The organism is Bacteroides sp. CACC 737 (assembly GCF_013874375.1).
GTDB classification, from domain to species: Bacteria; Bacteroidota; Bacteroidia; order Bacteroidales; family Bacteroidaceae; genus Bacteroides; species Bacteroides uniformis.
Window position 1 is genome coordinate 1,727,536 of the sequence record NZ_CP059408.1, and the last position, 115,343, is coordinate 1,842,878.

91 protein-coding genes, 1 rRNA gene and 1 pseudogene (1 of these 93 running past the window's edge) are annotated in these 115,343 nt (G+C 45.9%); 31 read left to right on the forward strand and 62 right to left on the reverse strand.

Going from position 1 to position 115,343, the window contains the following annotated elements; genetic code table 11:
• The 12 genes from H1A11_RS07490 to tsaD form a co-directional block, all read right to left on the reverse strand.
• On the reverse strand, window positions 1–971 hold the 5' portion of the coding sequence (locus tag H1A11_RS07490) for a hypothetical protein (protein WP_181757965.1). Its footprint begins 109 nt before the window's first position; only the first 971 of its 1,080 coding nucleotides appear in the window; its start codon is at window positions 969–971; the stop codon falls past the left edge of the window.
• A 7-nt stretch (window positions 972–978) separates the two neighbouring features.
• Complete coding sequence (locus H1A11_RS07495; protein WP_005827747.1) at window positions 979–1,848, reverse strand: DUF58 domain-containing protein; 870 nt, start codon at window positions 1,846–1,848, stop codon at window positions 979–981.
• Window positions 1,849–2,015: 167 nt separating this feature from the next.
• On the reverse strand, window positions 2,016–3,011 hold the full coding sequence (locus tag H1A11_RS07500; RefSeq protein WP_057256497.1) for a MoxR family ATPase: 996 nt from the start codon (window positions 3,009–3,011) through the stop codon (window positions 2,016–2,018).
• Window positions 3,012–3,205: 194 nt separating this feature from the next.
• A complete protein-coding gene (locus H1A11_RS07505) occupies window positions 3,206–4,387 on the reverse strand; it encodes an HU family DNA-binding protein (RefSeq protein WP_117600867.1) in 1,182 nt (393 codons plus the stop codon).
• Between the two features lie 27 nt (window positions 4,388–4,414).
• Window positions 4,415–4,687 (reverse strand): HU family DNA-binding protein, encoded by a 273-nt coding sequence (locus H1A11_RS07510; RefSeq protein WP_117600868.1) that lies wholly within the window; start codon window positions 4,685–4,687, stop codon window positions 4,415–4,417.
• A 78-nt stretch (window positions 4,688–4,765) separates the two neighbouring features.
• Entirely contained in the window at window positions 4,766–6,064 is a 1,299-nt protein-coding gene (rimO, locus tag H1A11_RS07515; RefSeq protein WP_117600869.1) for a 30S ribosomal protein S12 methylthiotransferase RimO, read from the reverse strand.
• Window positions 6,061–7,020: a signal recognition particle-docking protein FtsY gene (gene ftsY / locus H1A11_RS07520; protein ID WP_005827738.1), complete on the reverse strand. Its 960-nt coding sequence runs from the start codon at window positions 7,018–7,020 to the stop codon at window positions 6,061–6,063. Before ftsY ends, rimO begins: the two co-directional genes overlap by 4 nt.
• 250 nt (window positions 7,021–7,270) lie before the next feature.
• A complete protein-coding gene (locus tag H1A11_RS07525; RefSeq protein WP_005827735.1) occupies window positions 7,271–7,429 on the reverse strand; it encodes a DUF4295 domain-containing protein in 159 nt (52 codons plus the stop codon).
• Between the two features lie 14 nt (window positions 7,430–7,443).
• Window positions 7,444–7,632 (reverse strand): 50S ribosomal protein L33, encoded by a 189-nt coding sequence (rpmG, locus tag H1A11_RS07530; RefSeq protein ID WP_002560155.1) that lies wholly within the window; start codon window positions 7,630–7,632, stop codon window positions 7,444–7,446.
• A 20-nt stretch (window positions 7,633–7,652) separates the two neighbouring features.
• Window positions 7,653–7,913 (reverse strand): 50S ribosomal protein L28, encoded by a 261-nt coding sequence (gene rpmB, locus H1A11_RS07535; RefSeq protein ID WP_004291052.1) that lies wholly within the window; start codon window positions 7,911–7,913, stop codon window positions 7,653–7,655.
• A gap of 121 nt (window positions 7,914–8,034) precedes the next feature.
• On the reverse strand, window positions 8,035–8,502 hold the full coding sequence (locus H1A11_RS07540; RefSeq protein WP_117600870.1) for a CinA family protein: 468 nt from the start codon (window positions 8,500–8,502) through the stop codon (window positions 8,035–8,037).
• Window positions 8,503–8,515: 13 nt separating this feature from the next.
• Window positions 8,516–9,538 (reverse strand): tRNA (adenosine(37)-N6)-threonylcarbamoyltransferase complex transferase subunit TsaD, encoded by a 1,023-nt coding sequence (tsaD, locus tag H1A11_RS07545; protein ID WP_117964555.1) that lies wholly within the window; start codon window positions 9,536–9,538, stop codon window positions 8,516–8,518.
• A 204-nt stretch (window positions 9,539–9,742) separates the two neighbouring features.
• Between tsaD and H1A11_RS07550 the strand changes: the two genes are divergently transcribed.
• On the forward strand, window positions 9,743–14,215 hold the full coding sequence (locus tag H1A11_RS07550) for a translocation/assembly module TamB domain-containing protein (protein ID WP_181757966.1): 4,473 nt from the start codon (window positions 9,743–9,745) through the stop codon (window positions 14,213–14,215).
• A 156-nt stretch (window positions 14,216–14,371) separates the two neighbouring features.
• Here the strand turns inward: H1A11_RS07550 and dnaB are convergent, their stop codons facing one another.
• The gene (gene dnaB / locus H1A11_RS07555) at window positions 14,372–15,943 is read right to left on the reverse strand and encodes a replicative DNA helicase (protein WP_008664493.1); all 1,572 of its coding nucleotides are present in this window, start codon (window positions 15,941–15,943) and stop codon (window positions 14,372–14,374) included.
• A 296-nt stretch (window positions 15,944–16,239) separates the two neighbouring features.
• Here dnaB and ispE point away from each other — a divergent pair, with 296 nt between their 5' ends.
• Together ispE and H1A11_RS07565 are read left to right on the forward strand one after the other, a co-directional pair.
• Complete coding sequence (ispE, locus tag H1A11_RS07560; protein WP_117600873.1) at window positions 16,240–17,073, forward strand: 4-(cytidine 5'-diphospho)-2-C-methyl-D-erythritol kinase; 834 nt, start codon at window positions 16,240–16,242, stop codon at window positions 17,071–17,073.
• A gap of 83 nt (window positions 17,074–17,156) precedes the next feature.
• Complete coding sequence (locus tag H1A11_RS07565; protein ID WP_117600874.1) at window positions 17,157–17,651, forward strand: PepSY-like domain-containing protein; 495 nt, start codon at window positions 17,157–17,159, stop codon at window positions 17,649–17,651.
• A gap of 69 nt (window positions 17,652–17,720) precedes the next feature.
• On the opposite strand, the gene purT is transcribed toward H1A11_RS07565, so the two are convergent.
• Entirely contained in the window at window positions 17,721–18,887 is a 1,167-nt protein-coding gene (gene purT / locus H1A11_RS07570; protein WP_117964552.1) for a formate-dependent phosphoribosylglycinamide formyltransferase, read from the reverse strand.
• Between the two features lie 139 nt (window positions 18,888–19,026).
• Entirely contained in the window at window positions 19,027–20,544 is a 1,518-nt protein-coding gene (locus H1A11_RS07575) for a DUF4301 family protein (protein WP_117964551.1), read from the reverse strand.
• A gap of 105 nt (window positions 20,545–20,649) precedes the next feature.
• Here H1A11_RS07575 and H1A11_RS07580 point away from each other — a divergent pair, with 105 nt between their 5' ends.
• Window positions 20,650–22,869 (forward strand): bifunctional (p)ppGpp synthetase/guanosine-3',5'-bis(diphosphate) 3'-pyrophosphohydrolase, encoded by a 2,220-nt coding sequence (locus H1A11_RS07580; RefSeq protein WP_181757967.1) that lies wholly within the window; start codon window positions 20,650–20,652, stop codon window positions 22,867–22,869.
• A gap of 16 nt (window positions 22,870–22,885) precedes the next feature.
• Entirely contained in the window at window positions 22,886–23,257 is a 372-nt protein-coding gene (locus H1A11_RS07585) for a diacylglycerol kinase family protein (protein WP_117600877.1), read from the forward strand.
• Here H1A11_RS07585 and H1A11_RS07590 read toward each other — a convergent pair.
• From H1A11_RS07590 to H1A11_RS07600, 3 genes are all read right to left on the reverse strand, one after another.
• Window positions 23,233–24,210: an MFS transporter gene (locus H1A11_RS07590; RefSeq protein WP_117964549.1), complete on the reverse strand. Its 978-nt coding sequence runs from the start codon at window positions 24,208–24,210 to the stop codon at window positions 23,233–23,235. The genes H1A11_RS07585 and H1A11_RS07590 overlap by 25 nt on opposite strands.
• Window positions 24,191–25,012 carry a 3-methyl-2-oxobutanoate hydroxymethyltransferase gene (panB, locus tag H1A11_RS07595; protein WP_025832138.1) on the reverse strand — a complete coding sequence of 274 codons (822 nt, stop codon included), beginning with the start codon at window positions 25,010–25,012 and terminating at the stop codon, window positions 24,191–24,193. The genes H1A11_RS07590 and panB overlap by 20 nt, the downstream gene beginning before the upstream one ends.
• Before the next feature lie 69 nt (window positions 25,013–25,081).
• Window positions 25,082–25,729 (reverse strand): HAD family phosphatase, encoded by a 648-nt coding sequence (locus H1A11_RS07600; RefSeq protein ID WP_138346353.1) that lies wholly within the window; start codon window positions 25,727–25,729, stop codon window positions 25,082–25,084.
• A gap of 118 nt (window positions 25,730–25,847) precedes the next feature.
• Here H1A11_RS07600 and H1A11_RS07605 point away from each other — a divergent pair, with 118 nt between their 5' ends.
• The gene (locus H1A11_RS07605) at window positions 25,848–27,203 is read left to right on the forward strand and encodes an MATE family efflux transporter (RefSeq protein ID WP_181757968.1); all 1,356 of its coding nucleotides are present in this window, start codon (window positions 25,848–25,850) and stop codon (window positions 27,201–27,203) included.
• 86 nt (window positions 27,204–27,289) lie between these two features.
• Here the strand turns inward: H1A11_RS07605 and H1A11_RS07610 are convergent, their stop codons facing one another.
• Genes H1A11_RS07610 through H1A11_RS07625 form a run of 4 tightly spaced genes read right to left on the reverse strand, consistent with a single transcriptional unit; the run spans window position 27,290 to window position 34,964 of the window.
• Window positions 27,290–29,593 carry an ABC transporter permease gene (locus H1A11_RS07610; RefSeq protein ID WP_181758084.1) on the reverse strand — a complete coding sequence of 768 codons (2,304 nt, stop codon included), beginning with the start codon at window positions 29,591–29,593 and terminating at the stop codon, window positions 27,290–27,292.
• A 22-nt stretch (window positions 29,594–29,615) separates the two neighbouring features.
• A complete protein-coding gene (locus tag H1A11_RS07615; protein WP_181757969.1) occupies window positions 29,616–31,919 on the reverse strand; it encodes an ABC transporter permease in 2,304 nt (767 codons plus the stop codon).
• A gap of 21 nt (window positions 31,920–31,940) precedes the next feature.
• Window positions 31,941–32,624 carry an ABC transporter ATP-binding protein gene (locus H1A11_RS07620; RefSeq protein ID WP_174646841.1) on the reverse strand — a complete coding sequence of 228 codons (684 nt, stop codon included), beginning with the start codon at window positions 32,622–32,624 and terminating at the stop codon, window positions 31,941–31,943.
• Between the two features lie 24 nt (window positions 32,625–32,648).
• The gene (locus H1A11_RS07625; protein ID WP_181757970.1) at window positions 32,649–34,964 is read right to left on the reverse strand and encodes an FtsX-like permease family protein; all 2,316 of its coding nucleotides are present in this window, start codon (window positions 34,962–34,964) and stop codon (window positions 32,649–32,651) included.
• Window positions 34,965–35,248: 284 nt separating this feature from the next.
• Between H1A11_RS07625 and H1A11_RS07630 the strand changes: the two genes are divergently transcribed.
• From H1A11_RS07630 to H1A11_RS07670, 9 genes are all read left to right on the forward strand, one after another.
• Window positions 35,249–36,055, forward strand: coding sequence for a metallophosphoesterase (locus H1A11_RS07630; RefSeq protein ID WP_174646842.1), 807 nt, complete (start codon window positions 35,249–35,251; stop codon window positions 36,053–36,055).
• On the forward strand, window positions 36,030–36,767 hold the full coding sequence (locus H1A11_RS07635; RefSeq protein ID WP_044468800.1) for a hypothetical protein: 738 nt from the start codon (window positions 36,030–36,032) through the stop codon (window positions 36,765–36,767). The genes H1A11_RS07630 and H1A11_RS07635 overlap by 26 nt, the downstream gene beginning before the upstream one ends.
• A 310-nt stretch (window positions 36,768–37,077) precedes the next feature.
• The gene (locus tag H1A11_RS07640; protein ID WP_138346435.1) at window positions 37,078–38,448 is read left to right on the forward strand and encodes a sigma-54 dependent transcriptional regulator; all 1,371 of its coding nucleotides are present in this window, start codon (window positions 37,078–37,080) and stop codon (window positions 38,446–38,448) included.
• Window positions 38,438–39,745: a PAS domain-containing sensor histidine kinase gene (locus tag H1A11_RS07645; protein ID WP_181757971.1), complete on the forward strand. Its 1,308-nt coding sequence runs from the start codon at window positions 38,438–38,440 to the stop codon at window positions 39,743–39,745. The genes H1A11_RS07640 and H1A11_RS07645 overlap by 11 nt, the downstream gene beginning before the upstream one ends.
• Before the next feature lie 94 nt (window positions 39,746–39,839).
• Window positions 39,840–41,291: a potassium/proton antiporter gene (locus H1A11_RS07650; protein WP_181757972.1), complete on the forward strand. Its 1,452-nt coding sequence runs from the start codon at window positions 39,840–39,842 to the stop codon at window positions 41,289–41,291.
• Window positions 41,292–41,406: 115 nt separating this feature from the next.
• A complete protein-coding gene (locus H1A11_RS07655) occupies window positions 41,407–43,074 on the forward strand; it encodes a long-chain fatty acid--CoA ligase (RefSeq protein ID WP_181757973.1) in 1,668 nt (555 codons plus the stop codon).
• A 420-nt stretch (window positions 43,075–43,494) separates the two neighbouring features.
• A complete protein-coding gene (locus H1A11_RS07660; RefSeq protein ID WP_181757974.1) occupies window positions 43,495–44,796 on the forward strand; it encodes a GNAT family N-acetyltransferase in 1,302 nt (433 codons plus the stop codon).
• Between the two features lie 34 nt (window positions 44,797–44,830).
• Window positions 44,831–45,298: a hypothetical protein gene (locus H1A11_RS07665; RefSeq protein ID WP_117600891.1), complete on the forward strand. Its 468-nt coding sequence runs from the start codon at window positions 44,831–44,833 to the stop codon at window positions 45,296–45,298.
• A gap of 246 nt (window positions 45,299–45,544) precedes the next feature.
• Window positions 45,545–45,988: an Hsp20/alpha crystallin family protein gene (locus tag H1A11_RS07670; RefSeq protein ID WP_171030452.1), complete on the forward strand. Its 444-nt coding sequence runs from the start codon at window positions 45,545–45,547 to the stop codon at window positions 45,986–45,988.
• Window positions 45,989–46,068: 80 nt separating this feature from the next.
• On the opposite strand, the gene H1A11_RS07675 is transcribed toward H1A11_RS07670, so the two are convergent.
• From H1A11_RS07675 to H1A11_RS07700, 6 genes are all read right to left on the reverse strand, one after another.
• Window positions 46,069–47,205, reverse strand: a complete 1,137-nt coding sequence (locus H1A11_RS07675) for an acyltransferase (protein WP_117600892.1) — start codon at window positions 47,203–47,205, stop codon at window positions 46,069–46,071.
• A gap of 301 nt (window positions 47,206–47,506) precedes the next feature.
• Window positions 47,507–48,622: an ABC transporter permease gene (locus tag H1A11_RS07680; protein ID WP_181757975.1), complete on the reverse strand. Its 1,116-nt coding sequence runs from the start codon at window positions 48,620–48,622 to the stop codon at window positions 47,507–47,509.
• A gap of 112 nt (window positions 48,623–48,734) precedes the next feature.
• Window positions 48,735–49,838 (reverse strand): ABC transporter permease, encoded by a 1,104-nt coding sequence (locus H1A11_RS07685; protein WP_016273869.1) that lies wholly within the window; start codon window positions 49,836–49,838, stop codon window positions 48,735–48,737.
• A 47-nt stretch (window positions 49,839–49,885) separates the two neighbouring features.
• Window positions 49,886–51,343: an ATP-binding cassette domain-containing protein gene (locus H1A11_RS07690; protein ID WP_129643801.1), complete on the reverse strand. Its 1,458-nt coding sequence runs from the start codon at window positions 51,341–51,343 to the stop codon at window positions 49,886–49,888.
• The gene (locus H1A11_RS07695) at window positions 51,321–52,211 is read right to left on the reverse strand and encodes an HlyD family secretion protein (protein ID WP_117600895.1); all 891 of its coding nucleotides are present in this window, start codon (window positions 52,209–52,211) and stop codon (window positions 51,321–51,323) included. The genes H1A11_RS07690 and H1A11_RS07695 overlap by 23 nt, the downstream gene beginning before the upstream one ends.
• A gap of 34 nt (window positions 52,212–52,245) precedes the next feature.
• On the reverse strand, window positions 52,246–53,508 hold the full coding sequence (locus H1A11_RS07700) for a TolC family protein (protein ID WP_131225267.1): 1,263 nt from the start codon (window positions 53,506–53,508) through the stop codon (window positions 52,246–52,248).
• A gap of 191 nt (window positions 53,509–53,699) precedes the next feature.
• Between H1A11_RS07700 and H1A11_RS07705 the strand changes: the two genes are divergently transcribed.
• Window positions 53,700–54,593, forward strand: coding sequence for an AraC family transcriptional regulator (locus H1A11_RS07705; RefSeq protein ID WP_131225268.1), 894 nt, complete (start codon window positions 53,700–53,702; stop codon window positions 54,591–54,593).
• Between the two features lie 2 nt (window positions 54,594–54,595).
• Here the strand turns inward: H1A11_RS07705 and H1A11_RS07710 are convergent, their stop codons facing one another.
• Window positions 54,596–55,141: a methylated-DNA--[protein]-cysteine S-methyltransferase gene (locus H1A11_RS07710; protein ID WP_117600898.1), complete on the reverse strand. Its 546-nt coding sequence runs from the start codon at window positions 55,139–55,141 to the stop codon at window positions 54,596–54,598.
• Between the two features lie 167 nt (window positions 55,142–55,308).
• On the opposite strand from H1A11_RS07710, the gene H1A11_RS07715 reads away from it, so the two are divergent.
• Complete coding sequence (locus tag H1A11_RS07715) at window positions 55,309–56,379, forward strand: efflux RND transporter periplasmic adaptor subunit (RefSeq protein ID WP_117600899.1); 1,071 nt, start codon at window positions 55,309–55,311, stop codon at window positions 56,377–56,379.
• 20 nt (window positions 56,380–56,399) lie between these two features.
• Entirely contained in the window at window positions 56,400–59,528 is a 3,129-nt protein-coding gene (locus H1A11_RS07720) for an efflux RND transporter permease subunit (protein WP_181757976.1), read from the forward strand.
• An 80-nt stretch (window positions 59,529–59,608) separates the two neighbouring features.
• Here the strand turns inward: H1A11_RS07720 and carB are convergent, their stop codons facing one another.
• The 4 genes from carB to glmS all read right to left on the reverse strand — a co-directional run bounded on the left by carB (window position 59,609) and on the right by glmS (window position 68,022).
• Window positions 59,609–62,845: a carbamoyl-phosphate synthase (glutamine-hydrolyzing) large subunit gene (gene carB / locus H1A11_RS07725; RefSeq protein ID WP_117600901.1), complete on the reverse strand. Its 3,237-nt coding sequence runs from the start codon at window positions 62,843–62,845 to the stop codon at window positions 59,609–59,611.
• Window positions 62,846–63,062: 217 nt separating this feature from the next.
• On the reverse strand, window positions 63,063–64,139 hold the full coding sequence (gene carA / locus H1A11_RS07730) for a glutamine-hydrolyzing carbamoyl-phosphate synthase small subunit (RefSeq protein ID WP_181757977.1): 1,077 nt from the start codon (window positions 64,137–64,139) through the stop codon (window positions 63,063–63,065).
• Between the two features lie 8 nt (window positions 64,140–64,147).
• Window positions 64,148–66,031, reverse strand: a complete 1,884-nt coding sequence (locus H1A11_RS07735; RefSeq protein WP_119961530.1) for an amidophosphoribosyltransferase — start codon at window positions 66,029–66,031, stop codon at window positions 64,148–64,150.
• Window positions 66,032–66,177: 146 nt separating this feature from the next.
• On the reverse strand, window positions 66,178–68,022 hold the full coding sequence (glmS, locus tag H1A11_RS07740) for a glutamine--fructose-6-phosphate transaminase (isomerizing) (RefSeq protein ID WP_181757978.1): 1,845 nt from the start codon (window positions 68,020–68,022) through the stop codon (window positions 66,178–66,180).
• 365 nt (window positions 68,023–68,387) lie between these two features.
• On the opposite strand from glmS, the gene gltB reads away from it, so the two are divergent.
• Genes gltB through asnB form a run of 3 tightly spaced genes read left to right on the forward strand, consistent with a single transcriptional unit; the run spans window position 68,388 to window position 76,101 of the window.
• Entirely contained in the window at window positions 68,388–72,941 is a 4,554-nt protein-coding gene (gene gltB / locus H1A11_RS07745; protein ID WP_370528738.1) for a glutamate synthase large subunit, read from the forward strand.
• 32 nt (window positions 72,942–72,973) lie between these two features.
• Entirely contained in the window at window positions 72,974–74,332 is a 1,359-nt protein-coding gene (locus H1A11_RS07750) for a glutamate synthase subunit beta (protein WP_181757980.1), read from the forward strand.
• 41 nt (window positions 74,333–74,373) lie between these two features.
• The gene (gene asnB, locus H1A11_RS07755; RefSeq protein ID WP_181757981.1) at window positions 74,374–76,101 is read left to right on the forward strand and encodes an asparagine synthase B; all 1,728 of its coding nucleotides are present in this window, start codon (window positions 74,374–74,376) and stop codon (window positions 76,099–76,101) included.
• A gap of 68 nt (window positions 76,102–76,169) precedes the next feature.
• Here asnB and H1A11_RS07760 read toward each other — a convergent pair whose 3' ends face one another.
• From H1A11_RS07760 to H1A11_RS07895, 28 genes are all read right to left on the reverse strand, one after another.
• Window positions 76,170–76,262 (reverse strand): smalltalk protein, encoded by a 93-nt coding sequence (locus H1A11_RS07760; protein WP_005837261.1) that lies wholly within the window; start codon window positions 76,260–76,262, stop codon window positions 76,170–76,172.
• A gap of 40 nt (window positions 76,263–76,302) precedes the next feature.
• The gene (locus tag H1A11_RS07765; RefSeq protein WP_005827604.1) at window positions 76,303–76,806 is read right to left on the reverse strand and encodes an HU family DNA-binding protein; all 504 of its coding nucleotides are present in this window, start codon (window positions 76,804–76,806) and stop codon (window positions 76,303–76,305) included.
• 165 nt (window positions 76,807–76,971) lie between these two features.
• On the reverse strand, window positions 76,972–78,276 hold the full coding sequence (locus tag H1A11_RS07770) for an FRG domain-containing protein (RefSeq protein WP_181757982.1): 1,305 nt from the start codon (window positions 78,274–78,276) through the stop codon (window positions 76,972–76,974).
• Between the two features lie 259 nt (window positions 78,277–78,535).
• Window positions 78,536–79,822: a DegT/DnrJ/EryC1/StrS aminotransferase family protein gene (locus H1A11_RS07775; RefSeq protein ID WP_044468936.1), complete on the reverse strand. Its 1,287-nt coding sequence runs from the start codon at window positions 79,820–79,822 to the stop codon at window positions 78,536–78,538.
• A 28-nt stretch (window positions 79,823–79,850) separates the two neighbouring features.
• Window positions 79,851–80,504, reverse strand: a complete 654-nt coding sequence (locus tag H1A11_RS07780) for a sugar transferase (RefSeq protein ID WP_181757983.1) — start codon at window positions 80,502–80,504, stop codon at window positions 79,851–79,853.
• Window positions 80,482–80,655 (reverse strand): hypothetical protein, encoded by a 174-nt coding sequence (locus tag H1A11_RS07785; protein ID WP_155270087.1) that lies wholly within the window; start codon window positions 80,653–80,655, stop codon window positions 80,482–80,484. Before H1A11_RS07785 ends, H1A11_RS07780 begins: the two co-directional genes overlap by 23 nt.
• 458 nt (window positions 80,656–81,113) lie before the next feature.
• Complete coding sequence (locus tag H1A11_RS07790) at window positions 81,114–81,938, reverse strand: glycosyltransferase (RefSeq protein ID WP_181757984.1); 825 nt, start codon at window positions 81,936–81,938, stop codon at window positions 81,114–81,116.
• On the reverse strand, window positions 81,938–83,080 hold the full coding sequence (locus H1A11_RS07795) for a glycosyltransferase family 1 protein (protein WP_117749583.1): 1,143 nt from the start codon (window positions 83,078–83,080) through the stop codon (window positions 81,938–81,940). The genes H1A11_RS07790 and H1A11_RS07795 overlap by 1 nt, the downstream gene beginning before the upstream one ends.
• A 12-nt stretch (window positions 83,081–83,092) precedes the next feature.
• Window positions 83,093–84,070, reverse strand: coding sequence for an acyltransferase (locus H1A11_RS07800; RefSeq protein WP_181757985.1), 978 nt, complete (start codon window positions 84,068–84,070; stop codon window positions 83,093–83,095).
• The gene (locus tag H1A11_RS07805) at window positions 84,048–85,217 is read right to left on the reverse strand and encodes a glycosyltransferase family 4 protein (RefSeq protein ID WP_117878604.1); all 1,170 of its coding nucleotides are present in this window, start codon (window positions 85,215–85,217) and stop codon (window positions 84,048–84,050) included. The genes H1A11_RS07800 and H1A11_RS07805 overlap by 23 nt, the downstream gene beginning before the upstream one ends.
• Window positions 85,218–85,243: 26 nt before the next feature.
• Entirely contained in the window at window positions 85,244–86,338 is a 1,095-nt protein-coding gene (locus tag H1A11_RS07810) for a glycosyltransferase family 4 protein (RefSeq protein ID WP_117749580.1), read from the reverse strand.
• Window positions 86,316–87,452, reverse strand: coding sequence for an O-antigen ligase (locus H1A11_RS07815; protein ID WP_181757986.1), 1,137 nt, complete (start codon window positions 87,450–87,452; stop codon window positions 86,316–86,318). The genes H1A11_RS07810 and H1A11_RS07815 overlap by 23 nt, the downstream gene beginning before the upstream one ends.
• A gap of 95 nt (window positions 87,453–87,547) precedes the next feature.
• Window positions 87,548–88,327: a DUF2334 domain-containing protein gene (locus tag H1A11_RS07820; protein ID WP_117878608.1), complete on the reverse strand. Its 780-nt coding sequence runs from the start codon at window positions 88,325–88,327 to the stop codon at window positions 87,548–87,550.
• Window positions 88,324–89,508 (reverse strand): hypothetical protein, encoded by a 1,185-nt coding sequence (locus tag H1A11_RS07825; RefSeq protein ID WP_117878610.1) that lies wholly within the window; start codon window positions 89,506–89,508, stop codon window positions 88,324–88,326. Before H1A11_RS07825 ends, H1A11_RS07820 begins: the two co-directional genes overlap by 4 nt.
• Window positions 89,509–89,512: 4 nt before the next feature.
• Window positions 89,513–90,586 (reverse strand): hypothetical protein, encoded by a 1,074-nt coding sequence (locus H1A11_RS07830; protein ID WP_181757987.1) that lies wholly within the window; start codon window positions 90,584–90,586, stop codon window positions 89,513–89,515.
• 24 nt (window positions 90,587–90,610) lie between these two features.
• The gene (locus H1A11_RS07835) at window positions 90,611–91,693 is read right to left on the reverse strand and encodes a polysaccharide pyruvyl transferase family protein (RefSeq protein WP_117878613.1); all 1,083 of its coding nucleotides are present in this window, start codon (window positions 91,691–91,693) and stop codon (window positions 90,611–90,613) included.
• 11 nt (window positions 91,694–91,704) lie between these two features.
• Window positions 91,705–92,676: a nitroreductase family protein gene (locus H1A11_RS07840; RefSeq protein ID WP_181757988.1), complete on the reverse strand. Its 972-nt coding sequence runs from the start codon at window positions 92,674–92,676 to the stop codon at window positions 91,705–91,707.
• A 4-nt stretch (window positions 92,677–92,680) separates the two neighbouring features.
• Entirely contained in the window at window positions 92,681–93,604 is a 924-nt protein-coding gene (locus H1A11_RS07845) for a glycosyltransferase family 2 protein (protein WP_181757989.1), read from the reverse strand.
• 2 nt (window positions 93,605–93,606) lie between these two features.
• On the reverse strand, window positions 93,607–94,773 hold the full coding sequence (locus H1A11_RS07850; RefSeq protein ID WP_181757990.1) for a polysaccharide pyruvyl transferase family protein: 1,167 nt from the start codon (window positions 94,771–94,773) through the stop codon (window positions 93,607–93,609).
• A gap of 79 nt (window positions 94,774–94,852) precedes the next feature.
• Window positions 94,853–95,797, reverse strand: coding sequence for a hypothetical protein (locus tag H1A11_RS07855; RefSeq protein WP_181757991.1), 945 nt, complete (start codon window positions 95,795–95,797; stop codon window positions 94,853–94,855).
• A gap of 6 nt (window positions 95,798–95,803) precedes the next feature.
• Entirely contained in the window at window positions 95,804–96,643 is an 840-nt protein-coding gene (locus H1A11_RS07860) for an SDR family NAD(P)-dependent oxidoreductase (RefSeq protein ID WP_117749573.1), read from the reverse strand.
• 1 nt (window position 96,644) lies between these two features.
• Window positions 96,645–98,174: a lipopolysaccharide biosynthesis protein gene (locus H1A11_RS07865; protein ID WP_117878621.1), complete on the reverse strand. Its 1,530-nt coding sequence runs from the start codon at window positions 98,172–98,174 to the stop codon at window positions 96,645–96,647.
• The gene (locus H1A11_RS07870; protein ID WP_117878623.1) at window positions 98,174–99,988 is read right to left on the reverse strand and encodes a Coenzyme F420 hydrogenase/dehydrogenase, beta subunit C-terminal domain; all 1,815 of its coding nucleotides are present in this window, start codon (window positions 99,986–99,988) and stop codon (window positions 98,174–98,176) included. The genes H1A11_RS07865 and H1A11_RS07870 overlap by 1 nt, the downstream gene beginning before the upstream one ends.
• A 222-nt stretch (window positions 99,989–100,210) precedes the next feature.
• Window positions 100,211–100,319 (reverse strand): 5S ribosomal RNA (gene rrf, locus H1A11_RS07875).
• 387 nt (window positions 100,320–100,706) lie between these two features.
• Window positions 100,707–101,774, reverse strand: coding sequence for an NAD-dependent epimerase/dehydratase family protein (locus H1A11_RS07880; RefSeq protein WP_181757992.1), 1,068 nt, complete (start codon window positions 101,772–101,774; stop codon window positions 100,707–100,709).
• A gap of 3 nt (window positions 101,775–101,777) precedes the next feature.
• The gene (locus tag H1A11_RS07885; RefSeq protein WP_087333099.1) at window positions 101,778–103,121 is read right to left on the reverse strand and encodes a nucleotide sugar dehydrogenase; all 1,344 of its coding nucleotides are present in this window, start codon (window positions 103,119–103,121) and stop codon (window positions 101,778–101,780) included.
• A gap of 28 nt (window positions 103,122–103,149) precedes the next feature.
• Complete coding sequence (locus H1A11_RS07890; RefSeq protein WP_181757993.1) at window positions 103,150–103,638, reverse strand: UpxZ family transcription anti-terminator antagonist; 489 nt, start codon at window positions 103,636–103,638, stop codon at window positions 103,150–103,152.
• 67 nt (window positions 103,639–103,705) lie between these two features.
• Window positions 103,706–104,236: a UpxY family transcription antiterminator gene (locus tag H1A11_RS07895; protein ID WP_087333097.1), complete on the reverse strand. Its 531-nt coding sequence runs from the start codon at window positions 104,234–104,236 to the stop codon at window positions 103,706–103,708.
• Window positions 104,237–104,857: 621 nt separating this feature from the next.
• Here H1A11_RS07895 and H1A11_RS07900 point away from each other — a divergent pair.
• The 10 genes and pseudogenes from H1A11_RS07900 (at window position 104,858) to H1A11_RS07945 (ending at window position 114,631) form a co-directional block, all read left to right on the forward strand.
• On the forward strand, window positions 104,858–105,217 hold the full coding sequence (locus H1A11_RS07900) for a hypothetical protein (RefSeq protein WP_044468833.1): 360 nt from the start codon (window positions 104,858–104,860) through the stop codon (window positions 105,215–105,217).
• Window positions 105,218–105,397: 180 nt separating this feature from the next.
• Window positions 105,398–105,763, forward strand: a complete 366-nt coding sequence (locus H1A11_RS07905; RefSeq protein ID WP_044468832.1) for an SH3 beta-barrel fold-containing protein — start codon at window positions 105,398–105,400, stop codon at window positions 105,761–105,763.
• A gap of 24 nt (window positions 105,764–105,787) precedes the next feature.
• Window positions 105,788–106,489 carry a Lin1244/Lin1753 domain-containing protein gene (locus H1A11_RS07910; protein ID WP_181757994.1) on the forward strand — a complete coding sequence of 234 codons (702 nt, stop codon included), beginning with the start codon at window positions 105,788–105,790 and terminating at the stop codon, window positions 106,487–106,489.
• Window positions 106,490–106,548: 59 nt separating this feature from the next.
• On the forward strand, window positions 106,549–107,313 hold the full coding sequence (locus H1A11_RS07915) for a glycerophosphodiester phosphodiesterase family protein (protein ID WP_119961517.1): 765 nt from the start codon (window positions 106,549–106,551) through the stop codon (window positions 107,311–107,313).
• Between the two features lie 339 nt (window positions 107,314–107,652).
• Window positions 107,653–108,504 (forward strand): diaminopimelate epimerase, encoded by an 852-nt coding sequence (dapF, locus tag H1A11_RS07920; RefSeq protein ID WP_181757995.1) that lies wholly within the window; start codon window positions 107,653–107,655, stop codon window positions 108,502–108,504.
• Window positions 108,505–108,556: 52 nt separating this feature from the next.
• Complete coding sequence (locus H1A11_RS07925; RefSeq protein WP_119961515.1) at window positions 108,557–109,789, forward strand: LL-diaminopimelate aminotransferase; 1,233 nt, start codon at window positions 108,557–108,559, stop codon at window positions 109,787–109,789.
• An 85-nt stretch (window positions 109,790–109,874) separates the two neighbouring features.
• Window positions 109,875–110,600, forward strand: coding sequence for a hypothetical protein (locus tag H1A11_RS07930; protein ID WP_009038319.1), 726 nt, complete (start codon window positions 109,875–109,877; stop codon window positions 110,598–110,600).
• A gap of 41 nt (window positions 110,601–110,641) precedes the next feature.
• Window positions 110,642–110,914 (forward strand): annotated as a pseudogene (locus tag H1A11_RS07935) (ammonium transporter); the annotation flags it as partial.
• A gap of 47 nt (window positions 110,915–110,961) precedes the next feature.
• Window positions 110,962–113,151 carry a glutamine synthetase III gene (locus tag H1A11_RS07940; RefSeq protein WP_005837309.1) on the forward strand — a complete coding sequence of 730 codons (2,190 nt, stop codon included), beginning with the start codon at window positions 110,962–110,964 and terminating at the stop codon, window positions 113,149–113,151.
• A gap of 181 nt (window positions 113,152–113,332) precedes the next feature.
• The gene (locus H1A11_RS07945) at window positions 113,333–114,631 is read left to right on the forward strand and encodes a S28 family serine protease (protein WP_138298456.1); all 1,299 of its coding nucleotides are present in this window, start codon (window positions 113,333–113,335) and stop codon (window positions 114,629–114,631) included.
• A 109-nt stretch (window positions 114,632–114,740) separates the two neighbouring features.
• Here H1A11_RS07945 and H1A11_RS07950 read toward each other — a convergent pair whose 3' ends face one another.
• Window positions 114,741–115,325, reverse strand: coding sequence for an HdeD family acid-resistance protein (locus H1A11_RS07950; protein WP_181757996.1), 585 nt, complete (start codon window positions 115,323–115,325; stop codon window positions 114,741–114,743).
• Between the last annotated feature and the right edge of the window lie 18 nt (window positions 115,326–115,343).

Sequence of the window (115,343 nt, forward strand, 5' to 3'; positions counted from 1 at the left end):
CGTTTCTCGATAATGGTAATCTCCGTAGGCTGCGGTTTAGCATTCTCCTCTTCTTTCTCCTTGGTTTCATTAATAAAGTCAATGGCATTAATCAGGTTAGCGTCATTTTCGTTCACCAATGGATTATGCTTGGCAAATTTCACCAAATCAGCAGTCTGGAACAATTTACGCAAATCTGATAGAGCTTCCTTATCTTTCATTTCCAGCAACTTATCTATGATTTCCGTAGAAGTCATTTCCAAAGCATTGAAACCAAAACGGTCTTTTATATATGTACGAAGAGCATCAGTCAATTCCGTATAATATTCCTTCGGCTCCCCTTTCTGCCATACCTTCTCATTCTTGATACGTTCTATCTCCTGCATAGCCAACTGATGGGGAGGCAACTTAGGTTCTACCTTCACCTTACGGATAATAGGCTTATTGTCGAAGAAACGCATTATCAGATAGACAAGCAATATCCCTATCGGGATAATCAGCGCACCACAAGCCATAAGACCATACCAGTCTTCCCAAGCAAAAGGCGCTTGCATCACTGTTTTGGGACCGAAAAACTGTTCCGGATTCTCCGGATCTAACGGGACATTCACCGAATATACTTTCAATGCCAACGCTTTGGAGCGATACTTCTCATTATCCACCGTCACTTCCATAGGCGGCAGATAATAAAGAGCCGAATCAAAAGAGGTAACTGTATACTCTTGAGTTATCAATGCACGCCGGCCATCATTCAGCAATTGCGTATCCGGTTTGGCCACATCAATAATTTCAACCCCATTCACCAGCGTATCGGTATATACCGGGAATATGGCACGCTTATCGGCATCTAGAGATACTTGAAGCTTTATCTTTGCCTGCTCTCCAATAAGAATCTGCAAAGAGTCAATCGTAGCATCTACCGTTACCGACTGGGCTACTACCCTTCCCGACCATGCTATTAATAACGCTATCAGAAATAAATATCTTTTCATTTTCCGATTAATTTCGTTTCGCAAACAAATTCATCAATGCCTTGACATAATCCTGGTCGGTACGTACCGACACATTGTCGACATTACTCTTGGTAAACGTTTCATTCAGTTCCGCCTGCTTGTTCACCCACCAGTCATGATGGGCACGACGCACGGCACGCGAGGAGGTGTCAATCCACTGCTCATGTCCCGTCTCGGCATCCCTAATCTTCATCAGTCCCACGGGAGGCAATTCTTCCACACGACGGTCGTACACCTGAACGGCAACCAGGTCATGCTTACGATTGGCAATGGTCATGGCGTTCTTGAAACTTTCCTGGTCGATGAAGTCGGACAAGACAAATGCCGTGCAACGGCGTTTCATTACGTTTGTCAGATACTCCAAGCCCAGACGAATGTTCGTCCTCCGGCTTTCCGCATGAAAATCTATCAGTTCGCGGATGATGTAAAGTATATGCTTACGTCCCTTCTTGGGCGGAATAAACTTCTCAATCCGGTCCGAAAAGAAGATGACACCAATCTTGTCATTATTCTGAATGGCAGAGAATGCCAGTGTGGCGGCAATTTCCGTCACCATATCCTTCTTCATCTGCTTTACCGTACCGAATTCCAAACTACCGGAAACATCTACCAACAACATCACTGTCAATTCGCGCTCCTCCTCAAACACCTTGACGTAAGGCTTGTTGAAGCGGGCGGTCACATTCCAGTCAATGTCGCGTATGTCGTCGCCAAACTGATACTCGCGCACTTCGGAGAATGCCATACCTCTACCCTTGAAGGCAGAGTGATACTGCCCGGCAAAGATATTGTTGGACAGTCCGCGCGTCTTTATCTCAATCTGACGGACTTTCTTCAAAAGTTCTGTTGTTTCCATTGATTTATTTTAATAATCTCATTTAAGCACACAAGCGCAATTTAGTTTATAACAGAAACTTCCCTATGAAAAGGGGTGAAGTTTTCGGTACTCAACCCTAAGGTTTACGACGCTAACCTCAGGTATTGGATTGTAAACCTCAAGTTTACGAAAACCTCTATTATGCGTTAGGGCACTTCAACCTTGTTCAGTATCTTGCTGACGATTTCATCAGATGTCATATTGCTGGCTTCCGCCTCGTAAGTCAAGCCGATACGGTGGCGAAGTACGTCGTGTGCCACAGCGCGCACATCCTCCGGAATGACATAACCGCGACGCTTGATGAACGCGTAGCTACGGGCAGCCAGGGCCAAGTTGATGGAGGCACGGGGCGAACCGCCGAAACCAATCATGTCTTTCAGCTCTTTCAAATCGTATTTTTCCGGATAACGAGTAGCAAATACAATATCGACAATATATTTTTCGATTTTCTCATCCAGATATACCTGGCGAACCACCTTGCGGGCTTCGATAATCTCGTCAGCCTTCAAGATTGGCTTCACGTTGAACTTCTCTCCATTGATATTCTGGCGAATAATCAGTTTCTCCTCTTCCTGCTTCGGATAGTCAATTACAACTTTCAGCATGAAACGGTCCACTTGCGCTTCGGGCAGCGGATAAGTACCTTCCTGCTCAATAGGATTCTGCGTGGCAAGCACCAAAAATGGTTTGGGCAACCCGAAAGTTTCATTGCCGATAGTAACTTGACGTTCCTGCATGGCTTCCAGCAAAGCACTCTGTACTTTGGCGGGAGCACGGTTGATTTCATCAGCCAAAACAAAATTTGCGAAGACCGGACCTTTTTTTACTTGGAACGTTTCATCCTTCTGGCTGTAAACCATTGTACCTATTACGTCGGCAGGCAACAAGTCTGGCGTAAACTGAATGCGGCTGTATTGCGCATCAATCAACGAAGCAAGCGTCTTGATAGCTAAAGTCTTTGCCAAACCGGGCACACCTTCCAACAACACGTGTCCATCGGACAACAAACCAATTAACAACGACTCTACCAGATGCTTTTGTCCTACAATGACCTGGTCCATACCTGTGGTAAGATTGGTAACGAAAGCACTTTGTCTTTCAATCCGCTCATTCAGTTCGCGGATGTCAATTGTTTCAGCCATAAATCATTCTATTTTTTTAATGTTTAATTTCCTCATTTATCCGGTTTTGAACCGGTAATTATTTTTTTCGCTCCCAAAAGTACGGGAATAAATTAACCATACCAACTAATTTTTATTAAAAAACTATGCGAAACCTTTAGATTAAACTACTTTCATAGAGTTTAGTATTTAACAAAAAAAGAAGCAGTAATTTTTTACTGCTTCTTGGCCAATTTTGGTATCTTGATAGTAGTACCATAAGGCACATTATCCGGATTCTTGATTACACCGGGATTATGCTTCACGATATAAGGCCAAAGAGCTTTTGTTCCATAAAAACGAAGCGCTACCCTAGTCAGCGTTTCCCCTTCCTTGATGGTATAAGTGGTTTCTGTTCCCACAATCGTATACCCCACAGAATCCGGTTCAAACGGTACAACTGTCTTTTTTTGCTCTTTTTTAGGAGTGGGAGACTGTACTTGTACATTTTCCTTTGGAGTTTTTTTAAGCGTAGGAGTTGTTGCAGCAACAGTTTCTGCCACAGTATCTATCCGAGCAGGAGCTACAACATCTTTTGAAACAATACTGTCTGTCAAGGCAATATTGTCTTGACCGGCAGGAACCTCCACCTTTTCAGTAACAGATTCCCTCACATCCGAGTCTGCAACTTCTTCTACAAGAGGCTTTGCAGTAAGTGCGTCAAGCAAGTCCGGATAATACATGAAAGCTACGGCACCACCACACAGCAACACTACAAAAACAACGATGCCTATAAAATATTTCATAGTCGAAGAATCTGCCATATCTTTTATCACTGGCTCAGACGGTTCCGGCTCAACAGCAACTATATTTTCAGGCATTGCTTCAGGTTCCGTTTTTTCCGGTTTCTCCTCTTCAACTGCCGGTTCGGGCTCAATTAACGGCTCTTCTATTACAGTTTCCACCAAAGGTTCTTCTATCGTAGCTTCTTCCACTAAGGTAACCTTCTCCTCCACCTCTTGTTCCAGAGTTTTGATTTCAGTATCTTCATCATCTTCACTGTCATTTTCCTGCAGGGTATCCTCAAGTACCGTAGCGTCATTCAAAACTACAGTTTCAAAATGCGAAAATGGTCTATTGATAATATCTTTCAAGGCCGGTTCCGGTGTAAACGACACTTTTGTATGCCCTTGTATCTCAAACCTTTCCCCCGTATTCACATTAACGCTTTCACGACTCCCGACATCTATCAGTTTGAAAGTCCCCAAACCTCGTATCTTCACATACTTATCCTTCTCCAATGACTCCTCAATCAGCTGAAAGAATTCTTTCACAAAACTATCCGCATTCTTCTTGCTCATGCCATGCCTTTCAGCCAGCGTGTCAATCAAGTCTTGTATGTTCAGTTTCTCATTCATAATACGGGAGATTTTTTTAAAAGCCGGTTACTTAAACTTATCCTTTAATAATGTACTCGGCTTATAAGTCAACACCAATTTAGGAGGTACCAGCATACGCTGCTTTGTAGTCGGATTCACAGATATACGTTCTGCCTTCTTTTTCACTTCGAATGTACCGAACCCTTGTATAGAGATAATATTCCCCTCCTCCAACTGCCGTGCCATATCCGACAGCAATGAAGCAACCAGCTCAGAAGTATCTTTCAATGTGTATCCTAACCTCCGCGATAATTCAGAAGTAAACTCTTTGTTATTCAAAATGTAAGCCTTTAAATTGAACTACGGTGCTATATTAGCAAATCTTCTTCACATAAGCAAGAAGATAAGGAAAAATCTTTAAATTATTCGCCCAAAAAGGTCGAAATCATCGGAATTTACTATCTCTACGTGGTAAAAGTTACCTATATGCAACGCTTTGTCTCCACGCTCAATCAAAACCTCCGGATCCACTTCGGGAGAATCAAATTCTGTACGTCCAATATAATATTCGCCTTCCAGCCGGTCAATGATTACTTTCATCTGCCTGCCTACTTTCTCCGCACTCAACTCCCCTGAAATGCCTTGCTGAATAGACATTAACTCATCCAGGCGGGCTTGTTTCACTTCCTGGGGAATAGAATCCTCATATTCAGCAGCGGCATACGTTCCTTCTTCTTCCGAATACGCAAAAGCCCCCATTCTATCGAAACGCACTTTACAGACAAACTCTTTCAGCTCCTCAAAATCGGCTTCAGTTTCTCCCGGATGCCCCACCATCAGTGTAGTACGGAGATGGATACCGGGAACCTCTTCACGGAATTGCTCTATCAACTTATATGTCTCACCCTTCGTCACATGACGGCGCATCTTTTGCAGCATATTGTCGCTGATATGCTGCAAGGCAATATCCATATATTTGCATACATTGTCACGCTCACGCATCACACGGAATAAATCAGTCGGAAAATGTGCCGGATAAGCATAATGCAAGCGTATCCACTCCACTCCGGGAATATCCGAAATCCGCTCAACAAGCTCGGGCAACATTTGCTTCTTATATAAATCTACTCCGTAATAGGTCAACTCCTGGGCTATAACCTGGAATTCCTTTACACCCCGTGCAACCAGATACTTCACCTCGTCAAGTATCTCCTCCATCGGGCGCGACACATGCCGCCCCGTAATGATAGGGATAGCGCAATAAGAACATTTACGGTCACATCCTTCGGATATCTTCAAATAGGCATAATGCTTTGGAGTGGTCAATGTACGCTCTATGTGCAACTCGTCATGATAGGCCTTTCCCAAATCCTGCAATAACTCTCTCCAATTGAATTTACCATAGAATTTATCCACCTGGGGAATTTCAACGGCCAATTCCTTCAGATAACGTTCCGAAAGGCAGCCCATTACATAAAGCTTCTCCAAGCTTCCTTCCTCCTTGGCCTGCGCAAATTCCAGAATCATATTAATGGATTCCTCCTTGGCGTCACCAATGAAACCGCAAGTATTGATCACGGCAATCTGCCCTTTCGGCCTTTCCGCATCATGTGTCACATGGAATCCCACTTCCTCCAACTGGCGCATCAAATGTTCCGAATCCACCAGGTTTTTAGAACATCCTAAAGTAATGATATCTATAGTCTTCCGTTTCATGCATTCTCCCCGAACAGTGAATCAACAAATTCCTTTTTACGGAACACCTGCAAATCTTCCATGCCTTCACCCAATCCAATATATTTAACCGGAATTTTAAACTGGTCTGAAATGCCGATGACTACGCCACCCTTGGCTGTTCCGTCCAACTTTGTAACAGCCATTGCCGTAACCTCCGTTGCCAGAGTGAACTGCTTGGCTTGCTCGAATGCATTCTGCCCGGTTGAGCCATCCAACACAAGCAACACCTCATTCGGAGCATCAGGGACAACCTTCTTCATCACATTCTTGATTTTCGTCAGTTCATTCATCAAACCGACTTTATTATGAAGGCGTCCTGCCGTATCTATAATTACCACATCGGCATTATTAGCAGTTGCGGAACTCAGTGTGTCAAAAGCGACAGAAGCCGGGTCAGCACCCATTTTCTGCTTCACAACAGGCACACCTACCCGTTCACCCCATATCACCAACTGCTCCACAGCAGCAGCACGGAAAGTATCGGCAGCACCCAGATAAACAGACTTTCCGGCTTTCTTGAACTGATAAGCCAGTTTGCCAATCGTAGTAGTCTTCCCTACACCATTGACGCCCACTACCATAATGACGTATGGTTTCTTCGCAATCGGTGCTTCAAAGTCATCCACATCCTCCGAATTATTCTCTGTAAGCAACGCTGCGATTTCATCACGTAAAATATGATTCAACTCAGTGGCATTCATATATTTGTCGGCTGCTGCACGCTTTTCGATACGTTCAATAATTTTCAGTGTCGTTTCCACGCCCACATCCGAAGTTATCAACACCTCTTCCAGATTATCCAATACTTCATCATCAACTTTTGACTTTCCTGCCACGGCACGCGCAATCTTGCCAAATACACTTTCTTTGGTCTTAGATAATCCTTTATCTAATGTTTCCTTTTTTTCCTTGGAGAAAAAACTAAAAAATCCCATACACTAATTATTTTTATGCAACCTGTTTTCGCATTCCCTGCAAAGATAGTGCAAACCGGATGCAGAATAAAATGAACCCGTTCATTTTTTATGCTGAGGTGCAGCCTATCTTCGCATTTTCAGCAAAGATATAACAAAACTGACGAATATTAAAAACTTCGTCCTCTTTTTAAAAAGAAATCCCCTTACCGGAAATACCGACAAGGGGATCTTTATAAGTCATCAGCGCTTTACAGCCACTGTATTCATCTTATTTCTTAAAGAAGTTCTGAACATCTTCATTACGGACCATCTGTTCATCAAAGATGTAAGCACCAGTCTTAGGAGACTTCACCATTTTGATAACCTTTGTATAAGAACGTCCTTCTTTGCTTCCTTCGTGCAAGGTTGCTACCGCTTTCTTTGCCATAAGTTATAGATTTATTATTTAATTTCTTTATGTACTGTCACTCTCTTCAGAATCGGGTTGTATTTCTTCAACTCCAATCTCTCTGTGGTATTCTTTCTGTTCTTCGTCGTAATATAACGAGAAGTACCCGGCATACCGCTATCCTTGTGTTCTGTGCATTCCAGAATCACCTGTACTCTGTTACCTTTTGCTTTCTTTGCCATAATCAGTATTCTCCTCTACTTTAGCCAATAACTTTAATGCTTTTCCAATCACAATAACCTTTAGCTACCGCATCTTTCAAAGCAGCGTCCAGTCCTTTCTTATTAATAATGCGCAAACCATTAGCGCAAATGCTAAGGCTGATCCAGCAATCTTGCTCTACATAGTAGAACTTCTTGTTAAACAAGTTCAAATCAAAGGTTCTCTTCGTTCTTCTCTTTGAGTGTGAAACATTGTTGCCAATCATGGCCTTCTTTCCGGTAATTTGACAAATCTTTGACATTTCTATCTTAATTTTATAGTTTTCTTTTTTGCCTATTTCAAACAGAGCGCAAAGTAAGCACTTTTATCGTTACCAAACAAGTTTTTCTTAAAATAATTCACTGTACGATAGCATTTTTTCCTCATTTCAGCTTCTCATAAAGCAACAAAAGGGCATTTTGAATTGTTTTTTCCACATTTCCCTTTCTTCCCTCGTCTCCCTCCTGCTTCATGGTAACGATTTCATTTTTATAGGCAACAGCTATCCACACCGTACCCACCGGTTTTTCCGAAGTCCCACCTCCAGGACCTGCAATACCGGAAGTAGCCACTGCACAATCTGTTTTCAGCGTTTTCATCGCACCTTTCACCATTTCTGTAACAGTTTCACGACTTACTGCTCCATATTTTTCCAATGTTTCGGCAGATACATGCAACAAAGACATCTTTATTTCATTGGAATACGCCACTATACTACCATTAAAGTATTCCGAACTGCCAGGAACGGAAGTTATCAGAGCGGCAATTCCTCCACCCGTACAACTTTCTGCGGTGGAAAGGGACAATTTCTTTGCTTTCAGCAGCTCTCCTACCTTTTCTTCCAGCTTCATACCTTATTATATATTATCTTAAAGTTACCCGTGAATAAGCAGGTGCTTCCATCGGACAAAAATCTTTATCCATATACTTGAAATATCCGGTAATGGCAATCATGGCAGCGTTATCCGTTGTGTAGCTGAACTTCGGAATAAATATTTTCCAACCATACTTCCCGGCATGCTCACGGAAAGCATTACGCAATCCATTATTGGCAGAAACACCTCCGGCAACAGCCACTTCCTTTATTTTATATTGCTTGGCGGCTTTGCGCAACTTATCCATCAAGATATCTACGACGGTAGCTTCCAGCGATGCCGCCAAATCCGTCTTGTGATGTTCGATGAAATCAGGGTCGTCCTTCATCCAGTCGCGCAGAGAGTAAAGGAACGAGGTCTTAAGTCCGCTAAAACTATAATCCAACCCTGGAATATGCGGTTTGCTGAACGAGAAGGCTTTAGGATTACCTTGCCGAGCCAGCTTGTCAATAATTGGACCACCCGGATATCCTAATCCCATCACCTTTGAGCATTTGTCAATGGCTTCACCGGCGGCATCATCAATAGTCTGCCCCAAAATTTCCATATCGTTATAGGCTTTCACCAAGATAATCTGTGAGTTTCCACCGGAAACCAGCAAGCAGAGGAAAGGAAATCCCGGCTGCACATTATCTTCACCTTCTGCTTTAATAAAATGAGCTAACACATGACCAGTCAAATGATTAACATCAATCATTGGAATACCTAATGAACGGGCGAACCCTTTGGCGAAAGATACCCCCACCAACAATGATCCCATCAATCCCGGTCCACGCGTAAAGGCCACAGCACTCAATTCCTCTTTGGTTACTCCGGCGCGTTTCAATGCCTCATGCACTACCGGAACTATATTTTGTTGGTGCGCGCGGGAAGCCAGTTCAGGCACTACCCCACCGTATGCTTCATGCACAGCTTGGCTGGCCACCACATTCGAAAGCAGATAACCATCTTTGATGACAGCTGCAGAAGTGTCATCACAAGAAGATTCTATTCCCAAGATTATTGTACTCATAATGTTTATTTACGTTTAAACGCTGCAAAAGTAGTGATAAAAGTACGATTCATAACGTATTATTTCATATTTTTGTTGGCTGATTATAAAAATTAACCGCCTATCAGAAAGCTAAAAAAAACAGTACGCTGGGTACTCGGTATTGTATTGGGATTGTACATTGGTACCATATTGTTGCTGAACATTCCATCTGTTCAGCGACAAATGTCTGTATTTGTTGCCAATGAACTGGCTTCCATACTGGACAGCAAGATTTCCATCGGGCGAATAAACATAGGATTGTTGAACCGCATCATCATCGACGACCTGCTCCTGAACGACCAATCCGGCAAGGAAATGCTGAAAGTGACCCGTCTTTCTGCCAAATTCGATATTCTCCCCCTATTCAGCGGCAAAATATCCATTAGTAACATACAATTGTTCGGCTTTAACATCAATCTAAGCAAGCAGACTCCCAAGGATAAACCTAATTTTCAGTTTGTACTCGACGCATTCGCATCCAAAGATACAGTTCAAAAGAAAAACAACCTGGATCTCCGTATCAATTCCTTACTGATACGCCGCGGAAAGGTTTCGTATGATGTGCTGTCCGAGAAAGAGACTCCGGGAAAATTCAATCCACAGCATCTCCGTTTACGTAACATTATTGCAAACATCTCCCTAAAAGCATTACAAAATGATTCTATCAATGCCGCCATCAAGCGTCTGAGCATCGAAGAAGAACATTCCGGATTTGAATTGAAGAAACTAAGTCTAAAGGTTATCGGCAATGACCAACGGATGAAAATCGAAAATTTCGCTATCGACCTCCCCAACACCTCTTTGGCAATGGATACTATACACATGGATTATGACAGTCTGGGGGCGTTTGACAATCTTGCCCAAGATGTCCGTTTCTCATTCCATTTGCTGCCCTCTCAAATCGCCTTGCAGGATTTATCGGCTTTTGTTCCGGCTTTTGGTTCTTTCAAGGAAAAATTGCAAGTAGAGGTACAGACGGACGGCACCATCAATCAACTGAATTGCCCGCACCTTTCCGTCTCTGTCGGAAATCATTTTTATCTGAGGGGAGACGTATCTCTACAAGACCTTTCCCATCCGGAAAATGCTTATGTATTCGGTAATTTGTCCAATTTGTACGCAGACCCGGAAGGAATTGCCTTCTTTGTCCGGAATTTCAGCAAGAACTACAATGGAGTACCTCCCGTCCTGCAACACTTAGGAACGGTTTCCTTCCGTGGAGAAGTCTCGGGCTACTTCACAGACCTCGTAACTTACGGACAAGTACGCACTGACATCGGAACCATCCAAACTGACGTAAAACTAAGTTCTAACAAAGATAAAGGTTATTTTGCCTATTCCGGTGCAGTGAAAACCAAAGAGTTTGAGCTGGGCAAGATGCTGGGCAACAAGAAACTGGGTAAAGTAACTTTCAATCTAGATGTCAACAGCAACCATTACGAAAACCAATACCCGTCCGTACTGCTGAAAGGGCTGGTTGCCTCCATTGATTACAGCGACTACAATTACGAAAATATCACCCTAGATGGAGAATACAAGCAGGGAGGCTTCACGGGAAAAGTCGCCTTGGATGACACCAATGGTTCTGTTATTTTGAACGGCACCATCAATACCGCCAGTCGGGTACCGACTTTCAACTTTCAGGCAAGCATCGACAAATTTCGTCCTCATGCCCTACATCTTACACCCAACTATGAAGATACGGAAATATCAGTCAAAGTCAAGGCAGACTTCACCGGCGGTTCCATTGACGAGATGAACGGTGAAATCAACGTTGACAGCTTACTATTCGCAGCTCCGGAAACACAATACTTCCTGGACAATCTGAAGATATCTGCCATAAGAGAAAGCGAAGGCCAGAAACGGCTGACCATCCAATCCAACTTTCTCCAAGGTAGCATAGAAGGTGACTACTCTTATCGTACCCTGCCTGCCAGTGTACTGAATATCATGCGACGTTATATCCCCGCCTTGATTCTGCCAGACAAGAAACCCATAGAGACAGAGAACAATTTCCATTTTGACATGCACATTTACAATACGGAACTGTTCTCCACCGTCTTTCAGATTCCGGTAAAAGTATATACCCATTCCACCATTAAGGGATACTTCAATGACAAGGCACAGCGGCTCCGCGTAGAAGGCTATTTTCCCCGTCTCCGTTATGGAAACAAATTCATCGAATCCGGAATGTTCCTTTGCGAGAATCCCGGTGACCAGTTCCATACACGCCTACGCTTCAGCAACCGCAAATCAAACGGCGCTGTCAATATAGCTTTAGAAGCGCAAGCCCGGAACAATAACATACAGACCACGCTGAATTGGGGTAACAGTAGCACTGTAACCTACAGCGGGAAACTCGCCGCCGTCGCCCACTTCATCCGTGAACAGAACGAAGCGAATGAAAGCAAGAGGAAACTTCCCCCCTTAAAAACCGTCATTGATGTCCAGCCCACCAACGTGATACTGAACGATACGCTGTGGGATATACATCCTTCCCAAGTAGTACTCGACTCCGGCAAAGTGTATGTCAATGATTTCTACTTCAGCCATAAAGACCGGCACTTGCGTATCAATGGTATCGTTTCACCACAACCCGAAGATACAGTACGTCTGGATTTGAAGGAAATCAACATCGGTTATGTGTTCGACATTGCAGACCTCGGAGTCAATTTCAAAGGAGAAGCCACCGGTCCGGCTTTCGCCAGCGGAGTATTGGAAAACCCCGTCATGAGCACCGACTTGTTTATCCGCAACCTCGGATTGAACGAAGGCTTGCTGGGTGATGCCAACATACACGGAGAATGGCACCACGACGTGAAGGGCATCTATCTGGATGCCCATATCCGGGAGAAAGATATTGCCAAAAGCCATGTGTATGGCTATATCTATCCTTTGAAGCCCACTAGTTCATTGGATCTCCAAATTGAAGCGGACGGTACCAACTTGAAGTTTATACATCATTATATGAGTAGCATCACGCCCGAATTCAACGGACGTGCTACCGGCCATGTACATTTCTATGGCAAATTCAAGGCTCTCACCATGGAAGGGCGTGTATTCGGCGATGCTTCTATGAAGGTAGACGTGCTCAACACCACTTTCTCCGTCAAAGACAGCATCTACATCGAGCCCGGCGGGTTGACCTTCCGCAACAACCGCATTTTCGACACGCAAGGGCATCAAGGAAGTATGAGCGGCTATCTGCACTATCAGCATTTTAAGAACCTGGAGTACCGTTTCAATTTCAATGTCAACGACATGCTGGTGATGAATACCAAAGAATCACCGGACTATCCCTTCTACGGCACCGTCTACGGTACGGGAAATGCCACTATTGCCGGTAATGCCCAAGATGGCGTTAACATTGATGTTGCAATGACTACCAATCGCAACACTACCTTTACCTATATAAAAGATAACGTATCTACAGCAGTCAGCAACCAGTTCATCAAATTTGTGGACAAGACACCACGCCGTGCCGTACAAGACTCTATCCGCCTTTCCGACTACGAAATTGCCCAAAAGGAAATCGAGGAAGAAAGAGAGAGCGACACTGATATCCGGCTGAATCTCTTGATAGACGCCACTCCCGACGCTACCATGAAGATTATCATGGACCCTATCGCTGGCGACTATATCAGTGGACGGGGAACTGGAAATATCCGTACTGAGTTCTTCAATAAAGGAGATGTAAAGATGTTTGGCAGTTACCGGATAAGCCAGGGAGTCTATAAATTCAGTCTGCAAGAGGTTATCCGAAAGGACTTTATTATCAGGGATGGAAGTTCCATTACATTCAACGGCTCGCCACTGGATGCCACTCTGGACATAAAAGCAGGTTATACGGTCAACTCAGCATCCTTAAATGACCTAATGCCCAACGAGGCAACCTCCGGCTACATCAGCCAGACAAATGTAAAAGTGAACTGTATGATGGACCTTACCGGACAATTGACCTCACCTGATGTAAAATTCGACATCGAACTGCCCAACGAACGCGATGAAGTGCAGGCCATTGTCCGTAACTATATTCCTACCGACGAGCAAATGAACATGCAGATACTCTATCTGTTGGCTATCGGCAAGTTCTATACCCCGGAAAACTTAGGAGCCACCCAGAATTCGAATATGATGTCCAGTGTTGTTTCATCCACCCTTTCCGGACAGTTGAATAACGCTTTATCGAACATTCTCGATGTCAATAACTGGAACTTCGGCACCAATTTCAGTACCGGTGAAAGAGGCTGGACAGACATGGAGTTCGAGACTATGCTTTCAGGACAATTATTGAATAACCGACTACTTATCAATGGTAATTTTGGTTATCGTGATAATCCGATGGCAAATACCAATTTTGTGGGAGACTTTGAAGCGGAATGGCTCGTCAACCGTTCCGGAGACATCCGCCTGAAAGCGTACAACGAAACGAACGACCGCTACTACACCCGGACAAATCTGACAACACAAGGTATTGGTATTATCTTCAAAAAGGATTTCAACAAATGGAGTGAGCTCCTTTTCTGGAACAGATGGAAACTCAAGCGGCTGAGAAAGGAACAAGAAATAAAACAAGATACCCTATCCACTGATAAAATAAACACAGAACAGCAGATGCCCGAGGCACAATCAAAACGGAAAAGGGAGCAAAAGTAAGATTGACGTTCTTACTGTCCACATTGAAGGTTTTAGAATAAGCAAATAGGCTCGAATACAGCATTTAAATAGCTACACCCTTTGTACCTAAAGGTGTAGCCATCACTCTACGATAGTATAGGCATTCAAGGCAAAGGGTGTAGCCATAAAAATACATCAGAAAGGCAATGGCCCGTCCGACCCCACACCTCCAAACGGGTTGTCCGTCTGTGGCGGAAAATCAGCAGCCGATGGAGGTGGCGGTGTTGCCGTACTTCCGATAGGCGCATTCATACGTGAACCAAATGTAGCTCCTCCACCCTCCGTCGGAGGTGGAATAACCATATCATCCTCGGGATTCTGGAAACGGGTGTACTGTCCGATAAACCTCAGACGCACATCCCCCACGGCACCGTTACGGTGCTTTGCTATGATGATTTCCGCCATACCGCGCAAGTCACTGCCATCGGCAGAAGTATAAATCTTGTAATATTCGGGACGGTGGATGAAGCACACCATATCGGCATCCTGCTCGATGGCACCGGATTCACGAAGGTCGCTCAACTGGGGACGCTTGCCTTCCTCGCCTTCACGGTTCTCCACACCACGGTTCAACTGCGACAGAGCGATGATAGGAATGTTCAGCTCCTTGGCCAAACCTTTCAATGAACGCGAAATGGTACTAACTTCTTCCTGACGGCTGCCGAAAGACATTCCGCTTGCATTCATCAGCTGAAGGTAGTCGATGATGATAATCTTCACTCCGTGCTCACGTACCAGACGCCGTGCCTTCGTACGGAGTTCGAATACCGACAAAGAAGGCGTATCATCCACATAAAGCGGAGCATCCAGCAAGTCACGCAGTTTGTAATCCAATTGCTGCCATTCATAGTCCGCCAACTGACCACTCTTGATTTTCTCACTCGGAATCTCGCACACGTTGGATATCAAACGATTCACCAGCTGCACGTTACTCATTTCAAGCGAGAACAGCGCTACGGGATTGCGGAAATTCACGGCAATGTTTTTCGCCATGGAAAGTACGAACGCCGTTTTACCCATGGCAGGACGGGCTGCAATAATGATGAGGTCGGACTTCTGCCATCCGGAAGTCATCTTGTCCAGCTTGGTATACCCACTTTCCAAGCCACTCAAACCATCGGTACGGGCAGCAGCTTTCTGAATCAAATCATAGGCTTCGGCAATGACAGGATTAATTTGTGTATAATCCTTCTTCATGTTCTGCTGGGAAATCTCGAACAGTTTTCCTTCGGCCTCCTGCATCAAATCGTCCACATCCAGCGTCTCGTCGAAAGCCTTGCTCTGGATATTACTGGTAAAAGTAATCAATTCACGTGCCAAAGCTTTCTGCGCAATAATACGTGCATGATATTCGATGTGTGCAGAAGATGCCACCTTACTGCTAAGTTGGGTAATATAGAACGGGCCGCCCACTTCCTCCAATTCTCCCCGCTTTGAAAGCTGCTCCTTCACGGTGAGGATATCGACCGGCTTCTGATTCACGGCCAAATCGGTAATAGCGGAATATATCAGCTGATGTCTATGCTCATAGAATGACTCCGGACGAAGAATTTCACTTACCAGCGAATAAGCGTCCTTCTCAATCATCAAGGCTCCCAAGACTGCTTCTTCCAGCTCCGGCGCTTGCGGCTGGATACGTCCGTAGTCTGTTACGGGCTGTGGTGCCTTTCCTTTCGGAGTACGGGATGTTCTTCTTTGTTCTGCCACTTTAAGAATTAATAATTGAAAATTAAAAATTAAATGAACTTCCCTTTTAGAAAGGGGAAGCAAAGATAATGCAAACCGAATACATAACTTTCATGCTTGCATGAAAAAGTTATGTTGAGGTGCAGCCTATCTTCGCTCGTATGGCAAAGATAAGCGAATTTATTTATAAGCGGTAAATAAATCATTGCTAAGTTTTCAATCTACTATGAACAGAAATCACTAACTTTGTCTTCGGAAGCTGCACTTCATAACTTCCCCTTTTAATTTTAAATTATTAATTCTTAATTTTCAACGCCATGCTGACTTTTCCAAATGCCAAAATAAACCTGGGACTGAATATCACAGAGAAGCGTCCGGACGGATACCATAATCTGGAAACCATTTTCTATCCGGTTCCCATAGAAGATGCTTTGGAAATAAATATCTTGAACGAAGGAAACCGAAAGTTCCGTCTGCATCAGGCAGGTCTGGAAATTGAGGGAGAAGCAGAGAGCAACCTGGTAGTGAAAGCCTACAAGTTGCTGGACGACCAATTCAACCTTCCTCCGGTAGACATCCATCTCTTCAAGCATATTCCCTCGGGAGCCGGACTGGGTGGCGGTTCGGCCGACGCAGCCTTCATGCTGAAGCTTCTGAATAATAAGTTTGAACTCGGACTGCCGGATGACACTCTGGAAGAGTATGCCGCCAAGCTGGGTGCCGATTGTGCCTTCTTCATCAAAAACCGTCCGACTTACGCAGAAGGTATCGGAAACATATTTTCTCCCCTTCCCCTCTCACTGAAAGGATATCGGATATGGTTGGTGAAGCCGGACATTTTCGTCTCTACACGGGATGCCTTTGCAAAAATAAAACCGCATCATCCGGAAATGTCTCTGAAAGAAATTGCCCAACTTCCCGTTGAAGAATGGAACGGACGAATGGTCAATGACTTTGAAGAAAGCGTATTCCCCCAATTTCCCACTATCGGAGAAATCAAGGAAGAGATGTATCGGCAAGGAGCTGTATATGCCTCCATGAGTGGTTCGGGGTCATCTGTTTACGGATTATTCAAGGAAGATGCCGTATTGCCGGAAGTGGATTTCGGAGAAAAAGCTTTTGTATACAAAGGCCGGTTCACTGATGTTTAAAAATGCATCAACCAATATACTGATTTCCGGAAACAAAAACACAACAAGGTTGTTCTTACAGAAAACTCAAAACAACCTTGATTATGAAAAAGTTCAAATTCGGTATTCTGGCAGGACTACTTGTCTTGCTGTCAGTGTCCGCTTTTGCGGAAGGACGTCTTCCCGTAAATATACAAACAGCTTTTCAAAAGCTCTATCCTCAAGCAACGGATGTGGAATGGGAGCAAATGGCCAGTTGCTACGTGGCAGAATTTATTGCAGATGGTCAGGAAGTTGATGTCTGGTTCAATAAACAAGCGGAGTGGGTCATGACTGAAACGGATGTAGAGTCACTGGAAAAAGTGCCGGCTCCCGTGGCAGAAGCATTCATGAGCAGTACAATGGCCGGCATGAAGTTAAGGGACGTAAGAATCATCACCTTTCCCAAACATCCCACAGTGATTATAATTGAGGTGGAACAATACAATTCCGATGAAGAATTCCAACTGTTCTATGCTCCGGATGGAAAACTATTACAAAGCCTCGATGTAACAGAACTTGGAGGAGAGATCTATCCCGGACTCTTTTTCAATGATTAATACTGACGATTGGTGATTTGTCGATGGTATCCATTCATCAACAAATCACCAATCATTCATCACCAATCATTAATATACCTCTACCCTATCAGCAATACGCTTCGCTTTGTCGCGCAACGTGTCAAGATCACTGTCAAGAGGTGCATAACACAGCACTACACCCATACGGCGGTTTACGCGGGTAGTAGGCTTGCCAAAAATACGCAGATAAGTATCCTCTTCTTTTGTAACCTCTTCCATGCCACGATAATTGGGACGTTCCTGACTGGCTATCGGAGAGAGGATGACAGCACTGGCTCCTATACGATCCTGCTTGATGCCAGGGATAGGCAGACCAAGCACCGCACGACAGTGCAATTCAAACTCATTCAGATTCTGGGTTCCGGCCAGGGTTACCATACCCGTATCGTGCGGACGTGGAGAAAGTTCGGAGAAATAGACACCGTTCTCATGGCTGAGAAAGAATTCCACTCCCCACAATCCGGCACCGGTCAAGGCACGGGTCACTTTCTCTGCCATATCCTGCGCCTCCCTTAGATGGGCAGGGTCAATATGGGCAGGCTGGAAGCTTTCACGATAGTCCCCACCCTTCTGCACATGGCCGATAGGCGGGCAGAACAAGGTCGGGCCATTCTTCTGCGTTACGGTGAGCAATGTTATCTCACTGTCGAACTTGATGAATTCCTCAATGATAAGTTCTTTTATGTCTCCACGGCTACCATTACAGCCATATTCCCAAGCATGCTCTAATTCGTCGGCACTCTTTACGAGAGACTGACCTTTGCCGGAAGAGGACATCAGCGGTTTCACCACGCATGGGAAACCTATCTTTTCAGCTGCAATTTTCAGTTCATCCAGAGATTTGGCATAAAAATATTTAGCTGTTTTCAGTCCCAACTCTTTAGCTGCAAGGTCGCGTATAGCCTTACGGTTCATAGTAAAGTTCACAGCGCGTGCACTGGGCACCACTTGAATGCCTTCTTTCTCGAAATCGTACAGACGTTCCGTACGGATAGCCTCGATTTCCGGAACAATGATATCCGGCTGGTGTTTGCGTACCACGCGTTCCAAAGCATCTCCATCAAGCATGCTGAATACTTCACATTCATCTGCCACTTGCATGGCAGGCGCTCCGGCATACGAATCGCAGGCGATAATATACTGACCTTTGCGTTGGGCGGAAATTACAAACTCCTTGCCCAGTTCACCAGAACCCAACAATAAAATCTTTTTCATCCTATCTATTTATTTACTATTTGACAATTTTCAATTTACTATTCAACACTATACAATCAGACGATTTACTATTCACCATCCGCTACCCGATTACAGCACAGCCAATAGTAAATAGTAAATCGTCTAATAGTAAATTCCTTTATTGGTGCTGTTCTCTCAACAAATCATTCACCGTCTTTACCGGATTGAATGTAGTCAGAGGCACTTCTACAAATACAGTATTCCAATCACTCATGGCGCCGTTCCACAAACCGGGAAGTTCAAGCGCCTTCAGGTCCTTGCCGTTCTTGGACTTATAGGAGATGAACCCCGTGGCTTTATCCACATACTTCACAAGATTGAACTTATGTCCTTTATAGTCACGTACAGCGCAAACCAAATCCACCGGATTGAAATGGGTACCCTTTTCAAACATTTCCTTCTTTTCCGGATCGTCCATATCAATCTGCGAACTTTCCAGAATCTGCAGAGAGATAGTACCGTCACTGTTGTATGCCAAGAACGGACCTCCACCTGGTTCGCCTACGTTCTTCACCATACCGCAGACGCGCATCGGACGGTTCAGTTTTTCTTTCAGGTATATCACCAGTTCGGCATCTTCCAGATTCTTCGTCTCCGGGTTCTTGCAATAGAGTTGCTTCTGCAGGAATTGCAGGATTTCAAGAATTTGTTCGTGTGTATATTTCCCGCTTTCAAGCAACTGCAAATAGGCAAATACCTTCTGCTGCAAAGCTACCAGTACACCGGCAATCAGCTTTTTATATAATACGGTGTCACCCTTCAGTTTGTCGGGTACCACATTGTCGATATTCTTTATGAAGATAATATCCGCATCAAGGTCGTTCAAGTTTTCAATTAATGCACCATGACCGCCCGGACGGAACAAAAGTTTGCCATTGTCACGGAACGGTTTGTTTTCCATATCGGCAGCAATGGTATCAGTACTCGGTTTCTGTTCCGAAAAGGTGATGTTATAATCCACCCCGTACTTCTTAGCATAAGCGGCAGCCTTTTCGTCCACCAAAGCCTTGAATAAGGCACGGTGTTCGGGCGAAACCGTGAAATGTACATTCACTTTACCATTTTTATTGACAGCATACAAGGCCCCTTCTACCAAATGTTCTTCCAACGGCGTACGGCTACCGTCTTCATACTTATGGAACTTCAGCAGTCCTTTGGGCAGCGCACCATAATTCAGTCCGGCCCCTTCGAGCAAGGCTGCAACAACCGCCTTGTAGTTTCCGGCAGCAAGCAGAGCCGATATATCCTTTCCGGCAGTTCTCCGGCAAGCGGTATTCAGGTCGTCATAGAAGGCAAACTTCTCTATATTCTCAAAGAAAGTCTTTTCAAAGCCTGTCTGGGGGGCATCATAATCTGCTCCAAGAAACTCAAACAAGTTTTTGAACATACGGCTAGCAGCACCCGAAGCCGGTACAAACTTCACTACCACCTTATCGGTCTGTGTATATGCCTCCCAAGCGTCCAGGTATTTCTTCTGTTCATCCGTATCCGGAGCCAATATCCCCTTCTCTACAGAAGCAGCGGCAGACAGTTTCAAGTATGGAAAACCCTTTTCAAAACAAGCCAACTGTTCGGCTATTTGTTCTTCGGAGATGCCTTTATTTTCGAGCAACTCTTTGTCTTGCGGTGTTATCATAATATCTTGTTTTATTAATTCATGCCCAAAAATACAAAAAAAGCAGAACTGCCGTCAAGAAAATGAAGAAAAAACTTACCTTTGAAGCATAAAATACGGACGATTATGGAAACTGATGAATTTTTCACTACTAAAGAGAAAGATTTACTCTTCTCGCTCTACCGCAAACTGTTGCAACTTTCCGGAGAAACCCTCCAGAAGGGGGACTGCAAAAAGCTGAAAACACATCTTATCAACACTATACAGAACAACCGTATCCAGCGTGATATATTCGGTTTGAATCCCGTTATCAAAGATATGCAAACGGCTGTCATCGTAGCGGAAGAAATTGGCATGAAGCGCGCCTCCATTCTGGGGCTCATGCTGCACGACTCCGTGCGCTGCGGTACTTGCACCGCCCAAGAAGTAGAGCAAATTTATGGCGAGGACGTGGCAGGCATCATCCGGGGATTGATACGTGTAAACGAACTTTATTCCAAAAGCCCTACCATCGAGTCCGAGAATTTCCGCAACTTGTTGCTGACTTTCGCCGAGGACATGCGTGTCATTCTCATTATGATTGCCGACCGCGTAAACATCATGCGGCAGATAAAAGATTGCAAGAACGATGAAGCCCGCCGGCAGGTAGCCAACGAAGCGGCCTATCTCTATGCGCCCCTTGCCCATAAGCTGGGTCTGTATAAATTGAAGTCGGAACTGGAAGACCTCTCGCTGAAATATACCGAAAAAGAGGTTTACTATCATATCAAGGACAAGCTGAACGAGACAAAGGCATCACGCGACAAGTACATCGCCTCTTTCATTGCACCGGTACAAAAGAAACTGGAAGACGCCGGACTAAAGTTCCACATTAAAGGACGCACCAAGTCTATCCACTCCATCTACCAAAAAATGAAGAAGCAGAAATGCCCCTTCGAAGGCGTGTATGACTTGTTTGCCATCCGCATTATTCTGGACTCTTGCCTGGACAAGGAGAAACTGGAATGTTGGCAGGCCTACTCCATCGTAACAGATATGTACCAGCCTAACCCGAAACGGCTACGCGACTGGCTGTCCGTACCTAAAAGCAACGGATATGAGTCACTGCACATCACCGTGATGGGTCCCGAAGGCAAATGGGTGGAAGTACAAATACGTACCGAACGCATGGATGATATTGCCGAACGAGGCCTGGCCGCCCATTGGCGATACAAAGGAGTGAAAGGTGAATCTGGTCTTGACGAATGGCTGACTTCCGTACGCGAAGCCTTAGAGAGCTCGGACAGCAACGGACTGGAAACGATGGACCAGTTCAAACTGGATTTGTACGAAGACGAGGTATTTGTATTTACCCCGAAAGGCGACTTGTTCAAACTTGCTAAAGGCTCCACCGTGCTCGATTTTGCTTTTCATATTCACAGCAAACTAGGTTGCAAATGCATCGGTGCCAAAGTGAACGGCAAAAATGTACAGTTGAAGCAAATGCTGCATAGCGGTGACCAAGTAGAGATAATGACATCGAATACGCAGACACCCAAGCAGGACTGGCTGAACATCGTAACCACCTCTAAGGCGCGTACCAAAATACGCCAGGCGTTGAAGGAAATGGCTGCACGCCAGCACGCCTTCGCCAAGGAAACCCTGGAACGCAAGTTCAAGAACCGGAAAATAGAGTATGATGAAGGAACCATGATGCGCCTCATCAAGCGCCTCGGCTTCAAGGTAGTGACAGACTTCTACCAGGCTATTGCCGATGAAGTGCTGGATGTCAACGAGATTATAGACAAATATCTTGAACAGCAAAAACGGGAAAACGACACACGTGACGATATTGTCTACCGCAGTGCTGAAGGCTATAACCTTCAACAAGGCATACCGGAAGAGATAGGTACTAAAGAAGATGTACTGGTCATTGACCAAAATCTGAAAGGATTAGATTTCAAGTTGGCACGCTGCTGCAATCCCATCTATGGAGATGATGTATTCGGCTTTGTCAGTGTAACGGGAGGTATCAAGATACACCGTTGCGATTGTCCCAATGCCAGTGATTTGCACTCACGTTTCGGCTACCGTATCGTGAAAGCACGCTGGGCCGGAAAGTCACAAGGTACACAGTACCCCATCACCCTGCGCGTAGTGGGACACGATGACATCGGCATCGTGACCAACATCACTTCCATCATTTCCAAAGAAACGGGTATTACCTTGAGAAGCATCGGTATTGACTCGCATGACGGGCTGTTTTCCGGAACGCTGACCATCATGGTAAGCGACACGGGACATTTGGAAGCACTTGTCAAAAAACTAAGGACGGTAAAGGGAGTGAAACAAGTTTCAAGGAATTAAATGACAACGATAATCCATGAAGTACGACTTTAAAAAGCAGTTGCGCAGTTTCGGATATGCCTGGAAAGGTATCCGGTGCTGCATAGGAAAAGAACAGAACCTGAGCTTCCATCTGATTGCCACAGTGGTTACGGTGATTGCCGGATTCTTATTGGAGATTACCCGGATCGATTGGATGATTGTTATTCTTTGCATCGGAGTGGTGATAGCAGCTGAACTGTTCAATAGCGCCATTGAAAAGCTGGTCGACCTGGTTTCTCCGGAACGACATCCCATTGCAGGGCAAGTAAAAGACATAGCCGCCGGAGCAGTATTGGTATGTGCTGCAACGGCGGCCATTATAGGATTGATTGTATTTATCCCTTACCTCACCCGCTTCTTCTTATAATAAGGATAGGTCAGCAGCACAAAGAAAAATACGGCAAGCATAGCAGCAACAGATGCCACATGGTATATCTGTACTCTGTCCATCAGGTGGCAAGCCACAGCCATGCCCACCAGCAGCCCTGCTTCCATAAACAAATGGCAAGTGGTGTTTGCCGTTCCACGCTGGCAGTGGTGCGACAATTTGACAAACATCTTCATGAACGGGACTGTAATGAACACCAGTACAGCCAATGCCGCCAATGACCAATAATCGCCCACAAACATCAGCGGTAGCAATGCTCCCGGTACAAAAGCAATCAGCAGCATATTGATGGCAGGTACCCATGCACGCGGCAATAAGAAACGGTCCATATTGCACAGCGACACGCCTATCGGAGCACGGAAAGCCACATATACCCTCGATGCGAAAAATATGCTGGCCAGTCCGGCCGCTACGGACAGATAGGTCACCATACGGAAACCATACATCTTATACATTCCAATGCCCAACATAACACCCACCAGCATGCCCAAGCATGCAGCCCATGCATATACCATGTTTCCTGCACTGCGGCGTGTGGAAGTCGTTATGTCGATGGCCACCGTAATGCCCGCTGTGGTTGCCAGCCCGAAACATACTCCCTGCACAGCGGCAAGCAGCAGAAATTTCGTATAACCATCCACAAAGGCATATCCCAGAACAGCCGCCAGCATAATGAGTGTGGAGTAAAGGAGCACGTGCTTCCTTTTATATTCATCGACCAGATAGGCATGAAAAGGACCGACAGCAAACATGGCCACCGCAAAAACCAGAAACATGCTGCCCGCCTGTCCGACGGAAACACCCAACTGCTCTCCCATCACAAAAGGGAGCAAAGGAAAAAGCATATAGACGGATATGTACAGCAACAGATTTGCCGTACACATCCGCCAAAAATTGAGTGTCATAAGTTTGTTAGTACTGTTCTTTCTCATTCGGGAAATCTAAGTTCTTCACATCAGATACATAACGGCTGATGGCATCCGTCATCACTGTATGCAGGTCAGCATAGCGACGCAAGAAACGAGGACGGAAACCGTTATTCATACCCAGCATATCCTGAACCACCAACACCTGGCCGTCCACATCGCCACCGGCACCGATGCCGATAACGGGTATAGTCAACTCACTGGCCACTCGGGCAGCCAATGCGGCGGGAATCTTCTCCAATACCAGTCCGAAGCATCCGGCTTCTTCCAACAAATGCGCATCGCGTACCAGTTTCTCAGCTTCAGCATCATCCTTGGCACGGACAGTATATGTTCCATACTTATTGATGGATTGGGGCATCAGTCCGAGATGTCCCATGATAGGAATACCGGCGCTAAGGATACGTTTCACCGTACCGATGATTTCCTCGCCTCCCTCCAGTTTGAGGGCGTCGGCATGGCTTTCTTTCATAATACGGATAGCGGAAGCCAATCCCTCCAGTTCGTTGCCCTGATAAGAGCCGAAAGGCATGTCGACGATGACCATAGCACGCTTCACACCGCGAACCACGGATTTGCCATGATAAATCATCTGGTCGAGCGTGATGGGAAGCGTGGTGACATTGCCTGCCATTACATTGGAAGCGGAATCTCCCACCAGAATCACGTCTACACCGGCACCGTCTACAATCTGCGCCATAGTATAGTCATAAGATGTCAACATTGATATCTTTTCGCCTCTTTGCTTCATTTCAACAAGGCGATGTGTAGTCACTTTACGAGTGTCGTCTGAAATATAACCCATGATAGTATTTACAATTTGGCAATTTACAATTACTCAATTTAATTTTCGGCGCAAAGGTAATCCTTTTTCTGATTACTTGTACAATTGAGTTAATTTATCGTAAGTGAAACCCTGAAAGTCATCCAATACATAATGACACAACGAGGCTATGTCTTCACGGGAATTGGTGGTTGCCAACCCTATAACGGTAGCTCCTGAAGCCATGCCGGCTTTCAGCCCGTTGAAGGAATCCTCGAATACATATGTGGTGTCGGGAGTTGTGCCGAAAACCTCCATACCCAACAGAAAACAATCCGGTGCAGGCTTGGAAGCCGTAAACATCTCGGCCGTAAGGATACGGTCGAAAAGAGTCTTTATTTCGGGATGAACCCGATAGACAGCTGCCATCTTCGCTTCGTTGGAGCTGGTCACTACGGCAGTCTTCACCTCATTCCGGTGTAGGTCGGCAATGAAGTCAAGCACTCCGGGAATAAAGTCGAATGACATTTCCTGTTCAAAGCGGTTCAACCGTTCTGTAATTTCAGTCTGCTCCTTCACCATGCCCGGAAAAAAGGTGTCATAAATATAGACCAGCGTCTGGCCCTTCACTTTACCTTCAATATCATCCATACCCAAATACTGCTTTCCCATTTCATGCCAGAAGTGACTGTACTGTGTCTCCGTGTCTACCACCACGCCGTCGAAATCAAAAAGTACGGCGGTTGCTTTTGTTGTGTCCATAAACTTTCTTTTACCTAAATCTGTTAATACCAAAACACTATAGTGCACAAAGGTGAGAATAATCTGCGAACCAAACAAATATTTCTTATCTTTGCACTCCTTAATTGACTCATATCAAATGAACAACCCGCATATATTAGGAACCGAGCGCATTGGCAAACTGCTTGTGCAGTATTCCATTCCGGCCATTATAGGCATGACGATTACTTCGTTGTACAACATCATCGACAGCATTTTCATTGGCCATGGCGTAGGTCCCATGGGCATTGCCGGACTTGCCATCACCTTCCCTCTGATGAATCTGGTCGTAGCTTTCTGTACGATGGTATCGGCAGGCGGCTCTACCATTTCATCCATCCGGCTGGGACAGAAAGACCTGGACGGAGCTACCGAAGTCCTGGGAAACACACTGATGTTCTGCCTGGTCAATGCATTCATATTCGGCGGCATCTCATTCATATTCCTGGATGATATTCTGCGCTTCTTCGGTGCCAGCAATGATACGTTGCCATATGCCCGCGACTTCATGCAGGTGATATTACTGGGTACCCCCGTCACTTATACCATGATTGGCCTGAACAATATCATGCGTGCCACGGGATATCCCAAGAAAGCGATGCTTACGTCTATGGTAACGGTAGTCTGTAACATAATCCTCGCTCCCATTTTCATCTTCCAATTTGACTGGGGAATACGGGGAGCTGCAACGGCAACGGTCATCTCGCAGTTCATCGGCATGGTGTGGGTAGTAAGCCATTTCCTGCAAAAGACAAGTGTGGTACGTCTGCAACGGGGGTTCTGGAAGATGAAAAAACGCATCATCAGCAGTATATTATCCATCGGTATGTCACCGTTCCTAATGAATGTTACGGCATGTGTCATTGTGATTATCGTAAACAACAGCCTCCAACAGTACGGAGGCGATATGGCCATCGGGGCATATGGCATTATCAACCGGCTGCTGGTACTCTATGTAATGATTGTATTGGGGTTGACGATGGGAATGCAACCGATTGTAGGCTATAACTTCGGTGCGCAAAAACACGACCGTGTGAAGGCTACCCTGCGTCTGACCATCATTGCCGGAGTATGTATCACCAGTACAGGTTTCCTTATCTGCGAATTGTTCCCCCATGCCATATCTGCCATCTTTACCAGTGATGAAGAGTTGATAGATATTGCTTCCAGAGGCGTGCACATTGCCGTAGCCATATTCCCGCTGGTAGGCGCACAGATTGTCATCGGCAATTTCTTCCAAAGCATCGGGAAAGCGAAAATCAGTATCTTCTTATCGCTGACACGCCAATTACTGTATCTGTTGCCGGGACTACTGATATTCCCGCATTACTTTGGGCTGGACGGCATCTGGATATGTATGCCGGTATCGGACTTCTTTGCTTTTGTAACGGCTGTTATAGCTTTATGGATATATAATACCCGATTATCTGTCAAGAGTAGATTTACGAAAGATTAACGGTGGATCCCGGAAAACACATCATCCATACACCCCAAACGCATGATGTGTTTACCTTGAGCAGGCCATCCAAGTGGGAAAATATCTTATTCACTCTTGATGCTCTTTACCGGATTTTCGTTGGCAACATGCCATGATTTCATCACTACACATCCCACGATAAATGCAAGCAACAAAAAGCCGATACTGATATATCCGACGATAGGCAGTAGTACCACATCACTAAACTGACTGATCCAGATTTGCCCTACCTCATAAGCTCCAAGTGTTCCAAGCACTACAGACGGTATGGCAATCCAAAGCACATCACGCGACAGCAATCGCAATATACCGGATGTTTCCGCTCCATTCACCTTACGAATGGCAATCTCTTTGGAACGTAAACGTATTTCATCATCCACATATCCCACCAGCCCCATTAAAATGATAAAAAGAATGGTGACAGATGCCCATAAAGTGACATCGCGGAAGACACGTACAGATTCGGCATAATTGCCCAACATTTGCTCCATAGAACGGAACACAAGGTCATCTTGTGGATATAGACGGCTCATTTCCTCATTCAGTCGGCGCAGGTTGTCATCAAACGGTTCTTTAAGACGGGCTTCCAGACAAAATGCGGTACCTTCAAACCATTCTATCATAACGGCTTCACTGTCGTTGGTACAGCCGACAAATGCAAAACTATCCAACAAACCTACCACCGTACCATAATCATTCACCTGCTTGCCAATGGGGCTGTCCGTCCAATGCATTTTCTCACAGAACGTGCTGTTGACCAGCAGTTGGTGTTTTCCTGTGAGGTTATGTCCCTCTTTCAATTTCAAACCGATAAAAGGCAAGTAGTCACTATCGAACCACGAATTACGCGGATAGAACATCTCGTTGCCTTGAGCGTCAAGTATCGGGCGATTGGCTCCAAAGCCCGTTATAGAGCGTTCGGCCGAGGCAACCGCCTCTACATAGGGCAAGTTACGAAGTTGTGTACGTAACAGATCTGCATTCACTTTTCTCTGGAAGATAGACACTACACGTTCCGGTCGCCAACCACGGTCGCGCCCTACCATATAGCGGTATTGCAAGAACACCATCAGCATCATACCTATAATGAATGCTGCACCCATAAACTGTACGAAGAGCAATACCCGCTTCCATCCCCTGCGGCCGGAAGTGTAACGCCTGAATACTTGCGTCACGGGAATACGGGCAAAGAGCATGGCAGGTAAGCATCCTCCAAAAACAAACAAGACCGCCACTACCGCCAAAGGCGCATATAAATGCTGCCAATCGAACAATACGGCAAGAGGGACTGCCGCCAACTCCTCCATCCGCTCATGGAAGACATAAACCAATATTCCGACTACCAACAATGCCGCACTTATTACTATCGCCGTTTCCACCAGAAACATACAGAAGATACTGCCACCTGATGCACCACTACATTTATGTACGCCTATCGCTTTGGCACGTTGTGTCAACGAAGAAATGGAAATCAATACATAATTCAACGTCGTGGTGAAAAGTAACACAGCACCCAAGAAAAACATAATCCAAACCATTTTGCGGACTTGCGCTTCACCCAGATGCACACTGCGGATAGGTACAATATGGACCGACAGTTCCAGCCCGCTATCCGATGGCAAGTGCCGTGCGACAGCCGCTGATATCCGTTCGTTCAACCAATCGGCATCTTGCGGACTGCGTAACCGAACGAAACCGTCATAATTCCCACCACTCTGCCATCCCATTCCCCACTGCGTGTACTTCTCTATATTCGAGAAAGACACAACTGCTTCGGGACGCTTATACAAAGAAGTATTCAAAGGAACATCCCGAAAAATACCTTTAACAAGCAAAGTAGCTTCATGCCCCCAGAAATCGTATGACACAGTCTTACCTATGGGATTTTCATCACCAAATACCTGCCGTACTGCCGTTTCTGAAAGGAAAACTACATCTGGATTCGCTAAATCCTGCGGATTTCCTTTTACTACATCCAAACCGAGAACAGAAAAATAGAGCGTATCAGCAATCACTGTCTTCAATTCCAACGGACGGTTACCCAACTTATAATCGTCATCGAATAGTGAACAACTGACCGTAGCCCCTTGCACCTTATCTGAAAATTCTTCAGCTATAATGCCAGGAATCGGAATAATGGTGTAGAAACTCTCTCCTCCTTCCAATACACCATTCTTCATCCAACCCGTCTTCACAATATAAAGGTTATCCGGATCATGATAAAAGCTATCAAAATTCAACTCGAATGCAATCCGCGCAAATAGGAATACGGACATCAACAGTCCCAATGCTAACGATACGATTTTAATGGCATTGGTCCCCTGTCTATGCAATAAACTTTGCAATGTATAATAAATGTGACTACTCATCATAATTTCCTGAAGTTATTCTTTATTCACTCTTGATACTGTCTACCGGATTCTCATTGGCAATCCGCCATGCCTTGAATACTACACAACCGATGATGAGCAATAGTACAATGCATGCAATAAGCAAGAATCCGCAGATACCAAAATCCACTCCCTCCACAAACTGCTCTATCCAGACACCGCCTATATACCAGGCTCCCAGCCCTCCAAGAAAAACGGCCGGCAAGGATATCCAGAATATATCCTTCGAGAAAAACCGGAGAATGGATGACGCTTCCGCACCATTCACTTTACGGATGGCAATTTCCTTGCTGCGGCGTTGTATCTCGTCATTGATGTAGCCAATCAACCCCATTAACGTAACAAAAAGGATGGTTATGGCAGCCAGTAAAGCTGCATTACGGAAATCCGTGACGGTACTGTTCTGGTCGTCAATGACCTTTTGGAACGAGGAAAATACAATGTCACGGGTGGGAAACAGCTTTTCCATGTCTTCATTCAAACGCTTGAGGTTATCGTCAAAAGGCTCTTTCAGACGTAATTGGATGTTTCCGGAAAATCGGTCAAGATAAGTTGCATACATAGGTTGCACCGCCACATAAGCGGCATTGGATGTGGCAAAGTCTTTCAGTACACCTACAATATTGCCCGCTATGCGATCGCCGTTGCGCACTTGCCTGCCTATCGGTTTATCTTCCCAATGCATCATTTTCAAAAATGTTTCATTGACCAATATCTGCCCAGGAGCATCCATATTCTTGCCTTCCGCAAATTCCAACTTCATAAACGGGGCATAGTCCTTGCCAAATTCCACCCAACGCATGCTCATCCACTGCCCGTTATCAGTCGTAACCCCTTCTCCGCTCAATCCGTCTGTAAGAAGATTACTGCTACAAGCTCCATCTTCCACATAAGGCAAAGAAAGCATCACACTACGATTGGCATCGCTTTCCGCATTCGAGTCAAAGGATACGCCCGAAGCATAAGCCACCCGGTGGTAATCGAATCCACGTTCTTTATTGGTGATGTAATGGCTCTGCATAAGCACCAGCCCCAACAAGCCGAAAATAAAGGAGGTACCGGCAAACTGCACAAACAAGAGCGGACGTTTCCAGCCTTTCTTGCCTTCGGTGTACCGGCGGAAAACCTGCGTCACCGGAATGCGGGCAAAAAGCTGCCCGGGCAACATGCCGCCTATCATAAACAAAATGACTATCACTGAAAGCGGTGCCCAAATGTTTTCCCAAGAGAAAAGACCGGCAAGACTAACGTCGAGCATGTCCTCCAACGGCTCACGGAAATTAAATAGAAGCAGCGCTACAAGCAGCAAGGAAAAAAGCATGATGACTCCGGTCTCCCATAAGAACATACCGAAAATAGTTCCCGTATTTGCCCCACTACATTTATGTACGCCTATAGCTTTGGCACGACGGTTCATGGCTGAGATGGAAATAAGCACATAATTCATCGCCACAATAAAAAGTATGGCGGTTCCCAGCGTCAACAGAATCCATACCATACGCATGGTACTGATACCAAATTCCATACGGTAGTCCCTTATCGGAACCAGACTGATAAATACATCATCGCTCTTGCGCACCTGCTCGGCAAGTTTCTCTATTCGGGTGTTCACATCGTCCAGTTGCACCCCCGGGCGCAGACGGACAAAGGACATATAGCTGTCTCCACCTCCCCATCCCCAGTATCCCCAATGATGCTTGAAGGAGGTAGCCAAAGACATCACGACACCACTTCCATAGAAACTGGAGTTTTCGGGAAAATCCTCAAAAATGCCCTTCACGGTCATTGGCATCTGTTTGTTATAGACCACCGTCTGCCCGATGGGATTCTTATCGGCAAACATGCTGCCGGCCAGCTCCCTGCTGATGAAGACTACCTCCGGATTATTCAGCTCGCGAGGGTCTCCACTGACAACATCAATGCCCATAGTGGCAAAGAAACAAGAATCGGCCGTCATGGCATTGGTCTGGAAACGGCGTTCATTGGCAAACCAAGCCGAATTGCTCCACCATTGCTGAGTGACGGTAACACTCTCCACCTCGTCAGGCAGGTTTTCTGCAATAGTACCAGCCACCGGTCCAAGAGTTATGTGCGAAGGATGATACTCGTTGTTGTAATACCATACTGTTTTGACAAGACACAAACGTTCATGGTCCTTGTAGCAGGTATCATAATTGAGCTCGAATGCCTGACGGGAAAAAATGAGGATACTGACTGCCAACCCCAGTCCCAGAGAAACAATCTTGATGAGGTTGGAGCCTTTTCCTCGTATCAATGTCTGGAGAGTGTAATATAGTTGTCTCATGGAAGTTGTTTTAAAAGTCCGTTACAAATCCTGCGCTGCCACACTTGCCACCACACTACCGTCGAAAAGATGTATCGTGCGGTGTGCAAACGAGGCGTCGTGCTGGCTGTGGGTCACCATAATAATCGTAGTACCCTCTTTATTCAACTCTGTCAACAGATTCATCACCTCAGCTCCGTTCTTGGAGTCCAAGTTACCGGTAGGCTCATCGGCGAGTATCAGCTTGGGATTGGTTACGACCGCACGGGCTATCGCCACACGTTGCTGCTGACCGCCGGAAAGCTGTTGCGGGAAGTGTTTGGCACGGTGGCTGATGTTCATTCTTTTCAGTATATCCTCTACCATACGCTTACGTTCACCCGCCTTTACGCCAAGATACGTAAGGGGAAGTTCCACATTCTCGTAGACGTTCAGTTCGTCTATCAGGTTGAAGCTCTGGAACACGAATCCCAGTTTCCCCTTACGTACGCGTGTACGTTCCTTTTCTTTCAAGTCTGCCACTTCCTGGCCGAGTATCTTGTAACTGCCCTCAGTAGGATTGTCCAGTAGTCCCAGAATATTCAGCAAGGTGGATTTGCCGCAACCGGACGGCCCCATAATGGCTACAAACTCTCCCTCCTTTACATCGAGGTTTACGTGATTCAATGCTACCGTCTCTACTTCCGAAGTACGGAATACTTTGCTGATGTTGTTAATCTCAATCATGATATTTAATGTTTTAATATTGTTTTATTCGCTCTTAATACTATTCACCGGATTCTCGTTCGCTATCCGCCAGGACTTCCAAAGTACGCAGGCTACGATAATCACCAAATTGACCATCACTACCAGTACGTATACTGCCCAACTGATGGGAATACGCTCCGCAAACTGTTCCATCCACATTCCGTTGACATACCATGCCAATACCGTACCGATGACAACTGCCGGAGCCGCCACCACAAGTATATCCCTCGACAGCATTTCCAAGATACCGGAAGCCTCTGCCCCGTTCACTTTACGGATGGCAATCTCCTTACTGCGGCGGCGCACCTCGTCGGTGGTATACCCAATCAGCCCCATCAGCATGATGAAGAACATGGTCACTGCCGCCATCAAAGTGGCATTGCGGAATACACGGACAGAATTATAGCTGTTCTCTATCCTTTTCTCATAACCGGTAAAGTCAATGGTCTGGTCATGGAAAGCCTCGGCTACATCGTGGTTCAACTTCTGCAGATTTTCGGTAAAGGGTTCTTTCAAACGAACATGTACCGTTCCATAAAAATTCTTGTTCCCACGGGCTATGAAAGGCATCTTCTTGGTTCTGAAACTCTCTATCTGGAAATCCTTCAACTGCCCTACGACCTTGAATGTATTCCCTTCGGTATATACCGTACGGCCCACGACGTCGTCTCCCCAACGCATCATCTCGGCAAAGGTCTCGTTCACCACGACTTCCTCTTTATCGCGCGCCATACGTCCCGTCTTCATAGTCATGCCCATCAAAGCAGGAAAGTCCTCGCGCATGAAATAAGAAGAACGGCAAGAGAAAAGTGCCTGCCCGCTCTCACTATGAATCATCGAACCGCTATATCCGCTAATGGGCGTACTGTTGGCGCTGGACACCGCTTCCACGTAGGGCAATCCCTTGAAAAACTGATAAGCCGCGTCACGCGTCGCTTCATTATCCCAGTAGGCATTGCCTATGGCTATCTGCTTGGGATTATACCCCATATCCTTTTTCAGTACATACTGATATTGCGACATCACCACACACATCAATCCACTGATGAATGCCACGCCTGCAAACTGGACAAACAGCAACGGACGCTTCCACCCCTTTTTCCCCTCGGTATAGCGGCGGAACACCTGCGACACGGGAATACGCGCAAAGAGCCGGCCCGGCAACACGCCTCCCACTATAAACAGCAGAAGCACTACCGACAACGGTACCCAGATACGCTCCGGAGCCAACAAGGTGGAGAGCTTTACAACGACCGTGTCTTCCACAAAATCGCGGAAGTTGAGCATTATCAACGCCATCAGCAGCAATGCCGCCACAATGATGATACCCGTTTCCAGCAAAAACATGCTGAAAACCGTGCCACCGCTCGCACCGCTGCATTTATGTACGCCTACCGACTTGGCGCGGTAGCTCAAAGAAGAAATGGAAATCAGCACATAGTTCAACGCCGCAATGAAAAGAATGGCAAAACCAAGAATGCTCATGATGACACGCATCCGCTGCACATCATCATAATTGCGGTATGTATCACGGATGGGCTGCACAAAAGCCGTGTAGCCGTACTCTTTCTTATCTTCTGCCGGGCGATATTTGTCTATCATGGCATCAATACGCGCATTGACAACAGATTTGTCGGCACCGGGACGAAAACGGATAAACTCTACCCAACTGTCTCCCCCGCTCCACGAGTAGTTATTCCAGTTGCGGCTCCACAAGGTAGGCATCGAGATAACCGCTTCCGGATTGATTGTGGCGTTCTCAGGCAAATTGGCATAGATTCCCTTCACCGTCAGGTCAAACTGATGGTCATAATTAAGCGTTTTCCCTATGGGATTCTCCTCACCGAACACTTTCCTTGCAAAGCGTTCACTCAAGAAAATAATATCCTTCTGCACCAAGTCCTTTTCGGGATTGCCGTTCAGGACGTCGATGCCCATAGTACGGAAGAACAGCGAATCGGCTGCAATCTTCCTGTCATCAAGACGCACGCTTCCATTGTAAAGAGGAGCAGATACCATAGACGTGCTCAAACTTACTGCCGACTCCACCTCTTTGGGGAAGTTCTCCAAAATGGCCCCTGCCACGGGACCGCAATTCCACTCCTGAGGCTCAAACTTCTCTCCTTTCACCGAGAATATCGACCATACCTGATACAAGTTATCATAATCCTTGAAGCAAGTGTCAAAACTCTGTTCATATGCCACGCGGGAGAAAAGCAGAATACTCATCGTCAATCCCAATCCCAAAGAAATGACCTTGATGATATTCGAACCACGTCCCCGCAGCAAAGTCTGAATTACATAATAGATTTGTTTCATTCCGTTTATCGTTTATTAGATATATTTTCTTGCTTTCTATATTGCAGAAAGCGTGCCAAAGAATGCACAAACCTGATTATCAGCATACATCTCATAATTAAAGAAGAAAAAAGTGTCTAATTTTTAGACACTCCCGTCTAAAAATTAGACAGAGGCCGAATCTCTGTTCAGCCTCATAGAACAAAAAAAAAGGAAATTAGAAAAGAATCCATAAGAATGAAAACTTTACCTTTGTACACCGTTTTCTATAGATAGAGTATAAACGTAATATGAAGCACCTGCACATGAAATTCCCCAAACTCTTATATCCTTCATTCCTATGCCTGCTCATGGCCGGCTGCGACATGATAGATTATCACCCTTACGATGTACACATCAGCGGTGAAACCGATGTCAATGCCCACAACATTGCCCAAATAGAGCAGAACTGCCAAAACAAGACAACAATCCGGTTCGTAACAATGGGTGACTCCCAGCGCTGGTATGACGAGACCGACGACTTTGTAAGCCACCTCAACAAGCGGAACGACATAGATTTCGTCATTCATGGCGGAGACGTCAGTGACTTCGGTGTAACAAACGAGTTCCTTTGGCAACGGGACATTATGAACAAACTCAAGATACCCTATGTGGTACTTCTCGGCAACCACGACTGCCTGGGCACGGGCGAAGAGACTTATCGCGTAATATTCGGAGACCCCAATTTCTCCTTCATTGCAGGACGGGTAAAGTTTGTCTGCCTGAATACCAACGCCATCGAATTTGACTACTCCCGCCCCATTCCCGACTTTGAATTTCTTGCCGCACAGATAAGCGACCGTGAAGAGGAATTCGATAAAACCGTTGTGTCCATGCACATACGCCCGTTCTGCAACGAGTTCAACAATAATGTGGCACACGTATTCCAACGTTACATCAAGGAATTTCCCGGACTGCAGTTCTGTACATCCGCACACGAACACCATCGCTTTGAGAAAGACCTCTTTGAAGACGGGATAATGTATTACATGAGCGACTGCATGAAGAACCGCAATTACTATATATTCACCATAACTCCCGACGGATATGAACGCGAAGTGGCATATTATTAATCACCTGGCATGTGCCGTCGTCTTCTTGTCAGTATGCTCTTTTTCTGCTTTTTCACAAGAGAGAGATACCATCTTCATCATAGAACACGATACTGTATGGATGGACCCGCAACCGGATGCCGTCATTGAAAGCCGAACCAGGGAGAACCGTTATGACCGCCGCGTACACCGCTACCGCAGGCATTGGGAGGCCTTGATTCCGACGCACACCAAAATTCAGTTTGCCGGCAATATGGGGTTGCTGTCATTCGGTACCGGATGGGATTACGGCAGAAGAAACCAATGGGAAACAGACGTATTCTTCGGAGTATTGCCCAAATATGACTCCAAACGTACCAAGCTGACATTCACCGTCAAGCAGAACTACCTTCCCTGGAGCCTGCAAATAAAACAAAGCCGTTTTTCTGTAGAACCACTGGCTTGCGGCATGTATCTGAACACGGTATTCGGCGATGAATTCTGGGTCAATGAGCCGGAACGCTACCCTAAAGGATATTATGGTTTCTCCTCCAAGGTACGCATCCATGTATTCTTAGGACAGCGCATCACTTACGACATCGACCCGCAACGACGGTTCACGGCCAAGGAAATCACTTTCTTCTATGAAATAAGTACATGTGACCTATATGTAGTCAGCGCTTTCACCAACAAATATCTGAAACCCAAGGATTATCTGAGCTTGTCGTTTGGCATCAAACTGCAACTGCTATAAGTTCTTTTTTCAGTACCGCCATGAACTCTTACTAAAGTTGCTGCCAACTAATTTCTGTTTTACTTAAATCTATTCGTCCCACAATCGTTATATTATCGTCCGACAGTTGTTGAATTATCGTCCGACAGCTGTCGGACGATAATTCAACAACTGTCGGACGATTAATTCTTAGTAAGCAAAAATATAAAATAAAGCGGCATAAGGATTTGCTAAATGAGAAGGAGAATCTTAATACTTTGAAAACTGAGAGATTTACCGAATATAATGCAGATAAATCATTAACTTTGCCTGCAGAAAACAGAAATAGTTTATGGCAAAAAAAAATGGAAACATCCTGATTGTCGATGATAACCGAGGCGTACTTACCGCCTTGCAGCTTTTGTTGAAGCCATATTTTGAAGGGATAATCACACTTCCCTCTCCCGTAACCCTGCCCAGCGTATTGCGGGAAAAGTCATGGCAAGTGGTTCTTCTTGACATGAACTTCACCTCGGGCATCAACACCGGCAACGAGGGACTATACTGGCTCCATGAAATAAAGAAGCTATGTCCCACCCTGCCCGTAGTGCTGTTTACCGCTTATGCCGACATTGACCTTGCCGTACGGGGAATCAAGGAAGGAGCCACAGACTTCGTCGTGAAACCCTGGAACAATCAGAAACTGGTGGAAACCTTACTGAATGCCGTATCAGCTTCTGAAACAAAATCTCCGGCCAACGGCCCAAATGCCAGACGTACGGCAGAAAACAACCACCCGCTTGCGGATATCCGCAACATGTATTGGGGAAACAGCTCCGCCATGCAGCAACTTCGCCTCTTGGTGGAAAAAGTGGCCTCTACCGATGCCAATATTCTTATTACGGGCGAGAACGGCACCGGTAAAGAGATGCTGGCACGCGAAATCCACTCCCTTTCACCGCGCAACCGGCAGGACATGGTAAGTGTGGATATGGGTGCAGTCACCGAAAGCCTTTTCGAAAGCGAACTGTTCGGCCACGTGAAAGGCTCTTTCACCGATGCCCATGCCGACCGTGCCGGCAAGTTCGAAGCAGCCAGCCACAGCACCCTCTTTCTCGATGAAATAGGCAATCTCCCCTACCATCTGCAAGCCAAACTGCTGACCGCCATCCAACGCCGCAGCATTGTCCGTGTAGGCAGCAACACTCCCATTCCCGTAGACATACGGCTGATTTGCGCTACAAACCGCAATCTGCCCGAGATGGTGGCAAAAGGCGAATTTCGCGAGGACCTGCTATACCGCATCAACACGATACATCTTGAGATACCCTCGTTGCGCGAGCGGCCCGAAGACATCATCCCCCTTGCAGAACTTTTCATCGCCCGCTTCTGCAAGCAATATGACAAGCCCCCCGTCAAGCTGACGGACGGCGCCTGCGAGAAGCTTACGCTCCACCCCTGGTACGGCAATATCCGCGAACTGGAACATGCCATCGAAAAAGCCATTATCATCTGTGACAACGAAACCCTTCCTGCAGAACTGTTCCAGCTGGCACGGCGAACCGGCACTCCCGAAGCAACCGCATCCACGCTCGAAGAAATGGAAATGCAGATGATACGGAAGACGCTCGACAAATGCAGCGGAAATCTCTCTGCCGTCGCCGCACAGCTGGGTATCACCCGCCAGACGTTGTACAACAAAATGAAGAAGTATGGCCTTTAATTATTCATTCCGCGTTGCCGTCAGTCTGGCAGTAGCACTCCTTGCAGGGGTGATGTGGACTGTAGACGTATTTTGGGGCGCGTTCTGCACTGCGCTGCTTCCCATAGCCCTGTACTGGCAGCAAAGGCTATACCGCCATCATGTGCGGAAGGTGCTTTTCATGCTCGACGCCATCGAAAACAACGACAATGCCATCCACTTCTCCGAAACGGAAAACACTGCCGACGCACGCCTCGTGAACCGTGCATTGAACCGGGTTGCCCATATACTTTATAATGTGAAAAGTGAAACAGCCCAGCAAGAAAAGTACTACGAACTCATTCTGGACTGCGTGAATACCGGTATCCTTGTCCTGAACGACAATGGTGCCGTATATCAAAAAAACAGTGAAGCCCTCCGTTTGCTGGGCCTCAATGTCTTTACCCACGTCAGCCAGCTGAACCGCGTGGATCCGCGTCTTTCGTCCCTTCTTGCCAATTGCCGCCCGGGAGACAAATTGCAAATGCCTTTCAACAACGAACGAGGCACTGTAAACATGTCTGTCCGCGTCAGCGACATTACAGTCCGTAAAGAGCATCTTCGCATCCTCGCCTTGAACGACATCAACAACGAGCTAGATGAAAAGGAAATAGATTCCTGGATTAGGCTTACCCGCGTACTGACGCACGAAATAATGAACGCCGTCACTCCCATAACCTCCCTGAGCGATACACTGCTGGGACTGACCGAGGCACAAGCCTCCAAAGAAGAAATCAGAAACGGCCTGCAGACTATCAGCAGTACAGGCAAGGGCCTGCTCTCTTTTGTGGAATCATACCGGAAATTCACCCGTATTCCCACCCCCGAACCATCCTTGTTCTACGTAAAAAGTTTTATCGGACGGATGGTCGAACTCGCCCGTCACCAGCACCCCGATGTTCGGGTCACCTTTCATATGGACATCGCGCCAAGCGACCTTATTCTATATGCCGATGAGAACCTGGTATCACAAGTAGTCATCAACTTACTGAAAAATGCCATACAAGCCATCGAATCGGATAAAAATACAGATAAAGAAGGACATATCAACATACGTGCCTACTGCAATGAAGCGGAAGCCATACTGATAGAAATTTCCAACAACGGACCTGCCATTCCCAATGACATTGCCGAACACATATTTATCCCCTTCTTTACGACCAAAGAGGGTGGAAGCGGTATTGGATTGAGTATTTCCCGGCAAATAATGAGGCTTTCCGGTGGAAATTTATCCTTATTGCCCAGTAAAGAAACCACCTTTATTTTAAAGTTCAATTGAACTATTTTAGATTTGTATTTGTTAAACACAATGCATATCTTTGTACTATTAGACATAAGAAACATCACATTTCAAACTATATAGCATAGAATTTATGATATTTACAGCAGGAAACATACTACTTATAGGTTCTGTATTACTTTTTGTCAGCATCATTGTCGGCAAGACCGGCTATCGTTTCGGAGTGCCTGCGTTATTGCTTTTTCTTGTCGTCGGCATGCTGTTCGGCAGTGACGGATTGGGATTGCAGTTCCACAACGCCAAGGAAGCACAGTTCATCGGCATGGTTGCACTCAGCATCATTCTGTTCTCCGGTGGCATGGACACCAAGTTTACGGAGATAAAGCCCATATTGACTCCCGGCATTGTTTTGTCAACTGCAGGAGTGCTGCTCACGGCCCTCTTTACCGGATTATTTATCTGGTGGCTGTCCGGCATGAGCTGGACCAACATCCACCTGCCGTTGATAACCTCCCTTTTGCTTGCATCCACTATGTCATCTACCGACTCAGCCTCTGTATTCGCCATTCTGCGTTCACAAAAAATGAACCTGAAGCATAATCTGCGCCCCATGCTGGAACTGGAAAGCGGTAGTAACGACCCGATGGCATATATGCTGACAATCGTGCTGATTCAATTCATCCAGTCCTCCGGAATGGGAGTTCCCCAGATATTAGGCTCTTTTGCCATACAGTTCATTGTCGGTGCCGCAACCGGTTATTTCCTCGGAAAGCTGGCTATCCTTATGCTGAACCGGCTGAATATAGACAACCAGGCACTCTATCCTATCCTGTTGCTGTCCTTTGTATTCTTCACCTTCTCCATCACCGACCTGCTGAAAGGTAACGGTTACCTGGCCGTGTATATCGCCGGAATGATGGTAGGTAATAACAAAATCATGCACCGGAAAGAGATTTATACTTTTATGGATGGACTGACCTGGCTTTTCCAAATCATCATGTTCCTCTGCCTCGGTCTGCTCGTCAACCCCCATGAGATGCTGGAAGTGGCAGTCGTGGCATTGCTCATCGGCGTCTTCATGATTGTTGTGGGACGTCCTCTCAGCGTTTTTCTCTGCCTGCTGCCTTTTGGCAAGAGAATCACCCTCAAGTCACGGCTATTCGTATCGTGGGTAGGATTACGTGGCGCAGTACCCATTATCTTTGCCACCTATCCCGTGGTGGCTAATGTGCCCGGTGCCCATGTCATCTTCAACATCGTATTTTTCATAACCATCGTCTCACTGATCATCCAGGGTACCACAGTCTCCTGGGTAGCCCGGCTGCTGGGCCTCTCCACCCCGCTGGAAAAGACCGGAAATGATTTCGGAGTTGAGCTGCCCGAAGAGATTGACTCCAACCTGCACGATATGACCATTACACAAGAAATGCTGGACCAGGCAGATACCCTGAAAGACATGAACCTGCCCAAAGGCACACTGGTGATGATTGTAAAACGTGGCGATGAGTACCTCATCCCGAACGGAACATTAAAACTGCATGTAGGCGACAAGCTGCTTCTTATTTCGGAAAATAGCAAGGAATAAGAATTACAGATAAGTTTCTATCCGTTTCAGGGCAAGAAAAAAACGGAAACTATTTGCTTTGCATCACTATAAGACCTATCTTTGCGCAGTTTTAACTAAAGTGTGCAGCAGCTGAATGGAACAAGAACAAGGGTTCATCGATTATATAGAACAAAGCATTATTAAAAACTGGGATCGCAACGCCCTGACAGACTACAAAGGAATTACACTACAATACAAAGATGTAGCACGGAAAATAGCCAAATTCCATATCGTATTGGAAAGCGCCGGCATCAGGCCCGGTGACAAGATTGCCGTTTGCGGACGTAACAGTGCACACTGGGCAGTCGCTTTTCTGGCGACGGTTACCTATGGAGCTGTCATCGTTCCCATTCTGCATGAGTTCAAAGCCGACAATATCCACAACATCGTCAACCATTCCGAAGCCAAGCTGCTGTTTGTCGGCGACCGGGCATGGGAAAACCTCAATGAAGAGGCAATGCCCCTGCTGATGGGTATCGTACTGCTGACGGACTTCACTCCGGTAGTTTGCCGCAACGAGCAGCTGATGGAGGCTTTCGAACATCGCAACGTCCTCTATGGCACACGTTTCCCCAAGAATTTCCGCCCCGAGCATATCAGTTACCGCAAGGAGGAATCCCCCGAAGAACTGGCTGTCATCAACTATACTTCGGGCACGACGGGATATTCCAAAGGGGTCATGCTTCCCTATCGCAGCCTTTGGTCCAATGTTGCATATTGCCATGAGATGCTTCCTGTACGTCCGGGCGACCATATTGTATCCATGCTGCCTCTGGGACATGTATTTGGTATGGTGTACGATTTTCTATACGGTTTTTCCGCAGGCGCCCATCTGTATTTCCTTACCCGTATGCCGTCTCCCAAGATTATTGCACAATCATTCTCCGAAATCAGGCCACGGGTCATTTCGTGTGTACCGCTTATCGTAGAAAAGATTATCAAGAAGGATATCCTGCCCCGGATAGACAATAAAATAGGCAAGCTGCTATTGCGGATGCCCATCGTCAACGACAAAATCAAGGCCGACATGCGCAAAAAGGCAATGGAAGTATTCGGCAGTAATTTCGATGAAATAATCATCGGAGGGGCACCGTTCAATGCCGAAGTGGAACGCTTCTTGAAGCAGATAGGTTTCCCCTATACCATTGCATACGGAATGACGGAATGCGGCCCCATCATTTGTTCCAGCCGCTGGGAAACATTGAAACTGGCCTCTTGTGGCAAGGCAACCAGCCGCATGGAAGTAAAGATAGGCTCTCCCGACCCTCAGAACGTGGCAGGAGAAATAATCTGTAAAGGTGCCAATCTGATGCTGGGCTATTACAAAAATGCCGAAGCGACTTCCCAAATCATCGATGTAAACGGCTGGCTGCACACCGGCGACCTTGCAACGATGGATACCGAAGGATATGTCACTGTCCGCGGACGCAGCAAAAACATGTTGCTCACAGCCAGTGGTCAGAACATCTACCCCGAGGAGATTGAAAGCAAACTGAACAACATGCCCTATGTGTCCGAATCACTGATCGTATTACAGAAAGACAAGCTCGTGGCTCTTATCTATCCGGATTTTGACGATGCATTCGCCCATGGTATGGAACAATCGGACATCGAAAAGGTTATGGAGGACAATCGGAATGAATTGAATCTGCAATTACCGGCCTACTGCCAGATAACAAAAGTCAAGATACACTTCGAGGAGTTCGAGAAAACGGCAAAGAAGAGCATTAAAAGATTTATGTATCAGGAAGTAAAAGGGTAAGGGGAATGTGTCAAAACCTTCTTTAACGCTTTATTTTAGGCGCGGATGACGCAGATTTCACGGATTTAGTTTATTGAATCCGCATTATTCCGCGTAATCCGCGCCTAATATTATAACATTATAAAAGTCTTCATGTGCTTTTGACACATTCGCATCCTTTTTGTTAACAAAAATAGAAGCAAAGGAATAAATGGCTAATAAGTGTTATAAAACATACTTTTTTAGTTGGATAATTTGCAGATTTATCAAAAGTCCGTATCTTTGTAATGTGTTTTTCATAGTATTAGATTTAAGGTTAACAAAGGTTGGAGTACAGCGGTACTCCTTTTTTTATGCCCGTACTTTCCGTTAAAAAGAATAAAATGTCACCATTTTCATTATATTTGCAAGAAACAGAAAAACATATATCATCCGAGCATCATGGATATACACACATTTATTGCCAATTATCAAGAAGCTTTCGGCCAACATGCCGAACTCCCCATCGCCTTTTGGTATTCAGACCGAATGGAGGCATCTACAGAGAAAGTAACCGGTTGTCTCTTCAAATGCATGAAACAAGTCAGAGACGGCAAAACCGTCAGTCTCAGCAACGAAACAATCACCTGCGGAGGAGGCAAGTTCTATACCGGATTTACAGAAATGCCCGAGCGCGTCCCGGGTTTTGTCTCCTTGAAAGAGAAATACAAGAGGACTCCCGAAATGGTGGTAGATTTTGTCAATGAGCTACAGATTCCCAAAGCGGACAAAGCCTATCTGCATTTTGCCCGCATAGACAAGATACCTTCCTTTGACGAGGTGGAAGGCGTGCTGTTCCTGCCAACTCCTGACATTCTATCCGGACTGGTGACATGGACCTTCTTCGACAACAATGCATTGGATGCCGTGGCAGCCCCATTCGGCTCCGGCTGTTGCTCCGTCATTACCCAAACCATCATTGAAAACCGGAAACAAGAGAAACGCACTTTCCTGGGATTCTTCGACCCCTCCGTCCGCCCATACTTCGAAGCGGACTTATTGAGCTTCACTATCCCCATGTCCCGGTTCAAGGAGATGTATCACACCATGCGTGAAAGCTGTCTGTTCGATACACATGCCTGGGGAAAAATCAAGGAAAGGATACAGCTTTCCCAATCAAGAGACGTACATATCCTCCCCTCTCCCATCTCCTTCCCCATCCTTCCGGACATTTATCTGCAGGAAATCAGAATGGAAGATGCCGCAGCCATCTACTATGCCATCGACACACACCGAGATTACTTAAAAACATGGCTGCCATTTGTGGATAATATGCGCACAACAGCTGATGAAGAAGCTTTTTTACGTCAGGTACTATCTGCTCCTGCCGAACGAAATGAACCTATATTCGGTATTTGGAACCAGCAGCATGAAATCTGCGGACTGATAGGTTTCCATTTCTCCGATTTCGACAACCACCGTACAGAACTCGGCTATTGGCTACTGCCGGAATACCAGCACCGGGGCATCATTACTGAAAGTGTCCGCAAGCTGTGTCTGTGGGCCGTACAAGAAAAAGAGATAAAGCGGATACAAATTCGCTGTGCCGTGGGCAATGCAGCCAGCAACGCAGTACCGGTTCGCCTCGGTTTCATCCATGAGGGAACAGAACGTTGCGGAGAACTGCTGGCTTCTGGAGAATATACAGATATACATATATACAGCATCTTGAAAGAAGAAGTGCTGGCCAACCTCAAACAATAAAATATCAAATATATATCAACTATTGAAATTATACATGGAACAACAACCTCATCTCAATGACCACAACAAGCAGGAGTACCCTCCTATGCATACAACGGAGCACATCATCAACCAGACTATGATAAGGTTATTCGGTTGCAGCCGCTCCATATCAGCACACATAGAACGGAAGAAAAGCAAGCTGGACTACCGTCTTGCCGCCTGCCCCACGGAAGAAGAAATAGAGAAGCTGGAAGAGGCCGTAAACGAGGTAATCGCCCGACAGCTGCCCGTCACAACAGAATTCATTACGCAAGAGGAAGCGCAAGGACGTTTCGACTTGGAACGCCTGCCCGATGGTGCTTCGGAAACGGTACGTGTCGTGAAAGTAGGCGATTACGACGAATGCCTCTGCATCGGAGTACATGTGGAGAATACATCAGAAATCGGAACCTTCAAAATCATCAGTCACGATTGGGACGAAGAAGCCAAGCGTTGGAGAATGCGTTTTAAATTAGTCTGAAAATCTATCAATTTTAAATAAATAAGATAGCAAAATGGCATTAAACAAGCAAATAAGTCAGTTTTTCAATGACAAATAGTCAATAGAGTCAGCAAAGACCGGTTGGCATAAGGTTTGCAATATAGTTAGCGAACGACGGTTCAAGAAACGGACGGTGAAAAACCCAAAAGGCAGGCACCCGAAGACAAAGAACCGGAGTTCAAAACTAAATAGCATGTTTAACTTAAACAATAGGAGACTATAACTATGATGCCTGTAAGAAGAAACCAAAATTGGTTACCGAGTATTTTTAATGATTTCTTTGACAATGATTGGATGGTAAAAGCAAATGCCACCGCCCCTGCCATCAACGTATTCGAAACAGCAAAAGAGTACAAAGTTGAATTGGCTGCTCCCGGTATGACAAAAGAAGACTTCAACGTTCACATCGACGAAGAAAACAATCTGGTCATCAGCATGGAAAAGAAAACAGAAAGCAAGGAAGAGAACAGCAAGGACGAAAAGAAGGAAGGCCGCTACTTGCGTCGCGAATTCTCATACACCAAGTTCCAGCAAACCATGATTCTTCCGGACGATGTAGACAAGGAAAAGATTGGCGCCCATGTAGAAAACGGCGTGTTGAACATTACATTGCCTAAGTTTACAGAAGCAGAAAAAGAAAAGGCCAAGAAATTCATCGACGTAAAATAACGCCCGGCCATTAAAAAGAAAATCTCCCGCTGCACAAGATAATGCAACGGGAGATTTTTTATATCCATAGCTATGCGGAACTATTTCTTTTTCCCTTTCAGAAAACGATCTGTCAGCCACTTGCGCACCGGTTCGTCGTACAGTTTCAAACAAGCATAAGCAAGAACAAAAGCTCCAACGAAAGTAAGCATCATATAAGGGATGCCTTCCACCATTGTAGCGTTATTGTTGCATACCCAAGCCGTATAAGTATATACCAATGGATAATGGGTGATATAAATCGGATAGGAAATATCTCCCAGGAACTTGCATACGGCAGTAGAGCGCTTACCGGTCACCTTGCCGCCGGCTCCCATCGAAACAATGACCGGGAAGATGCAGATAATACAGAAAGCCTCGTAAAGCCCGTTCATCCAGTAGCCGTCCTCACCTCCGATACGGGGAATGGAAAGAACCACCACAATCAGCAGGCTACACCACCAGAAAGCACGCTTTTCAAGCCGTATCAGCCAGCCGAGGCGTGACAGAAGCAATCCGCCGAAAAACGGATACATCAGCCGGACCATGCCCACATACTGCTGTTCCCAGTTCAAGGCCCAACCACCCACAATATCACCAGCAGGAGCAGTCAGACAACGGTACACCGTAAAACACCCTGCCACAAATACCAGCACCGATAAGGCCACCTTATTGAACTTGCGTACAAACAACGCATACAGAATATTACCGATATATTCATAATAGAGCGACCATGCCGGACCATTCAACGGATGCATTTCCGTCCAGCCACGAATGTCGAACTTCAGCGGAAGGGGAAGCAAAGTACAGCCTAGTAACATTACCAGCAGCATGGTTCCAACAGACGTATTCTCGATAGGTGGAAAACAAGGCGACTCTTGAAAATAGAAAAAGGCAGCGCCCACAATGCTTCCCATAATCACCATAGGATGCAGGCGAATGATACGGCGTTTGAAGAAAGTGCCCACGGTCATCCGGTTCCAACGGTCATCATAAGCATAACCGATAACAAAACCGGAGAGCATGAAAAAGAAATCCACTGCCAGATAGCCATGATTGATAATTTGAGTAAGATGACTGCCGCCTGCATGTGCTTCAAAAAGATGGAAGATAATAACCATGACAGCCGCCACGCCGCGCAGTCCGTCAAGAATCTCATAATGCGGTTTCGAGGCAAGATAAGTAGTCTGTGTATTCATTTTGGTATAAGATATTTATTAATTTGCGCGCAAAGATAAGAGTTTTTTCCAATAAGGGAACTGATAAATATCATATAAACTCTATCAATTAATTAACAAGTATAACAGCTATTAGATATATATCACTACTAGCCCCCCTTTCCACACAAAAAACAGCTTTCATTATCCATAATAAAAGGGCTACACCTTTTCCTCCTCATGGTGTAGCCTTAAACACAAAAGGGTGTAGCTATCCAAGGCAAATGGTGTAGCCTTTCTTCAAGAAAAAAAGCCAAATGGGATGCTAATATAGAAAAATCAGTTAACTGCTTTTCCTATAACTTTTTACCGCCCACAGATTGAAGACCAATGCAAAGACCAACAAGGCTCCCAACTGCGGAAACAGTTCGGCAAATCCGCCGCCACGGAGATAGATGGTACGCATCACCTCCACAAAATAGCGCAGCGGATTGATGCGGGTAATCCATTGCGCCCATTCGGGCATACTGTGGATGGGAGTGAAAAGACCGCTCATCAGGATAAGGATAAGCATGAAGAACCACATGACGAACATGGCCTGCTGCAACGTTGCCGAATGATTGGATATGACCAGCCCGAACCCCGACACCACCGGCAGCAACACCAGAGCCATGCCATAGATAGTGAGGAAATGCCCCGCCGGCAGAATGCCGTAAAGCAGCCATGCCAGCACGAAACAGATGGTGAGCACCACCAGGCCTATCAGCCAGTAAGGTATCAGCTTGGCGGCAATGAAGGTGAACTTGCGGACGGGAGTGACATTTATCTGCTCGATGGTGCCCGCCTCCTTCTCGCCCACCACATTGAGGGCGGGGAGAAAACCGCAAATCATGGTCAGCAGCATCACCATAAGGGCGGGAACCATGAAAAGCTTATAGTTCAGAGTGGGATTGTAAAGGTTTTGTGTAGCGATATCCACCCGGGGAAGCGACTTCCCGGCAAGCCCTTGCGAAGACGACTCCGAACCCAGTTCACGGGTATAGTCACTGATGATGGAAGACAAGTAGGAACCTCCCAGACTGCCCTTCGTACCGTTCACGGCATTGGCCGCCACCAGCAGACGGGGCGCCTCTCCCTTCACCCAATCCTTTTCGAAATCGCGGGGAATCTCCAGCACGACATCCGCCGAACCGGCTTCAATGGCGAGCAAAGCCTCATCGTATGTATCGGAAAGCGCTGTCAGGCGGAAATAAGTGGATGCACCGATTTTATCTACCAGACGGCGAGACAAGACGCTGTGGTCATTGTCCACTATATTCAGATTGATGTTCTTTATCTCCAGATTGGCGGCCCAGGGCATCAGTATCATAATCATGCACGGGAAAATGAAAATCAGCTTGGGCAGGAAGGAGTTGCGGAACAACTGCTTGAATTCCTTTTCAATGAGAAACTTTATCATAAGACGATATTTTAAAGATTTTAGACATAAGAACAAAAGAACAGATTTCCCGTATCCTTTTGTCCTTATGTTCTTCTGCCTGAATAATTAATATAAAATTCATATCCGCTCTTTACTCAAGCCGATGCTTGAATTTCTTGAAACTCACCGTTATCAGCAATACCGCCATCGTGGCAAGTATGCCGACCTCCATCAGCACAAGCGAAACATCCACTCCCTCAATCATCAGCTTACGCACCGCCTGGATATACCAGCGTGCAGGAAGCACAGCTGAAATGGCCTGCAAGATAACGGGCATACTCTCAATGGGGAATATCATGCCCGAAAGCAACATGGTGGGCATCATCAGCATCAGTCCGGACACCAGCATAGCGGCAACCTGCGTCCGGGTGACCGTGGAAATCAGCAGCCCCAGCGCCAGGGAGACAAAGATGAATAGCAGCGACACCACCACCAGCCAGAACAAGCTGCCCGCCACGGGAACATCGAGCACATAGACCGAAAGCAGAAGAATGGTGGTCAAGTTGACAAACGACAGCACAAAATAGGGCACCGCCTTTGCCAGAATGATGAAAAGCGGTTTGACGGGAGAAACCAGCAGGACCTCCATCGTCCCCGTCTCCTTCTCGCGCACAATGGAGATGGAGGTCATCATGGCGCAAATCAGCATCAGAATAAGCCCCATGACACCCGGCACGAAGTTGTAGGCACTCTTCATCTGCGGATTGTACAGCAGCTTGAGCTGGGGTACGATGGCAGCGGCATGCACTCCCGGCGGAAGCATCTCCTGCCCGGCAGAGGAAATGATGTTTGCGGCATAGCCTGCCTGCATAGTCGCCATATTGGGGTCTGTGGCGTCGGAGACAAGCTGCACGCGCGCCTCGCCGGTATAAAGCTTGTCCGAGAAACGCTCGCTGAAAACAAGCGCCATGTCAATCTCCCCTCTTCCGAAAGAAGCCTCCATATCGGCGGGAGAATGCAGGCGGCAGATGACGGTGAAGTATTCGCTTGCATCCATGCGGTCGATGATACGGCGGGTAACTACGTCATTCGACGGGTCGAGCACCGCCACACGCACGTTCTTCACCTCGGTGGTGATGGCAAAACCGAAAAGGATTATCTGCACGATGGGCATGCCCAGCAGAATCAGCATCGTGCGCCGGTCGCGGAAGATATGGAAGAACTCTTTTCGGATGAAAGATATGAATTGTTTCATTGTCTATATTTATATTTAGGCTCGGATAACGCGGATTTCACGGATTCTCAGTCGGCGGTTCGCACGGCTTGGCGAGCCAGTTGTTGGAATACATCGTCCATTGTAGTGGCATTGAACTGCCGTTTCAGCTCCCCGGGAGTGTCGAGTGCACGGATGACGCCATCTACCATGATGGAGATGCGGTCGCAATACTCTGCCTCGTCCATAAAGTGGGTGGTGACAAAGACGGTGATGCCCTCGTCGGCAGCCTGGTAAATCAGTTCCCAGAACTGGCGGCGCGTGGCGGGGTCTACCCCACCCGTAGGCTCATCCAGAAAGACAATCTTGGGACGGTGGAAGATGGAGACGGAGAAGGCCAGCTTCTGCTTCCAGCCCAGTGGAAGGCTTTTCACCAGTGTGTCACGTTCCTTTTCCAACCCGAGGCGGAGGAGCAGCTCCTCCGTTTTAGGAGCAATCTCCGCTTCGGGGATGCCGTAGATACCGGCAAAGAGGCGGATATTCTCCCACACCTTGAGGTCTTCGTAAAGGGAAAATTTCTGGCTCATGTAGCCGATGTTCTTCTTCACTTCTTCGGGTTGGGAAGCCACATCGAAGCCTGCCACGCACGCCTTGCCGCCGGTGGGACGACTAAGCCCCGTAAGCATGCGCATGGCGGTGGTCTTGCCTGCCCCGTTGGCTCCCAGGAAACCGAAAATCTCGCCCCGATGGACTTGGAAGGAGATGTGGTCTACGGCGGTAAAATTGCCGAAACGCTTGGTCAACCCTTCCACTTCAATCACATTGTTTTCGTGGTTTTCCACCCGTTCGTGCTGCAAGCCCGGAGGGCAGAGGATGCCCGCAAAACGTGTCAGGATGCGGTCAGGGGTATCGACGCCTTTTATCTCCCCTTCGTTGATGAAGGCGATGCGGTCGCATTGGCGCGCTTCGTCGATGATGGGGGTGGAAGCAATGATGGTGATACCCTGCTCCTTCAGCCGGCAGAGCATTCCCCAGAATTCCTTGCGGGACACGGGGTCGACGCCCGTAGTGGGTTCGTCCAGGAAGAGGACATCCGGTTTATGGATAAGAGCACAGCTAAGGGCGAGTTTCTGCTTCATGCCGCCGGACAACGCTCCGGCGCGGCGCTTGCGGAAAGGTTCTATCTGCCGGTAAATGTCGCGCACCAAATCATAATTCTCCTCGATGGCGGTGTGGAAAACGGTGGCGAAGAAATTGAGATTCTCCTCTACCGTCAAGTCCGGATAGAGGGAGAAGCGTCCGGGCATATACCCCACCCGCCTGCGGATGGCTTTGTAGTCCTTCACCACATCCAGGCCGCAGACCGAAGCCGAGCCTCCGTCGGCAAGCAGCAAGGTGGTGAGGATGCGGAAAAGCGATGTCTTGCCCGCACCGTCCGGCCCGATGATGCCGAAAAGCTCACCGGGAGCTACTGACAGAGAGACACCCCGCAGGGCTTCCACGCTGCCGTAACGTTTGGAGATATTAGTTAAAGTTACAGCCTCCATACATTCCTATTTTCAGCATCCCGTCATTCTTCACGGCAATCTTTACGGCATAGACCAGATTGGCGCGCTCGTCTTTCGTCAAGATAGTTTTTGGAGTAAATTCGGAGGTATCGGAAATCCAGGTGACAACGCCAGGATATTCTTGGCGCACATCCTTGCCATAATCCGCATAAACCTTCACTTGCTGCCCCAGCTTGATTTCGGCAAGCTGTTCGGAGGTGATGTAGGCACGGAGGTAAATCTGCTCCATATCCGCCACTTTGAAAAGAGGGGTACCGGGAGCAGCCAGCTCTCCGGCTTCGGCATATTTGGCAAGGACGGTTCCCGTCAGCGGAGAGGTGATGTGGCATTTGCGCAGCTGGTCTTCTATCTGCGCCACCTGGATGCCGACGGAGGAACTTTGCCAAGTGAGGCTGCGGTCGCTGTTGCGCAGGGTGGAGTTCTGGGCGTCGAGCTGCTTGCGGAGGACTTCGAGAAGGGACTCGGCATCATCGAGCTGCTTCTGGTTGGCGGCACCCACACGGAGCAGGTTGGACACACGATCGCGTTCGCGCCGTGCCTGCACAATCTGTTCCTGAGTGGCGGCTACTTGTTTCAGGATATCGGGCCGCTGGCCTTCCACGGACTTGACACTGGCCTCCAACTGGAGTTTCTTCAGATAGAGTTGGACGGTATCTATAATGCCTACTTCCTGCCCGTCTTTCAGTGTCGTGCCTTCCTCGATGTCGAAACTCAGCAGTCTTCCGGACGCCTCGGCAGAAACGATGACTTCGGTAGCCTCGAACGTTCCCGTCGCATCATATTTCGGAGCACCGCCGGTGCAGGCGGCAAGGAGAAATAAAAAAGGAAATAATTTCAATGATTTCATACTATTTCAAGTTATAAATTACGGATTATAGTCACTAATTGTTCAGCGTATATTTCAGCTGCCAGATGTTCATCAGCAACTGCACCTCATGCAATGCCTTAGTCTGTCGTGCCATACTTTCGTTGGTAATCTCCCGCAGCATATCGGTCACGGTCATTGTCCCGTTCTGTACCTTGGCCTCGGCTGCACGGCGGATATTCCCACGCAGACGGATAATCTCGTCATCATCCACCATCTGGCGGCGCATGGATACAATGCCCGCATCCTGCTGCGTAGCCTGCAGGCGAATGTTGAAAAGGAACACATCCCGGCCGGTCTCTATCTGTTGGCGGGTATTGTCTATCCTGCGGCGGTCGTTCTTCAACGTATACAGACTGCCGAAATTCCAGGACATGCGCACCCCCGCCATGTAATAGGCGTTGAATTCATCTTTCAGCATATTCAACCCCGGATTGCCGTATGCCCCTTGTACAAAAAGGCCGAAACGCGGCATCAACCGGGTGTTCAAGGCTGCCTCCTGCTGGCGGAGTTGCTCTCCCTGCGCATCGTACCAACGAAGTTCGGGACGGTTGTTCATCTGCCGGTCTATGTTTTCTTCGGCAGCCGGTTTCAATAAAACCGTTTCGGAAGAGAGATCCTTGCCCGTAAAGGCAGCAAGCATGCTGAGGTATGCACGACGGGTGGTCTCCAATTCCACACGGTGCTGCCTGGTGTTCAGTTGCTCTACGCTGACTGCATCCAGGTCGCTCGGGGTGGCGATGCCATTGGCTATATAGTCGGCTACCTGCTTGTGGGTTCTGCCCAAATCTTCTTGCAAGAGGCTGTTCTGTTTCAGCTGTTCGTCCAGCAGCAGGATGCCGAAAAAGAGCTGGTTCACCCGGTCAGTCAAGGCATACATGTCTACATGCTGTTTTTCCAGTTCCACTTCCGAGGCGGCACGCGTCAATCGTTTTCTGGAACGTATATCCCCACCATCCCAGAGGGTTTGCTGCACTTCGAGCATCACCTGGTACTGGTCTTTCGAAGCAGTCTTGATGTCGAGATTAGGGATTTCGACCGGTAGCCGGGTGATGTCACTCTGGTACGTGACCTTGCCGGATAGGGAGAACTGGGGCAAGTAACCTTTTCCGGCATTAGAGAGGTCGTACTCGCGTGCCTTTTCTATCAGTCCATATTGCCTGACCAACGGATAATTGTCCTGCGCCCGGCGCTGACACTCCTCCAACGTGAGCTGGGCATGTGCCAGCATGGCGGCAAGAGAAAGGGTAAAAAAGAAAACGGTTCGTTTCATATCCATTCTGTTTCTTGTTTATTCTACATGGTTTTGTTCTATACACATGCAAAGATAAAGGCATAATCCTATACCCTTACAATCCATTTGTGCGCAAAGATGTTCTAATAGTACGACATTTCGTAGGAAAAGGCAAATAATAGGAACACTTTATTATCTTTGCGGTGGAAATATACATTATTCATAACGGGAAAGATATGGAAAAGAACAAACCGATAAGCGTCGCATTCGAGGACATCCGCAACAATCCGGATTTTATAGAACATTCTGAATACAGATTTATAAATGGTGATTTGGGAATGGTTATCAGTTTCTTTGCCATGGGCTCTAGACTATTCCGTACCGGGCAACCTTACCGTGCCAAAGAAGGGAGGATTATACGTATCATGCAGGGCAGTGGCCGGATATCTATCAATCTTATCGAATACGAAGCCACAGCCCATGATATTATTATCATTCCCGACAACTCGCTGATAGAGATACTGGAAATCAGTCCCGACTATGAATTCCAAGTCCTCATGCCTACCGCCCATTTTCTGCCTGTGATACAGAATTCCATTCTTACGGAAGCTTACACACGAAACGGGATTCTCTTTTCATGCAACAACACGGAATGGACACGCATCAGCCACTTTTTCTCTTTATTATGGGACATACTTCATTGTTCGCCTTACCGCCGCGAAACCGTACAGCACTTGATTGTCTCACTTCTCTATAACCTTAAGTATATCCACGAGCACACATGCAAGTCAACTCCGGCACGTCTTTCACGCCAGGAAGAGCTATTCCGCCGCTTCATCGCTTTGGTGAACCAACACAGTAAGCACGAACGCAGCGTCAACTTCTATGCCGACAAGCTATGCCTGACACCGCACTATCTGAGTTCGGTGATACGTGAAACAAGCGGGCAAACCGTGATGCAATGGATTAATCAAGCAGTTATCCTCGAAGCCAAAGTATTGCTGAAACACAGTAATCTACTGGTGTTTCAAATATCAGACGAACTGAACTTTCCCAATCCGTCGTTCTTCTCGAAGTTCTTCAAACGCATGACGGGGATGACACCGGCAGAATACCAGAAACAAATCTGACCTTAAAACAGCTGTACTACACGAGAATTCGGCAATCCATCGCAGGAGTCTGCTTCCAATGCCAGCAGCCCTTGTTTTGCTGCCAGTCCACCGGCATAGCCTATCAGTTGACGGTTGCTGCCCACCACACGATGGCAGGGAATGAATATGGAGAGGGCATTCGCCCCATTGGCAGCCGCTACAGCCCGTACAGCCTTCGGGTTGCCCAACTTTCGGGACAGCTCGCCGTAGGACACCGTTTTCCCGTAAGGAATATTCAGCAACTCCTGCCATACCGTTTTCTGGAAATCCGTCCCTGCCAACAGTAACGGCATGTCGAACGCCGTCCGCTTACGGGCAAAATATTCATCCAACTGAATGATTGCCGTTGAAATAACTTCCGAAGTGCCCTCCTCATAAACGGCATGCAGCGTATTCCGCATCCGCCTGCCGATTTTCTCCTTGCGCTTTTCGCTTACCCAGTCGCACAGACAAAGTTTGTCTCCTAAAGAGCCGAGCATCAACTCGCCATAAGGAGACCGATAATGCTGAATCCGAATTGTTTCCATAAACTTGCTTTTTTGTATATTTGCACTTCCGATGCTTCCGACAAAAATAGATATTTATATCCGGATGTACAAGATAGAACATATTATAATACATTCCGACCTTTTCCATTTGACAGTATCGGGGTATATTTGTAAATATATAAAAACATATGATTAAATAATATACAATGAAACAGTTCTATTGGCTTATAGTAGGCATTTCCCTACTCTCACTGGCTTCCTGCAAGGGAAAGGTCAAGATGGCAAGAGACTGCCAGACAGTGAAAATAGATACAGTTATTTCAGCAGACGAACAGACCTATCTGCAATATCCAGGCAAAGTGAAAGCAGCACAGGATATCAGCCTTGCTTTCAGAGTCAGCGGAACCATCCAGAAAATATATGTGGAGAACGGTGCACGCGTAAGTCAGGGACAACTGCTCGCCGAACTCGACCCGACAGACTATCAGGTGCAGTTGGATGCCACAGAAGCCGAATATAAACAGATAAAGGCGGATGCCAAACGGGTGATGTCACTTTACAAAGACTCCGTCACTACTTCCAGCGCCAACGACAAGGCGGTATATGGATTAAAGCAGATTGCAGCCAAATACCGGCACCACAAGGACCAGCTCAACTACACCAAGCTCTACGCCCCCTTCAACGGCTTTGTACAGAAACGTCTTTTTGAGGCGCACGAAACGATAGGCGCCGGTATGCCTGTTCTCTCCATAATCAGCAGCAGTATGCCCGAAGTGGAAATCAATCTTCCGGCAGCGGAATACATCCGGCGCGGACAGTTCCACAGCTATTACTGTTCATTCGATGTCTATCCAGGCAAGACCTACCGGCTGAAACTGATAAGCATCACTCCCAAAGCCAATGCCAACCAGCTCTATACCGTACGCCTGCAACTGCTTGCCGACAAGCAGCAGCCCGTACCCTCTCCGGGCATGAATACGATGGTTACCATCCAGTACGACGAAGAGAATTCATGCCAACTGTCCGTTCCGAGCGGCGCCGTACTGCAAATAGACGGAAAAGCGCAGGTATTTGTCTACAACCCGTCCGACAACCGGATTACCGCCCGCGAAGTGACCCTCCTTCGCCTGACAAGCAACGGTCGCAGCCTCATCAGCTCCAACCATCTGAAACCGGGCGAACTGGTCGTGTCTTCCGGAGTCCACCACATCAAAGACGGAGAAACCGTAAAACCGCTCGCCGGAACCAGCGGAACAAATATTGGAGGACTATTGTAACCACTAATCCCTAAAAAACTATGGATATAAGTAAATGGGCATTTCAGAACCGTAATCTGATATACTTCCTAGTAGCTGTCCTGCTGCTGGGAGGAGCTTATTCCAGCTATGAGATGAGCAAACTGGAAGATCCGGAAATAAAGGTGAAACTCGCCATGGTAGTGACACCCTATCCGGGAGCCTCGGCTCATCAAGTGGAACTGGAAGTGACGGATGTACTGGAAAAGAGCATCCGCAGCATGGGCCACATAGACAATGTGGAAAGCTACTCCTACAACGACCTTTCACTGATACAGATAGAGTTGACAACAACCACCCGAGACGATGAGGTGGAACAATGCTGGGACATGCTACGCCGCAAAGTGAACGATGCCCGTGCCTCACTGCCCGACGGGGCCGGTACACCTATCGTCAAAGATGATTTCGGGAATGTATATGGTATGTTCTACGCACTGACCGGTGACGGCTTGTCCGACCGGCAATTGTCCGACTATGCGGAACTCGTGAAGCGGGAAATCAGCGACATGGAAGGAATTGACCGGGTGGAACTCTACGGAAAACGCTCCGAGTGCATCAACATCTCCCTGCTGCAAGACCGCATGGCAAATCTGGGTGTGAAACCAGCTGAGGTGCTTGCCACCCTGAACGGGCAGAACAAGACCACTTACAGCGGCTATTACGACAATGGTGACCACCGCATCCGTGTAACTGTAAGCGACAAATTCAAGACTGTGGAGGACATCGGCAACATGCTTATACAAGGACACGACGACGACCAGCTCCGCATGCGCGACATCGCACAGATAGAAAAAGGATACGAAGAGCCTACCCGCAACGAAATGTTCTTCGACAGCGAACGGGCACAAGGCATCCTGATTGCCGCCTCCAGCGGAACAGACATTGTGAAAGTAGGCGCTGAAGTAGAAAAGAGGTTAGCACAGCTCAAAGAAACCCGTCTGCCTGCAGGCGTAGACTGCCATAAGGTTTTCTACCAGCCGGAACGCGTCGGCGCTTCGTTGGGGACATTCATCATCAACCTGATAGAGTCTGTCATCATCGTGGTGCTCATTCTGATGGTGGCTATGGGATTCAAAAGTGGGGTCATTATCGGAATCAGTCTGGTGGTCACCGTCTTCGGTTCATTTATGTTTCTATATACGGCAGGCGGAACAATGCAGCGTGTATCACTGGCCGCATTTGTCCTCGCAATGGGTATGTTGGTAGACAATGCCATCGTCATCATTGACGGCATACTGGTAGACCTGAAAGCCGGAAAAAAACGGATGGAAGCCATGACAGCCATAGGAAGACAGACAGCCATGCCGCTGCTGGGAGCCACGCTGATAGCCATCATAGCTTTTCTGCCCATCTTCATGTCGCCCGACACGGCAGGGGTCTACACACGTGACCTTTTCATCGTCCTGGCAGTGTCTTTGCTGTTAAGCTGGGTACTGGCGTTGGTTCATGTACCACTGATGGCCAATCGGTATCTGCATCCTGCCGTCGAAACCAATGCCACGGGAGCGAGAGAATACAAAGGGCGCACTTATGCTGCCTTGCGCGCTGCCCTGCGGATGGGACTGGCACACCGCTGGAGCTTTGTGCTGACAATGCTCGTCCTGCTCGGACTGTCTGCCTTCGGCTACCAGTACATGCGCCAGGGATTCTTCCCCGACATGGTTTACGACCAACTATATATGGAATATAAACTGCCCGAAGGCAATAACTCCACACAAGTGGTTCAAGACCTCCGGGAGATAGAAACATACCTGAAAACACGCAAGGAAGTGACGCACGTCACCACTTCCATAGGCGGTACACCGGGACGCTACAATCTGGTAAGGAGCATCGCCAACCCGTCTTTGGCATACGGCGAACTGATTATAGATTTCACTTCTCCCGAAGAGCTGGTAGACAACATGGACGAGATACAAAGTTACCTGACGCATCATTATCCCAATGCCTACGTCAAGATGAAGCGCTACAACCTGATGTTCAAAAAATATCCTATCGAAGTCCAGTTCATGGGACCGGACCCTGCCGTACTGCACCGGTTGGCAGACAGCGCCCGCAGTATCATGGAAAACACACCGGAGATATGCCTCATCACCACCGATTGGGAACCGCAGGTTCCGGTACTCTCCATCGAGTACGACCAAGCCGCCGCCCGTACTTTGGGGTTGAGCCGCAATGACGTAAGCTTGTCACTGCTCTCGGCCAATGGAGGTATCCCCATCGGATTCTTCTACGAAGGCATCCATCGGGACAATATCTACCTGAAATGCCTGGACGAGGAAGGACAACCGATAGAGGACCTCTCCAATACGCAAGTGTTCTCCTCGCTGCCATCGCTGAACGGACTGCTGAACGAAGAAACAATGGTAAAGCTGAAAGCCGGTACCCTCTCCAAAGAAGAGCTGGTGGAAAGTCTGATGGGCAGCACTCCACTGAAACAAATCAGCAAAAGTATCGACATACGCTGGGAAGACCCGGTAGTGCCGCGCTACAACGGACAACGGAGCCAACGCGTGCAATGCTCTCCCACACCGGGTATAGAGACGGAAAAGGCAAGGCAGGCCATCGCACGGCAGATTGAAAGGATAGAGCTTCCCGAGGGATACACACTGCAGTGGCAGGGTGAGAAAAGCGCCAGTGACCAGTCCATGAAGTATCTGTTCAAGAACTTCCCACTGGCCATCATCCTGATGATTGCCATTCTGATCATGCTGTTCAAGGATTACCGTAAACCGCTTATCATCTTCTGCTGCATTCCGATGGTTGTGGTAGGCGTGGCAGCAGTGATGCTGCTTACGGGAAAGACATTCAATTTCGTGGCAATCGTAGGGACACTGGGATTGATAGGGATGCTCATCAAGAACGGCATCGTACTGATGGATGAAATAACCTTGCAGATTAATCAGGGAGTGGAACCGATGAAAGCCTTGATAGACAGTTCACAGAGTCGTTTGCGCCCGGTATCTATGGCGGCGCTGACTACAATTCTGGGCATGATACCGTTACTGCCCGATGCCATGTTCGGCTCGCTGGCAGCTTCCATTATGGGCGGGCTGACATTCGGCACACTGATAACGTTGCTGTTCATACCGGTACTGTATGCGTTGTTTTTCCATATTAATACACAAGACTGACAAGGAGACAAGGGAAAAAAAGACGGCACATTTTTTCTTCTCTCCCTTGTCCTTCTGTTTTTTTGTCCGAAAAATATTTATCATTTATATTCCGCCCACGACTTGATGGTCAAATCATCCGGCGTCATCGTGCAGAATGCATTGATGAACGCACTTGCCAGACGGGCATTCGTTATCAAAGGAATATTGAGGTCGATGGCGGCACGGCGTATCTTGTAGCCGTTATCCAACTCGCCTGCGGTGAGGTTCTTCGGAATATTGACCACCATGTCTATCTCCTTGCGGTGCAGCATGTCAAGTGCCTGCGGCTGGCGTTCGGGTTCGCTGGGCCAGTAGACGCGCGTATTCTCCACACCGTTCTCCGTAAGGAAGTTGCTGGAACCACCCGTGGCAAATATCTTATACCCCTTCTTCTGAAGCATACGCGCGGCAGAAAGCATGTCCACTTTCTGCTTCGGAGTACCGGTAGAAAGCAGGATGTTCTTCTCCGGAATGCGGTAGCCCACGGAGAGCATCGCCTTGAGAATGGCGCAGGAAGTATCGCTGCCGATGCAACCCACCTCGCCCGTGCTTGCCATATCCACACCCAGTACCGGGTCGGCCTTCTGCAGACGGTTGAAGGAGAACTGGCTCGCCTTGATGCCTACATAATCCAAATCGAACAGATTCTTGTCCGGCTTCTGTACCGGAATGCCGAGCATCACCTTCGTGGCAAGTTCAATAAGGTTTATCTTCAGCACCTTGCTGACAAACGGAAACGAACGGCTGGCGCGGAGGTTGCACTCAATCACCTTAATGTCGTTCTCGCGTGCCAGATACTGGATATTGAACGGACCGGAGATGTTCAGCTCACGGGCAATCTCGCGGCTGATGCGCTTGATGCGGCGCACTGTCTCCACATACAACTTTTGTGGCGGGAACTGGATAGTGGCGTCACCGGAATGCACTCCGGCAAACTCGATATGCTCACTGATGGCGTACGCGATAATCTCTCCATCTTGCGCCACAGCATCCATCTCCACCTCCTTGGCATGCTCAATGAACTGGCTCACCACTACGGGATGTTTCTTGCTGACATTCGCCGCCAGCTTCAGGAAGCGTTCCAGCTCCTCCCGGTTGGAACAGACGTTCATCGCAGCGCCGGACAATACGTAGGAAGGACGGACCAATACCGGGAAGCCCACCTTATCCACAAAGGCGTTGATGTCCTCCAGGGAGGTCAGCGCCCGCCATTCGGGTTGGTCTACACCAATGCGGTCGAGCATGGCGGAGAACTTGTCACGGTCTTCGGCATTGTCGATGCTCCTGGCGCTTGTACCGAGAATAGGTACCTTCTGCGCATCGAGGCGCAGGGCAAGGTTATTCGGTATCTGACCACCGGTAGAGACAATCACCCCGTGGGGATTCTCCAGTTCGAGAATATCCATCACACGCTCGAAGGTGAGCTCGTCGAAGTAAAGACGGTCGCACATGTCATAGTCCGTAGACACGGTTTCGGGGTTGTAGTTTATCATGACACTGCGGTAGCCTTCCTGACGGATGGTGTTCAGGGCCTGCACGCCGCACCAGTCGAACTCTACGGAAGAACCGATGCGGTAGGCGCCGGAGCCCAATACGACAATGGACTTGCGGTCGCCGAGGTAACGGACATCATTTGCCGTGCCGCTATACGTCAGGTAGAGATAGTTGGTCTGTGCGGGATATTCGGCGGCAAGGGTATCTATCTGCTTCACTACGGGCAGAATGCCTGCACTCTTGCGGAAATTGCGGACGGCAAGGATGGCTTCTTCGCCGTCCATTGCTTGTTCCAAGCCGAGGGCACGGGCTATCTGAAAATCAGAGAAGCCTTGTACTTTAGCTTTACGCAATAAGTCCACGGGAATCATTGGCAACTCTCCATCAGCCATAAAAGAGTGCAGTTCCCTGCTGGTATCCATGATGTTCATCAGCTTCTCCAGGAACCAACGGTCTATCTTGGTCAATGCGTGCACCTGATCCACCGTATACCCGGCACGGAAGGCTTTGGAGATGACAAAGATACGTTTGTCGGTAGGTTCGCGCAGAGCCTTGTCCAAATCGGCAATCACCAGTTCCTTGTTCTCCACAAAGCCGTGCATGCCCTGGCCTATCATGCGAAGCCCCTTCTGGATGGCTTCTTCGAAAGTACGGCCGATAGCCATCACCTCTCCTACCGACTTCATGCTCGAACCCAGCTCTTTGTCCACTCCATGGAACTTGCCCAAATCCCAACGCGGTATCTTGCAGACCACATAGTCCAGGGCGGGTTCGAAGAAAGCGCTTGTGGTCTTCGTTACAGAGTTGTTCAAGTCGAACAAGCCATAGCCCAAGCCGAGTTTTGCCGCTACAAAGGCAAGCGGATAACCCGTTGCTTTAGAGGCCAATGCAGACGAACGGCTCAAGCGTGCATTCACCTCGATTACCCGGTAGTCCTCGCTCATCGGGTCATAGGCATACTGCACGTTACACTCTCCCACAATACCGATGTGACGGATAATGCGGATAGCGAGTTCACGCAATTTATGATAGTCCGTATTGCTCAACGTCTGTGACGGGGCAATAACGATGGACTCGCCCGTATGGATGCCCAGGGGGTCGAAGTTCTCCATGTTACAGACCGTGATGCAGTTGTCGAAGCGGTCGCGCACCACCTCGTATTCCACTTCCTTCCATCCCTTCAGCGATTTTTCCACCAACACCTGCGGGGAGAAGGAGAAGGCTTTCTCTACCAGCACATTCAGCTCTTCTTCATTGTCGCAGAAGCCCGAACCCAGTCCGCCAAGCGCGTATGCGGCACGGACAATGACCGGATATCCCAGTTCCCGGGCTGCGCGACGGGCATCTGCCGCATTCTCCACAGCTTCGCTCTTGATGGTCTTTACATCAATCTCATTCAGTTTCTGCACAAAGATTTCACGGTCCTCCGTGTCAATGATAGCCTGTACGGGAGTGCCGAGAACCGTCACGCCGTACTTCTCGAAAATCTTGTCCTTGTAGAGGGAAACACCGCAGTTCAGTGCCGTCTGTCCGCCAAAAGCAAGCATGATTCCGTCTGGGCGCTCCTTCTCTATCACCTTCTCCACGAAGTAAGGAGTGACGGGCAGGAAGTAAATCTGGTCGGCAACGCCCTCCGAGGTCTGTACCGTGGCAATGTTCGGATTGATGAGAACCGTGTAGATACCTTCCTCCTTCAATGCCTTGAGCGCCTGCGAACCGGAGTAGTCAAACTCTCCTGCCTCACCGATTTTCAGTGCACCGGAGCCAAGCAGCAGGACTTTCTTTATATTGTTTTCTTTCATTTGCATATCTGTTTATTAAAAATGTAATAGTAGTAATAAAACCTTATCTTTCTCTTACCTTACACAATCAGTCACTAATTGAATGACATTCAGTATAGGACTGAAAGGTATTCACTCTGGGACTGAATGACATTCAGTATGGGACTCATTACACCGTCTTTTACATACTGATTATCAAGAGATTACAAACACAACCATTCTTGATAAAATTCTCTTACTAAAGCAACTTCACAAAGTCATCAAAAAGAAACTCCGTATCCGTCGGCCCGCTGGCAGCTTCGGGATGAAACTGTGCAGAGAACCAGGGATTGCATTTGTGGCGGATTCCTTCATTAGAACCATCGTTCATATTGATGAAAAGCGGTTCCCAGTCTTCTGTCAGCGTGTTGTTGTCTACAGCATACCCATGATTCTGTGAGGTGATGAAGCAACGTTCCGTACCCACCATGCGCACCGGTTGGTTATGGCTGCGGTGGCCGTATTTCAATTTGTATATCTTGGCGCCCCCAGCTTTGGAAAGCAACTGGTTTCCCATACATATGCCGAAGATGGGCAGTTTCTCGTTCTGCATTGCCTTGCGGATATGCTGCACGGCAGCATCGCAGGTATCAGGGTCACCGGGACCGTTGGAGATGAACAACCCGTCGAACTCCATTCCAGTATAATCATAGTCCCAAGGAACGCGAATCACTTCCACGTCACGTTTCAGCAGGCAGCGGATGATGTTATGCTTGACGCCGCAATCCACAAGAAGCACTTTCTTCTTACCAGTTCCTTCGTTGTAACGGATAACCTCCTTGCAGCTGACTTTATCCACATAATTCACATCGGCATAAGAAGCCTCAGGCATTTCATCCGATTCATCATCAAAGGCGATACGTCCCATCATCACCCCATGCTCGCGAAGCACCTTTGTCAGTTCGCGGGTATCGATGCCCGTGATGCCCGGAATCTGTTCGCGTTTCAGCCAGTCGCCAAGGCTTTCTATGGCATTCCAATGGCTATAATTTTCACTATAATCGCTTACAATAATGGCTTCGGCATGGATATGCTCGCTCTCCATAAAAGTGGCAAGCCCATTCGGTTCGAGAGTAAAAGGCGGCACACCGTAATTGCCCACCAACGGATAGGTGAGCGTCATCAGCTGTCCGGCATACGAAGGGTCGGTCAAGCTTTCGGGATAACCCGTCATGGCTGTATTGAAGACCACCTCTCCCGCTACCGGTTTTTCAAAGCCGAACGACTTGCCGTGGAAGCGGCTCCCGTCGTCGAGGATTAGAGTTACATTTCTCATTGATTCAATTAAAATTGATAAACTTGTTCTATATAATCAATAAATGCCTTATTCAGCAGCTTCACACCGCCCGGCGTAGGATAATCGCCGCTGAAGTACCAGTCACCCGGATGCTTGGGGCAGGCCTCATGCAGCCCCTCGAGAGGCTGGTAGACGATCTGCACTTTGGCTTTCGTTCCTTTCGGAGTGAGAAGCTCCACCATCTTGGCAGAGATTTCCTCGTCAGTGAAAGGAGCATAAATCTCCTTCACGTAATTCACCATCTGTTCTTTGGGCAGGCCTACCTGCTCCTTGGACTTGCGGTAGGCGGCGGCAATTACATCGCGCATCTCACGCTCCTTCAGCAGTTCCACAGCAGCTTTGAAGGCGATGAATTCACTCATCTTAGCCATATCGATGCCATAGTAGTCGGGATAGCGCACCTGCGGTGAAGAGCTTACAATGACTATCTTCTTCGGCCCCAGACGGTCAAGGATACCAATGATGCTCTGCTTCAGGGTGGTTCCGCGCACTATCGAGTCGTCGATGATGACCAGATTATCCACTCCCGGAACAAGGCTTCCGTAAGTGATGTCGTACACATGGGCGGCAAGGTCGTTCCGGCTGTTTCCTTCGGCAATGAAGGTACGCAGCTTGATGTCCTTGATTGCCACTTTCTCGCTCCGTATGCGCCGCGACAAGATATGCTCCAGCTCGTCGTGGCTGGGACTATGCCCCAAGGCGGCAATCTGCTGCACCTTCTCCTCGTTGAGGTAGTCGTCCAGTCCCTGCAACATGCCGTAGAAGGCGACTTCCGCCGTATTGGGTATGAAGGAGAAGACAGTATGGTCCACATCGTTGTCAATGGCTTTCAATATGTTGGGTACAAGTTTCTCACCCAATAGTTTACGTTCCCGGTAAATGTCCACATCACTGCCCCGGCTGAAGTAGATGCGCTCGAAGGAACAAGGCTTCACCTCGCGCGGCTTATTGATTTGCACGGTGCGCACCTTGCCGGCCTTGTTGATAAACATGGCTTGTCCGGGTTGCAGCTCCCTGATGGAGCCGGCAGGGACATTAAGGGCTGTCTGTATCACGGGACGTTCACTGGCAAGCACCGCTATTTCGTCGTCTTGATACCAGAAGGCTGTACGGATGCCCCACGGGTCGCGTACGGCAAAAGTCTCTCCGCTTCCGGTAAGTCCGCACATCACGTATCCCCCGTCCCACTCCTTACTCGAAGTGCGTAGCACGTTGGCAAGGTCGATGTGGTCTTCTATATAATGGGTGATGTCCATACCTGCCAGCCCTTCCGCTTCGGCAAGGTTGAAGAGGCGCTCCACTTCGCGATCAAGGCGGTGTCCCAACTGCTCCAGCATGATGTAGGTATCGGCATATTTGCGCGGATGCTGACCGATGGCGGTAATGCGTGCAAAGATTTCATCCACATTCGTCATGTTGAAGTTGCCGCAAAGGGCAAGGTTCTTGGCACGCCAGTTGTTTCTCCGGAGGAACGGGTGCACGTACGAGATGCCGGACTTTCCGGTAGTGGAGTAACGCAGGTGTCCCATATAGACCTCCCCTGCAAAGGGCAGCACACGCTTGGCATATTCCGCATCGTGCAGCTGTTCCTTGGCCAAGTCCTTGAAGTTGCCCTGCACCGTACCGAAAATTTCGGTAATGGCGCCCGAACCGAGCGCACGTTCACGGAACATATATTCCTCACCGGGATTGGCTTCCAGTTTCACGCAGGCCAGTCCGGCACCTTCCTGCCCACGGTTGTGTTGTTTCTCCATCAGGAGATAGAGCTTGTTGAGTCCGTACATCCATGTTCCGTACTTCTCTTCATAGTACTCCAAAGGTTTCAGCAGGCGTATCATGGCGACGCCGCATTCATGCTTCAGTTGTTCCATCTATTTATTTACTATTTACCATTTACAATGTACAATTTTAAGTGTACAATTTTCTTTTCCTTATTATAGCATACAATTACCATTTACATTTACCCCTCCCAAGCGCAGCCCCATTGTACATTGTAAATGGTAAATTGTACATGTCCTCATTCTACAGTCACCGACTTAGCAAGGTTCCTCGGCTGGTCCACATCCATTCCCTTGCACACGGCAATGTGATAGGCAAGCAGTTGCAAAGGTACCGTAGTTATTAACGGATCAAGGCACTCCATTGTTTCGGGAAGCTCGATACAAGTGTCGGCTATTTTACTGATGACCGTATCTCCCTTTGTCACAATGGCGATAACCCTGCCTTTACGCGCCTTTATTTCCTGGATATTGCTCAGCACCTTTTCATAAAGCCCATTCCGGGTGGCAATGACCACTACCGGCATTTCGGCATCCACCAGAGCAATGGGGCCGTGCTTCATTTCGGCGGCAGGATAGCCTTCGGCATGGATATACGAAATCTCCTTCAACTTCAAGGCGCCTTCCAAGGCTACGGGATAACTGTATCCGCGTCCCAGATAGATAAAGTTGTGTGCATAGGTGAATATCTTGGAAAGTTCCGCTATGCGGTCGTTCAATTTCAAGACCTCTTCCATCTTGTCGGGAATATGCCCCAGCTCCTTGACAATTGCCAGGTATTGCCCTTCGTCCATCGTCTTTTTCTCTTTGGCAAGTGTCAGGGCCAGCATGGTAAGCACCGTTACCTGCCCCGTGAAGGCTTTGGTGGATGCCACCCCTATTTCCGGTCCCACGTGGATATAGGAACCCGTGTGCGTGGCACGGGGAATGCTGGAACCGACGGCATTGCAGATGCCGTATATAAATGCCCCACAGCTTTTGGCAAGCTCCACGGCGGCCAGCGTATCGGCCGTTTCTCCGCTTTGCGAGATGGCAATCACCACATCGTTGCTGTCAATCACCGGGTCGCGGTAACGGAACTCACTGGCATACTCCACCTCTACCGGAATACGGCAGAAGCTTTCAATCAAATGCTTGCCGATGAGGGCGGCATGCCATGACGTACCGCATGCCACGATGACGAAGCGTTTGGCCGCCAGCAGACGTTTCTTATAATCAATCACTGCAGAAAGAACCACGTTCGTACCCTCCACATTGATACGCCCGCGCATGCAGTCGTGAATGCAGCCGGGCTGTTCGAAGATTTCCTTCAGCATGAAGTGCGGATAGCCTCCCTTCTCCAGCTGGCCGAGATTGAGCGCTACCGTCTTTACCTCGTGCGGGCATTCCACATTCTTCAGGTTAACAACCTTCAACTTCTCTCCCCGGCAGATGAGGGCAATCTCTTCGTCTTCCAGATACACCACCTTATCTGTGTATTCCACAATCGGCGTGGCATCCGAAGCCAGGAAAAACTCTCCTTCACCGATGCCCACCACCAGCGGACTGCTCTTGCGTGCAGCGATTATCCCATCCGGATTGTCCTTGTCGAGCACCGCAATAGCATACGCCCCAATCACTTCCTGCAAGGCAAGTTGCACCGCCGTCAGTAAGTCAATATGGTTTGTCACCTGAATGTATTCAATGAGCTGTACAAGCACCTCGGTATCAGTGCTGCTTTTAAATACATAACCTTTGGCTTGAAGTTTTCCTTTAAGGACGGCGTAGTTTTCAATAATGCCGTTATGGATGAGGGCGAGACGTTCGGAAGAGGAATAATGGGGATGGGCATTGACGGAACAAGGTTCTCCATGAGTGGCCCAACGTGTATGTGCAATGCCAATGCTACCGGAAATATCTTTTTGAGCAACGAAAGTTTCAAGTTCCGAAACCTTACCTTTCGCTTTGTACACGTTCAACTGTCGGTTATCACTGATTAATGCTACCCCCGCACTATCATATCCACGGTACTCCAACCGTTTCAGACCCTTGATAAGAATGGGGTAGGCTTTCCTTTGACCTATATAGCCTACTATTCCACACATAATGTATCAGTATTTGATTTTGCGCTGCAAATATACATATTCTTAAGAACATAAAGTTAATCTTTCCAGTATTTATTTATCAAAAGAATAGAAAAAAGTTGTTTTTATATCAAAAAGTTAAAGAAAGTATTATTTTGAAAGCAAAAGGCTTAATTTATAAATCTAAATCAAACCGTCTGATTTTGATTTAGGATTAAAAGAAAACAGAGGGTGTTTTCTATCAATTCATAACTTCATCTTCTATCGCAGGAATTTTGCAAGAAAGAAGGCAGAAATACATATTAACATTTTGCAATTAATACCATATATTTGCCAAACATTTTGAAACCACAAACAATATTATATAGCAATAAAGAAAGTTTATAATCATGAAACAAGAACTTTTTAACAACAAAGCAAAAGTAGAGGATTACCAGCGACAGCCCAAACAGTTGGGCTTGTATGAGGCATCCTACGAGCACGATGCCTGCGGAGTAGGCATGCTGGTCAATATCCAGGGAGGAAAATCACATGAACTGGTAGAATCGGCATTGAAGGTACTGGAAAACATGCGCCACCGTGGAGCGGAAGGGGCGGACAACAAAACCGGAGACGGCGCCGGCATCATGCTGCAGATACCGCACGAATTCATTCTGTTGCAGGGCATTCCCGTTCCCGAGAAGGGAAAATACGGCACCGGCCTGCTTTTCCTTCCCAAAGACGGAAAAGACCAGGCTGCCATCTTGAGCGTCATTACCGAAGAGATTGAAAAGGATGGATTGACCCTGATGCATCTGCGCAATGTGCCCACTTGCCCCGAAATATTGGGAGAAGCGGCTCTTGCCAACGAACCGGACATCAAGCAAATCTTCATCACCGGATTTACGGAAAGCGAAACCGCTGACCGCCGACTCTATATAATAAGGAAAAGGATAGAGAACAGAATACGCAAGTCGGACATCCCCACCCGCGAGGATTTCTACATCGTCTCGCTCTCTACGAAGAACATCGTCTACAAAGGCATGCTCTCTTCCTTGCAGTTGCGCAACTACTTCCCCGACCTCACCAACAGCTACTTCACCAGCGGACTGGCATTGGTGCACTCCCGTTTCAGCACCAACACTTTCCCCACCTGGGGACTGGCACAGCCTTTCCGCCTGCTGGCACACAACGGCGAAATCAATACCATCCGCGGCAACCGCGGCTGGATGGAAGCCCGTGAGAGTGTACTCTCCTCTCCCGCCCTGGGAGACATCCGGGAGATACGCCCCATCGTGCAACCGGGCATGAGCGACAGTGCCTCGCTGGACAATGTGCTCGAGTTTCTCATCATGTCAGGCCTGAGCCTGCCGCACGCCATGGCCATGCTCGTGCCGGAATCTTTCAACGAAAAGAATCCCATCAGCGAAGATTTAAAAGCTTTCTATGAATACCACTCCATCCTGATGGAGCCGTGGGATGGACCCGCGGCACTGCTTTTCAGCGACGGGCGCTATGCAGGCGGCATGCTCGACAGGAACGGACTGCGCCCTGCACGCTACCTGATTACGCAAGGCGGCATGATGGTAGTGGCCAGCGAAGTCGGCGTGATGGATTTCGAGCCGGGAGACATCAAGGAAAAAGGACGCCTGCAACCGGGCAAGATACTGCTTATAGACACCGAGAAAGGCGAAATATATTATGACGGCGAACTGAAGAAACAACTTGCCGAAGCCAAACCATACCGCACTTGGCTGGCCGGCAACCGCATCGAGCTGGACGAACTGAAAAGCGGCCGCAAAGTCTCCCATAGCGTGGAGAACTACGACAGCATGCTGCGCATCTTCGGCTACTCCAAAGAAGACATGGAACGGCTGATTGTCCCGATGTGTACCACCGGTGCCGAACCCATCAACTCCATGGGCAATGACACCCCGCTGGCAGTACTCTCGGACAAGCCGCAACTACTGTACAACTATTTCCGCCAGCAGTTTGCCCAAGTCACCAACCCTCCTATCGACCCGATACGCGAAGAACTGGTAATGTCGCTGACCGAGTACATCGGAGCCGTAGGCATGAACATACTGACACCCAGCGAAAACCATTGCAAGATGGTGAGGTTGAACCATCCCATCCTGAATAACGCCCAGCTGGATATTCTCTGCAACATCCGGTACAAAGGCTTCAAGACCGTGAAACTGCCCCTGCTCTTCGAAGTGGCAAAAGGGTGCCAGGGATTGCAGGAAGCATTGGCAACCCTCTGCAAGCAGGCAGAAGAATCCGTCAACGAAGGGGTGAACTACATTGTGCTTTCCGACCGCGACGTAAACGCCGCCCATGCCGCCATTCCGTCACTACTTGCCGTGTCGGCGGTACACCACCATCTTATCTCCGTGGGCAAACGGGTGCAGACGGCACTGATTGTAGAAAGCGGTGAAATCCGCGAAGTGATGCACGCCGCACTCCTGCTGGGTTTCGGAGCCAGCGCACTGAATCCGTATATGGCTTTCGCCGTCATCGACAAACTGGTGAACGAAAAGGAAATACAGCTTGACTACGCCACTGCCGAAAAGAAATATATCAAGTCCGTCTGCAAAGGCTTGTTCAAGATTATGAGCAAGATGGGCATCAGCACCATCCGTTCTTACCGGGGCGCGAAGATTTTCGAGGCCGTAGGACTGAGCGAGGAGTTGAGCAATGCCTACTTTGGCGGACTGAGTTCACGCATCGGAGGCATACGCCTGGATGAAGTGGCACGCGACGCCATCGCCTTCCACAAGGAAGGGATGGAGGTTCTTAAAAAGAAGGGGGAAGCGGAGCTATTGCCGAACCGCGGACTGTATGCCTTCCGCAAGGATGGTGAGAAGCACGCCTGGAACCCGGAAACCATCAGCACACTGCAACTTGCCACACGCCTGGGAAGCTATAAGAAATTCAAGGAGTTCACTGCCATGGTAGACAGTAAGGAATCTCCCATCTTCCTGCGCGATTTCCTCGACTTCCGCCGCGCTCCTATCAGCATAGACCGGGTGGAACCGGTAGAGAACATCGTACAGCGCTTTGTCACCGGCGCCATGTCCTACGGCTCCATCAGCCGCGAAGCCCACGAAGCCATGGCTATTGCCATGAACAAGCTGCATGGCCGGAGCAATACGGGCGAAGGAGGCGAAGACCGGGCACGCTTCATGCCGCGCGAAGACGGCACCAGCCTGCGCAGCGCCATCAAGCAGGTGGCCTCAGGACGTTTCGGTGTCACCGCAGAATATCTGGTGAATGCGGACGAAATACAGATAAAGATTGCCCAAGGCGCCAAGCCGGGAGAAGGCGGGCAGCTGCCGGGCTTCAAAGTGGATGAAGTGATTGCCAAGACACGCCACTCCATTCCGGGCATCTCGCTGATTTCTCCTCCACCCCATCACGACATTTACTCCATCGAAGACCTGGCACAGCTCATCTTCGACCTGAAGAACGTGAACCCACGGGCAAAAATCAGCGTGAAGCTGGTGGCAGAAAGCGGTGTGGGCACCATTGCCGCCGGTGTGGCAAAGGCAAAGGCCGATTTGATAGTCATCTCGGGTGCAGAGGGCGGTACGGGAGCTTCTCCTGCATCATCCATCCGCTATGCCGGCATCTCGCCCGAACTCGGTTTGAGCGAAACGCAGCAGACACTGGTGCTGAACGGCCTGCGCGGGCAAGTGATGTTGCAAGTGGACGGACAACTCAAAACTGGCCGCGACATCATACTGATGGCAATGCTCGGAGCCGAGGAATTCGGTTTTGCCACCAGCGCCCTGATTGTACTGGGTTGCGTAATGATGCGCAAATGTCACCAGAACACCTGCCCCGTAGGGGTAGCGACACAGAACGAAGAACTGCGCAAACGCTTCCACGGACGCAGCGAGTATCTGGTGAACTTCTTCACGTTCCTGGCGCAGGAAGTACGCGAATACCTGGCGGAAATCGGTGTGGAACGCCTGGACGACATCATTGGACGTACAGACCTTATCGTCCGCAAGCCGGATGACGGAATCAGGAAACATCAGTTGATAAGCTTCGACAAACTACTGGCACGCGTAGACAATGAAGCCGCCATCCGCCACGTCACCGACCAACAGCATGGCATCGACCATGTGAAAGATGTAGAGATACTGCATGCCGCCGCCGAAGCCGTAGAGAACCAGAAGGAAATCTCGCTGGAGTACACCATCGCCAATACCGACCGTGCCTGCGGCGCCATGCTCTCCGGTGTCATTGCCGCAAAATACGGAGAAAAAGGGCTGCCCGAACATACGCTGAACGTGAAGTTCAAAGGCTCCGCCGGGCAGAGTTTCGGGGCATTCCTTGTCCCGGGTGTCAACTTCAAGCTGGAAGGCGAGGCCAACGATTATCTGGGCAAAGGTCTGAGTGGCGGACGCATCGCCGTCCTGCCCCCGGTACGGAGCAACTTCGAGGCAGAGAAGAACACGATTGCAGGCAACACCCTGCTTTATGGCGCCACAAGCGGCGAGGTTTACATCAACGGCCGTGCAGGTGAGCGCTTTGCCGTCCGCAACTCCGGTGCCACAGCCGTAGTGGAGGGCGTAGGTGACCACTGCTGTGAGTACATGACCGGCGGACGCGTGGTAGTACTCGGACAGACGGGACGCAACTTTGCCGCAGGCATGTCCGGCGGTGTGGCCTACGTCTGGAACCGTGACGGCAACTTCGACTATTTCTGCAATATGGAAATGGTGGAGCTGAGCCTCATCGAAGAGGCCTCCTACCGCAAGGAACTGCACGAGCTCATCCGCCAGCACTACCTGTACACCGGTTCCAAACTGGCACGCACCATGCTCGATGACTGGCCACGCTATGCCGACCAGTTCATCCAGGTAGTCCCTATCGAATACAAGAAGGTGCTGCAGGAAGAGCAGATGCGGAAACTGCAACAGAAGATTGCAGAGATGCAGAGAGACTATTAAAGATTGTAAATTGCTAAATTGTAAATTTCAATATGGGAGACCCTAAAGCATTCCTCAATATCCCCCGCCAGGAGGCGGGTTACCGTCCGATACACGAACGTATCACAGACTTCAGCCAAGTGGAACAGACACTGAACAGCCACGACCGCAAGCTCCAGGCCTCGCGCTGCATGGACTGTGGCGTACCTTTCTGCCACTGGGCATGTCCGCTGGGCAATAAAGACCCGGAATTCCAAGACGCACTCTACCGAGGCAAATGGCGCGAAGCTTACCGGATACTGTCCAGCACGAACGACTTTCCCGAATTTACGGGACGCATCTGCCCCGCCCTCTGCGAGAAGTCATGCGTACTGAAACTCTCGTGCAACGAGCCGGTCACTATCCGCGAAAATGAAGCCGCCATTGCCGAAGCTGCCTTTCGCGAGGGTTACATCACACCGTGCAAGCCCGAACGTAACGGAAAGAAGGTAGCCGTCATCGGCGCCGGCCCTGCCGGATTGAGTGTCGCCGTACAGCTGAACGCCAAAGGTTACGAAGTTACCCTATTCGACAGCAAACCGATGCCGGGAGGACTGCTGCGCTATGGCATCCCCAACTTCAAACTGGACAAAGCCGTCATCGACCGCCGCATGAAAATCCTCGAGGCCGAAGGAATCTTGTTCGAGATGGGAGTCCATGTCGATGTGCAGAAACTGCCCGCCGGATTCGATGCTTACGCCATTTGTACCGGTACGCCCACCGCCCGCGACCTCTCCATTCCGGGCCGGGAGCTGAAAGGCATCTACTTTGCCCTCGACATGCTGGCACAGCAGAACCATATTCTGGATGGAGACACCTTCCCGAAAGACCAACTCGTCAACGCCCGCGGCAAACGGGTACTCGTCATCGGCGGTGGCGATACCGGGTCCGACTGTATAGGCACCGGCATCCGCCAGGGAGCCGTCAGTGTAACCCAGATTGAAATCATGCCCCAACCGCCCATAGGACACAACCCGGATACTCCCTGGCCGCAATGGCCCGTCGTACTGAAAACCACCAGCAGCCACGAAGAAGGCTGTACCCGTCGATGGTCCCTCGCCTCCACCCGGTTCATCGGAAAGAACGGCAGGGTATGCGGTGTGGAAGTGGAAGAAGTGGAGTGGCTTCCGGCAACAGACGGTAACCGCCCTACCATGAAATCTACGGGTAAGAAAGAGGTCATCGAAGCCGATATGGTACTTCTTGCCATGGGTTTCCTCAAGCCCGAGCAACCGAAGTTTGCAGAGAACGTATTCGTGGCAGGCGATGCCGCCCACGGCGCCAGCCTCGTAGTACGTGCCTTGGCCGACGGACGACGAGTGGCAACAGAAATAGACCGTTACCTCGAACCTCTAAAAGAAAACAAGAAATGATTTCCCTCCTTTTAATTTTTAACCTTTAATTTTTAATTCTCATGTGTGGAATAGCAGGAATCTTCAACATACAGTCTCAAACTCCTGAGTTGAGAAACAAAGCGCTACGGATGGCGCAGAAAATCCGTCATCGTGGGCCGGACTGGAGTGGCATCTACGTAGGCGGCTCCGCCATTCTCGCCCACGAACGCCTCTCCATTGTCGACCCGGAATCCGGCGGACAACCCTTGTATTCACCCGACCACAAGCAGGTGCTTGCCGTCAATGGCGAGATTTACAACCATCGCGACATCCGTGCCCGCTATGCCGGAAAATACGCCTTCCAGACCGGTTCCGACTGCGAAGTCATCCTTGCCCTTTACAAAGACAAAGGCATCCGCTTCCTTGAAGAGCTGAACGGCATCTTCGCCTTCGCCCTCTATGATGAAGAAACGGACGATTACCTCATCGCCCGCGACCCCATCGGCGTAATCCCCCTTTATATAGGACGCGACAAGGATGGACACATCTACTTCGGCAGTGAGCTGAAAGCCCTTGAGGGTTTCTGCGACGAGTACGAGCCTTTCCTTCCCGGCCACTACTACCGTGGGCGCGAGGGCAAGATGCACCGCTGGTACACCCGCGACTGGATGGACTATGCCGCTGTGAAGGACAACTACACTCCTGCCGCCGAACGCAAGGCCGCGCCGGCTTCGATAGGCCGGACAGCCTACGGCACACAAGTCACTGCCGTGCACGATGCCCTCGAAGCCGCCGTACAGCGCCAGTTGATGTCCGACGTCCCCTACGGTGTCCTGCTCAGTGGCGGACTCGATTCTTCCGTCATCTCTGCCATCGCCAAGAAATATGCCGCCAAACGCATCGAGACAGACAACAAGGCAGATGCCTGGTGGCCGCAGCTCCATTCCTTCGCCGTCGGCTTGAAGGGTGCTCCCGACTTGATTAAAGCCCGCGAAGTGGCCCGTCATATCGGTACCGTGCATCACGAGATAAACTATACCATTCAGGAAGGCCTCGATGCTATCCGCGACGTCATCTATTTCATTGAGACTTACGACATAACCACTGTCCGCGCCTCCACCCCCATGTATCTGCTGGCGCGTGTCATCAAAAGCATGGGCATCAAGATGGTACTCAGCGGCGAAGGTGCAGACGAGGTGTTCGGCGGTTACCTTTACTTCCACAAGGCGCCCACACCGCAAGCCTTTCACGAAGAAACCGTGCGCAAGCTCTCCAAACTGCATCTATACGACTGCCTCCGTGCCAACAAAAGCCTTGCAGCCTGGGGAGTGGAAGGACGTGTCCCCTTCCTCGACAAAGAATTCCTGGATGTTGCCATGCGCATCAATCCGGCAGTCAAGATGTGCCCCGGCAAGGAGATAGAAAAGAAAGTAGTCCGCGAAGCCTTTGCCGACATGCTCCCTCAGAGCGTTGCCTGGCGGCAGAAAGAACAGTTCTCCGACGGTGTGGGCTACAGTTGGATTGATACGCTGAAAGCCGTCACTGCCGCCGCCGTCAGCGACGAACAGATGGCACGTGCAGCCGAACGTTTCCCGATACATACCCCGCAAAACAAGGAAGAGTATTACTACCGTACCATCTTCGAAGAGCATTTCCCCAGTGAAAGCGCGGCCCGGAGCGTTCCCAGCGTGCCCAGTGTGGCATGCTCCACCGCCGAAGCGCTGGCATGGGACGCCTCTTTCCAAGGAAAGAACGACCCCAGCGGACGGGCAGTAGCGGGGGTACACGAAGAAGCATACAAGGATTAAAAAAAGAGCTGCCGACAGATTTCCTGCCAGCAGCTCTTCTCATTTTTTATTTATCAAATCCTATCGGACTAAAACATCATTGTCTGTCCGCCAATCACACCTGCCACAGCACTCGCTACGGCAATAATAAGTTTCAAAATCACATTCCACGTTTTCTTCATAAAGATTATCCATTATCTGATTAATAATTCACAGCTACTGTTATCCCAGTGGATTCTCACCTTGGTCTCCATCCGAATCCGAGCCTCCTCCTTCCGAACCGGAGCCGCCATCTGTAGAAGTCTTCCCCTTAAGATAATCATCCAAACTCACCAAATCCAGCCTTTCTCCAGCACGGGTAGCAGCCTTCGATATCTTCAGTTCCCTATTCGCCTGAAAACAGATACGGACGCTCTCCACACTCTTGGCTGTCACGTCATCAGCCTTTTCCTCACCTTTCGATTTGGCTGCCAGTATAAAGACACCCAGCCCGGCTATATTAACCGTCTTTCCTTCCAGCAACTGCTCTTTCAGCTTTTCCACAAAGTTCTGCATCGTACTCTTGATGTCACCGATAGACAGAGAAGAGCGGTCCTGCATCTTCTGTGCAATAAATGCCAAATCCACGCTTTGCCCCAATGTCACCAACTGCGGATAATACTTCTTGGGAGAGTTTTCAACCCTGGGGTCCGACGGTCTCTCCACCGTCCTGAAAATTACACTCATACTTTTTTTCTTTAGAGATTTAAATTCGTTTTCCTATTCACACGTTTCGTTGATCAACGATGCAAAGGTGAGGATTAAAAACTATGTAGCCAAAGAAAAAAGGTGCTTGGGAGTAGTTTTTCTGAGAAAAGTGCATATAGTTGAGATAGAATGTCACCATTTACTTCATATCCACCAATCCTTTTCCGTCAGATACGGATTACCAAACATATCCTCCATTCTTGCTGGAACTTTTGTCCATTGGGTATTGTCGGGGGCTTTCATCTTTTTTCTCGTACATGGAGTATTGGTGTAGTTTTTCCACTCAGCACCTTCAGGACCATCAGGACATGCTATCATCAAAAGCATTTGCTGGGTTTCCAACTGCTTCAAAGATCTGAATGCATGCTCATTATGTATGCCTACAATACGTTGCTGCCCGTCGTTGCTATCTTCAACACCTTCATGTTCAAACCATTGCTTTCGGAAAATGGTAGAAGCCATCGATTTACCTAAATCGTTGTTCCATCGTTCGATTATTTGAGTACGTTCCTCTGCGGTAAAGACCACATCTTCAACTCTTGTTTTTAACTTGATGCCGTTTGGCAAGCACTTCTTCAACTTATTGCCAGAAAATCCTTTAGGTCTGTAGTCGCAAAATGTTTCGTTGAACACATCGAATGAAAAGACTTCCTGCTTAGTAATTGACTTTGCTTTATCCACTAATTCATCTTTTATCCAAAGTCCATCACCATCAGCAAATTTTCTGTAGTAAGCTTCCGACTCCTCACATGTGAACGTAAACCTATACATATACGCTTTCAAGCTTTCCTCCTTTGACAGATGCAAGCCATACCCTTGCTGTGCTCCAGGACGTCTGAATGCCTGCAAACCAATAGGCTTGATACTTCCATTTAAGAATCCGTTCCCATCCAACATAGGGATTGGTTCATTATCGAATATCGGCAGAAAGACATATAGAACAGCCTCATGCTCCTTGCCATCATTATGATAGCAGTACCTGTCATGTTCGCTGTCGTAAGGACACATTGCAAAGAACAATGCCACCTCCAAACTACTTGTCAAATCCAGAACCGAGGTCTTTAAACCATAATGTTGCGCCAACCCTTCTTCATCTACAAGAAATCTATGTTTCCGGAAAAACTGCTCCACTACAGGGTGGGATGCCAATAAACGTCGGAACACCACAAGGCGCATCCTCTCCACGAACACTTCTACATCTGTCGGATTACCACGATAAAGCGAAGGCGAACAAGGAATATACTCTTCACCTTGACCGCGGAAGAGAAAATGCAAAGTTCCTACTTGAGGAATTAAACACTTCGTATCCCCTTTCCCTGTTAGTACAGCCTCAAAAATTCCACCGCACTTCTGCTCGAGAATAGCTTTATTCGCAGGTGTATGCTCATACATTAAATCCCGCTTTACTATCTCGTTGTGGATAGTTTGTATTAGTTCTGATAAAATCATAATCCTGTTCTTAGAATTCCTGTCTCAGCTACATGATTTTTAGGATATGTAGTTCGCAAAAAACTTTTTGTCGTTCGTCGCGAATCCTCAATATTTTTTATAGTAACAGACTTTATTTATTGATTGCAATTTTCGACAAAGATATTTAATATCCTAATAATAATCAACTATTTAAGCATCATACCTTGATTTATCTGTCTTCTGAGGCCAGAACAAATAACTAATGAACTGCCAAACACCAATAAAAAACTGTTTCATATTAATTGATAATCGCCTCCTTGATGCAATCAACAATATAACGTACATCATCATCCGTCACATACGGACCAGCTGGCAAACAGAAACCAATCTTAAAGATTTCTTCCGACACACCACTCACGTATGCCACAGCATCAGCGTATACCGGTTGCTTATGCATCGGCTTCCACACAGGGCGACATTCAATCTTCTTCGAGAACATGAACATGCGAAGAGCCTCCACATTGGCGTTAGGCTGACAATCCGTAACAGCCGAATTTACCTCTTTAACCACACCGGCAGCACCACCTACGGCAGTTTTGATGACTTCCTTGTAAGCTTTCTCCTGACCTTGGATATAAATGTCCTCATCAAGAGTAGCTGCACAGAGCCAGAAGTTTGAGTCGTAACGAGAATCGGCAGGCTGTTCATGCAGATGTATACCTTTAACGTCTTTCAGCAGCTCCTTATATAGTTTTTGCACATGCTTGTGATGCGCAATATGATTATCGAGCACCTTCATCTGACCACGACCAACACCTGCACACACGTTACTCATACGGTAGTTGTAACCGATTTCCGTATGCTGATAATAAGAGTACGCATCGCGCGCCTGAGTAGCGTGCCACATAATATTGTTTGCATCCTCCTCGTTACGGCAAATCAACGCACCACCGCCCGAAGTCGTAATCATCTTGTTGCCGTTGAACGACAACACACCAAAACGACCGAACGTACCCAGCACCTGACCATTGAAGCGAGAACCCAGCCCTTCGGCGGCATCCTCAATCACAGGAATACCATACTTGTCTGCTATCGCCATAATGCGCTCACAGTCGTAAGGCATACCATAGAGTGCCACAGGAATTATTGCCTTCGGATACTTACCTATAGCCGCCTTGCGCTCAATGATAGCTTTTTCCAACAACTCCGGATCCATATTCCAAGTTTCTCGCTCCGAGTCGATGAACACTGGCTTTGCACCAAGATAAGTAATAGGATGCGAAGAAGCACAGAAGGTGAACGACTGCACGCACACCTCATCCCCCGCCTTTACACCACATGCAATCAATGCTAAGTGAACAGCAGCAGTACCAGCAGAGAGGCACACCACCTTTCGGGCAAGCTTTGAGCCATCAGAATTCGCATTTGCAAAATCAGCAAGATTCTGTTCAAATGCGTTAACATTTGGCCCCATCGGAACCACCCAATTGGTGTCAAATGCCTCTTTGACATATTTCTGTTCATAGCCTTCCTCACTCATATGAGCAAGGCAAAGGTATATTGTTTTTCTTTCTTCCGTAGACATAATATTTTGATTAGTTGTTTTCAATCAATTAGACTTCCTCACCGGCAAATTTCACTTTGAATCCAAGTAGCGTAGCAAAGATTATCTCAATATCCTTGATAAAGCTATAATGACGATAATAATAGCAGTTTAGGCGTACCTTATCTGGATAGATAACAGTATCATTATATTCTGTAGCAATTTCTTGCATCGGACGAACATCACCCTCTGCCTGACGTTTCGCTACAAATTCACTAATCATTTCGTCTTCCAGTCGATACTTCAACGTCGCCGGGCCAGTAATACCTGGGCGAAGTTTCAATACATCCTTATCATTGCCTGTCAGTTTATCGGCATACCCAGGCACATCAGGGCGTGGCCCCACGAAAGACATATTGCCAATCAGTACATCCCAAAGACCGGGAAGTTCATCCAACTTATAGTGACGAAGAGTTGCGCCAAAGGGAGTAATACGGCTATCGCCTGCCACAGAAACAGTAGAACCATTATGTTTGACAGTCATCGTACGAAACTTATGGCAATTGAACAGCTTACCATTTTTCCCCACGCGCTTCTGAACAAAGAATACTGATCCTCCTGGCATCTTTACCTTTACCATTATTGCCACTACAAGTAATACCGGCCAAAAAAAAAGTAATCCCCCAAGCGCTACGATTCGGTCAAATAGCCATTTTAGTATCATTTTTCTTGTATTTATTCAAATTTTGAAACTTCGCCAGTAAGCACTCATCTGTAATATCTACATCTGCAATTCTTACATCAAGTTTTCTATCATGAATCTCCTGCTTATACGCATCAAAGAGTTTTTTACGTGTTCCAAACAGCTCTTCCAATGCATATTTAAAAGGTTCGGATATCTCAACGACGTAATATAGAGGCTACAATCTTACTGCCAAGATGAAACACATCTAATATAAGTTTCAGGAACCGAGATATGCCCATGTACTGTATCTAAAAATTTCTTTTCTCTCATAATTCAAAGATGTTTTTAACGATTTCAGAAAGTGAATCTCGTGTTTCGAAGACGATAGAACTGACGTTCAAAGCAATCTTGTATAGCCTTGTTCTTTGGGAGAACAATGTATTACATTATCAACCTCCACCATATCCATTATATGTTGAATGACTTGTTCTTGCTTCCAATGCTGATAAACTGGTCTTTCTGTGAATCCACTTCAATCTCTTCAAAAGTAAACTAAGTATCTGTTCTTCCATGAGAGAGTGCACTACCTATGATATCAGCTATTTCAATATTCTTTTACATACTATTTCGCTAAATTTTCAAGACTTGTCATCTGAACACTTTATATGCAATCTTTTTCACCCATGCAGGACTTACCAGCACGATGAACATCATATAACCGAAGACTGTTGCTCCAAAGCCATAACCCAGAGTCTTGTTGATCTTCTTGCGATCTTTGAGTTGCTTCTTGGCAAAAGCCCAACCATTGCGTCTCTTCTTGAAGAGAGCATTGGTAAAGCGGAAGCGAAGAACAACATCTGGAATGTTAGCATGCTTCGTTCCCTTGCTCATACCATCCACCCAAAGCATCGTGTCTTGATTTTGGCGATACTCTGGACGATACTTGCATCCAGCCTTATCGAAGAAGCTCTTGCGGAACAGAACCGCCGGATGCGCATGAGGATTTCTACGAGCAAAGAACTCATAGCACTCCTTCGGACCTTCAGGATAGACAATCATCTTACCACGGCTCTCGCTATTCTCGTCAATCTCCTCAATAGCCCCTCCCACTACATCTATCTCAGGATGAGCCAATAGGTATGCCATCTGTTTCTCTAAACGCTCAGGCATTGAAATGTCATCCGCATCCATACGAGCGATATATTTATAGCCTTCCTTGAAGCAGATGTCAAGTAGGTCGTTCAGCACAATAGCCAAGCCTCTGTTCTTGGGGAACCACTGTACGGATACATTGTCCTTGGTTTCATAGTCTTTTAAACAAGAAACCAGTTCTTCTCCCACAGGCCCATCTACTCCAATGATAAGCGTGAAATCCCCCTTGTAAGTCTGCTTTAAGATACTATTAAGAGACAAGCGCACATGAGGCACTTTGTCGTTCTTGTATACTGGTAATATTACCGCTATTTTTTCCATTATTGAAGAGTTGATTTTTTTTTCAGCTTATAATCCACAATTCCTAACTCATTCATAAAAGTTTCTACAGATACACGAGAGCTAAATTTGGCCAGTTGTTCGGGGATATTTTTAATAAATTCTTCGCAATAAGCTTCGATATGTCTAAAACCGTTTGAAATATCTTGTACATCAAATGGATTGACCATAAAGCCAGCTCCTCCAACTACTTCTGGGAGACTTGTCGTATTTGAGGTCAAAGCAGGTCTACCATAGCTAAAACCTTCAATGGGGGGAATTCCAAAACCTTCACAAAACGAAAGCAATACCACAGCTTTACAATGAGCCAACAACCAATCAACATTATTTCGTGATTGGTATCCAATATAATGGATACAATCTTTTCCATCCACATACTTCACCATTTCATCACCGTATGTTGTTGGTTTTCCTGCAATGATTAATTGCACATCACTTCTCCCCTGCACAAACTCTAAAAAACCGTCAATCATTCCTTTTATGTTTTTCCCTGGCTGTAGGTTTCCAACATAGAAGAAGAATGGTTTATCGATATCAACAGACTTACCATGAACATCATTCAGATCGTCTGGTCGCATTGGAATATAGTTGCTTTTAGGAAGGACGAAGTTATATGTTAACGAAAGTTTGCTCTCTGAAACACCTATGTATTTAACAATTTCTTCATAACTGAATTTTGAAACCGTTAGTACTTTATCACATAACCAACAATATACTTTTGTCATAAATGTAAGATATGCCCTTTGAAGCAAACCATATCTTTGTCTCGTAGTGATATAATAAACATCATGAAGGGTGAATATTTTTTTACATTTTGCAAACAATGGCATAGAGGTACAATAGCTATAAAGTACATCGCAAGGCTCCAGATATTTATAAAATAGCGTCTGTTCAAAAATCACCCTTTTTATGCCCATTCCCAAATTTGGCACACTTACATACTTAACGTTAAGTGAATTTGGAATGCCAATATATCGTTCTGATATCTGAGTTTGTTTATAGATTATGAATTCGCAATTTCGAATTTCATATTCACCCATAGCTTGCAATAACATTTGGATATATCTAAATGCTCCACTTCCTTTTTCTGTAGGTAATGCGATAAGATTTATTCCTATTCTCACCTTGATGCTATTTTAGACTTTTCCGAGAAATACAATCGATGAATACTTGTTACAACCTGCTAGAATAGTCATACAGTAGGCTAATGAAATAATCACCAGTACCGATAAGCAAAAGTAACATGTAGATGCCAAGTTTACTCCATTGATAAAACCATTATCGTGTAAATACTGCAAACATCGTAATGGAAAATAGTGTAGAGTATATATTCCCATAGTGTTTCTGCCAATATTCAGAACAATTGGATTAGAGAAGTTTTTTTCAAATCGTCTGCATAAACACAACCAAAAGTGACAACCAACAAAATTTGTTAATATCCAAATAACTAAGTCTATGATACCATCAACTGATTTTACATATTGAACATAATACAATGTTCCTAGTATATACAAAATAGAAGATACTATCCATACTTTATTATTTTCAATATTATCACCTTTAAAAATATTTGATAGTGCATACCCTGCTGCAAAAAACAAATAGTATCTTCGGAAACTCATTAAAGACAACCAACAAGAAATGTCAGCAGGCAAAAATACGCACAATAAGTTGACTACTACGAATGGAGAAAATAGTATCAAAATCTTTATTAACAAATTGCTGGTTCTTGAAATCAAACCAATCAAACATCTATAAACACATAAAAATTCAAATAACGTCAATAAAAACCAATATCCCGATTTGGTGTCAGCAAAATCATTTGCATTAAAGAAGTGCTCTCTATAAAGTGCTCCTATGAATAAATTATATGCGATAAAGCAAGTGAAGAAAGGTAACATCAACCTGACTGCCAGCCTCTTTAACCAGCCTTTTTGAAGACTTTTTTCTGACTTTAGCAACAGTCCGGAAATTATGAAAAACAGAGATAGAAAATAGGTGTTTATAAATGAATAAATAATCTGATTATCTATCAAGTAATTTTCAACATGATATATTATTACAGACAAAATAGCGATGAATTTAGCTATATCATAATAGTTTTTTCTTTCCATAGTTGTTAATGAACTTAAGAATATTTGCCACCCTATTTTGAATTGTTAATGATTGAGATTTCAACAATGAGCCTTTTGAGAGTTTATGTCGAAGCGTTTTGTCTTCATAAATTTTTTTGATAGCATTTGCTATTTCATCTACATCCCTCGGATTTATTAAGATTGCAACCTCTTTACTCAATATATCAAAATTGAACGGTAAGTTTGATGATATTATCGGCAGCCCACAGGCCATGGCCTCTATCACGGAATTAGGACATCCCTCAGCTAAAGAAGGGAGCACAAAAACATCTGCACAATTCAAATAATATACGATTTCGTGATGAGGTAATCCATCCATAAAAAGAATACCTTCACAATCAGGTTTTTCGGTTTCGTTATCTGCCACAGTTCCAACAAATATACTCTTGATGTTGGGATTATTTATCTTCTTGATTGCATCAGAAACGCGAAGAGCACCTTTCCGGTTATTAAATCGACCACAAAAGGCAATAATAAACACATCTGTCGGGAACCCCATTTTTTTTCGGGCTTTATTTCTGTCAATATGGTAAAATTCTTCCGGATCAAAAGCATTGGGCAATACTATGCATTGTGGATATTCTGTTAATCCCAAACCTACACTTTCATCCATATTTTTTGTAGACACACAGATTACTCCTGCAACACCTTGATTTAATATTTGTACTTCCTTTTTCGACAAAAATCTGCAAATATTGATTTTGTCCTCACCCGAAGCGACAAACAAGGGAATATTTGTCTTTCTGGCTGTTCGTTCAATATTAAACCCATTTGCCCAAAAATGTGAATAGTAGATATCAGGTTTTAGTCTATTTTTAAATACAGCAAACTCAGTAGCAAGCCTATTTATTTGGAACGTTAATTTCCCCAACACTCCCTCTCCACAAGTGATAGAATACGGTCTATAAATTGTGATTTTTTTAAGGATCCCATTTACGTAAAACTCATCGCAGAATTTTTTTGGAGCCATTTTCCCTCCTCGAATAAAGTGATTCGTCAATGACTGAGGAGCTATTACTGTCACCTCGCATCCTTGCCTTGTCAATTCGCGAGCAAGCACCTGAATAAATGATGAATATGGTAATCCTTCCGATGGATAACCATCGGAAGTTATACAGATCTTCATATCAACTTTATTAACCTATATAACTATTAATTATAGAGATTAAGGTCCTTGAATAAAAGTTCCCATCTCTCTATAATTTTGTCAATTTCAAATTCTCTTGCTCTTATTAGAGCATTCCGTTGAATGCAAGCTCTATATTCGTCATCCACTAATAGAAATCCAAGTGCGCGTGTTAATTCTTTCACATCACCTGATGGACATACTAACCCTTCCTCACGAGAACGAATAATTTCCTTTTGCCTTCCTTTCCAATCACATGCTATACAAGCACATCCTTGAGACATAGCCTCTGTTAATACCATTCCGAATCCCTCAAAACGGCTGCTTAGAACAAAAATTTCTGAACTTCTATAATAATCGATTATGTTATTTTTGAATCCAAGGAATTTTATTTGAGAACCACAATCAAGATTTATAGCTAATTTTGTTAGAAATTCTTTAGAGCAATCAGACCCGTCCCCCAATATCTGTAATTCCCAATCAGGGAATTTTGCACACAATTTACCCCATGCCCTAATTAAGAGATCAAAGCCTTTGGTCTGCCAGACATCCAAACGTCCAGCAGCAAGAATAACTTTACTCTTTGCTGGGACTGAATCACATACTTCAAACGAAACAGGATTTGGCATAGTGTATGTTTCTTTTTTCTTAGGTAATAATAATTTTCTATCAACATCCGTTAACACAGTAATAGCATCGAATATCCTATTAAGGTGATATTTTTCAAAATGCCTAAATCTATTAACTTCACTATTCCCTTTTGGCCATTCATAGGCATTATGATCTGTATAAATGATTTTCTTGCCTAGCCCGAATACCGCCAATTTTGACCACCACCCATATGGCTCTTGAACTGCCAAAATAACATCAGGATTTACTTTTTTTATATATTGTCGATACATTAACAAACGAGAAATATACCTTGCAATTTTATTTGAACGTGTAGGAACTATATAGTTAATTTTTACATTCAAACTAATCGAATAAGAAATTGGCCTTTGATTATCAAATAGGGCAACATAAACATCATGATGAAACTTTGCAAATCCATTAGCCCACAATGACGCAACTCTTTCTGCTCCACCTTTTGACAGACAATTAACGCTTAGAATTATTTTCATATCTAATAATTGTTTTAGACTTTATATATAACGCAAGGCTGATACTATAAAAACCAAAACACCCAACATCTACAAGAGTATTACCTGTAAATGAATACAAAATATAAAAAATCTGGAGATATACGGAACATTCAATATATGGCATCACTCTTATAGATGCTATACGCAATTGTTGTATTGAATCTATAAGTATATTTAGCAGAGGAAAAATAAACAATATCAAACCTATAATTCCCTGTTCACACAAAACCTGTAGATATGCATTATGAACATCGGTATAAGCATGTGTAACTTCCTTAAACAGACCAGCACCTATACCAAATATTGGAGATTGAGAAAATGCCTTGTATGCAATTTCATACAAATCAAATCGTCCAGTCGAGATGTCTTCGCCCATTTGACTACCAATATATGACTTTGCAAAACGATTAACAACCGGAACATCTATAAAAATATCGATATTTTGTACAAAAAAGGAGAAAAGACAATAACCAATAATCCCCAAAAATAAGAGGAAGAATGATAGTTTAATAATATTACCTTTCTTAAACGATGAAATCATTAAAGGTATTGTTACAGCCATTGCAGCAAAACTACGCTTTCCAGTTAAAAAAAGAGCTACGAAAATTATAACCAACAACAGAATCTTCCCAAGATTGCATTTTTTATGATTTGAGATAATAAAAAAGAATGATAGTATCAAAATTACCGCAGTTACTCCTAACTGATATGTAAATCCAGCATATCCAATTTCATTTGAAAACCAAGACTCTATTTGATCTGAATTTGAAAAAAAAAACAAGGCGAATCCATAATACAAATTTGGCAACAGCATTTGTACCAATATTCCAACAAAACAAAACAATCCTGATCCTATGATAAATTTATTCGAAATAGAATTATCGGTAATTTCCTTTGCCGAAAGCAAAATAAACAGACAGATGAGCCATTGCGCAACCTTATATGTATCAAATTGTACAAGATAGCACAGAATACTATATATAATAAATGGAATAAATGAGCCGACTCGCCATAATGTTACTTTTTTCCCCACCCTTGAGCATGCAAATACAAATAGTAGAAGCGGAACCAAACAAATAAGATAAAGCATCATCTGGTTAAACAGAATCGTAACCCGAAAAACCCACCCCCATAACATAAAAAACAGGAATGAAAGATATGCATACCGCAAAATACTTTCTTTAGTCATTATCTGAGACTACTTAATGCCAATTTGACAATTCTGACAACAATAGGCCTAACATTATATTGCCAAAAAACATATCCTCGTTCATAAAGGCGCATAAAGCTAGAGAAAAAAACAAGTTGTTTGCTATAGTTATCAAAGGGTGATATATACAGAGCATAGTTTTCCAATGTATTTTTCAAATCGTAGTAATCTTTACATTTATCATCACGCGCCCATTCATGAGCATGAAAAATTGATGTATAATATTTTTTTCCCCCAATTCGAGCCGCACCTTGATTAATAACAGGAAAAAAAGTTACTCCATGCCAATTATATGGCATTGGACTTTTACCGTCGCTTACATATTTGAAGCCATTTGCAGATAATGCTCTTACTGTATTTTTATCGTAGCTATGAGCAGGAGCAAAAAAAATATTCGTGTAGATATTATGCGACTCAAGAATAGCTTTTCCATCTCGGATTATTTCATACTGAATATTATACGGCAACCCTGCGAATTCGGAATTTATGCGCTTATTTAAAATTCCATGTGCTTTTGAACAGAATGTATGATGATATCCATGCATAGCTATGGTATACCCCTCCATCTGTTTCATTCTTAGCCATTGCCAAAAATCCACTCTAGGTTTATTTATCATCAAATCTGGATCTTGACAATCTGGTATGACCCCAATCAATGGTTTTACATTATATTGAAGGAGCAAGTCTTCAGCTCTTTTCCATTGCTCCCAATCCATTGTCGGACAAATATCATCAAATCGAATCAATATTTTTTTCATTCTTTAAATCCAAACAACAACCTAATTCTTCTACTTATACCGCATTGCAATATTTTAATAATATATGAGACAATAGGCATTTTATCATATTTATTATAATAGTAACAACATTCAGTGTTCCTGAGTTGCTTAATCCAAGTAACCAATGAAACTTTTTTGTTATGTAATACATTATTAAAGAAATCGTCTGGTTCAACCATAGCCTTAAAAGTATCTGTTCGAAGTTTCATCTCTTCATAAGGTATTCGTCCAAGAAGTGTAGATTTTGCCCAAAAGTAAGGCATATTCCCCCCACATACAGTGATTGCATAGTTCCACGTAGAAGCACGTAGATTTATTTCAAGAAAGTATTTCTCATCATTCGGCCCCTTCATGAATTCAATCTCAAATATTCCATTGTATTTTGTTTTCTTAAATAATTCAAGAATTTTATTTTTAAATTCGCCTTCTGGAAATGGAATCATATTCATATAATGGCCATAACTATTATTATAATAGCGAATGTAGTCTGCCATATATGGAATAAAAATATTCATACCATCGTTAATAGCAAAACCTTCTATACAGAACTCACCTTTCTTATGAACATACTCCTGAAGAATTAATTTTGGAGATTTGATTTTTTCGTAAGCCTCTTTCAGTTCATTTTCATTCTGGCAAATATAAACATCACCCTTCCAAGCTCCCATGGTTGAAGCAAGCACCTTGGTAATTACGGGATATTTCAAAATTGTGGGTAAAACTCCAGTATCAACAACTTCCTTCTTAGGAGTTTCAAAACCAACTTCTCCTGCCAATGTAGTGATATTATCCTTATTCTGAAGCCAAGTAACACGTCCTTGTTCACCTGCATTATAGAAAAAGAACTTATCCTTTAACTCATCATAGTACTGATCAAGAAAACTTTCTGTTGTATCATCACTACAATATATGAAAGGCTTATATTCCTCATTTCCGTATTCGGACAACAATAACTTATACCCTTCCTCCAACGAACTTACACGATGGAGCTTCGATACATAACGACAATGATTTATAAGAATAGGTTTAGGAGTATAAAGGATTGAAATCGGATTCAACCCTTTTTCACCTAAACTTCTGATAACATTAAGTGGATTGTAATGATCTTGTGAAAATACTATAAATTTGTGTTTTCTTAATTTAACATCAATATTTTCCATTCTCTTATTTCTTGTTTATTTTAACTTTGATATCATTCACAATCATAAACGCTACGAGAATAAAACCGAGATATCCGTTCAGACCGTAAATTACATTCAGTAGCGGACGGTAAGGCACATAACACGCTATCACGCATCCCAATGCACCTCCTACCACAGTCAGCCACTTGTATTTGCTTGTGCCCTCGTCTGAAAACTTGCGAATGCCTATCCAGAGCAACGGGCAAGCTGAGGTATAGATACCAATGAAGATGGTGATAGCAAACACCTCTGCAAGCCATGGATGAATGGTGTAAGCCAAAGCTAAAGCAGGCACACTAGCATTCCAAGCTAAGTCAATGTTGGCAATCAAAGCAATGCAGCACACAGCAGACACACTGAAAATAGCTACAGCAGACATCAACATACCCATATTCACCTCCCTTTTATTGTGACGCGCACCAATACCACTTAGGAAAGCCGCAAACCATAGAATCACAAAGCCACCATAGCTGGCTCCCGAAACAAACGGATTGCCGTCGCCTACCTGCTTAATGGTGTACTTGCCCGAATCCACCGCTTCAAATCCTGCCCCGAGGTTACTCCAACCAATAATGGCGGTATAGAGTGCTACCCCGATGATTAGCACAATGATAAGCGGTCCGAGGATACTCAGAATTCTCACGATACCGTGCAATTTCGTAATAGCAGTCAGCACCACCAAAACCGTCAACAATACGGCTCCCATACTGTTGGGCAATCCCCATTGCTCCATGGCAGTCGAGTTGGCTCCACCACACATCACCACAAAGCTCATATAACAGAACATAACCGAGAAATTGTTGAAGAACCTGCCAATCCACTTACCACAATAGACCTCGTAGATGTCACCGCCGTTCTTCAGCTGAAAGCGATGTCCGTTGTTGACGAACGAAATGTTAGTATATACATAAACCAGCGCTGCCACAGCTATCACAACCCCAAACTGACTACCGTACGATGCTTCATATTGCATCACCTCTTGCATGGTGGCAAATCCTGCTCCGATGTAGAATGCAATACATGCACCACAGAAGCTGAATACTCTTTTTAATGACATAGTTCTATTCAATTTGAGTGACGATTAGTTTTCACATTTAGTTTCTGAATTTATACAATTCCGGATATACTCTACAGACTCACTAATAAAAATATTCAAACATGGTTCTATAACAGAATAATCTACTGGCGAGAATTTAACAGTTTCTCTAGATTCTTTCATTCTATCCAATGCACCAATACGACGCAGGAGATTCTCAGATCTGTCAACCTCATAGTTGGCAAGGAAATAAAAATCCTTCCGCATTGCTATGGGAAGAGCTGTTCCGTGGAAAGATGATGCTACCACACATCTAGCATTCAGTATGTAGCCAACTAATTCTTGTACATTTACTTCGGGTATCGTCTTATGAATATGCTCTACACCTTCATATTGCTCGTTAGGCCCCATCAATGTAATTACTTTACAATCGAGTTGCTTTGCAATATTAGCAACAAAATCTTTAGACTGAGGATGATATTCCATTTGATAATAAAGTACATAATTTTCCTCTTGAGGCTTGATAGCTATATTTTCATAGTCTTTACGGCTAATAAGCAAAGTGGGATCGACAACCGTTTGAATTTGTTTGTCTGTCAAAGGAGCCATTTCATTGCGCAAGGAATCTTCACGTGTTGATAGAAAATCAAAGTTTTTGAGATAGCCTTTCAACTCTGCATATTCTGCATTAGAGTAACTATGATCCGTTCCCATACTAGCTGCATAAGTTGCCTTTTTGCCTTTAAACTGACCCCAAAACACAGAATCGAAACCTCTGTTTATACGTTTACTCCATACTTGATCGCTGCCAATAAAATAAATGTCGTATTGATTAGATATTTCAGAAGCAGAATAGTAAATAATATTGCTTGTAGGCACGAAAGATTTACTAAAAGAGCGGAAATTCTTCCTTTTTTTCATTGATTTACGTAAACACAAGATGGACGCTAAAAAACTTTTTAAACCTCTCATGTTTATCAACTGATATGATTGCTCTATAGCCTTAGATCTATAGTCTACAACCTCCACATTATACCCCATAGTATTAAGTTTTTTCGCTAATGCGAAGCATTGCAATGCACCTCCATAGTTACAAGCACGGTGGAATGTTAGTATTCCTATTTTCATAATTTATAAAATTATACAATTGAGTATACATTTTCAATATCTATCCTTTGTGACTTTGCTACTAGAAACTCTTTAGAAGCATTACCTATAGTGATAAAACATACTGGAATTTCTGACATCGGAATATTCAGACGTTTATGGATTTCTTTAACCAACTTTGAACCCATATCGGCATTTAAGGGACAAGCAGCAATATGCTTATAATGTAAAGCATACAATAGATTCATCGTAAAGATACCCGCATCAAGAAATGCTGAATTTCTATCAACAGGGGCCCAATTAGACATGTCTGTAGATACCAAAAGTATTTTATCTGCAAGATGTCCAAATCCTCGGGTTCCATTCTGAATGCTCAATACATATTCTTTAGCCTCTTTTGACTGAATAATTTTTACTCTTGTTGCCTGTCGGTTACATGCTGATGGAGCGTTTTGTGCTATACGAATAGCATCGATTACCCTATCGATGTCAACCTTGTCATTAGAATAATGCCTAAGGCTCCTGCGACTAAAAGAAAATTTTTCGAAATCAACATCTTCCACAAAATAACTTTCTGCCGTACAAGGTATACTGAAGTTTTCTTGCTCATCTAACCTATATCGCATCAAGTTCTCAATACCTTTTACAATATCTTCAGGCAATGCGAAAGATGCTTTTTTATGAACTGCCAGATACTCTGCAAGATCATTTAAAGCTGCTTGTACTTGAATAGGACTTGCGTCATAGTTAGAAATATACTCATTTATATATTTTACTAAGTTTCTTACTCGTTGTTGTCCAAATCCAAGTCTCCTATTAGGCATTGTTAAACCTTTTTCTAATACATGAGAGTCTACGAGAAGTACTGCGAGCTCAGATTCTTTGGTCTTAATCAAGCGACTTCTTCGTAATTGGAAATAAGTCCAGAAAATATCATGCTTAAGCATTTTCGGGAAATTTTTTATTATTCTTAGCGAATTGAGTATTATTTTTACAGTATTCATGTGATTAAATAAATTTTGCAATCCAATATAGTCCAACCATTGACAAAATTATTTGAATATTTTTCTTTGTAAGAGATTTATTTTTAACTATATCCATCAAAACCAAAGGATATGCCTCCCTATATAAATTCCAAATTTGCATTCCAGAGAATAACCCGGATTTAATAGCTCTAATTTTTAGATTAATCTTGATTTCGGATATTGGCCTTTCAAAATCACTATCCAAAAGTCCCTCAAGATACGATACCATAGCAAAGCCGCTTTCCATTGATTCTTTGGTAATCCTCCGCACAAGACTTTCTTCGTTGATTGTTGCATCATAATAGTAAAGAGCCTCCCCAAGATATGAAACTGAAACTGAATTTTTCATCAAGGAAGCAAGGAAGCATTTGTCTTCGCCTAAGTTAATACCTTGAGGAAATGATGCACCATACTTAAGAACTATACTTCGCTTAACCAGTTTGCTCCAACAACTAGCATAAAGGCGTCCTCCTATAATATCCTTAAGGACTTGGATATTCTCAAGGGCTGCTGGTTGTTGTTTGATGAGTAGTTCTTTACCATTGGTGACACGATAAAAATCAAATAGGATAACATCCGCATCAGTTTCCTTCGCATGACTAGATAATAGTTCGAGCATTATGGGCGAGAGCCAATCATCAGAATCTGCATGAACAATATAATCTCCAGTACAAAATTCAAGTCCCATTTGTCGTGCTGAACTTACCCCTCCGTTCACTTTATGAATGACTTTTATACGAGAATCTTTAGCTGCATATTCATCGCAAATATTTCCACTCTTGTCAGGAGAACCATCGTCCACAAGGATTAGCTCCCAATCCAGATATGTTTGAGCAATGATGCTATCTACACATCTTCGTAGGAAAGACTCTGCTTTATAGACAGCCGTTATTATTGATATCTTCATACTCACTTAGCCAGTATATCTTGGAGTAGTTTCAAAGACTTGTTTTTCCACTCTTCTCTAATCTGGTTTACAGAATTCCAATCAATAGGCTCTGTAACATTCTTTTGTATAAGGCTTTCTGCATCTACCAATCTATTTTTGAGATTAAAAAGAGAAAGAATAGACTCAAATCTTGCCATTCCTCTTCCAGAATTTCCTACTACCCAAAATGGCTTGTTGAAAAGAATTGCAAAGGCTACTGCATGAAAAGAGTCAGCTATGACCATTTCTGCATCCATGAAACCTCTTAACCATTTAGTGACTGTTGGATTTTGGAATCGTTCGAGATGTTTCTTGATAAACCTTTTTGTAAATGGACGTGTATTTTCCCCTATATTTACATAGAAGGATTTCAATCCTAACTGTTTCTCGACATGTCCAATGAATTGTTTCTTCTCTTCAGTCATATCAAGAATATAGCAAAATAGATTACCCTCAGATTTTACCTCGTTCTCTTTCTCTACTATCTTAATGTAGTCTTCTTTATTAAGCAAAAGAGTTGGATCAAGAACAAACTCAGCATTTGATGCAAGGAAATTATTTACAAAAACTTCACCTACATTTTCCCTTACTGTAATTAGGTCAAATTGTTTAGCCAATTTTGCACACTCGTTTGTTTGTTCTTCGCAATACTCCCACTTACCAGTTCCAAAAGAAGCAGCATAAGCTATCTTTTTGATTTTTGGATTATGTTCAAAGCCCAAAAACATAGTTGAGAGATTTTCCACATACTTTGGTCTCCACACTTGATCGCTTCCTACAACAAGTGCACCAAGTCCCAATCTCTCGCTTATGCCGTTGTAATCCAAATTAGGATTCATAGGCTCTGTATGATTAATATAAGTGTCATAGAAATACGTCGAGTTCTTCCACAAAAGAGTACGTATGGAAGTTCTGTGATAATACAAATATTGCCTATTCCTCTTCTTTCCAATGAAACTAAGAACAAACGTATGGATATTTGCTTGCATAATCTCCTTTATCTGCAGTATAATAGGCTTTGGCATAATTCTTTGATTCAGAGTTATTGGTTCATACCCCATCTCCTTCAACACTTGCTGTAAAGCATAGTTCTGAAGAAAGCCTCCGAAGTTGACGTGTAAAGGGAGTGTAATAATTCCAATTCTCATTTTCGATACAATATATTAATTCCTATTTTTCTTCTTCTTAGATTACTTTCTTGCATGTTTCTGTAAAACTAACAGTCTTCTATGCCTTTATTAGTTTACCAATAATTTCCATTGTTATCTTCTTCCTTCCTCTCTTATTCATAAAGAAGCTATTGATATACAACTCTGGAGAAGTAAAACGTTCGTCCTTCAAATAGTTCAGCATTGGTGCTTCTACTACATTGGCTTCGTTAATATAATGAAAAATGTGAGTCTGAATGAAGTATTCTGTGAATCGAGAAGAGAGGTGTTCCGTGACTGGAAGGATAGCGATTACGGGGTTGAGTCGGCGTAAAGTGCAATAAATGAGCATTTCTTTCAGAATTTTGATGTTCTGCTGAATTTCGTATTCGTTTTCTTGTGAAAGTATAGGCGTTGGCAATGTGATGTCAAACTCACTATTCCAGCAGTTAATCCAGAAGTCGACATCTTTTTCAAGAGTGACTGCATCCTTCATTGGATTTTCAGTCAGCTCAAGACGAGTATCCTTCTTGATGTCGCGAAACACAAAGCGGAGGAGTCGAGGATTGAAGAAGAGTGGGAATTTGATGAGTTTAAACTCTTCTTTCTTATTATAATCTACAATATCCTCCTTTGGAAGGAAAGTATAATACTTAGCGTGTATACTCCTCGTTTTTTGGCGATATAAAAAAAACTTCAAAAGACATACCGGAATTATCACAAAAGCTCCTGGGGCTAAATACGGAATGATTTTACGTAGGATAGCAAAATCGTATTCGAAAGTTTGTGGACCAACAGCACAATTCAAGCCTTTAACACCTGATTCACTATAGTCAAAACCGAACTTTGGATGATTACTTCCGAGGTTAACCACCTGCAAATCCTTGGGAAATTTAGTCATATCCCAATACTTGCGCACATCGATAAGCTGGTTATTGTAATGATTTGTTCGCTTGTAGAGGGCATTGAAAAGAAAGAGTCCTGCAATACTCCAAAATACGATAGCTATAATAATTATTATCATATTGTTTTAGTTCAATGTCCATCCTCCATCAATAGCAATTACCTGTCCTACTATATTGTTGGCCGCATCGCTCGCAAGATAGAGTGCGAGAGATGCGACCTCTTCTACCAAAGTGTAGCGTTCTGTTGGATGCTGGCTAGTGTAGGCATTATCCTCTACCGACTTACCTTGAACTCCTCTATGGATGTTAGTTACTACATTACCAGGAGCGATTGCATTAACAAGCACACCTTTACAGACAAGCACTTTTGCCAACCCACGTGTGATACAAGTAGCTCCCCACTTAGAAACATTGTATGGATTGAAACCTGTAAGAATACCTGCGATAGATGTGATGTTAATAATCTTTCCTTTTCTGTTGTTCTCTACGAAATAGCGACCTTCTGCTTGACACATAAAGTAAAGTCCTCGCTGATTAGTATCAACAACTTTATCATACATTTCAGGTGTCACTTTGTCCCACGAAGCAGAATCATAGATACCCGCATTGTTGACGAAAATGTCAATTCCGCCAACTTCAACAACAAGCTGATGAATCTTTGAATCAGCAACCTTTTCATCGGTAATATCCCAACAAATGGTGTAAAGGTTCTGATTGTTGAGTGCTTGCTTTGTTTCGTCAAGCTTCTTTTTGTTTCGTCCACTGATGATTACAGTTGCACCTTCTGCAAGAAAGAGCTTAGCAATACCAAGTCCGATACCGCTAGTTCCACCTGAAACAAAAACAATTTTATTTGAGAGTTGCAAAGAAGGTGCTACTATCGAAACATTTGTGTAAACAACTCCTCCTGTACGTATATATTTCTTAAAGTTAGAGATGTATTTCTTTATTGAACTGATTGACATATTACCTTTTGATTTTTGATAGCACCTTTTTTTTAACTGTATTTCGCATTATTGGGCTTAAACCAAAGAAATAGATAAGAATACAGCAAACTATTACGCTAGTTATTCCCACTATAAGGAATCGGCTGCCCCCCTCTTCCATATAGTAGCAAACAGCAAAAAGAGGAAGCGACGAAACAATACCTATAGGGAAAACTACACCATATACATATTTATAAAACTTACCAATCGAAAATCCTGTATATCGCCCCAAAATGGATCCAGTGATGAATGTCTCCACCACCCATGGGATAATACCAATTATCAGAACAACGTACATACTTACACCCATCTTTAAAAGAACCCAACTGATGGGTACGATGGAAAGAAGTACTGATCCTGACAAGACATTCGGCCATTTCATTCTTCCATTGGCATGAATACCAGTAACAATAGGTCTTGCCATGGTTTGAATCAAACTTTGAATCAATATAATTCTCGTAAAAAATACCGTATCATCTGGTATTTCTCCAAGCCACAAAGTGAGAACAAATTCAGCTTCGAAACATAATGGCAAAAGCACGAATAACATTAATAGGCCTGCATAACGAGAGCTGTTATTAATGAGTGTAAACATTTTCTCATATTCATGTACAGCACAATATTTTACTATTTGAGGATTGGCTGCTGTCAAAAAGTTAGTTACCAACTGCATTACCATTCCGTTTAGTACATTTCCAATACCTCTTGCGGCATTAATAATCGTACCAAAGAACATATTAAGAAGCATATTCAAGCCCTGATTGTTAAACATTACCGCAGCACAACCAAAAACATTCCAGCCGGAGAATCCAATAATAGATTTCAATAGAGACTTGTCCACTGTCCAAGATGTAACACACTCCTCATACTTTCGCTTACAATAAATTCTATAAATCAAAATACTGGTAGCACTGATAACCATCTGTAATACGGCAAAAAGCTTCAAATTATCAATAGTTGAGTACATCAACGAAAACGCAACAATAAGTTTTGCTACAGCATCATAAATGGCCATATATGCGTACACACTCATATTTTCATGAGCAATAAGTGTAGACATATATGGTACTTGTGTAACGTTGAGGAAGATAATGACGATTGAAGTATAGAATACATAATAGGCAGCATCCATTCTCTCCTTGGGTATCACAAGTTGACCATTCATAAACCACAAACCGCCAATAAGAATGATTATTGAAAGGAGGACTGCCATTGCAAAATGTACTACGAAAGTAGTAGAGAAGGTTATCTTGCTCTTCTCAATATCTCCTTTTCCAAGTGTAAAGGTGATGAATCGTTGTGTGCCAGAAGCAAGGGTGCTATTGAGGAAGGTAAACATAGTCACCATTCCTGCAACAACGTTGTTGATACCATAGTCTACAACACCCAAGTTCTGGAGAACAATACGCGAAGTAAAGATTCCTATCCCCATAGTAATAACCATACGGACGTATAGGAGTAGTGTATTCTTTGCTATGCGTTTATTGTTGTCTGAAACCGATGTTACCATTATCTATGCCACTTTACGTTTTCCTTAATAACCCTTGCTGGAACTCCACCTACGATAGTGCGCGCAGGTACATCTTTGGAAACAAGAGCTCCTGATGCCACAATAGCTCCATCGCCAATAGTTACGCCCTTGAGAATAGTCGCACCTTGTCCTATCCATACATATCGACCAATCTTAATAGATTTTGCAATTTTGTAACCTTCTTCCTCAATAGTATGCCCATCATACGAACGAATACATACGTCACGCCCAATGGTTGCACCTTCACCAATTTCAATAGTTTCACCACATGAAATTTGAACATTCTCGTTGATAAAACCTCCATGAAGAACCAGGTGACTGTTGGGAAAAACCCTGATGTAGGAGTTAGCAAAACATTGAAAATCCCCTATAACTGTCATTTTAGCATTATTCTCCAAAAGAATGCGAGTTTCAGTACGAGACTTTCTGATTTGCTTTTTTCCTGTAGCAAGCTTCGCTTTCAGTTCCATCTTTGCGCCTTTGTCAAGTTGAATGACTGTTCTACTCTGATTCATCAGCGGAAGTCGACAACCTCTCACGACATTCCTTGAAAAGAAGTTTACCCATAAAAAGGTGCTCCAAGCATTGCAAGATAATCCTAGCATTCTGAAAAGTGATAAAACTCGTTTGGCAAGAAATAAAACTCCGCGAATTCGCTTCTTGATATCAGTTAGTTTTGTAGGTACAGGAGGGAAATATTTCTTGGCAACTACCTCAAATTGCTCTTTATCCAATGCTTCAAAGAATTTATTTCTGTCAAGCTTTGCCGACTTCAATGAACTATCCATTGCCGGATTTCCCTTACGAGCATCTGCCATTGAGAATTCCTTCCAACAAATCTTGTCCTTAATAGCCTCAAAGAGGACCATACCTTTGTCTGAATTAACCATTACTAGGGATGTTCCTCTATCCTGATCCATAGACTTGTCAAGCTTCTCAATGCCCCAAAAATCAGCAAGAGTAATGTCTGCTTTCTGAGGGAAGCCTTTGAAGTGACACTCATAGCAAGAAGGACGAGTAAAGTTACCTACCTGCAAATAACCGATGAAGAATAGATCGTGATAACGATCTTTGCAATACTCTTTGCCATTGGAAAAATTCACGCGCATAGAGAAATTATGCCATCCCCATTCTTTTGCCTTAAACTTAATCTTGGTTGCCTTGGCTCCAAACTGACGCTCAAGCATTTCCATATACTTAAGAAATACCTTTGGCGAATTTACACCACGGCAGATAAAGTCGCAAGTAGTGAGGTTGCCATATTCCCTATTTCCGAGAACCTTATAGAGTGCCTGAATCTGACAAGGACAGCCACAGAAGAATACTTCTTTTCCTTCCTTCAAAAGCAGTTTAATCTCCTTATATATACCTTCCGCATTGCTTTGGAGATACTTGCTACTTCGTATTTCTGACAAACGTTCAGGGTTTGAGTCAATAATCTGCGAAACAGTATGATCCTCGTTATATACTGCACCACCTACGTATGCTTTCTTTGTATACATAACGTTAGCAAGCATAGAGTGAATACCTCCAGAAGTGCTATCAGTACGCACTTTGTCATCTTTTGTGTATGCAGCAAAAACTTTTGGTTCAGCGTATCTGACAACCTTATCTGAAGGCGCAATGATTGGGCATACCTTCTCACAAAGGTGGCAATCAATACATGTATCCATATTAACATCCGGATACCAGAAACCTTCTAAATCTGTCTTGAATGTAATTGAACCTTTAGGACATACATCACCACAGGCATTACATCCACAACAATCTATTTTATTTTTTATTTGGATCATATATAGTATTGATTCTATGTGCTAAACAGTGGCAACGCTCCACTGTCTCTCACCCAACTTGTTCATTATGCAAAAAGCATGCTTCACGACTAATCATTTTTGTATTTCTATTAGTCAATAACACAAAAATATTTTTTATGGGCAATATCTAAAAAACAATTTAGTACTTACATTTTCTTCAGTTACCCCAAAAGTTGTTTTTTGAATTAGAAAGATAAGAAAAAGAGGCGGCTACCTACTCTCCCACTTTTGTAGTACCATCGACGTTAGAGGGCTTAATGACTCTGTTCGAAATGGGAAAAGATGTTTCACCTCCACTATGACTGCCATAGATAAAAATTACCAAAGTAGCGTAGGCTACCAAGCAACAGAGAATTGCGTAAACGAGAGAATTGTTGCAATCTATGCTATTATCTTAAGGGCAGAACGAATCCACAAAATATAAGCCAAAATATCAGAGATATCGAACTTATGATAGCCAATAACAGCAGTAATATTTCTATCACTCAATCAATCATTGTTTTCGGTCTCAAACTCTAATCAACGATTAAATCAGTCACATTCCCAATTGTTGTTAACGTAGATTTTGTTACGGGATCTGCCTAGCAACTTTGTGCTGGTAAATCCTAACAGTTTTTAATTTTTCCATAATTTAAACTTTTAAGAATTTATAATTATTATCTTAAATATTCCTCTTGCGAGGTTTTCTTTTGTATATTTATTTATCACAAATCCGATAGTACTTTGCATACCACTCAGCGAAAACTCTAAGACCGTCACGAAGCGAGGTCGATGGCTTAAACCCAAAATCCTCCTCTAGTGGAGTAGTATCTGCAAATGTCACAGGTACATCACCTGCCTGCATGGGTACCAATTCTTTATGTGCTTCGAAATCATAATCCGCAAGTAGCACACCCGCGCGAATCAACTCCTCCTGAAGAATAGTCACAAAATCCAAAAGATTCTCTGGATTATTGTTACCGATGTTATATATTTTGTATGGAGGGATTGGCAGTCCGTCCTCACCACCCTGCTTTTTAGGAGCATGTTGCATCACACGAACCACACCCTCCACAATATCATCCACATACGTAAAGTCACGCTTGCAGTTTCCGTAGTTGAATATCTGAATCGTCTTGCCTTCACGCAACTTATTTGTAAAGCCAAAGTATGCCATATCAGGACGCCCTGCGGGACCATAGACCGTAAAAAATCGCAAACCCGTACTTGGAATGTTATACAGTTTTGAATAAGCATGCGCCATCAGTTCATTACTCTTCTTCGTAGCTGCATAGAGCGACACAGGATTATCCACCTTATCATCGGTAGAATACGGTACTTTCTTGTTCGAGCCATAAACCGAACTCGAAGAAGCGTATACCAGATGCTCCACTTCATGATGACGGCATGCCTCAAGAATATTGTAAAAACCAATGAGATTACTCTCAATATAGGCATCGGGATTGGTGATACTATAACGCACACCTGCCTGAGCCGCGAGATTTACAACAACGGATATCTTGTTCTCCGTAAAAATATTCTCTAATGATGTTCTATCAACAATCGAAGTCTGATAGAACTGCCAGTCGCAACCTAAAACCTCAATCTCTTTTAGGCGTTCATACTTAATATTCACATCGTAATAATCGGTAATGCTATCAATGCCGATTACTTTGATGTTATTTATATCCTTAAAAAGGCGCTTCACAAGATTAGAACCTATAAAACCAGCAGCACCTGTCACGAGGACTGTTTTGCCCTCCAAATTTACATTATATGTTACCATAGATTAATCGCGCTTAAAAATGTCGCGAGTATAGACTTTCCCTACCACATCATCGAGGCAAGAGTCATAACGGTTGGCAATGATAGCTTTCGATTTTTGTTTGAACTCATCGAGGTTGTTGACTACCTGACTGCCGAAGAAACTGGTGCCGTTCTCAAGAGTAGGCTCGTAAACAATCACCTCTGCACCTTTTGCCTTGATACGTTTCATGATGCCCTGAATCGCAGATTGACGAAAATTATCTGAATTTGACTTCATAGTTAGGCGATAAACACCTACTACACACTCATGCTCTTTGTTCGCATCCCATACGGCATTCTCATTGTAATAGCCAGCCTTGCGAAGAACAGCATCTGCTATATAATCCTTACGAGTGCGGTTTGACTCTACAATCGCTGTCATCATATTTTGGGGTACACTCTCATAATTTGCAAGGAGTTGCTTAGTATCTTTTGGTAAACAGTAACCACCATAACCAAATGATGGGTTATTGTAGTGAGTGCCAATACGAGGATCGAGACCAATTCCCTGAATGATGGCAGCTGAATCCAAACCTTTTACTTCAGCATAGGTATCAAGCTCATTGAAGTAACTTACACGAAGGGCAAGATAAGTATTGGCAAAGAGTTTGACTGCTTCGGCTTCTTTCAGTCCCATAAAGAGAGTATCAATGTTTTCTTTAATGGCACCTTCCTGAAGAAGCTTAGCGAATATCTCAGCAGACTCTTTCATGTGATTACCTTGAATCTTGCGGATTGCTTCGTTCTCCTCCTCCCATTCAACAGACATCATCTTTGGATAACCCACGATAATACGTGAAGGATAGAGATTGTCTTCAAGAGCTTTCGATTCACGAAGGAACTCAGGAGAGAACAAAAGGTGGAACTTACGACGTTTTCCATCTGGTAATGGTACCATCTGAGCAAACTTCTGAGCATACTTCACATAGAGGGAACGACAGTAACCAACTGGAATGGTTGACTTGATAACCATTGTTGCTTCAGGATTCACTGATAGTACAAGGTCAATAACGTCTTCTATATGATGTGTATCGAAGAAGTTCTTAGCCGGATCGTAGTTTGTAGGAGCTGCAATAACCACAAAGTCTGCATCCTTATAAGCAGATGCCCCATCAAGAGTTGCAGTGAGGTTCAGTTCCTTCTCCGCAAAATACTTCTCTATATATTCATCCTGAATTGGAGATATACGATTGTTAATCTTTTCCACCTTTTCAGGTATTACATCAACGGCTGTCACCTTGTGATGCTGTGACAACAAAGTAGCAATGCTCAAACCTACGTAACCGGTACCAGCAACTGCTATTTGCAAATCTTCAAAGTTTCTCATATTTCTGTCTTTCTTCAACCTTATGCTTTCACTCCTCCAGTTCTTCCCACGGATAAGGATTATCCACCACATTCCAAAACTCGTTAACCGCTTCTTGTTGTTCTGCCGTGAGCGATGCGAAATTCCAAGAAGCAATGATAGAACGGCCCTCGTCGGCCAAAGGCTCATCGAAAACCTCTCCATAACAAGCCGTAAGCAAACGGAGTTTCAACAAAGAGGAAGGAAGGGAATCAAGGGTATCCCAGCAACGCCTCAATACCTCCTGCACATGCTGTTGTTTTTCACCATGGTCAATGAACGAGGCACTATACCCCTTCAAGAGCGCAAGACATACATTTGCCTGCTCTTCCACCGTGGTGCCCCAAGTGCCAGAATTATACAAAGTTGTGGTCAAGCGATAGACTTCGCTGTTACGACGAGACAAGTCATCGCTATAGATAGGACTGCCGTCCATACCCAAATACATCAGATCGTGCGCGGCACGCTGAAGGAGGAGTGCTTCTTCTAAAAGAGACATGCTATTTTGATTTATGATTTCAGAGTTATGATTTTATCACCAATGACTAATCATTGATTATCGACGATTATTTGATTACTTCGATGAGGTCTGGATGGATGGTCGCAATGGCAACAGCAATGATACCTTGTATAGCAATCACTACACGACGATCACGGGCACCTTTTACCTTTAGAAAAACACCTTCTTGACCCTCGAAGTCGCCACCGGTGATACGAACTTTCGTACCTTTGGAGAGATTCAGTTCTTCGGGTTGGAAATAGAGAAGATGGTCATTGTAGGTACCGGCGACGGCTATGAAACGCTGCATATCATGGTCGGGAATGATTATTTTCTGACCGCTACGGGTATCAGTAATATATTGCAAATAAGTAATTTGAGACTTAAATCGCTGCACTTCGGAAGGACGTGCGTGGACAAAAACCAGATTACGGATGACGGGAACCAAAGCACGGACTTTCCTGCCCCTACAGATACTTATCTTATATTGCATAGGAATGAAACAGCCAAGATTTGCCTTTTCGAGAAGATGCATAGCTTCAAGCTCCCTGCGGTATGTGGCACGCATGGCAAACCAAACTTCGGTCTCTTTATCCATTTATATTCTTGCTGATTTTACTTAGAAAAAGGTATTCCTTGGGGGCTTTGAACTACCATTACAGAACTGTAGTTCAATCACTTGCGAGCATTTTATGGGAAGTTTGACAAGCACTATGCTCTTCTTGTCAACAAATTCTCTGCGGTTGTTCATTACCTTTTGGTAAGAGACTATAAACGAACGCATTAGAAACAAAAAAGCGTTTTTTAATCGTACGTTTAATGAACGCAAAGATAGAGACGTTTTTTGTAATGGCAAAATGTTTGATAGAAAAATGTTCCTAATAATAAATAATGATAAGTATATTGCATTGAATTTCAGTAGTATATACAATATATGTAATCAGTTAAAATCTTCTTATTTTTAGCTCTTTGAGTATGTCTTGTATAAGTTCGAAATAGCTGTTTTTTAAACGTACGTTTTTTAAACAGCATATCATCTTATATATCAACCATTTACAACTCACCCTTCACATTTCCCTCCAAAATTCCCTTATTTCTCCCTCACTTTTTATACTTTCGCATTTTTTAACCAGAGTAAAAAACAGTTAAACGAACGAAGAATTACACAAATGAAAGAACTCAAAAAAAGAAGCATCTCAACAGTAACGAGCAGAGAAGCATGTCGTATCAATCTGATACACAGAAGCTAAGAACAACGAAAGTAAAGGAACACAGCTCCATAGTGGACGAAAAGCTATTGGCAGAACGGGTTTACTACGGAGACCAGACCCATGTTTATGTAGGTTACTTAAGAGCCTTTAAATCAGGCTATTTTGAAGGAACAAATATCAAGAAAATTACAGATATAGCCAAACTATTCGTTGCTTCCGAAAACTTCACAAAGAGAACCAGAGGAGAGCAAAAGCCTTTGACTTACAGTACGATAATTACCGAATTGGAGAAGGTATGGGCCATCATAAAACGGGAAGATACCACACTGATTGACCCATACGGATATGATGTAAGGATAAATCACTGATAGTTCAGTACCTGGAAAGGCAGTAATTTTGCCCCCGTCAGCAACCGGACAGAAGGGCTACACCTTTCTCGTCGGATGGTGTAGCCTCAACAAGGCAAGGGCGTAGCCATCCGTACTGAAAGGAGTAGCCCTTTTTCATTGCTGATTATCATACATTTAATAACCCTAAAAACATAAAAAATGGGAAAAGAGAAAACTGAATTTGAGGAGCAATTTGTATCCAAAACAGAAAAAACAAAAAAACTATGGGAAAAACGGATTACGGAAAACACGACATTGAGCATGGAGTCTGTACAATGGATGGCACAGCGCATAAATTCCCTACTGGAATACATGCAATACGGATATGCATTGATAGCCTACCGAAAGCAGGACGGTAGCTTCTACATGGGAAAAGGAACCCTTGTTTCCTACGAAAACGACTTCAAAAAGAAACATGACGTGACAAGCATTAAAGCTCACGTAGCCTATTGGGACGCGGAACAACAAGGCTGGCGGACTTTTCTGATTGAGAATTTTATGGAGTGGAGACCGATAGTAAACTAATAAAAAACACCAATATCAAAAGCTATGGAGGCTTATTTACTACATGATGCCAATGCCGGCAGCAACTTAAAATTAATGATCATGATACAAGAAGAAGGTATGAAAGGATATGGTATTTACTGGACAGTGCTCGAATTCCTCAGATTGCAGAACGAATATAAAGCTAGCCTGAAAGTGATTCCCATACTGGCACAAAAAGCAAGGGTGACAACCGCCACACTGAAGCGAATCATCTATGACTATGCGCTGTTCGAGGTGAACGAGACAAGCTTCTCATCCCCCGGACTAAGCCGCCGCATGAAGCCATGGGATGCCCAACAAGAAGCTAAAAAAGAGGCCGGACGTCGCGGTGGACTGGTTAACCAGCAGAGAATCAGGGATGCCAAGACAAGCAGCGCTTTAGCAAATAAACTAAATAAAGAGAATAAAGAAAACCCCTCTCTATCTCCCCAAGGGGAGACGGGAAGAAGGAAGGAGGAGATTCTTCTGACTCCACCGGAGTACACGCTCAACAGACAGACGCATAATTACCAAGGCCTGATGGAAGAGCTGGCAAGGCAGAAAGTAACCGACATACACGATCTGAATGCCATCCTGAGACTGACGGATTTTGGAAAACTGGGAGGGAAAATCTGGAAAATCCTATACGAGTTGAACAGCTCACCCCAACTGAAAGCCCGCATCGTGATGCCCGGAAAGTACATACTGAAATTACTCAGAGGTTAGATTTAATAAAAGAAATATAATACTTATCTTTGTGTCCATAACAAAACACCCTAATCATTATGAATCTGAAAAAACTATTTTTTGCTTCCGCCCTGCTCTTTGCTGCATGCGGCACTATCCAGGCCCAGGAAGTCATTGCCCACCGTGGTTTCTGGACTACGGACGGCTCGGCCCAGAACTCCCTTGCCGCACTTGTAAAGGCTGATTCTATCCACTGCTACGGCTCCGAGTTCGACGTTTGGCTCACCACAGACAATCAGCTGGTTGTCAATCATGACGCCACCTTTAAAGGCGTAACTATGCAAGATGCCACAGCCAAGGTATGCACCGCCGTACAACTGGACAACGGCGAACAACTCCCTACCCTGCAACAGTATCTGGACAAGGCAAAAAGCCTGAAAACCCGCCTTATCCTCGAACTGAAAGCCCACAAGACTCCCGAACAGGAAACACGAGCCGTAGAGGGTATCGTAAAAATGATAAAGAACAAAGGACTGGAGGACCGTACGGAATATATTACCTTCTCCAAACATGCCACCAAGGAATTTATCCGTCTGGCACCCAAAGGTACGCCCGTTTACTATCTGGAGGGTGACCTTACCCCCAAGGAGCTGAAAGCATGGGGTTGTGCCGGTCCCGACTATCACTTCAGTGTCTTCCAAAAACATCCTGAATGGATAAAGGAATGCCACGACCTCGGCATGAAAGTAAACGCCTGGACCGTAAACGAAGCCAAAGACATGGAATGGCTTATCAGCCAAGGAGTAGATTTCATCACAACCAATGAACCGGTAGTGCTGGAAGAAATTTTAAAGAAAAAATAGCCGTTCCTTATACATTTAGAAACAAAAACCAAACAAACCGCTTCATTATGTCCACAATGGAGCGGTTTATTATTTTCAAAAAGATAGCAATTAGTCCTATAAAAAATCTTTTTTCTTATTTTGAATCAAACTAAACTTTCACATGGATTACAATTTATATAAAAACAAAGCCATATGCTTTTAAATTGAAAGCATGACAGTAGATATTCTCATTGAATGAAAGTTTCGCTAAAAATAATAGAAAATAGATATGCTTTACAGTTAATCACAAAACAAAACGTCGTATATTTGCATTAAAATAAAACAAAAGGATATATCAATAAATCAATAAAGGACAAAATGACAAGAGCTATAAAATTCACCAAGATGCACGGTGCCGGAAACGACTACATTTATGTAGATACAACCCAATATCCTATCAGCCATCCGGAAGAGCTTGCGAGGGCATGGAGTGCACCGCATACGGGAATTGGAAGTGACGGTCTGGTACTTATAGGTTCTTCGAACAAGGCCGATTTCAGCATGCGGATATTCAATGCAGACGGCTCGGAGGCCCGGATGTGCGGCAATGCAAGCCGCTGCATCGGAAAATATCTTTTTGACTACGGACTGACCTCCAAAACAGAAATCGCACTCGATACACTGTCAGGTATAAGGATGCTAAACCTGCACTTGGCAGACGGAAAGGTCAACTCTGTAACCGTAGACATGGGCATACCTGCCGACGAACCGGCAGACTACGACGGCAAAGGAGCCAAACCGATGAAAGAACAGCCCATCGAAGTGGACGGAGAACGATATGTAGGGACCACCGTATCCATGGGAAACCCACATCTGGTAATCTTTGTCAATGATATTGAAGCCATCGACCTTACAGTCATCGGTCCCAAACTGGAGAATCACCCTCTCTTCCCCGGACGCATCAATGTGGAATTTGCCCAGATATTGGGAGAAGGAAAAATAAGGATGCGTGTCTGGGAACGAGGCTCGGGCATTACCCAAGCCTGCGGAACCGGAGCTTGTGCCACCGCCGTGGCAGCCTTCCTCACCGGACACGCAGGGAGAGATTCTACCGTCATCATGGACGGAGGCTCACTCAACATCCGATGGGACATCGCCACCAGACATGTCCTGATGACGGGGGAAGCCACCAAAGTATTCGACGGAGAAATAGAATTAATTGAGAATTGATAATGGAAAATGAAGAATTATCCATTATCCACTATCCATTAAAAATAAGAGTATGGCATTAGTTAACGAACATTTTTTAAAGCTACCGGGCAGTTATCTGTTTTCAGACATAGCCAAGAAGGTAAATACTTTCAGGATAACACATCCCAAGCAAGAGGTCATCCGTCTGGGTATCGGAGACGTTACCCGGCCACTGCCACCGGTCTGCATCGAAGCGATGCACAAGGCAGTGGAGGAGATGGCTGACGCACGGACATTCCGTGGATATGGTCCCGAGCAGGGATACGACTTCCTGATAGAAGCCATCCTCAAGCACGATTACCTTCCGCGAGGCATCCACTTCGGTCCTACGGAAATCTTCGTGAACGACGGAGCAAAGAGCGACACGGGAAACATCGGCGACATTCTCCGCCACGACAACAGCGTGGGAGTGACCGACCCTATTTATCCGGTCTATATAGACAGCAACGTGATGTGCGGACGTGCCGGAGTACTGGAGGAAAACTGCCAGTGGAGCAACGTCACCTACATGCCTTGTACCGCCGAGAACGACTTCATCCCGGAGATTCCGGACAAGCGCATCGACATCGTCTACCTCTGCTACCCCAACAACCCCACGGGCACCACCCTGACCAAGCCCGAGCTGAAGAAATGGGTGGACTATGCGCTCGCCAACGACACGCTGATTCTGTTCGATGCCGCCTACGAAGCCTTCATCCGCGAAGACGACGTGCCCCACTCCATCTATGAGATAAAGGGAGCGAAGAAATGCGCCATCGAGTTCCGCAGCTTCTCGAAGACTGCCGGATTCACGGGAGTACGCTGTGGCTACACCGTTGTGCCGAAAGAACTCACTGCCGCCACGCTGGAAGGCGAACGCATCCCACTGAACAAGCTCTGGAACCGCCGCCAATCTACCAAGTTCAACGGTACCAGCTACATCACCCAGCGGGCGGCGGAAGCCATCTACACACCGGAGGGACAGCGGCAGATAAAGGAAACGATAGATTATTATATGGACAATGCCCGGACCATGAAGCAGGGCCTTGAAACGGCCGGGCTGAAAGTCTACGGTGGTGTGAACGCTCCTTACATCTGGCTGAAAACACCCGACGGAACAAGCTCCTGGCGGTTCTTCGAACAAATGCTGTACGAAGCCAATGTAGTGGGCACACCGGGTGTAGGTTTCGGCCCCAGCGGTGAAGGATATATCCGGCTGACGGCCTTCGGCAAACATGAAGATTGCGTGGAAGCCATGAAGCGCATCCGGAAGTGGCTGAAATAAAAAAACAATTGAATTAGCGAGGTACTTGTTATAATCGAGTCGGACTGATCATCCGGAATTTTTCTAAACTTAAAGGTAAAAAGGTATGAAAACAAGAAGTGTAAAATGGGTAATAATGGCAATGGCGCTATTATCAATGGCAATGCCTTTCACGGCAAAGGCTCAGGATAAAGTGGAAGCGTCGGTAGGCGTCGACCTCGTAAGCGGTTACGTGTGGCGTGGCCAGGATTTGGGAGGGGTAAGCCTCCAGCCGAGCGCATCCATCGCCTACAAAGGTTTCTCTCTGGGAGCTTGGGGCTCCGTAGGCATCGAGAGTTCGGACACGAAAGAGTTCGACCTCATACTGGGATATTCAACCGGAGGCTTCAGCGTATCAGTGACGGACTACTGGTACAATGTGACCGGAGATGGGGTGACAGCCAAATACTTCCAGTACGGCGCACACAATGCTGCCAACTCACATCTGTTCGAAGCGCAAATCGGCTATGATTTCGGCCCCGTAGCCGTAAACTGGTACACCAACTTTGCAGGCGACGACGGTGTTGACAAAGACGGTGACCGTGCTTATTCATCCTACATCTCCGTAGCAGCTCCCTTCACACTGGGCGGACTGGACTGGACGGCCGAGATAGGCGCTACCCCTTGGGCCACGGACTTCTATGGAGCCAACGGATTTGCCGTATGCGACGTCAGCCTGGGAGTATCAAAAGACATCAAAATCACCGATTCCTTCTCCCTCCCGTTGTTTGCCAAAGCAACCTGGAATCCAAGGTCTGAAGGTGCATACTTTGTAGTCGGACTAAGCTTCTAAAAGCAAAGAACTATGATTAATACAGTCTCTACAGACTGCGTATGGCCCTTGCCATATCGCTGGTATTCTTCATGCAGCCGGGCTTTGCACTGGTCGAAGCCGGTTTTACAAGAGTAAAAAATACGGCCAATATCCAGATGGAGAACTTCGTTGACTTCATGTTTGGCTGTCTGCTCCACTGGTTCATCGGTTTCGGACTGATGTTCGGTGCAGGCGGATTCATAGGAATGCCCCATTTCTTCGACCTCTCGTTCTACGACGGAGGCGGGCTTCCCACGGAAGGTTTCCTGGTATTCCAGACTGTATTCTACGCTAATGATTTTATGTTTTATTAAACCAACAATTACAACTCTAAGGTATTATGTCAAAATTGAGATTCAGAGTAGTAGAAACGGCGTTCAAGAAGAAACCCGTTGCAGTGGCAGTCCCGGCGGAACGTCCGTCAGAGTATTTTGCCAAGTATGTATTCAACAAGGAGAAGATGTTCCGCTATCTGCCGAGCAAGGTGTATGCCAAACTGACGGATGTGATTGACAACGGAGCTCCGCTGGACCGCAGCATAGCCGACGAGGTTGCCGCAGGTATGAAGAAATGGGCGGTTGAAATGGGGGCGACCCACTATACGCACTGGTTTCATCCGCTGACCGAAGGTACTGCCGAAAAGCACGATGCTTTTGTGGAACACGACGGCAAAGGCGGCGTGATGGAGGAATTCACCGGCAAACTGCTCGTGCAGCAGGAACCGGACGCTTCCAGTTTCCCGAACGGCGGTATCCGCAATACGTTCGAGGCACGTGGCTACTCGGCATGGGACCCCTCCTCCCCGGCATTCATCGTAGACGACACGCTCTGCATCCCGACTATTTTCATCGCCTATACCGGTGAGTCTCTGGACTACAAGGCACCGTTGCTGAAAGCCCTGCGTGCCGTAGACAAGGCTGCCGTCGACGTATGCCACTATTTCAATCCGGAAGTAAAGAAAGTGGTTGCCTATCTGGGCTGGGAGCAGGAATATTTTCTGGTTGACGAAGGGTTGTACGCCGCACGCCCCGACCTGCTGATGACCGGACGCACGCTGATGGGCCATGACAGCGCCAAGAACCAGCAGCTGGAAGACCATTACTTCGGGGCCATCCCCAGCCGTGTGGCCGCTTTCATGAAGGAACTGGAAATCGAAGCGCTGAAACTCGGCATCCCCGTCAAGACCCGTCACAACGAAGTGGCTCCCAACCAGTTCGAGCTGGCTCCCGTCTTCGAGGAATGCAACCTGGCGGTAGACCACAACATGCTCATCATGGCCTTGATGCGTAAAGTGGCACGTAACCACGGTTTCCGCGTACTGCTGCACGAAAAGCCCTTCAAGGGTGTCAACGGTAGCGGCAAGCATAATAACTGGTCGCTGGGTACGGACACCGGTATCCTGCTCCACGCACCCGGCAAACTGCCCGAAGAGAACCTGCGTTTCATCACCTTCGTAGTGAATACGCTGATGGCCGTATACCGTCACAACGGATTGCTGAAAGCCTCCATCTCCAGTGCGACGAACGCCCACCGGCTGGGTGCCAACGAAGCGCCTCCGGCCATCATCTCTTCCTTCCTGGGCAAGCAGTTGAGCCAGGTGCTGGAACACATCGAAGAGAGCACCAAGGACGACCTCGTCAGCCTCAGCGGCAAGCAAGGCATGAAGCTGGACATCCCGCAGATTCCGGAACTGATGATAGACAATACCGACCGCAACCGCACCAGCCCGTTCGCCTTCACCGGCAACCGCTTCGAGTTCCGCGCCGTGGGTTCCGAGGCCAACTGCGCCAGTGCCATGATTGCGCTGAACTCCGCCCTTGCCGAGCAGTTGGTGGAATTCAAGAAAGATGTGGACGAACTGATTGAAAAGGGTGAGCCGAAAATCTCTGCCATCCTCGAAGTCATCCGCCGGTACATCAAAGTCTGCAAACCCATCCACTTTGACGGCAACGGTTACAGCGATGAATGGAAAGCCGAAGCAGCCCGCCGCGGTCTGGACTGCGAGACAAGTGTTCCCGTCATTTTCGACAACTACCTGAAACCGGAGAGCATCCGGATGTTCGAGTCCATCGGTGTCATGACGAAGAAGGAACTGGAAGCCCGCAACGAGGTGAAATGGGAAATGTACACCAAGAAAATACAGATTGAAGCCCGCGTGCTCGGAGATTTGGCCATGAACCACATTATCCCCGTAGCTACACAGTATCAGTCGGATTTGATTGACAACGTCTACAAGATGAAAGACCTGTTCCCCGCAGAGAAGGCTGCAAAACTGTCTGCCAAGAATCTGGAACTCATCGAAGAGATTGCCGACCGTACCGCCTTCATCAAGGAGCATGTGGATGCCATGATCGAGGCGCGCAAAGTGGCCAACAAAATTGAGAGTGAACGTGAAAAAGCCATCGCCTACCACGACAACATCGTACCGATGATGGAGGAAATCCGTTACCACATCGACAAGCTGGAACTCATCGTCGACAATCAGATGTGGACGTTGCCTAAATATCGCGAGTTACTGTTTATAAGATGAAAAATGAAGGATGAAGGATGAATCCTTAATCCCTATCTCATTCTTTTGTTGGTTGTTTTAAGTTTGCAGGGGGGAGAGGTGCCGCGAGGCAGTTCTCTCTCTTTTTTTCGTCCATGCCAACTGTTGGCGGTAAGCGGGAAATAACCTATCTTTGCCCGTCAGATAAAACAATCCTGTCATCATGAAGAATTTACGTAACTGCTATGCAGCGTTCCTGCTGTTTGCCTTGCTGTTCGTTTCGGCTGCTGCCCCGGCACAAACCGATCTGCAGCAAAAACTGGGTCGGATTTCCGCCATTACGGAAACCCGTCCGTTGGAGTCCACCCGGTTCTCCGAGAAGTATGTAACCTATTTCACCCAGCCGTTGGACCACCGTCATCCCGAAAAGGGCAGTTTCCGCCAGCGTGTGATTGTCTCCCACGTCGGCTTCGACCGTCCCACGGTGATTGTAACCGAAGGCTATGGAGCCGCCTATGCCCTCAATCCCAAGTATCGCGAGGAACTTTCAGAGTTGCTCGATGCCAACATGATTTTTGTGGAATACCGTTATTTCCTGGAATCCACCCCTGAGCCTAAAGACTGGCAATACCTCACCGCCGAGAATTCTGCAGACGACCTGCACGCCGTCCGCAACGCCTTTAAAAGCATCTATCCCGGCAAATGGATTGCGACCGGCATCAGCAAGGGCGGACAGACTACCCTGCTCTACCGCACGTTCTATCCGGACGACGTGGATATTTCCGTGCCTTATGTAGCTCCGCTCTGCTACGGGGCGGAAGACGGACGCCACGAGCCTTTCCTCAGGAAAGTGTCTACTCCGGAGGACCGCAAACGGATTGAGGACTTCCAGTTGGAAGTGTTGAAACGGAAAGCCGCACTGCTCCCCCGCTTTGAGAAATATTGCGATGAAAAAGGACTCAAGTTCCGTGCGCCCGTTGAAGAGATATACGACTATTGCGTGCTGGAGTATTCTTTTGCCCTTTGGCAGTGGGGAACTCCCGTCAGCAGCATTCCCGCAACCACGGCCTCGGACGATGAGATATTTGCCCATCTGCTCGACATCAGTAATCCCGACTACTTCATTGCCGACAGTCCCACAGCCTCGTTCTTCGTGCAGGCCGCCCGCGAACTGGGCTATTACGGCTACGATACGAAGCCCTTCAAGAAGTATCTTTCCATCCAATCGAGCAAGGGTTACCTGCACCGCCTCATGCTTCCCGAAGAGCTGAAAGACATGCCCTTCGACAAGACCCTAAGCAAGAAAATCACGAAATTCCTGAAAGAGAATGACCCGAAAATGATATTCATCTACGGACAGAACGACCCGTGGACGGCTGCCGGAGTGACCTGGCTGAAAGGGAAGAAGAACATCCATGTATTCGTAGAGCCCGGCGGAAGCCATCGGGCACGCATCGGCACACTGCCCGACGTTCAAAAGCAAGAAGCCATTTCACTGATAAACAAGTGGCTGCAAGAATAAAAAGAACAGATGGTCCGCTTGATTGAAACAGGCCATCTATTCAATGCAAACAGACCATGCGTTCAGGGCAAACAGACCATCTGTTTACAACCAACGCATGGTCTGTTTTTTATTCTACGATTTCAGCATCTTCAATGTTATTGATTTCTCTTGAAGAGGAGTCCTTTGTACCCGGTGCTTTGGGACGGCGACGCGTAAACTTGAACCAGTTCAGCAGTTCCGAAGCCGCATAGACCAGACTGCTGATACCGATAATGATAAATGCCGTGGAACGTACTCCCGTAGGATTAAACAGCGCCACCAGTCCGGCAATCAGAATCAATACAGGCACCGCATAAAAGCCATACGGCACCGGCATCCAGCGACGGGCAGCAGAAAGCGAGGCAATCTGTTGCACTCCTCCCATCACCAGGATAAATCCCAATACAAATGTCAGCAGGTCGGCAAAGAAACCGGGCATGATAATCAGCCACAAGCCAAACAGCAGGCTGCCCACCCCCTCGATAGGGAAGCGGCGGCGCATCTCCGTGCTCTGTGCAAAGTAGCCTATGATGCTGATGAGCGAAGGCACCAGGAAGATGACACCTATCGTAATCACAAAATAATCACCGGCTTGGTCGGGAAACATCACCAGCACCAAACCGATAACCAGTGCACATATTGCACGCAAAAATGAGTAACTTAATCCTTTCATGAGTCTATGTTTTTTTGC

Excerpts from the sequence above, each read along its gene's own strand:
- H1A11_RS07495 (WP_005827747.1), bottom strand. The coding sequence starts at position 1,848 with ATGGAAACAACAGAACTTTTGAAGAAAGTCCGTCAGATTGAGATAAAG.
- H1A11_RS07500 (WP_057256497.1), bottom strand. The coding sequence starts at position 3,011 with ATGGCTGAAACAATTGACATCCGCGAACTGAATGAGCGGATTGAAAGA.
- H1A11_RS07505 (WP_117600867.1), bottom strand. The coding sequence starts at position 4,387 with ATGAATGAGAAACTGAACATACAAGACTTGATTGACACGCTGGCTGAA.
- rimO (WP_117600869.1), bottom strand. The coding sequence starts at position 6,064 with ATGAAACGGAAGACTATAGATATCATTACTTTAGGATGTTCTAAAAAC.
- ftsY (WP_005827738.1), bottom strand. The coding sequence starts at position 7,020 with ATGGGATTTTTTAGTTTTTTCTCCAAGGAAAAAAAGGAAACATTAGAT.
- H1A11_RS07525 (WP_005827735.1), bottom strand. The coding sequence starts at position 7,429 with ATGGCAAAGAAAGCGGTAGCAACCTTGCACGAAGGAAGCAAAGAAGGA.
- rpmG (WP_002560155.1), bottom strand. The coding sequence starts at position 7,632 with ATGGCAAAGAAAGCAAAAGGTAACAGAGTACAGGTGATTCTGGAATGC.
- rpmB (WP_004291052.1), bottom strand. The coding sequence starts at position 7,913 with ATGTCAAAGATTTGTCAAATTACCGGAAAGAAGGCCATGATTGGCAAC.
- H1A11_RS07540 (WP_117600870.1), bottom strand. The coding sequence starts at position 8,502 with ATGAAGCTGGAAGAAAAGGTAGGAGAGCTGCTGAAAGCAAAGAAATTG.
- tsaD (WP_117964555.1), bottom strand. The coding sequence starts at position 9,538 with ATGAGTACAATAATCTTGGGAATAGAATCTTCTTGTGATGACACTTCT.
- H1A11_RS07550 (WP_181757966.1), top strand. The coding sequence starts at position 9,743 with ATGTCTGTATTTGTTGCCAATGAACTGGCTTCCATACTGGACAGCAAG.
- ispE (WP_117600873.1), top strand. The coding sequence starts at position 16,240 with ATGCTGACTTTTCCAAATGCCAAAATAAACCTGGGACTGAATATCACA.
- H1A11_RS07565 (WP_117600874.1), top strand. The coding sequence starts at position 17,157 with ATGAAAAAGTTCAAATTCGGTATTCTGGCAGGACTACTTGTCTTGCTG.
- purT (WP_117964552.1), bottom strand. The coding sequence starts at position 18,887 with ATGAAAAAGATTTTATTGTTGGGTTCTGGTGAACTGGGCAAGGAGTTT.
- H1A11_RS07575 (WP_117964551.1), bottom strand. The coding sequence starts at position 20,544 with ATGATAACACCGCAAGACAAAGAGTTGCTCGAAAATAAAGGCATCTCC.
- H1A11_RS07580 (WP_181757967.1), top strand. The coding sequence starts at position 20,650 with ATGGAAACTGATGAATTTTTCACTACTAAAGAGAAAGATTTACTCTTC.
- H1A11_RS07585 (WP_117600877.1), top strand. The coding sequence starts at position 22,886 with ATGAAGTACGACTTTAAAAAGCAGTTGCGCAGTTTCGGATATGCCTGG.
- H1A11_RS07590 (WP_117964549.1), bottom strand. The coding sequence starts at position 24,210 with ATGAGAAAGAACAGTACTAACAAACTTATGACACTCAATTTTTGGCGG.
- H1A11_RS07600 (WP_138346353.1), bottom strand. The coding sequence starts at position 25,729 with ATGGACACAACAAAAGCAACCGCCGTACTTTTTGATTTCGACGGCGTG.
- H1A11_RS07605 (WP_181757968.1), top strand. The coding sequence starts at position 25,848 with ATGAACAACCCGCATATATTAGGAACCGAGCGCATTGGCAAACTGCTT.
- H1A11_RS07610 (WP_181758084.1), bottom strand. The coding sequence starts at position 29,593 with ATGAGTAGTCACATTTATTATACATTGCAAAGTTTATTGCATAGACAG.
- H1A11_RS07615 (WP_181757969.1), bottom strand. The coding sequence starts at position 31,919 with ATGAGACAACTATATTACACTCTCCAGACATTGATACGAGGAAAAGGC.
- H1A11_RS07620 (WP_174646841.1), bottom strand. The coding sequence starts at position 32,624 with ATGATTGAGATTAACAACATCAGCAAAGTATTCCGTACTTCGGAAGTA.
- H1A11_RS07625 (WP_181757970.1), bottom strand. The coding sequence starts at position 34,964 with ATGAAACAAATCTATTATGTAATTCAGACTTTGCTGCGGGGACGTGGT.
- H1A11_RS07630 (WP_174646842.1), top strand. The coding sequence starts at position 35,249 with ATGAAATTCCCCAAACTCTTATATCCTTCATTCCTATGCCTGCTCATG.
- H1A11_RS07635 (WP_044468800.1), top strand. The coding sequence starts at position 36,030 with ATGAACGCGAAGTGGCATATTATTAATCACCTGGCATGTGCCGTCGTC.
- H1A11_RS07640 (WP_138346435.1), top strand. The coding sequence starts at position 37,078 with ATGGCAAAAAAAAATGGAAACATCCTGATTGTCGATGATAACCGAGGC.
- H1A11_RS07645 (WP_181757971.1), top strand. The coding sequence starts at position 38,438 with ATGGCCTTTAATTATTCATTCCGCGTTGCCGTCAGTCTGGCAGTAGCA.
- H1A11_RS07650 (WP_181757972.1), top strand. The coding sequence starts at position 39,840 with ATGATATTTACAGCAGGAAACATACTACTTATAGGTTCTGTATTACTT.
- H1A11_RS07655 (WP_181757973.1), top strand. The coding sequence starts at position 41,407 with ATGGAACAAGAACAAGGGTTCATCGATTATATAGAACAAAGCATTATT.
- H1A11_RS07660 (WP_181757974.1), top strand. The coding sequence starts at position 43,495 with ATGGATATACACACATTTATTGCCAATTATCAAGAAGCTTTCGGCCAA.
- H1A11_RS07665 (WP_117600891.1), top strand. The coding sequence starts at position 44,831 with ATGGAACAACAACCTCATCTCAATGACCACAACAAGCAGGAGTACCCT.
- H1A11_RS07670 (WP_171030452.1), top strand. The coding sequence starts at position 45,545 with ATGATGCCTGTAAGAAGAAACCAAAATTGGTTACCGAGTATTTTTAAT.
- H1A11_RS07675 (WP_117600892.1), bottom strand. The coding sequence starts at position 47,205 with ATGAATACACAGACTACTTATCTTGCCTCGAAACCGCATTATGAGATT.
- H1A11_RS07680 (WP_181757975.1), bottom strand. The coding sequence starts at position 48,622 with ATGATAAAGTTTCTCATTGAAAAGGAATTCAAGCAGTTGTTCCGCAAC.
- H1A11_RS07685 (WP_016273869.1), bottom strand. The coding sequence starts at position 49,838 with ATGAAACAATTCATATCTTTCATCCGAAAAGAGTTCTTCCATATCTTC.
- H1A11_RS07690 (WP_129643801.1), bottom strand. The coding sequence starts at position 51,343 with ATGGAGGCTGTAACTTTAACTAATATCTCCAAACGTTACGGCAGCGTG.
- H1A11_RS07695 (WP_117600895.1), bottom strand. The coding sequence starts at position 52,211 with ATGAAATCATTGAAATTATTTCCTTTTTTATTTCTCCTTGCCGCCTGC.
- H1A11_RS07700 (WP_131225267.1), bottom strand. The coding sequence starts at position 53,508 with ATGGATATGAAACGAACCGTTTTCTTTTTTACCCTTTCTCTTGCCGCC.
- H1A11_RS07705 (WP_131225268.1), top strand. The coding sequence starts at position 53,700 with ATGGAAAAGAACAAACCGATAAGCGTCGCATTCGAGGACATCCGCAAC.
- H1A11_RS07710 (WP_117600898.1), bottom strand. The coding sequence starts at position 55,141 with ATGGAAACAATTCGGATTCAGCATTATCGGTCTCCTTATGGCGAGTTG.
- H1A11_RS07715 (WP_117600899.1), top strand. The coding sequence starts at position 55,309 with ATGAAACAGTTCTATTGGCTTATAGTAGGCATTTCCCTACTCTCACTG.
- H1A11_RS07720 (WP_181757976.1), top strand. The coding sequence starts at position 56,400 with ATGGATATAAGTAAATGGGCATTTCAGAACCGTAATCTGATATACTTC.
- carB (WP_117600901.1), bottom strand. The coding sequence starts at position 62,845 with ATGAAAGAAAACAATATAAAGAAAGTCCTGCTGCTTGGCTCCGGTGCA.
- carA (WP_181757977.1), bottom strand. The coding sequence starts at position 64,139 with ATGAGAAATGTAACTCTAATCCTCGACGACGGGAGCCGCTTCCACGGC.
- H1A11_RS07735 (WP_119961530.1), bottom strand. The coding sequence starts at position 66,031 with ATGGAACAACTGAAGCATGAATGCGGCGTCGCCATGATACGCCTGCTG.
- glmS (WP_181757978.1), bottom strand. The coding sequence starts at position 68,022 with ATGTGTGGAATAGTAGGCTATATAGGTCAAAGGAAAGCCTACCCCATT.
- H1A11_RS07750 (WP_181757980.1), top strand. The coding sequence starts at position 72,974 with ATGGGAGACCCTAAAGCATTCCTCAATATCCCCCGCCAGGAGGCGGGT.
- asnB (WP_181757981.1), top strand. The coding sequence starts at position 74,374 with ATGTGTGGAATAGCAGGAATCTTCAACATACAGTCTCAAACTCCTGAG.
- H1A11_RS07760 (WP_005837261.1), bottom strand. The coding sequence starts at position 76,262 with ATGAAGAAAACGTGGAATGTGATTTTGAAACTTATTATTGCCGTAGCG.
- H1A11_RS07765 (WP_005827604.1), bottom strand. The coding sequence starts at position 76,806 with ATGAGTGTAATTTTCAGGACGGTGGAGAGACCGTCGGACCCCAGGGTT.
- H1A11_RS07770 (WP_181757982.1), bottom strand. The coding sequence starts at position 78,276 with ATGATTTTATCAGAACTAATACAAACTATCCACAACGAGATAGTAAAG.
- H1A11_RS07775 (WP_044468936.1), bottom strand. The coding sequence starts at position 79,822 with ATGTCTACGGAAGAAAGAAAAACAATATACCTTTGCCTTGCTCATATG.
- H1A11_RS07780 (WP_181757983.1), bottom strand. The coding sequence starts at position 80,504 with ATGATACTAAAATGGCTATTTGACCGAATCGTAGCGCTTGGGGGATTA.
- H1A11_RS07790 (WP_181757984.1), bottom strand. The coding sequence starts at position 81,938 with ATGGAAAAAATAGCGGTAATATTACCAGTATACAAGAACGACAAAGTG.
- H1A11_RS07800 (WP_181757985.1), bottom strand. The coding sequence starts at position 84,070 with ATGGAAAGAAAAAACTATTATGATATAGCTAAATTCATCGCTATTTTG.
- H1A11_RS07805 (WP_117878604.1), bottom strand. The coding sequence starts at position 85,217 with ATGAAGATCTGTATAACTTCCGATGGTTATCCATCGGAAGGATTACCA.
- H1A11_RS07810 (WP_117749580.1), bottom strand. The coding sequence starts at position 86,338 with ATGAAAATAATTCTAAGCGTTAATTGTCTGTCAAAAGGTGGAGCAGAA.
- H1A11_RS07815 (WP_181757986.1), bottom strand. The coding sequence starts at position 87,452 with ATGATGCTTTATCTTATTTGTTTGGTTCCGCTTCTACTATTTGTATTT.
- H1A11_RS07820 (WP_117878608.1), bottom strand. The coding sequence starts at position 88,327 with ATGAAAAAAATATTGATTCGATTTGATGATATTTGTCCGACAATGGAT.
- H1A11_RS07825 (WP_117878610.1), bottom strand. The coding sequence starts at position 89,508 with ATGGAAAATATTGATGTTAAATTAAGAAAACACAAATTTATAGTATTT.
- H1A11_RS07830 (WP_181757987.1), bottom strand. The coding sequence starts at position 90,586 with ATGTCATTAAAAAGAGTATTCAGCTTCTGTGGTGCATGTATTGCATTC.
- H1A11_RS07835 (WP_117878613.1), bottom strand. The coding sequence starts at position 91,693 with ATGAAAATAGGAATACTAACATTCCACCGTGCTTGTAACTATGGAGGT.
- H1A11_RS07840 (WP_181757988.1), bottom strand. The coding sequence starts at position 92,676 with ATGAATACTGTAAAAATAATACTCAATTCGCTAAGAATAATAAAAAAT.
- H1A11_RS07845 (WP_181757989.1), bottom strand. The coding sequence starts at position 93,604 with ATGAAGATATCAATAATAACGGCTGTCTATAAAGCAGAGTCTTTCCTA.
- H1A11_RS07850 (WP_181757990.1), bottom strand. The coding sequence starts at position 94,773 with ATGAGAATTGGAATTATTACACTCCCTTTACACGTCAACTTCGGAGGC.
- H1A11_RS07855 (WP_181757991.1), bottom strand. The coding sequence starts at position 95,797 with ATGATAATAATTATTATAGCTATCGTATTTTGGAGTATTGCAGGACTC.
- H1A11_RS07860 (WP_117749573.1), bottom strand. The coding sequence starts at position 96,643 with ATGTCAATCAGTTCAATAAAGAAATACATCTCTAACTTTAAGAAATAT.
- H1A11_RS07865 (WP_117878621.1), bottom strand. The coding sequence starts at position 98,174 with ATGGTAACATCGGTTTCAGACAACAATAAACGCATAGCAAAGAATACA.
- H1A11_RS07870 (WP_117878623.1), bottom strand. The coding sequence starts at position 99,988 with ATGATCCAAATAAAAAATAAAATAGATTGTTGTGGATGTAATGCCTGT.
- H1A11_RS07880 (WP_181757992.1), bottom strand. The coding sequence starts at position 101,774 with ATGGTAACATATAATGTAAATTTGGAGGGCAAAACAGTCCTCGTGACA.
- H1A11_RS07885 (WP_087333099.1), bottom strand. The coding sequence starts at position 103,121 with ATGAGAAACTTTGAAGATTTGCAAATAGCAGTTGCTGGTACCGGTTAC.
- H1A11_RS07890 (WP_181757993.1), bottom strand. The coding sequence starts at position 103,638 with ATGTCTCTTTTAGAAGAAGCACTCCTCCTTCAGCGTGCCGCGCACGAT.
- H1A11_RS07895 (WP_087333097.1), bottom strand. The coding sequence starts at position 104,236 with ATGGATAAAGAGACCGAAGTTTGGTTTGCCATGCGTGCCACATACCGC.
- H1A11_RS07900 (WP_044468833.1), top strand. The coding sequence starts at position 104,858 with ATGTCGTATCAATCTGATACACAGAAGCTAAGAACAACGAAAGTAAAG.
- H1A11_RS07905 (WP_044468832.1), top strand. The coding sequence starts at position 105,398 with ATGGGAAAAGAGAAAACTGAATTTGAGGAGCAATTTGTATCCAAAACA.
- H1A11_RS07910 (WP_181757994.1), top strand. The coding sequence starts at position 105,788 with ATGGAGGCTTATTTACTACATGATGCCAATGCCGGCAGCAACTTAAAA.
- H1A11_RS07915 (WP_119961517.1), top strand. The coding sequence starts at position 106,549 with ATGAATCTGAAAAAACTATTTTTTGCTTCCGCCCTGCTCTTTGCTGCA.
- dapF (WP_181757995.1), top strand. The coding sequence starts at position 107,653 with ATGACAAGAGCTATAAAATTCACCAAGATGCACGGTGCCGGAAACGAC.
- H1A11_RS07925 (WP_119961515.1), top strand. The coding sequence starts at position 108,557 with ATGGCATTAGTTAACGAACATTTTTTAAAGCTACCGGGCAGTTATCTG.
- H1A11_RS07930 (WP_009038319.1), top strand. The coding sequence starts at position 109,875 with ATGAAAACAAGAAGTGTAAAATGGGTAATAATGGCAATGGCGCTATTA.
- H1A11_RS07940 (WP_005837309.1), top strand. The coding sequence starts at position 110,962 with ATGTCAAAATTGAGATTCAGAGTAGTAGAAACGGCGTTCAAGAAGAAA.
- H1A11_RS07945 (WP_138298456.1), top strand. The coding sequence starts at position 113,333 with ATGAAGAATTTACGTAACTGCTATGCAGCGTTCCTGCTGTTTGCCTTG.
- H1A11_RS07950 (WP_181757996.1), bottom strand. The coding sequence starts at position 115,325 with ATGAAAGGATTAAGTTACTCATTTTTGCGTGCAATATGTGCACTGGTT.